The sequence below is a fragment of the Rhodococcus sp. IEGM 1406 genome (assembly GCF_030056745.1).
GTDB lineage: Bacteria > Actinomycetota > Actinomycetes > Mycobacteriales > Mycobacteriaceae > Rhodococcus_F > Rhodococcus_F erythropolis.
The window spans coordinates 1-115,343 of sequence record NZ_JASHKO010000004.1 but is presented as its reverse complement, the minus strand read 5'-3'; the positions used below and the strand labels follow the sequence as shown (position 1 = coordinate 115,343).

100 protein-coding genes and 1 pseudogene (1 of these 101 running past the window's edge) are annotated in these 115,343 nt (G+C 61.4%); 55 read left to right on the top strand and 46 right to left on the bottom strand.

All coding sequences use genetic code 11. From position 1 onward, the window contains the following. Together QM596_RS19405 and QM596_RS19400 are read left to right on the top strand one after the other, a co-directional pair. A protein-coding gene (locus QM596_RS19405; protein WP_133727458.1) for a lipase family protein crosses the window boundary here: on the top strand, positions 1 to 279 show its 3' portion. 1,041 nt of this gene lie to the left of the window's left edge; only the last 279 of its 1,320 coding nucleotides appear in the window; the start codon falls outside the window, past its left edge; the stop codon is at positions 277 to 279. Between the two features lie 68 nt (positions 280 to 347). After that, a complete protein-coding gene (locus tag QM596_RS19400; protein WP_113684127.1) occupies positions 348 to 1,019 on the top strand; it encodes a DUF1345 domain-containing protein in 672 nt (223 codons plus the stop codon). Between the two features lie 21 nt (positions 1,020 to 1,040). Here the strand turns inward: QM596_RS19400 and QM596_RS19395 are convergent, their stop codons facing one another. Then, complete coding sequence (locus QM596_RS19395) at positions 1,041 to 1,670, bottom strand: LysE family transporter (RefSeq protein ID WP_020908008.1); 630 nt, start codon at positions 1,668 to 1,670, stop codon at positions 1,041 to 1,043. Between the two features lie 110 nt (positions 1,671 to 1,780). Here QM596_RS19395 and QM596_RS19390 point away from each other — a divergent pair, with 110 nt between their 5' ends. Next, complete coding sequence (locus QM596_RS19390; RefSeq protein WP_133727457.1) at positions 1,781 to 2,437, top strand: nitroreductase family protein; 657 nt, start codon at positions 1,781 to 1,783, stop codon at positions 2,435 to 2,437. Further along, on the top strand, positions 2,431 to 3,054 hold the full coding sequence (locus tag QM596_RS19385; RefSeq protein WP_283309701.1) for a dihydrofolate reductase family protein: 624 nt from the start codon (positions 2,431 to 2,433) through the stop codon (positions 3,052 to 3,054). Before QM596_RS19390 ends, QM596_RS19385 begins: the two co-directional genes overlap by 7 nt. On the opposite strand, the gene QM596_RS19380 is transcribed toward QM596_RS19385, so the two are convergent. Then, positions 3,051 to 3,854: a sulfite exporter TauE/SafE family protein gene (locus QM596_RS19380; RefSeq protein WP_230091162.1), complete on the bottom strand. Its 804-nt coding sequence runs from the start codon at positions 3,852 to 3,854 to the stop codon at positions 3,051 to 3,053. The two genes, QM596_RS19385 and QM596_RS19380, sit on opposite strands and share 4 nt — an antisense overlap. 92 nt (positions 3,855 to 3,946) lie before the next feature. On the opposite strand from QM596_RS19380, the gene QM596_RS19375 reads away from it, so the two are divergent. Then, on the top strand, positions 3,947 to 4,750 hold the full coding sequence (locus QM596_RS19375; RefSeq protein WP_283309700.1) for an AraC family transcriptional regulator: 804 nt from the start codon (positions 3,947 to 3,949) through the stop codon (positions 4,748 to 4,750). Here the strand turns inward: QM596_RS19375 and QM596_RS19370 are convergent. The 3 genes from QM596_RS19370 to QM596_RS19360 form a co-directional block, all read right to left on the bottom strand. Beyond that, positions 4,728 to 5,177, bottom strand: a complete 450-nt coding sequence (locus QM596_RS19370) for a DUF8021 domain-containing protein (RefSeq protein ID WP_020969792.1) — start codon at positions 5,175 to 5,177, stop codon at positions 4,728 to 4,730. The genes QM596_RS19375 and QM596_RS19370 overlap by 23 nt on opposite strands. A gap of 46 nt (positions 5,178 to 5,223) precedes the next feature. After that, positions 5,224 to 6,477, bottom strand: coding sequence for a glycoside hydrolase family 1 protein (locus QM596_RS19365; protein ID WP_283309929.1), 1,254 nt, complete (start codon positions 6,475 to 6,477; stop codon positions 5,224 to 5,226). 140 nt (positions 6,478 to 6,617) lie between these two features. Continuing rightward, complete coding sequence (locus QM596_RS19360; RefSeq protein ID WP_502943409.1) at positions 6,618 to 9,887, bottom strand: arabinosyltransferase domain-containing protein; 3,270 nt, start codon at positions 9,885 to 9,887, stop codon at positions 6,618 to 6,620. 55 nt (positions 9,888 to 9,942) lie between these two features. Here QM596_RS19360 and QM596_RS19355 point away from each other — a divergent pair, with 55 nt between their 5' ends. From QM596_RS19355 to hisF, 11 genes are all read left to right on the top strand, one after another. Beyond that, the gene (locus QM596_RS19355) at positions 9,943 to 10,488 is read left to right on the top strand and encodes a hypothetical protein (RefSeq protein ID WP_283309698.1); all 546 of its coding nucleotides are present in this window, start codon (positions 9,943 to 9,945) and stop codon (positions 10,486 to 10,488) included. A gap of 152 nt (positions 10,489 to 10,640) precedes the next feature. Next, on the top strand, positions 10,641 to 11,963 hold the full coding sequence (hisD, locus tag QM596_RS19350; protein ID WP_020908000.1) for a histidinol dehydrogenase: 1,323 nt from the start codon (positions 10,641 to 10,643) through the stop codon (positions 11,961 to 11,963). Continuing rightward, the gene (locus QM596_RS19345) at positions 11,960 to 13,102 is read left to right on the top strand and encodes a histidinol-phosphate transaminase (RefSeq protein ID WP_019748776.1); all 1,143 of its coding nucleotides are present in this window, start codon (positions 11,960 to 11,962) and stop codon (positions 13,100 to 13,102) included. The genes hisD and QM596_RS19345 overlap by 4 nt, the downstream gene beginning before the upstream one ends. After that, positions 13,099 to 13,713 carry an imidazoleglycerol-phosphate dehydratase HisB gene (hisB, locus tag QM596_RS19340; protein WP_283309697.1) on the top strand — a complete coding sequence of 205 codons (615 nt, stop codon included), beginning with the start codon at positions 13,099 to 13,101 and terminating at the stop codon, positions 13,711 to 13,713. The genes QM596_RS19345 and hisB overlap by 4 nt, the downstream gene beginning before the upstream one ends. Beyond that, positions 13,710 to 13,859, top strand: coding sequence for a CG2302 family histidine operon protein (locus tag QM596_RS19335; RefSeq protein WP_007732248.1), 150 nt, complete (start codon positions 13,710 to 13,712; stop codon positions 13,857 to 13,859). Before hisB ends, QM596_RS19335 begins: the two co-directional genes overlap by 4 nt. 44 nt (positions 13,860 to 13,903) lie before the next feature. After that, on the top strand, positions 13,904 to 15,025 hold the full coding sequence (locus QM596_RS19330) for an MFS transporter (protein ID WP_024487482.1): 1,122 nt from the start codon (positions 13,904 to 13,906) through the stop codon (positions 15,023 to 15,025). Between the two features lie 9 nt (positions 15,026 to 15,034). Next, entirely contained in the window at positions 15,035 to 15,670 is a 636-nt protein-coding gene (gene hisH, locus QM596_RS19325) for an imidazole glycerol phosphate synthase subunit HisH (RefSeq protein ID WP_003942389.1), read from the top strand. After that, positions 15,667 to 15,918, top strand: coding sequence for a hypothetical protein (locus tag QM596_RS19320; protein WP_283309696.1), 252 nt, complete (start codon positions 15,667 to 15,669; stop codon positions 15,916 to 15,918). The genes hisH and QM596_RS19320 overlap by 4 nt, the downstream gene beginning before the upstream one ends. A gap of 19 nt (positions 15,919 to 15,937) precedes the next feature. Further along, on the top strand, positions 15,938 to 16,672 hold the full coding sequence (gene priA / locus QM596_RS19315; protein ID WP_003942371.1) for a bifunctional 1-(5-phosphoribosyl)-5-((5-phosphoribosylamino)methylideneamino)imidazole-4-carboxamide isomerase/phosphoribosylanthranilate isomerase PriA: 735 nt from the start codon (positions 15,938 to 15,940) through the stop codon (positions 16,670 to 16,672). A 9-nt stretch (positions 16,673 to 16,681) separates the two neighbouring features. Continuing rightward, positions 16,682 to 17,515 (top strand): inositol monophosphatase family protein, encoded by an 834-nt coding sequence (locus tag QM596_RS19310; RefSeq protein WP_021333657.1) that lies wholly within the window; start codon positions 16,682 to 16,684, stop codon positions 17,513 to 17,515. Continuing rightward, entirely contained in the window at positions 17,512 to 18,285 is a 774-nt protein-coding gene (hisF, locus tag QM596_RS19305) for an imidazole glycerol phosphate synthase subunit HisF (protein WP_003942380.1), read from the top strand. Before QM596_RS19310 ends, hisF begins: the two co-directional genes overlap by 4 nt. On the opposite strand, the gene QM596_RS19300 is transcribed toward hisF, so the two are convergent. Next, positions 18,282 to 18,899 (bottom strand): TetR/AcrR family transcriptional regulator, encoded by a 618-nt coding sequence (locus QM596_RS19300; RefSeq protein WP_438473337.1) that lies wholly within the window; start codon positions 18,897 to 18,899, stop codon positions 18,282 to 18,284. The genes hisF and QM596_RS19300 overlap by 4 nt on opposite strands. 118 nt (positions 18,900 to 19,017) lie before the next feature. Between QM596_RS19300 and QM596_RS19295 the strand changes: the two genes are divergently transcribed. Continuing rightward, positions 19,018 to 20,499: a flavin-containing monooxygenase gene (locus QM596_RS19295; protein ID WP_283309694.1), complete on the top strand. Its 1,482-nt coding sequence runs from the start codon at positions 19,018 to 19,020 to the stop codon at positions 20,497 to 20,499. A 21-nt stretch (positions 20,500 to 20,520) separates the two neighbouring features. Here the strand turns inward: QM596_RS19295 and QM596_RS19290 are convergent, their stop codons facing one another. Then, positions 20,521 to 21,042, bottom strand: coding sequence for a universal stress protein (locus QM596_RS19290; protein WP_021344483.1), 522 nt, complete (start codon positions 21,040 to 21,042; stop codon positions 20,521 to 20,523). A gap of 101 nt (positions 21,043 to 21,143) precedes the next feature. Between QM596_RS19290 and hisI the strand changes: the two genes are divergently transcribed. The 4 genes from hisI (at position 21,144) to QM596_RS19270 (ending at position 22,902) form a co-directional block, all read left to right on the top strand. Beyond that, positions 21,144 to 21,491, top strand: a complete 348-nt coding sequence (gene hisI, locus QM596_RS19285; RefSeq protein WP_003942390.1) for a phosphoribosyl-AMP cyclohydrolase — start codon at positions 21,144 to 21,146, stop codon at positions 21,489 to 21,491. Between the two features lie 6 nt (positions 21,492 to 21,497). Next, complete coding sequence (locus QM596_RS19280) at positions 21,498 to 21,791, top strand: DUF1905 domain-containing protein (RefSeq protein ID WP_019748768.1); 294 nt, start codon at positions 21,498 to 21,500, stop codon at positions 21,789 to 21,791. Between the two features lie 24 nt (positions 21,792 to 21,815). After that, positions 21,816 to 22,442: an SRPBCC family protein gene (locus QM596_RS19275; RefSeq protein ID WP_195791356.1), complete on the top strand. Its 627-nt coding sequence runs from the start codon at positions 21,816 to 21,818 to the stop codon at positions 22,440 to 22,442. Positions 22,443 to 22,515: 73 nt separating this feature from the next. Beyond that, a complete protein-coding gene (locus QM596_RS19270) occupies positions 22,516 to 22,902 on the top strand; it encodes a DUF2784 domain-containing protein (RefSeq protein WP_075833371.1) in 387 nt (128 codons plus the stop codon). A gap of 60 nt (positions 22,903 to 22,962) precedes the next feature. On the opposite strand, the gene QM596_RS19265 is transcribed toward QM596_RS19270, so the two are convergent. Beyond that, a complete protein-coding gene (locus tag QM596_RS19265; protein WP_029255500.1) occupies positions 22,963 to 23,388 on the bottom strand; it encodes a nitroreductase/quinone reductase family protein in 426 nt (141 codons plus the stop codon). Positions 23,389 to 23,497: 109 nt separating this feature from the next. Here QM596_RS19265 and QM596_RS19260 point away from each other — a divergent pair, with 109 nt between their 5' ends. Together QM596_RS19260 and QM596_RS19255 are read left to right on the top strand one after the other, a co-directional pair. Beyond that, positions 23,498 to 23,920 (top strand): ArsR/SmtB family transcription factor, encoded by a 423-nt coding sequence (locus tag QM596_RS19260; protein ID WP_003942406.1) that lies wholly within the window; start codon positions 23,498 to 23,500, stop codon positions 23,918 to 23,920. Then, positions 23,917 to 24,957, top strand: a complete 1,041-nt coding sequence (locus tag QM596_RS19255; RefSeq protein ID WP_021344478.1) for a cation diffusion facilitator family transporter — start codon at positions 23,917 to 23,919, stop codon at positions 24,955 to 24,957. Before QM596_RS19260 ends, QM596_RS19255 begins: the two co-directional genes overlap by 4 nt. 13 nt (positions 24,958 to 24,970) lie before the next feature. Here the strand turns inward: QM596_RS19255 and QM596_RS19250 are convergent, their stop codons facing one another. After that, positions 24,971 to 25,582, bottom strand: coding sequence for a VOC family protein (locus QM596_RS19250; protein WP_019748763.1), 612 nt, complete (start codon positions 25,580 to 25,582; stop codon positions 24,971 to 24,973). Between the two features lie 317 nt (positions 25,583 to 25,899). Between QM596_RS19250 and QM596_RS19245 the strand changes: the two genes are divergently transcribed. Further along, positions 25,900 to 29,004, top strand: coding sequence for a multicopper oxidase family protein (locus QM596_RS19245; protein WP_283309927.1), 3,105 nt, complete (start codon positions 25,900 to 25,902; stop codon positions 29,002 to 29,004). Positions 29,005 to 29,062: 58 nt separating this feature from the next. Here the strand turns inward: QM596_RS19245 and QM596_RS19240 are convergent, their stop codons facing one another. The 5 genes from QM596_RS19240 to QM596_RS19220 are packed head-to-tail and all read right to left on the bottom strand — an operon-like array spanning position 29,063 to position 32,285. Beyond that, complete coding sequence (locus tag QM596_RS19240; RefSeq protein ID WP_080572300.1) at positions 29,063 to 29,296, bottom strand: ferredoxin; 234 nt, start codon at positions 29,294 to 29,296, stop codon at positions 29,063 to 29,065. Next, positions 29,293 to 30,510 (bottom strand): NADH-ubiquinone oxidoreductase-F iron-sulfur binding region domain-containing protein, encoded by a 1,218-nt coding sequence (locus tag QM596_RS19235; RefSeq protein ID WP_283309692.1) that lies wholly within the window; start codon positions 30,508 to 30,510, stop codon positions 29,293 to 29,295. The genes QM596_RS19240 and QM596_RS19235 overlap by 4 nt, the downstream gene beginning before the upstream one ends. Before the next feature lies 1 nt (position 30,511). Beyond that, positions 30,512 to 31,069, bottom strand: a complete 558-nt coding sequence (locus QM596_RS19230) for a ferric reductase-like transmembrane domain-containing protein (RefSeq protein ID WP_283309691.1) — start codon at positions 31,067 to 31,069, stop codon at positions 30,512 to 30,514. A gap of 2 nt (positions 31,070 to 31,071) precedes the next feature. After that, entirely contained in the window at positions 31,072 to 32,013 is a 942-nt protein-coding gene (locus QM596_RS19225) for an FAD:protein FMN transferase (RefSeq protein WP_283309690.1), read from the bottom strand. Beyond that, entirely contained in the window at positions 32,010 to 32,285 is a 276-nt protein-coding gene (locus QM596_RS19220) for a hypothetical protein (RefSeq protein ID WP_283309689.1), read from the bottom strand. The genes QM596_RS19225 and QM596_RS19220 overlap by 4 nt, the downstream gene beginning before the upstream one ends. Positions 32,286 to 32,383: 98 nt before the next feature. Here QM596_RS19220 and QM596_RS19215 point away from each other — a divergent pair, with 98 nt between their 5' ends. The 5 genes from QM596_RS19215 (at position 32,384) to QM596_RS19195 (ending at position 39,973) form a co-directional block, all read left to right on the top strand. Next, a complete protein-coding gene (locus tag QM596_RS19215; protein WP_283309688.1) occupies positions 32,384 to 33,127 on the top strand; it encodes a response regulator transcription factor in 744 nt (247 codons plus the stop codon). Beyond that, complete coding sequence (locus tag QM596_RS19210; RefSeq protein WP_283309687.1) at positions 33,124 to 34,359, top strand: sensor histidine kinase; 1,236 nt, start codon at positions 33,124 to 33,126, stop codon at positions 34,357 to 34,359. Before QM596_RS19215 ends, QM596_RS19210 begins: the two co-directional genes overlap by 4 nt. A 63-nt stretch (positions 34,360 to 34,422) precedes the next feature. Continuing rightward, positions 34,423 to 34,920, top strand: a complete 498-nt coding sequence (locus QM596_RS19205) for a DUF2231 domain-containing protein (RefSeq protein WP_283309686.1) — start codon at positions 34,423 to 34,425, stop codon at positions 34,918 to 34,920. 35 nt (positions 34,921 to 34,955) lie between these two features. Beyond that, positions 34,956 to 35,603 carry a HemK2/MTQ2 family protein methyltransferase gene (locus tag QM596_RS19200; protein WP_195791361.1) on the top strand — a complete coding sequence of 216 codons (648 nt, stop codon included), beginning with the start codon at positions 34,956 to 34,958 and terminating at the stop codon, positions 35,601 to 35,603. Beyond that, positions 35,600 to 39,973, top strand: a complete 4,374-nt coding sequence (locus tag QM596_RS19195) for a non-ribosomal peptide synthetase (protein ID WP_019748753.1) — start codon at positions 35,600 to 35,602, stop codon at positions 39,971 to 39,973. Before QM596_RS19200 ends, QM596_RS19195 begins: the two co-directional genes overlap by 4 nt. A 58-nt stretch (positions 39,974 to 40,031) precedes the next feature. Here the strand turns inward: QM596_RS19195 and QM596_RS19190 are convergent, their stop codons facing one another. Further along, positions 40,032 to 41,240, bottom strand: coding sequence for an amidohydrolase family protein (locus QM596_RS19190; RefSeq protein WP_019748752.1), 1,209 nt, complete (start codon positions 41,238 to 41,240; stop codon positions 40,032 to 40,034). Positions 41,241 to 41,434: 194 nt separating this feature from the next. On the opposite strand from QM596_RS19190, the gene QM596_RS19185 reads away from it, so the two are divergent. Continuing rightward, positions 41,435 to 42,181: an SDR family oxidoreductase gene (locus QM596_RS19185; protein ID WP_019748751.1), complete on the top strand. Its 747-nt coding sequence runs from the start codon at positions 41,435 to 41,437 to the stop codon at positions 42,179 to 42,181. 146 nt (positions 42,182 to 42,327) lie between these two features. On the opposite strand, the gene QM596_RS19180 is transcribed toward QM596_RS19185, so the two are convergent. The 6 genes from QM596_RS19180 to QM596_RS19155 all read right to left on the bottom strand — a co-directional run bounded on the left by QM596_RS19180 (position 42,328) and on the right by QM596_RS19155 (position 47,882). After that, on the bottom strand, positions 42,328 to 43,509 hold the full coding sequence (locus QM596_RS19180; RefSeq protein WP_283309685.1) for an acetyl-CoA C-acyltransferase: 1,182 nt from the start codon (positions 43,507 to 43,509) through the stop codon (positions 42,328 to 42,330). Between the two features lie 39 nt (positions 43,510 to 43,548). Then, positions 43,549 to 44,892, bottom strand: coding sequence for an MFS transporter (locus QM596_RS19175; protein WP_019748750.1), 1,344 nt, complete (start codon positions 44,890 to 44,892; stop codon positions 43,549 to 43,551). 84 nt (positions 44,893 to 44,976) lie between these two features. Continuing rightward, positions 44,977 to 46,212, bottom strand: coding sequence for a hypothetical protein (locus QM596_RS19170; RefSeq protein WP_019748749.1), 1,236 nt, complete (start codon positions 46,210 to 46,212; stop codon positions 44,977 to 44,979). Continuing rightward, on the bottom strand, positions 46,209 to 46,454 hold the full coding sequence (locus tag QM596_RS19165) for a hypothetical protein (protein ID WP_019748748.1): 246 nt from the start codon (positions 46,452 to 46,454) through the stop codon (positions 46,209 to 46,211). Before QM596_RS19165 ends, QM596_RS19170 begins: the two co-directional genes overlap by 4 nt. Beyond that, entirely contained in the window at positions 46,454 to 47,098 is a 645-nt protein-coding gene (locus tag QM596_RS19160) for a VOC family protein (RefSeq protein ID WP_283309683.1), read from the bottom strand. The genes QM596_RS19165 and QM596_RS19160 overlap by 1 nt, the downstream gene beginning before the upstream one ends. 25 nt (positions 47,099 to 47,123) lie before the next feature. Continuing rightward, positions 47,124 to 47,882, bottom strand: coding sequence for a maleate cis-trans isomerase family protein (locus QM596_RS19155; RefSeq protein WP_283309681.1), 759 nt, complete (start codon positions 47,880 to 47,882; stop codon positions 47,124 to 47,126). A 190-nt stretch (positions 47,883 to 48,072) separates the two neighbouring features. Between QM596_RS19155 and QM596_RS19150 the strand changes: the two genes are divergently transcribed. From QM596_RS19150 to QM596_RS19125, 6 genes are all read left to right on the top strand, one after another. Next, positions 48,073 to 48,453 carry an acyl-CoA thioesterase gene (locus QM596_RS19150; protein ID WP_283309680.1) on the top strand — a complete coding sequence of 127 codons (381 nt, stop codon included), beginning with the start codon at positions 48,073 to 48,075 and terminating at the stop codon, positions 48,451 to 48,453. A gap of 174 nt (positions 48,454 to 48,627) precedes the next feature. Next, positions 48,628 to 50,730, top strand: coding sequence for a hydantoinase/oxoprolinase family protein (locus QM596_RS19145; protein ID WP_029538236.1), 2,103 nt, complete (start codon positions 48,628 to 48,630; stop codon positions 50,728 to 50,730). Positions 50,731 to 50,740: 10 nt separating this feature from the next. Beyond that, entirely contained in the window at positions 50,741 to 53,065 is a 2,325-nt protein-coding gene (locus tag QM596_RS19140) for a hydantoinase B/oxoprolinase family protein (RefSeq protein ID WP_019748743.1), read from the top strand. A 43-nt stretch (positions 53,066 to 53,108) separates the two neighbouring features. After that, the gene (locus QM596_RS19135; protein ID WP_019748742.1) at positions 53,109 to 54,806 is read left to right on the top strand and encodes a (2,3-dihydroxybenzoyl)adenylate synthase; all 1,698 of its coding nucleotides are present in this window, start codon (positions 53,109 to 53,111) and stop codon (positions 54,804 to 54,806) included. Positions 54,807 to 55,196: 390 nt separating this feature from the next. Further along, a complete protein-coding gene (locus QM596_RS19130) occupies positions 55,197 to 56,780 on the top strand; it encodes an FAD-dependent monooxygenase (RefSeq protein WP_195791373.1) in 1,584 nt (527 codons plus the stop codon). Between the two features lie 37 nt (positions 56,781 to 56,817). Then, positions 56,818 to 57,603 (top strand): TetR/AcrR family transcriptional regulator, encoded by a 786-nt coding sequence (locus QM596_RS19125; RefSeq protein ID WP_019748739.1) that lies wholly within the window; start codon positions 56,818 to 56,820, stop codon positions 57,601 to 57,603. A gap of 143 nt (positions 57,604 to 57,746) precedes the next feature. Here QM596_RS19125 and QM596_RS19120 read toward each other — a convergent pair whose 3' ends face one another. The 5 genes from QM596_RS19120 to QM596_RS19100 form a co-directional block, all read right to left on the bottom strand. After that, positions 57,747 to 58,172 (bottom strand): DUF1003 domain-containing protein, encoded by a 426-nt coding sequence (locus QM596_RS19120; RefSeq protein WP_019748738.1) that lies wholly within the window; start codon positions 58,170 to 58,172, stop codon positions 57,747 to 57,749. A 98-nt stretch (positions 58,173 to 58,270) separates the two neighbouring features. Next, positions 58,271 to 59,008, bottom strand: a complete 738-nt coding sequence (locus tag QM596_RS19115) for an SDR family oxidoreductase (protein ID WP_021333639.1) — start codon at positions 59,006 to 59,008, stop codon at positions 58,271 to 58,273. Positions 59,009 to 59,018: 10 nt separating this feature from the next. After that, positions 59,019 to 59,270, bottom strand: coding sequence for a hypothetical protein (locus tag QM596_RS19110; protein WP_019748736.1), 252 nt, complete (start codon positions 59,268 to 59,270; stop codon positions 59,019 to 59,021). Further along, positions 59,267 to 60,199 (bottom strand): universal stress protein, encoded by a 933-nt coding sequence (locus QM596_RS19105; protein WP_021344470.1) that lies wholly within the window; start codon positions 60,197 to 60,199, stop codon positions 59,267 to 59,269. Before QM596_RS19105 ends, QM596_RS19110 begins: the two co-directional genes overlap by 4 nt. Beyond that, positions 60,196 to 60,714 carry a flavodoxin domain-containing protein gene (locus QM596_RS19100; protein WP_029538233.1) on the bottom strand — a complete coding sequence of 173 codons (519 nt, stop codon included), beginning with the start codon at positions 60,712 to 60,714 and terminating at the stop codon, positions 60,196 to 60,198. The genes QM596_RS19105 and QM596_RS19100 overlap by 4 nt, the downstream gene beginning before the upstream one ends. Positions 60,715 to 60,958: 244 nt before the next feature. Here QM596_RS19100 and QM596_RS19095 point away from each other — a divergent pair, with 244 nt between their 5' ends. After that, positions 60,959 to 61,333 (top strand): hypothetical protein, encoded by a 375-nt coding sequence (locus QM596_RS19095; protein ID WP_021333637.1) that lies wholly within the window; start codon positions 60,959 to 60,961, stop codon positions 61,331 to 61,333. A 22-nt stretch (positions 61,334 to 61,355) separates the two neighbouring features. On the opposite strand, the gene QM596_RS19090 is transcribed toward QM596_RS19095, so the two are convergent. The 3 genes from QM596_RS19090 to QM596_RS19080 are packed head-to-tail and all read right to left on the bottom strand — an operon-like array spanning position 61,356 to position 66,519. After that, the gene (locus QM596_RS19090; protein ID WP_283309679.1) at positions 61,356 to 64,601 is read right to left on the bottom strand and encodes an HAD-IA family hydrolase; all 3,246 of its coding nucleotides are present in this window, start codon (positions 64,599 to 64,601) and stop codon (positions 61,356 to 61,358) included. Then, positions 64,598 to 65,596, bottom strand: a complete 999-nt coding sequence (locus QM596_RS19085; RefSeq protein WP_031333463.1) for a zinc-binding alcohol dehydrogenase family protein — start codon at positions 65,594 to 65,596, stop codon at positions 64,598 to 64,600. The genes QM596_RS19090 and QM596_RS19085 overlap by 4 nt, the downstream gene beginning before the upstream one ends. Positions 65,597 to 65,631: 35 nt before the next feature. Next, complete coding sequence (locus QM596_RS19080) at positions 65,632 to 66,519, bottom strand: universal stress protein (RefSeq protein WP_020907983.1); 888 nt, start codon at positions 66,517 to 66,519, stop codon at positions 65,632 to 65,634. Between the two features lie 234 nt (positions 66,520 to 66,753). On the opposite strand from QM596_RS19080, the gene QM596_RS19075 reads away from it, so the two are divergent. From QM596_RS19075 to QM596_RS19055, 5 genes are all read left to right on the top strand, one after another. Next, on the top strand, positions 66,754 to 67,725 hold the full coding sequence (locus QM596_RS19075) for an Acg family FMN-binding oxidoreductase (protein WP_020907982.1): 972 nt from the start codon (positions 66,754 to 66,756) through the stop codon (positions 67,723 to 67,725). 115 nt (positions 67,726 to 67,840) lie between these two features. Then, positions 67,841 to 68,488 (top strand): response regulator transcription factor, encoded by a 648-nt coding sequence (locus tag QM596_RS19070; RefSeq protein ID WP_020907981.1) that lies wholly within the window; start codon positions 67,841 to 67,843, stop codon positions 68,486 to 68,488. After that, entirely contained in the window at positions 68,485 to 70,176 is a 1,692-nt protein-coding gene (locus tag QM596_RS19065; RefSeq protein ID WP_020907980.1) for a GAF domain-containing sensor histidine kinase, read from the top strand. The genes QM596_RS19070 and QM596_RS19065 overlap by 4 nt, the downstream gene beginning before the upstream one ends. Before the next feature lie 2 nt (positions 70,177 to 70,178). Further along, positions 70,179 to 70,760, top strand: a complete 582-nt coding sequence (locus tag QM596_RS19060; RefSeq protein WP_195791376.1) for a flavodoxin domain-containing protein — start codon at positions 70,179 to 70,181, stop codon at positions 70,758 to 70,760. 125 nt (positions 70,761 to 70,885) lie between these two features. Beyond that, a complete protein-coding gene (locus QM596_RS19055) occupies positions 70,886 to 71,905 on the top strand; it encodes an Acg family FMN-binding oxidoreductase (RefSeq protein ID WP_020907978.1) in 1,020 nt (339 codons plus the stop codon). Here the strand turns inward: QM596_RS19055 and QM596_RS19050 are convergent. Then, entirely contained in the window at positions 71,889 to 73,376 is a 1,488-nt protein-coding gene (locus tag QM596_RS19050) for a bifunctional aminoglycoside phosphotransferase/ATP-binding protein (RefSeq protein WP_283309674.1), read from the bottom strand. The two genes, QM596_RS19055 and QM596_RS19050, sit on opposite strands and share 17 nt — an antisense overlap. 164 nt (positions 73,377 to 73,540) lie before the next feature. On the opposite strand from QM596_RS19050, the gene QM596_RS19045 reads away from it, so the two are divergent. Beyond that, positions 73,541 to 75,877 carry a heavy metal translocating P-type ATPase gene (locus QM596_RS19045; protein WP_283309671.1) on the top strand — a complete coding sequence of 779 codons (2,337 nt, stop codon included), beginning with the start codon at positions 73,541 to 73,543 and terminating at the stop codon, positions 75,875 to 75,877. A 54-nt stretch (positions 75,878 to 75,931) separates the two neighbouring features. On the opposite strand, the gene QM596_RS19040 is transcribed toward QM596_RS19045, so the two are convergent. Continuing rightward, the gene (locus QM596_RS19040) at positions 75,932 to 76,516 is read right to left on the bottom strand and encodes an Rv1733c family protein (protein WP_279164137.1); all 585 of its coding nucleotides are present in this window, start codon (positions 76,514 to 76,516) and stop codon (positions 75,932 to 75,934) included. A 36-nt stretch (positions 76,517 to 76,552) separates the two neighbouring features. After that, positions 76,553 to 77,251, bottom strand: a complete 699-nt coding sequence (locus QM596_RS19035; protein ID WP_081671558.1) for an SPFH domain-containing protein — start codon at positions 77,249 to 77,251, stop codon at positions 76,553 to 76,555. Between the two features lie 399 nt (positions 77,252 to 77,650). Here QM596_RS19035 and QM596_RS19030 point away from each other — a divergent pair, with 399 nt between their 5' ends. Further along, the gene (locus QM596_RS19030; protein WP_051296025.1) at positions 77,651 to 80,320 is read left to right on the top strand and encodes a cation-translocating P-type ATPase; all 2,670 of its coding nucleotides are present in this window, start codon (positions 77,651 to 77,653) and stop codon (positions 80,318 to 80,320) included. Positions 80,321 to 80,328: 8 nt separating this feature from the next. Here the strand turns inward: QM596_RS19030 and QM596_RS19025 are convergent, their stop codons facing one another. Next, entirely contained in the window at positions 80,329 to 81,585 is a 1,257-nt protein-coding gene (locus QM596_RS19025) for a serine hydrolase domain-containing protein (RefSeq protein ID WP_502943407.1), read from the bottom strand. 742 nt (positions 81,586 to 82,327) lie between these two features. On the opposite strand from QM596_RS19025, the gene QM596_RS19015 reads away from it, so the two are divergent. The 4 genes from QM596_RS19015 to otsB all read left to right on the top strand — a co-directional run bounded on the left by QM596_RS19015 (position 82,328) and on the right by otsB (position 88,630). Continuing rightward, positions 82,328 to 83,431, top strand: coding sequence for a 3-oxoacyl-ACP synthase III family protein (locus tag QM596_RS19015; protein ID WP_020907971.1), 1,104 nt, complete (start codon positions 82,328 to 82,330; stop codon positions 83,429 to 83,431). After that, positions 83,415 to 84,299, top strand: coding sequence for a 3-oxoacyl-ACP synthase III family protein (locus QM596_RS19010; RefSeq protein ID WP_019748714.1), 885 nt, complete (start codon positions 83,415 to 83,417; stop codon positions 84,297 to 84,299). The genes QM596_RS19015 and QM596_RS19010 overlap by 17 nt, the downstream gene beginning before the upstream one ends. An 83-nt stretch (positions 84,300 to 84,382) precedes the next feature. Continuing rightward, positions 84,383 to 85,267 carry a universal stress protein gene (locus QM596_RS19005; RefSeq protein ID WP_283309668.1) on the top strand — a complete coding sequence of 295 codons (885 nt, stop codon included), beginning with the start codon at positions 84,383 to 84,385 and terminating at the stop codon, positions 85,265 to 85,267. Positions 85,268 to 85,387: 120 nt separating this feature from the next. After that, positions 85,388 to 88,630, top strand: coding sequence for a trehalose-phosphatase (gene otsB / locus QM596_RS19000; protein ID WP_283309667.1), 3,243 nt, complete (start codon positions 85,388 to 85,390; stop codon positions 88,628 to 88,630). A gap of 205 nt (positions 88,631 to 88,835) precedes the next feature. Here otsB and QM596_RS18995 read toward each other — a convergent pair whose 3' ends face one another. The 8 genes from QM596_RS18995 to QM596_RS18960 form a co-directional block, all read right to left on the bottom strand. Next, positions 88,836 to 90,206, bottom strand: a complete 1,371-nt coding sequence (locus QM596_RS18995) for a wax ester/triacylglycerol synthase family O-acyltransferase (RefSeq protein ID WP_283309666.1) — start codon at positions 90,204 to 90,206, stop codon at positions 88,836 to 88,838. 57 nt (positions 90,207 to 90,263) lie between these two features. Next, positions 90,264 to 90,542 (bottom strand): DUF1876 domain-containing protein, encoded by a 279-nt coding sequence (locus QM596_RS18990; protein ID WP_019748709.1) that lies wholly within the window; start codon positions 90,540 to 90,542, stop codon positions 90,264 to 90,266. A 232-nt stretch (positions 90,543 to 90,774) separates the two neighbouring features. After that, positions 90,775 to 91,269: a hydrogenase maturation protease gene (locus QM596_RS18985; RefSeq protein WP_019748708.1), complete on the bottom strand. Its 495-nt coding sequence runs from the start codon at positions 91,267 to 91,269 to the stop codon at positions 90,775 to 90,777. Continuing rightward, on the bottom strand, positions 91,266 to 92,570 hold the full coding sequence (locus QM596_RS18980; protein WP_283309665.1) for a Ni/Fe hydrogenase subunit alpha: 1,305 nt from the start codon (positions 92,568 to 92,570) through the stop codon (positions 91,266 to 91,268). Before QM596_RS18980 ends, QM596_RS18985 begins: the two co-directional genes overlap by 4 nt. Beyond that, complete coding sequence (locus tag QM596_RS18975; protein ID WP_029538209.1) at positions 92,560 to 93,327, bottom strand: NADH-quinone oxidoreductase subunit B family protein; 768 nt, start codon at positions 93,325 to 93,327, stop codon at positions 92,560 to 92,562. The genes QM596_RS18980 and QM596_RS18975 overlap by 11 nt, the downstream gene beginning before the upstream one ends. Continuing rightward, the gene (locus QM596_RS18970) at positions 93,327 to 94,151 is read right to left on the bottom strand and encodes an FAD/NAD(P)-binding protein (protein ID WP_020907962.1); all 825 of its coding nucleotides are present in this window, start codon (positions 94,149 to 94,151) and stop codon (positions 93,327 to 93,329) included. The genes QM596_RS18975 and QM596_RS18970 overlap by 1 nt, the downstream gene beginning before the upstream one ends. After that, complete coding sequence (locus QM596_RS18965; protein ID WP_019748704.1) at positions 94,141 to 94,605, bottom strand: Crp/Fnr family transcriptional regulator; 465 nt, start codon at positions 94,603 to 94,605, stop codon at positions 94,141 to 94,143. Before QM596_RS18965 ends, QM596_RS18970 begins: the two co-directional genes overlap by 11 nt. Further along, on the bottom strand, positions 94,602 to 95,759 hold the full coding sequence (locus QM596_RS18960) for a 4Fe-4S dicluster domain-containing protein (RefSeq protein ID WP_019748703.1): 1,158 nt from the start codon (positions 95,757 to 95,759) through the stop codon (positions 94,602 to 94,604). Before QM596_RS18960 ends, QM596_RS18965 begins: the two co-directional genes overlap by 4 nt. Positions 95,760 to 95,929: 170 nt before the next feature. Between QM596_RS18960 and QM596_RS18955 the strand changes: the two genes are divergently transcribed. After that, a complete protein-coding gene (locus QM596_RS18955) occupies positions 95,930 to 96,430 on the top strand; it encodes a GNAT family N-acetyltransferase (RefSeq protein WP_019748702.1) in 501 nt (166 codons plus the stop codon). Next, complete coding sequence (locus tag QM596_RS18950) at positions 96,417 to 97,385, top strand: 1-phosphofructokinase family hexose kinase (protein ID WP_019748701.1); 969 nt, start codon at positions 96,417 to 96,419, stop codon at positions 97,383 to 97,385. The genes QM596_RS18955 and QM596_RS18950 overlap by 14 nt, the downstream gene beginning before the upstream one ends. A gap of 40 nt (positions 97,386 to 97,425) precedes the next feature. Here QM596_RS18950 and ppsA read toward each other — a convergent pair whose 3' ends face one another. After that, the gene (ppsA, locus tag QM596_RS18945; RefSeq protein ID WP_019748700.1) at positions 97,426 to 99,705 is read right to left on the bottom strand and encodes a phosphoenolpyruvate synthase; all 2,280 of its coding nucleotides are present in this window, start codon (positions 99,703 to 99,705) and stop codon (positions 97,426 to 97,428) included. A gap of 240 nt (positions 99,706 to 99,945) precedes the next feature. Here ppsA and QM596_RS18940 point away from each other — a divergent pair, with 240 nt between their 5' ends. The 3 genes from QM596_RS18940 to QM596_RS18930 all read left to right on the top strand — a co-directional run bounded on the left by QM596_RS18940 (position 99,946) and on the right by QM596_RS18930 (position 102,961). Next, a complete protein-coding gene (locus QM596_RS18940) occupies positions 99,946 to 100,524 on the top strand; it encodes a CBS domain-containing protein (protein WP_283309664.1) in 579 nt (192 codons plus the stop codon). A gap of 48 nt (positions 100,525 to 100,572) precedes the next feature. Continuing rightward, positions 100,573 to 101,943, top strand: coding sequence for a wax ester/triacylglycerol synthase domain-containing protein (locus QM596_RS18935; RefSeq protein ID WP_283309663.1), 1,371 nt, complete (start codon positions 100,573 to 100,575; stop codon positions 101,941 to 101,943). Positions 101,944 to 102,781: 838 nt separating this feature from the next. Next, complete coding sequence (locus QM596_RS18930; RefSeq protein WP_139047419.1) at positions 102,782 to 102,961, top strand: hypothetical protein; 180 nt, start codon at positions 102,782 to 102,784, stop codon at positions 102,959 to 102,961. 274 nt (positions 102,962 to 103,235) lie between these two features. Here QM596_RS18930 and QM596_RS18925 read toward each other — a convergent pair whose 3' ends face one another. Then, complete coding sequence (locus QM596_RS18925) at positions 103,236 to 104,891, bottom strand: MFS transporter (RefSeq protein WP_019748695.1); 1,656 nt, start codon at positions 104,889 to 104,891, stop codon at positions 103,236 to 103,238. A gap of 158 nt (positions 104,892 to 105,049) precedes the next feature. Between QM596_RS18925 and QM596_RS18920 the strand changes: the two are divergent. Further along, positions 105,050 to 105,247 (top strand): annotated as a pseudogene (locus QM596_RS18920) (HNH endonuclease signature motif containing protein); the annotation flags it as partial. Positions 105,248 to 105,305: 58 nt separating this feature from the next. Here the strand turns inward: QM596_RS18920 and QM596_RS18915 are convergent. From QM596_RS18915 to QM596_RS18905, 3 genes are read right to left on the bottom strand one after another with little or no spacing between them, the layout of a single operon-like run. Continuing rightward, positions 105,306 to 106,277, bottom strand: coding sequence for an antibiotic biosynthesis monooxygenase (locus QM596_RS18915; protein ID WP_283309662.1), 972 nt, complete (start codon positions 106,275 to 106,277; stop codon positions 105,306 to 105,308). Further along, positions 106,274 to 108,967, bottom strand: coding sequence for a molybdopterin-dependent oxidoreductase (locus tag QM596_RS18910; protein WP_283309661.1), 2,694 nt, complete (start codon positions 108,965 to 108,967; stop codon positions 106,274 to 106,276). The genes QM596_RS18915 and QM596_RS18910 overlap by 4 nt, the downstream gene beginning before the upstream one ends. After that, a complete protein-coding gene (locus tag QM596_RS18905) occupies positions 108,964 to 109,788 on the bottom strand; it encodes an FAD binding domain-containing protein (RefSeq protein WP_283309660.1) in 825 nt (274 codons plus the stop codon). The genes QM596_RS18910 and QM596_RS18905 overlap by 4 nt, the downstream gene beginning before the upstream one ends. Before the next feature lie 259 nt (positions 109,789 to 110,047). Here QM596_RS18905 and QM596_RS18900 point away from each other — a divergent pair. Beyond that, positions 110,048 to 115,343 (top strand): non-ribosomal peptide synthetase (locus tag QM596_RS18900; RefSeq protein WP_283309659.1); only part of this gene is annotated, 5,296 nt, incomplete at its 3' end.

The following is a 115,343-nucleotide window of genomic DNA, read 5'->3' as shown; positions in this document are numbered from 1 at the left end:
GAGGAACAACGCATCGGGCGGCGAACCCCGGCCTCGCCGATTCTGGTCAACGGAGCGCTCAACGACGATTTCATCCCGTACGAGCAAACCCGGCGCCTGGTTCAGGACTGGTGCGCGCGCGGGGCCGAGGCGACGTTGTTCACCGACACCCTGCCTGCAGTGAATCCGGGGAGCGGTAACAATCACCTCGCGCCGGCCGTAGCGGACTTCGGTGTCGGATTGCAGTACGTGCTGGACAGATTCAACGGCAAGCCTTTGGTCGACACCTGCAACGCCTGACACGCCTGCTTCTCGATTACCTTGCGGCGTAACCACCGTCTCACTGCGAACGGTGGTTGACTGAGCCCGTGAACGATCGCACGCACGACCTGCCGATCAACCCGGTTCCGCGGAGTGAGCTGGGTGCCGGGCCAGCGCTGAGAGTGTCGACAGGTCTGGTGCTCGGTGTCGCTGGAGGCGTCGTCACGGCGTTGGTCGGCTACCCCCGGTTCGCCTTCCTGATCGGCTGGGATGTCGCGGCGATGGTGTTCACGGTCTGGACGTGGATTCTGGTCTGGCCCTTCGATGCGACGCTCACCGCGAGCCACGCAACGCGGGAAGAACCGGCTCGCAACGTCGCACACCTGCTGATTCTCGGCGCTGCCGTCGCGAGCCTGGTCGGTATCGCGTTTCTGCTCTTGGCGGCACCCGACGGACATCACTACCAAGTCGTGGCGGCATCGGTTGCAGTAGGCAGCGTCGTGATCTCGTGGCTGGCGGTCCACACGCTCTTCGCCCTCGGCTATGCGCGGCTGTACTACTCCGGCCCCGACGGCGGAATCGATTTCAATCAGGAAGAACCGCCGCGGTACAGCGATTTCGCCTACGTGGCGTACACGGTCGGGATGAGCTTCGCGATTTCCGACACCAACTTGAAGTCGTCGGACATGCGCGCGATGGCGCTCGGCCACGCATTGCTCTCGTACCTGTTCGGTTCGGTGATCGTGGCGTCCGTCGTCAACTTGATTGCAGGCCTGTGACCGATCAAGCCGTGTGACCGATCAAGCCGCTGCACGTCCGATGCTCGAGAGGAAGCCGGCGGCTCCGAAGAACAGGCCGGCGAACACTCGATTGGTGGTTCTCTGCTGTTTGGGGGATCGCATCAAGGTGAGCACCCGTGCGGCCAGCCCGGTGTATCCGGTCATCACGATCACGTCGACTGCGCACATCGTGGCGGCGATGATCAGATACTGCGGAAGCAGCGGTGCCGACGGGTCCAGGAATTGTGGGAGCACTGCGAGCATGAAAACGACAGCCTTCGGGTTGCTCGCGTTCACGAGAAAACCGCGAAGCATCATCATCGGGCCGGAACTGCTCGCGGTTGCCTCGTCGGTCTCCACCTCGGTGGGCGCCGATCGCCACTGCCTGATTCCCAGGTAGACGAGGTATGCCACACCGAACCACTTGATCAAGGAAAAGGCCACGGTCGAACTGGCGAGAATTGCACCGACCCCGGCCGCGACAATTCCGATCTGCAGCAGCAATCCCAACTGCAGCCCGAAGATGTTCCAGTATCCGCGCCGCAAGCCGTAGGCAAGCCCTGACGACATCGACGCAATGGCGCCGGCCCCCGGTGACAGGCTGATCACCCAACTTGCTCCGAAGAACGCCAACCAGACGTGCCAACTCATGTCGAAAGTCCTTTGATCGGGGAATACTCCCGACAACCAGCACGCACGGGATCAGAAAAGTGTAGACGGACTGTCCTGCTCACTGCTCGCGACAGTGCAATGATCGGGAGATGACGTCGTATCCCGTACTCGACCTGACACCCGACGAATTACTGACCACAACGCGGACGGTTCGAAAGCGTCTGGATCTGACACGTCCCGTGCCGTTGGACCTGGTGAAGGAATGCCTCCAGATCGCCCTGCAAGCGCCCTCCGGTTCGAATCGCCAGGGGTGGCAGTGGATGGTGGTGACCGATCCGGCACTGCGTGCAGCAGTCGGGCAGATCTACAAGGAAGTCACCGACGAGTACCTTGCTTCTCACGGTTCGGCGGCAAAACTCTTCGCCGATGATCCCGATCGCGCGCCGATCCAACAGCGAGTAGGCACCAGCGTCGCGTGGCTCGGTGAGCACATGGGCGAGGTGCCGGTTCTTCTCATTCCGTGCATCAAGGCGGGTAAGACGTTGCCGGAGGGGAACCAGGCCGGTCTGTGGGGTTCTCTACTCCCGGCCGCGTGGAGTTACGCTCTGGCCGCACGGGCACGTGGACTCGGTACGGCGTGGACGACATTGCACCTGCAGCGTGAAGCGGAAGTTGCCGAGCTGCTGGGTGTTCCGGCCGGATTCCATCAGGCGGCGCTTATCCCGACGGCGTACTTCACCGGCGAGACGTTCAAACCCGCCGCCCGTGAACCGGTCGACAACGTGCTGCACGTGGACCGATGGTGAGCCTGATCTACTCGGCGATCTGCTCGATCGACGGGTATGTGGCTGATGAGCAGGGGAACTTCGACTGGGCGGTTCCCGACGCGCAGGTCCATTCGTTCGTCAACGAGCTCGAGAGGGGAGTCGGCACGTACCTGCTCGGGCGCCGGATGTACGAGACGATGATTCCCTGGGAGACAATGATTCCCTGGGAGACAATGGCACACGAGGACCTTCAAGGTACTTCCGTGTCGGTAGGTTCTTCGGCGCCGGACGAGTTTGCCGGAATCGAGTCGGCGACAGTCGAGTTCGCTCAGATCTGGGGTGGCATCGATAAAATCGTGTACTCCACGACGCTGAACGAGGTGTCGACGGCGCGCACAACGATTGCCCGGGACTTCGACGCCGCCGCCGTTCGTGCGCTCGAGAGCGAAGCGGTACAAGATATCTCGATCGGCGGGCCGACGATCGCTGCAAGTGCATTCGCGGCGGGGCTGGTCGACGAATGCCGACTGTTCGTCTGCCCGGTCAGCGTAGGAGGCGGATTGCCTGCCCTTCCGCGCGGGCGACTGGACCTGCGGCTGCTCGAAGAGAAAACCTTCGACGGCGGCGTCATCTATCTGCGGTACGCCGTCCGCTAAGCCGCGATCATCACCGCCGTGACTACTGCGAGTAGAGCGATGTAGGCGGCGGCATGGATCCGGTCCGGGATGGCGCCGACAATTCGCCGGCTCAGTGCAATCGCAGGTAGAGAGCCGGCCAGTAACGCGCAAACGGCGAGAAGGTCGATTGCGCCGACCCTGCCCGCTGACAGATCCGAGGCGGTGCTGTGCCCTGATGAGGCCGCGTACACCGCAGTCGCGACGACGGCGACAGGCAAGCTCAACGGGTTGGCGCTCGCGGCGGCGTCGGCCATCGGAACTCCGCCGCGACGCATCATCGGAACCGTCATGACGCTCCCGCCGACTCCGAGGAAACTTGCGACGGCGCCGATGCCTATCCCGACAGCGCGGACGCCGTGACGGTCAAGATGTTCTCGAGGTTCAGGTGGTGTCAGAAACCCTTGTCGCAGAAGGCTGTCGAGGATTGTGACCACGAGGTAGAGGACGAACAGAATCCGAACGGCGCCGTCGTCGACGTGACCTGCCGCAACCGCTCCGAGGCCTGCTCCGACTGCGACGGGGCCGATCAGTGGTCTGATGTACTCCGCCCGAAGCCGTCCTGACTTCCTGAATGCGATTGTGGCACTGAGTGAATTGACCACCATCACTGCCGCCGAGGATGCGACGGCGACATGCATCGGATCGATGGCGTCCGCCCGAAGTGTGGATGCAGCGTAAACGATTGGGACGGTGACAAACCCGCCACCGAATCCGAACAGAACGGTGGTGACTCCGGTCAAGGCGCCGAAAGCGAGAAGGATGAGGGCGTAATGAAGCACTTGATGAACGGTAGCGATTTCTCCGCTGGCGCACATTCGAAGGTTCGCCACGTTCCATTGTCAATCAGACACGGACTCGGTAGGTTCCTCCGGTGCGCAACATTTCGATCAACGACGTCGATCACTCACCTCGCGGTGTTCTCGCAATCGGAAGCGACTACCCACCCGGTCACGTGTTGGCCGCCCACGAACATCGACGAGCCCAGTTTCTCTTCGCTGTGAACGGTGCGATGAACGTCGAAACCGATGACGGTGAGTGGACGGTTCTGCCGTCCAATGCGGTCATGATTCCCGCCGGTGTCGCTCATGCCGTGACAATGGACGGCGTAAGCACGCGAAGCCTCTACATCGAACCGTCCGCAGCGCCGTGGTTCCCGGTCAGGTGCCGAGTCGTCGCGGTGTCGTCGCTCCTGCGTGAGCTGCTCGTCGCTGCAGTCGACATGGATGTCGAGTTGAACGTGGAGGACGACTTCCCGGCACACGGACGCGGCGCCGCGGTATTTCAGCTGATCCTGCACGAACTTCGCGATCTTGCGCCCCTGCCTGTGGAACTTCCGCTGCCTCGGCACCCGGGATTGCGGGCGTTGTGCACGCGGTATCTCGCCGGCCCGTCGATCCACGACTCGCCCACGCGGTGGGCCGAGCAACTCCACATCAGTGAACGAACACTGCACCGCTTGCTGATCTCGGAAACGGGGATGAGCGCGTCGTCGTGGATGCAGCGTGCCTGCATTCTTCACGCGCTCCCGAAACTCTCTGCCGGTGCCAGTGTGACAGCCGTTGCGTCTGAACTCGGATACTCGACGCCGGCTGCCTTCGCAGCGATGTGCACCCGAGTTTCGGGTGCACCGCCCAGTAGCTATCGGGCGCGCGTCAGGACACAGACACCGGGATGATGTGGGCGACGACGTCGTGGATGAGACCGTCACGGACTTCGAAGGTTTCACGAATCTCCACGGTCATGAGGCGAGTGCCACCGATTCCCGCGTCGAGCAGATAGGTGGTCGAGACGATGTCCCCGGCTTCCGACATCTCGAGGTCTCGTACGCCCTGGATAACGCGGTATTGGATACCGTTTTCGAGGTCGGCGGACATCTGTGGTCCGGAGAACCCCGTCTTGAGTCCGGCTTCGACGCGCGTCGCATCCGGGGCGAAATGAACATCGGAAACGTCATGGGAGACCAGGGCGTCGATGTAGGCGCGTGCCTGCGCCTCGCGGGGTGAATCGGCCGGGTTGGGGGCTGCTGTCGCAGCGCCTCCGGCAACCAGGATCAGGGCAGCCGTGGCAGCGGCAGTTCCGGCGATATTTCGCAGTGTTCGCATGGGACATCCTAACGACGAGGTGTGGAGGAATTTCGGAAAACGGCCGTCATCGAGTAGCCGTACAGCTGCGGGGAGGATCGACGAGCGAGCAGAAAGCCGGGGCCATGACGGGCACGTAGTCGGCCCCGACGCCGTTCTCGTGAATGATCCGGCGGTAGGCGTCGACGCCGTCGGTCGGGATTCGCGCCGCAGTGGGATCGCCGAGAACATCGACCGTGTAGAGGCCGAATCGAGGTCGGTACGAACCCCATTCGTAGTTGTCGGTGATGGACCAGTAGTTGTAGCCGATCACGTCGGCACCGTCTTCTCGGGCGCGTTCCATCCAATAGATGTGATCGCGTAAGTGATTCGCGCGTGTGTAACCGTCGGCGCGCGGCGCTCCATTGTCGGTGGGCATGCCGTTCTCGACGATGTAGAGGGGGAGCTCCGGATACTTGTCCGAGTACCGCATCAATGCGTCGTAGAGGCCTTCGGGTTGTGGTGTGACGTTGTAGAACTCGTCGAGTGCGGCGTACGCGGCAGTCGGATTATTCAGGGCCACGCCGTAGTAGTAGTCGATCCCGAGAAAGTCGAGCTTGTCGCGCACCCGATCCGTGAATACCGAATCGATCGCCTCGGACACGCCGGGAATGAAGGAGAAATTACTGCTCACGCGGGCACCGGGATCGAGAACATGGATGCGGTCGTAGATCGCCCGGTGGGCTCGGACCAATGAATCGAACATCGACGGTGCCTGGGTGAGTGCGATTCCGCCGTAGGTCAATTCACGCTGAACATACACAGTCGGCTCGTTGATCGTGATCCACAGCGCCCCGATTCCGGAGTACCGCTCGACTACCTTCTCTGCGTTGACCAGCCAATCGGCTTCCGTCTTCGGATTTGTCCAGCCGCCTTGATCGACAACCCATCCCGGATACACCCAGTGGTCGAGCGTGATCATCGGAGTCATGCCCCGCGCGCGGATGTGAGCCACCACGTCGTCGTAGTACGCGAATTCGGCCTCGTTCCAGCTCCCGGCGGCGGGCTGAACTCGCGCCCACTCGACGCCGAATCGGAAAACCTTCGATCCCAGATCGGCCGCCCGGTCGATGTCCTCGGCGTAGCGATGCCGGAAGTTGACCGAATCACCGATTTTGTCGTGGGTTCGTCCGGAATCGGAGTATCGAGACCAGTTGCTGTCCGGTGACGAACCTTCTGATTGGAATCCGGAGGTGGCAACGCCCCAGAGGAAGTCATCCGGTACCTCCGCCGAGGCGCGAGTGGGAAAGGCGAGCGCCCCGAGCAGGCACGTCAGTGCCATGAGTGCAGGCGTAATAGACCGTGACAGGGCTCCCATGCCTGGGAGACTAAGTCATACAAGTGTCCAGTCGCAGGCGTTTCGTCCGATCCGCCCGCGACTGGACCGTGTCACTCAGTGACCCAGCCGCTCAGAAATTCCGCTCAGAAAACCATGGTCATCGATCCCGGATTCCACGTCCCGGAGCGCTGAACGGTCGCTTCGTCGACCTGGGCAGGCACTGCACTCGGATCGATCGGTGTGTACTTCTCGATCGAACCCCAGTCGCGAGCCCAGTCGTTGTCGAGGTACGACGGAATGGTCTGAGCGGTCAGGAGCAGATCGATCCACCCCAACGGTCCACCGCCGTAGTGGTCCTGCCAGGCACTGGTCACGAGCGCGCCGGAATGGTCGGGAAGGATCCGATACTCGGGGACCTCGGCGATACCGACCCGATGATCGAAGGGGCGTTGGCACGGGAATGCCAGTCCGACAGCCCAATCCAGCATGACGGGCGCCTGCGAACCGACGACGTCGTTGAGCTTCTGGGTCTTCGGAACCCGCGGCGGGGTAACGGCCACCCATTGGTCGGGCTTGCTGTCGTAGTCGCTGACGACAAGTCGAATGCTGTTGGCTTCGACGGGAATCTGGTCCAGCGGCACACGCAGGTTCCGCCATGACGGTGCCGGACCGATGTCGAGGGGCGCGATCTTTCCGAGTGTTTCCACAGCGTCTGTTTCGGCATCGTCGACGCCACGCGCTGTTCCGTATTCGACCTCGACGTTCTGGCCGTAGGTGACGATTCCGTCCTTGTCGACCGACCGAACACGACCAGCGGTTGCAATCGAGATGATGTCTCCGCGTGTGGCGTTCTCGCCCACGTCGGGGAGTTGGTACCAGTCGCTGGTCAGAGTGCCGGGGGACGGCTGACCGTAACTACCCATGACGGGTGTTGTCGCCGGGTCGAGACCGAACGGCAACGCGACCGAACTACCGTTGACTCCGGTCTGTCCGGCGCCACCGCCGGTTCCGGCCGAGTTACCGGCGGTGTCCTCGGAGGTATCGACGGTGTTCGCGCCGCCGGTAGCCGTGGCTTCCTTGTCTGCTCGAAGGTCGGAGGCGACGCCATTCGGATCGAATCCCGTAGCCCCACCGGCGGAGAGTGCTGTGGCGACGCTGCCCGAGAGGGGCGTCAGCATCGAGGCGTTCGGATCGGTCTCGAGCAGAACGTCGTTGGCGAGTCCGCAGTGTTGGCCGAGAACGGCGTCGACGTTTGCACGGCCCACCGAATAGGCCGGGTATTGGGTGACCGCGCCCTTGGCCATGGACAGCACCTCGAAGAGGACCATGGCACCTGCGGCAATCGTCAGTGGCGAGATGGCAAGCAGTCGAGCGTGCTTCGCGGACGGTTCCTTCCCGGTGGTGTACGGCTCACGGAAGAAGTACCACGCGGCGACGCCGAGCATCAGCACCGTCAGCCCGAGGAGGACGGTGCTCGCGCCGAGTCCGCTGATCGACACCGGCTTGTCCCACCACGGAACGCTGTAGCTGGACACGTAGTAATAGCTGTTGCTGCCGGTGAATGCGACAGCCAGGAGAAACAGTACGGCTGCCGCGAAGAGGGCCCGATTGCGCGGCGAGCGCAGGAGTTTTGTACCCACGGCGACCGCCGTCATCATCGCCAGAACGGCGGTGAGTCCGGCAAAGATTCCGAAGTGGTGCGTCCACTTGGTCGGCGAGAACATCAGCAGTGGCAGTGCGCCGATCGTCACCCCCACGACGCGGCGTGACGGACCGGCGGCCAAACCGGGAATCCGGCCGCCCTTGCGCAGCATCATCGCGGTGCAGACGCCAAGGCACAGAACCATGACGAACACACCGAATCTGCGAGTCAGAGAACCGTCGACGGAGATGTTGAAGAGGTATTGGTAGCGGAGGTACTCGTCGAACCAGGGCTGATTCGGCGAGATCGAGTGGACGCGCTGCATCTCGATGACGGCGGCGAGGCTCTGATCGCCGAACGCGGGGATGAGAATCGACAATCCGGCAGCTAGCAGTGGCCCGACGGCCGCGACGTAACCGGTGGTGCGGGCACGTTCGATGATGATGCGCATGATCGGGCGGATTCCGGCGATCAGTGCGGCGAAGCAGATGAGGCCGGAAGGCCCGGCAGTCAAGGTGAATCCGGCGATCAGGATCGCGACTGCGACCGGTAGAAGTCGTCTCGTCGCGACGGCCCGCTCGATCGAGCACCACGTCAGCAGGACGCCGAGAGCAACGATCGGCTCGGGACGCAGTCCGTTGTTGAACGGAAGCCAGAACGCGAGGAAGACAAGCGCGCCGGTCCACAGGGCGAGCCGGTTTCCGCGAATTGCGGCTCCCAGTCGAGGCGCGACCTCGCGGCTGATGACGAGCCAGGTGATGATGCCTGCCAACAGAGCAGGCAGACGAACCCAGGGGCTTGCAGTGCTGACGTGCGCCAGGAGTCCGAGGATGTTGTAGTACGGCGTTCCGAACGGGGTCTCGGGGACCGCGAACCACCGGAAATAGTTGGACATGTAGCCCGATTGCTCGGAGGCCCTGGCCATCGTGAACTGGTAGCCGTCATCGGTGGTGGTAGCGCCGATGAAGTGCCAGAGCACCAGAGTTCCGACGACGACGCCGTCGAGGACGGTGAACTTCCACCATCGGGCGGGCAGAAATTTGCGTGTGCCCCGGCCGTCGCGGTTGTCGAGGCGGTGCAGCGCGAAGAGGGACACGACAGCCGTGAGTGCCCCGAGAATCATGGCGAGAGTCTTGATCACCGACGGGCTCGACGTGAAGCGAGAGTCCGCCTCGATCGAGACGTTCAAACCGGCTGATGCCGAATCGAGGTCGCTGAAGACGCCGACTACCTGTGGTCGGCTGTCGCCCTCGATGACGCGCGGTTCGGAACCGGTGGCGCTGAAGGTGGTTCGGGTCGGCTCGGCGGCGAGCGTGAGTGCGCATCCAGTTTGCAGATCAGCAACGGGTGTCGAGAGCAGCACTTGATCGCGCAGGACAAAGTCGACCCGAGCGGGAGCGTCGGCGGATTCGGGGGAGACAGTGGCAACAAATCCGTAGCGGCGCGCATCGGCGGCACCCGGGGGAGCCGTCGAGACGAGTGTTCCGCCGGTGGCGGCCAACTCGCTGATCGACGCGCACGGGATCGATGCCTCCATGCGCAGCGGTGTGTACGAGACCAATGGCGCCTCGACGCTTTTCGTCGACCCGGCCTGCGGCCAGTTGACGACGGCTGTGTCCTGCTCGATCGGCAGGAACGGCACTGATCCGCACAAAACTATGCCGAGGATCGATGCGACAATCGCAACGATCCGTGCTCGGTTCGGTCCGCTGGATCGCTGAGGGGTCGGCAAGGCCGGAGGTGCGGTCGTGGCCACGTCACTGTCTGTCACGACTTTGGACCCTAGCTGTGCGTGACGTGTTTGTTATAAAAGCGCGAGTAATGGGATGGTCGTGTTCCCGGTGCCGTTCCGCGGTGCGGGGGTTGTCGGCGATCGAGGCGGCGGTGCTGTGCACGAAGTTCACGAGTCCATTTCGTTGAGCCCACTACTGCGGCGTTCGACGGCCGCATTGTGCGTCGTCCTCGGAATTGTCCTGGTGATTGTCTGCGGGTTCGCGGCGATCGTGGAACACGACCCGGCGGGCTACGTCGGCGCCGCGTTGTCCGCGGTCCTGTCCTTCGGGTTGGCCGCGTACATGTGGAAGGTGCGCGTGATCATCACCACAGACGTCGAACGAGTGTCGATCGCGCTTTCTCCGGGGCTGCGTCAGGTATTTCGGTGGGACGAAGTTGTGTCTGCAACTGCAGTACATATCGGGATGGGCTCCGGAATCGGTTATCGAATGACCGGCCCAGGTATGCGGGTAATTCTCGCGTCACCCGGCGCCGGGGTCCGCTTTCGTCTGCACGACGGACGCGAAATCTCGGTGGCGACCGACCGAAGGGACGAGCTGATCGAACTCGCCCGGCGGCGGGCGCCGGACCTGCAGTGAGCGTCGCAGGTGGACCGGTGAAAAATGGGGTGCGCCTATCCTGGATAATTGACATCAGTTCTGTATTTCAGGCGCGTTGTTCAGGCCTGTAATGCCGGACCGGTTTGCTGCCGCTTGCACAGGCACCCCGTTTGCGTACGAGAGGAACTCTCATGCTTGCCCGCACCGACCTGCGTGGTCGTACCCCATCCACGGCCGAACTTCGCGCCGCGCTTCCCCGAGGTGGAGTGGATGTGGACGCGGTGCTGCATCAGGTTCGCCCGATGGTCGAAGCTGTTCGTGATCGCGGGGCAGAAGCCGCCCTCGAGTTCGGCGAGAAGTTCGACGGCGTTCGTCCGGCTTCGGTTCGTGTACCCGCAGCCGAGCTCGAGCGCGCACTTCGTGAACTCGACCCCGCAGTCAAGGAAGCCCTCGAGGTTGCGATCGAGCGCACCCGCAAGGTGCACGCCGATCAGCGTCGCAAGGACACCGTCACCGAGGTCGTTCCGGGTGGCACGGTCACCGAGCGTTGGGTGCCGGTCGAGCGCGTCGGGCTGTACGTACCCGGCGGCAATGCCGTGTACCCGTCGAGCGTTGTCATGAACGTCGTGCCGGCTCAGACGGCCGGCGTCGGGTCGCTTGTTGTCGCCTCGCCGCCCCAAGCCGACTTCGGCGGATTGCCGCACCCGACCATTCTTGCCGCCGCAGCCATGCTCGGCGTCGACGAGGTGTGGGCCGTCGGCGGCGGGCAGGGCGTCGCCCTCCTTACCTACGGCGGAACCGACACCGATGGAACCGAGCTTGTCCCGGTCGACCTCATCACCGGTCCCGGCAACATTTATGTCACTGCCGCAAAGCGTCTGTGCCGCGGACTGGTCGGCATCGACGCGGAAGCCGGTCCCACCGAGATCGCGATCCTCGCCGACCACACCGCTGACCCGGTCCACGTTGCCGCCGACCTCATCAGCCAGGCCGAGCACGACGTGATGGCCGCCAGCGTTCTTGTCACGACCAGCGTCGAATTGGCCGACGCCGTCGACAAGGCTCTGGCTGCGCAGCTCGAGATCACCAAGCACCGCGAACGCGTCACCACGGCACTGACCGGCAGCCAGTCGGGCACGGTGCTGGTTTCTGATGTTTCCGCTGGTCTGCGCGTCGTCAACGCTTATGCGGCCGAGCACCTCGAGATTCAGACCGAGGACGCAACCGGTGTCGCAGCTCAGGTCACCAGCGCTGGTGCCGTGTTCGTCGGCCCATGGGCGCCGGTCAGCCTCGGCGACTACTGCGCCGGCTCCAACCACGTTCTGCCGACGGCCGGGTGTGCACGTCACTCCTCCGGTCTGAGCGTGCAGACCTTCTTGCGTGGGATCCACGTGATCGACTACTCCGAGTCGGCTCTGAAAGACGTTGCCGGACACGTCATCACGCTCGCCAACGCGGAGGACCTGCCCGCTCACGGCGAGGCTGTGCGTCTGCGATTCGAGGCTCTGCGATGAGTAGTGCTCCTGGAGAATCGATTACGGTCGACGCCCTTCCGATTCGCGAGAACCTGCGTGGAAAGTCGGCATACGGCGCACCGCAATTGACGGTGCCTGTTCAGCTCAACACGAACGAGAACCCGCATCCGCCGACGCAGGCGCTCATCGACGATGTCGCCGAATCCGTGCGCGAAGCCGCGAAGGAACTGCACCGCTACCCCGACCGTGACGCTGTCGCGTTGCGGACGGATCTGGCGGCGTACCTGTCGAAGCAGACGGGTGTACCGGTCACCGTCGACAATCTGTGGGCGGCAAACGGATCGAACGAGATTCTGCAGCAGCTGTTGCAGGCATTCGCAGGTCCGGGACGTAGCGCGATGGGTTTTGTTCCCTCGTATTCGATGCACCCGATCATCGCCGACGGTACCGATACCGAGTGGGTCGAGGTCTTCCGTCGGGACGACTTCGCACTCGACGTGGATGCTGCCGTCACAGTGATCGAGGAACGTCGACCGGACGTCGTGTTCGTGACCAGTCCCAACAACCCGACCGGACACAGCGTCGGTATTGCGGAACTACGACGCATCCTCGACGTGGCGCCGGGCATCGTGATCGTCGACGAGGCGTACGCGGAGTTCTCCGCTGCCCCCAGCGCGATGACGCTGATCGACGAGTTCCCGGCCAAGCTGGTTGTGACCCGCACCATGAGCAAGGCTTTCGCGTTTGCCGGTGGCCGACTCGGCTACCTCGCCGCCGCTCCCGCGTTCATCGACGCACTGTTGTTGGTGCGCTTGCCGTATCACCTCTCGGTGGTCACGCAAGCGGCGGCACGTGCCGCCCTGCGTCACGCCGACGAGACCCTCGGCAGTGTCCACGCCTTGTCCGCCGAGCGTGATCGGGTGTCGAAGGCACTGGCGGACACCGGTTTCCGAGTGATTCCCAGTGACGCGAACTTCATCTTGTTCGGTCAGTTCACCGACAGCGCACAGGCGTGGAAGGAATACCTCGACCGCGGGGTTCTCATCCGCGACATCGGCATCCCCGGATATCTGCGGGCCACCGTGGGACTCGAAGCCGAGAACGACGCGTTCATCAAGGCCAGTGACGAAATCGCAGGCACCCAGCTGGTCGACACGAATTCAGGAGAGACGGCATGAGCGATCGCATCGCGCGGATTGAACGAACAACTCGGGAATCAAGCATCGTCGTCGAACTGAATCTGGACGGGACCGGCATCGTCGACGTCTCCACCGGCGTTCCGTTCTTCGACCACATGCTCAATGCCTTGGGTACGCACGCCAGCTTCGATCTGGACGTCAAGGCGAAGGGTGACGTCGAGATCGACGCCCACCACACCGTCGAGGACACCGCGATCGTTTTCGGCCAGGCGCTCGGCCAGGCACTCGGCGACAAGAAGGGCATCCGTCGTTTCGGCGACGCTTTCATCCCGATGGACGAAACGTTGGCGCACGCGTCGGTCGATGTCTCCGGTCGCCCTTACTGCGTGCACACCGGTGAGCCCGACTACATGGTGCATTCCGTCATCGGCGGGTACCCGGGTGTTCCGTATCACGCGGTGATCAACCGCCACGTGTTCGAGTCGATCGCATTGAATGCACGTATCGCACTGCACGTTCGGGTTCTGTACGGCCGCGATCAGCATCACATCACCGAAGCCGAGTACAAGGCCGTTGCGCGCGCTCTGCGTGAGGCGGTCGAGCCGGATCCGCGCGTGAGTGGCGTGCCGTCGACGAAGGGCAAACTGTGAGCGTCCTCTTCACCTACTTGCTGTTCATCGGCGCGGGTATTGCCGTGGGCGGCGCCTACTCGATGTTCAAGGTCAACAAGCTTGCGTCGGGAATCCTTCTGGCGTTGGCGGTTCTGGCGGCGGTAGCGGGCGCACTGCGTCTGTGACGCGAGATCCTGCTCCATCGCCGGGGTTGCTTCGCACTCCGGGCATGATCGGTGTCCTGATCATGGCGGCGGCAGCTTTCGGTGGCTGGTCGTTGCTGTTGCCGGTGGTGCCGTTGCTGGTTGCGCATTCCGGCGGATCGGATGCACTCGCCGGATCGGTGACCGGTGTCTTCATGGCGGCCACGGTCGTGACGCAACTGCTCGTGCCTCGGTTGTTGCGGACGCAGGGCTACCGGCGCGTGCTGGCGGTCGGATGTCTGCTCCTCGGTCCACCGTCGTTGGTGCTGTTGATCTCGGCCGACGCCGGCCCCGTCCTGGCGGTTTCCGCGGTGCGAGGAATCGGTTTCGGCATGCTGACTGTTGCCGGCAGTGCGCTCGTGGCGGAGTTGGCGCCCAAACGAATTCTGGGCCGTGCCACCGGCGCTCAGGGAATCGCGATCGCAGCGTCACAAATGGCGGGGCTTCCGCTGGGGCTTGCGATCATGGAACGGTGGTCGGCAACACCGGTGTTCGTTCTCGGTGCGCTGATCCCGGCACTCGCGCTGGTGGCCATTGCCGGGTTGCCGAAGATCTTCGCCCAGCCCACCGGCGAATCCGCCCGGTTGAGTGTGTTCGTCGTCTTGGTCCCGGTGCTCGCTCTGGCGTGTGTGTCCGCGTCGTTCGGCGGGCTGTCGTCTCTACTGCCGATCGCAATCTCGGAGCGCGCGGCCGTTGCAGGTGTGGTGTTGGCGACCGCCAGTGGATCGATGTTGATCGGCCGGTACTCGGCGGGCCTGATCGCCGATCGTCTCGGCAGTGGTCGGACACTCGCGCCGGCATTGGCGTCGTCGACCATCGGATTGGTGCTGTTCGCGATCAACGTCGACGGCGGGTCGACGCCGGTCTTGTTCTGCGCGGCGGTCCTTTTCGGGCTCGGGTTCGGGGCGGTGCAGAACGAATCCTTGGTCATGGCGTTTCAGGCTGCCGGGCCGAGGCAACTCGGATCCGCCAGCGCGATCTGGAACATCGGCTACGACGCCGGCACCGGAATCGGTGCACTGGCGTTGGGATTCGTGGCCACGACTGCCGGCTATGCGTGGGTCTTCGCGGTCTCCGCGGTCGTTGTCGCTCTGCTCCCGGCACTGGCCGCGGGCGGCAAAGTGATCGGCAGCAGGGTTGCCCGATAGAGTTGGGGCATGAGCGCTTCCACGATTGCTGTACTCGATTACGGCTCCGGCAACCTGCATTCGGCTACTCGCGCACTGGCGCGCACCGGGGCGCAGGTGGAGGTGACCAACGATATGAAGGTTGCATTGGCGGCCGACGGTCTGGTGGTGCCCGGCGTCGGTGCGTTCGCGGCCTGCATGGAAGGTCTGCGCGCAGTCCAGGGTGACCGAATCATCGGTAGACGCTTGGCCGGTGGCCGACCGGTGCTGGGTATCTGCGTCGGCATGCAGATTCTGTTCGACAGGGGAGTCGAATTCGGTGTCGAGGCGGAGGGCTGCGGCGAATGGCCTGGCACCGTCGAGAGGCTGCAAGCAGAGGTTTTGCCGCACATGGGCTGGAACACCGTGGAGGCTCCGGAGTCGAGCACGCTGTTCAAGGGTATCGACGCCGACACCCGCTTCTACTTCGTTCACTCGTACGGTGTGCAGAGTTGGGAGCTCGCGCCGTCCGAGCACATCGCACCTCCGAAGCTGACGTGGGCAGATCACGGCGGAAAGTTCCTCGCTGCCGTCGAGAACGGTGCGTTGTCGGCAACGCAGTTCCACCCCGAGAAATCCGGCGACGCAGGCGCCGAGTTGCTGAGCAACTGGGTGCAGAGTTTGTGACCGGGAGTTCCGGCCCGAACCGTGGCGACGACTTTTCCCTCGCTCGTCTGGCGTTGTTCTCGCTCGGCGCCGCTGTGGCTGCGTTGGTGGTCGCCACCGTCGTCATCGTCGTGCTCAAACCCTCGCCGGGTGTCGGTCTCGCGATCGGTCTCGTGGGGGTCGTTGCTGCGATCGCGGCAATGGGCGTCGTATCCAAGCGGATGACCCGAAAAGCGTTCGGTGACCCGGAAGACGGTTCGAGGTCCTGACCTACTAGGGTTACCGCACGTGAGCCTGGTCCTTTTGCCTGCTGTAGATGTTGTCAACGGTGAAGCTGTTCGCCTCGTGCAAGGAGAGGCGGGAAGTGAGACCGGTTACGGGTCGCCCCGCGACGCTGCTCTTGCGTGGCAGAACGACGGTGCCGAATGGGTGCATCTTGTCGACCTCGACGCCGCTTTCGGGCGTGGGTCCAACAGCGAACTGCTGGCAGGCGTCATCGGCGACCTGACGGTCAAGGTGGAACTCTCCGGAGGAATCCGCGACGACGCTTCCCTGGAAGCTGCACTGGCCACCGGCTGTGCCCGTGTCAATCTCGGAACCGCCGCTATCGAAGATCCCGAGTGGTGTGCCCGTGCATTGGCCAAGTACGGCGACAAGATCGCCGTCGGACTCGACGTTCGTCTGGTCGACGGCCAGTACCGCACCCGTGGGCGCGGTTGGGTCACCGACGGCGGCGATCTGTGGGAGACCCTGGCCCGTCTCGATCGCGACGGCTGCACCCGTTACGTCGTCACCGACGTCTCCAAAGACGGCACACTCACCGGTCCCAACCTCGAACTTCTCAGTCAGGTCTGCGCTGTCACCGACGCTCACGTCGTCGCCTCCGGTGGTGTGTCGACCATCGAGGATCTGCTCGCCATTTCCAGCCTGGTTGATCAGGGTGTCGAGGGCGCGATCGTGGGCAAGGCGCTGTATGCCGGTCGCTTCACTCTCCCCGAAGCGCTGGCAGCAGTTTCCGGATAGATTTTCCAGATGACTCCGACGCGTGACCTCGACGAACTTCTCGCGATTGCGGGTCGGCTTCTCGACGGCGTCCACGATCAGTTCGTCGCCGGTGTCGGCGCCCCGAGTGCGGTCCGCAAGGGCTGGGGTGATTTTGCCACCGAGGTCGATCTTGCGCTCGAGAAGCGGTTGACCGCGGAGTTGTTCGAGCAGACCGGCATCGAGGTGCACGGCGAGGAATTCGGCGGCCCAGACGTCGGTTCGGGGCTCGTCTGGGTTCTCGACCCCGTCGACGGTACTTTCAACTACTCGGCCGGATTGCCCACTGCCGGAACACTGTTGGCGCTTCTCGACGATGGTGTCCCGGTACTCGGATTGACCTGGCTTCCGTTGATCGGTCACACGTACGCCACTCGTGCCGGCGGTCCGTTGTTGGTCAACGGAATCGCCGTACCGCCGCTGGAGCCAACCGATCTGGCGTCGTCGATCGTCGGATTGGGTGCCCTCAACGTCAACAGTCGCGGCCGGATCCCCGGCAGTTTCCGTCTCGACCTCCTCGCCGAGATCAGCAAGGTGTCCTCGCGGATCCGGATACACGGCTCCACCGGAGTCGATCTCGCTTTCACGGCGGCCGGCATCCTGGGCGGAGCGATCGTCTACGGCCGCAACGCGTGGGACAATGCGGCCGGGGTCGCTCTCGTTCGCGGTGCGGGCGGGGTGGTCACCGATCTGGCCGGCAACCCGTGGACAGTAGAATCGGAGTCGGTGCTCGCTGCCGCCCCGGGCATCCACGGTGAGATTCTCGATATCCTCAACGCGCTCGGTGATCCGCGCGCTTCGTCCTCAGGAGGACCACAGTCATGACCCTCGCAGTTCGTGTGATTCCGTGCCTCGACGTCGACGCCGGACGAGTGGTCAAGGGTGTCAACTTCGAGAATCTTCGCGACGCCGGAGATCCCGTGGAACTCGCGGCAGCGTACGACGCTCAGGGCGCCGACGAACTGACCTTCCTGGACGTCACCGCCTCCACGTCGGATCGTGGCACGATGCTCGACGTCGTAAGTCGTACTGCCGAGCAGGTTTTCATTCCTCTGACCGTCGGCGGTGGAGTGCGCACGGTCGCGGACGTCGATCGTCTGCTGCGTGCCGGTGCCGACAAGGTCAGCGTCAACACCGCGGCGATTGCGCGCCCGGAACTGCTCAAGGAACTGAGTGAGCGTTTCGGCTCGCAGTGCATCGTCCTCTCGGTCGACGCCCGCACCGTTCCCCAGGGGCAGCCGGACACACCGTCGGGGTGGGAGGTCACCACGCACGGGGGCAAGCGCGGCACGGGCATCGACGCTGTCGAGTGGGCCGAGCGTGGTGCCGAGTTGGGAGTGGGGGAGATCCTGCTCAACTCGATGGACGCCGACGGCACCAAAGCGGGCTTCGACCTTCTGATGATCCGCGCTGTCCGGGCGGCAGTCCACGTACCGGTGATCGCCAGTGGCGGTGCCGGCCTGGTCGAGCACTTTGCCCCGGCAGTCGAAGCGGGCGCAGACGCAGTTCTCGCAGCGAGCGTCTTCCACTTCGGCGATCTGAGCATCCCGGAGGTCAAGGATGCGATGCGTGCCGAGGGAATCGTCGTTCGCTAGGCGTTCTCGGCGCGGATTCCGTCGAACATGAGGCGGCTGATGGCTTGGTTCAGCGTGGTGCAGTCGACGGACGAATCGGCTCGCAATCCTTGAATCGCACTTGCCAGCATCATGCCGTTGACGGCCTGCGCAGTGTTGTCGACGTCGAGGTCGGCGCGTAGATAGCCGCATTCGACTCCGTGATGCAGGTACGCCGCGGTCAAGGATGCCGACTGGTCGAGTAGATCGAGCATCCGGCCAGTGAGATCGGCGTCGACGCCTGTCGTCTCGAAGAGCAGAACCCGCGGAATGCGCGGGTCGTCGAAGAAGATGCGGGGGAGCGCTTCGGCGATGCGACCGACCTGGGCGCGGTACTCGTCCAATGAATTTGCTGCGTCAGGGGCATTTTCGACGGCGAGTGCGCTGATGATCTTTGCGATCAGATCGTCGATGACGTGGTCGATGATGTCGCGCTTGTTCTCGAAGTACCGGTAGAAGGTCCCGTGACCGATTCCGAGAGTTGTTGCGATATCGGCAATTCCGGTCGCGTGGTAGCCGCGTTCCGCGAAGCACTCGAATGATGCGTCGATGATCTCGCGGCGCAATTCCGCTTTTTTTCGTTCCGCTCGGGTCATGGCCTTCGTCACGTCTGGAATGATACCGTTCTCAATAACGGAATGACGTGTCAGTTTCTGATGTGCAGTTCACGGGTGCGTGGTTCATGGGTGTGCAGTTCATGAGAGGGATTCTCCGATGGCAGTGCAGTACGACGCAGTAGTGGTGGGGGCGGGCTTCGGCGGAATGGGTGCGGCCATTCAACTCAAGCGGATGGGCCTGGACAACCTGGCGATTCTCGAGCGTGAGGACGATCTGGGTGGAACCTGGCACGTCAACCGCTATCCCGGTTTGGCTGTCGACATCGCGTCGGTCACCTACTCGTATTCGTTCGAGCCCAATCCGAACTGGTCCAGGCTCTTCGCACCGGGTGCCGAACTCAAGAAGTACGCCGATCATGTCGCGGACAAGTACGACCTGCGGAAGCACATGACGTTCGGTGCCGTGGTCAACGGAGCCCGCTGGGACGAAGATTCCTCGCACTGGGTGGTCTCCGTGGAGGGGGCACCGGACATCACTGCCAAGTACCTCCTGACTGCGACGGGTTTCCTCTCGCAGCCCCATCGACCGGACATCTCCGGTATCGACGAATTTGCGGGCAAGATCATCCACACCACCGCCTGGGACGATTCCTACGACTTGTCGGGCACCAAGACTGCAATCATCGGAACCGGCGCCACCGCCGTGCAGTTGATCCCCGAGGTGGCGCGGGAGGCCGCAGAGTTGACCGTCTACCAACGCACCCCGATTTGGGTCGTTCCCAAGATCGACGTCCCCATTCCGAGCGCAGTGCAGAAGCTGTTCTCGCGCATTCCGCTCACCCAGCGAATCGCCCGCGCTGTCAGTTCGTCGATACTCGAAATGATCATGGTCAGTGCGGTCCTGCATTACAAGCAGGTCAAACTGTTGAACAAGGGCGCTGCAGCCGCATCACGAGCGTTTCTGCGGTCGCAGGTCCGTGACGCGCATCTCCGCGAGCAACTCACACCGGACTACGACTTCGGGTGCAAGCGACCCACATTCTCGAACAGCTATTTCCGTACCTTCACCAAAGACAACGTGCACCTCGAAACCACGTCGATCGACCACATTGCTGCCGACGGAATCGTCACGGCCGACGGCCGCAAGACCGAGATCGACACGCTGGTGCTGGCAACGGGATTCAACCTCTGGGATGTGAACTTTCCGGCCATCGAGGTTATCGGCCGTGAGGGCCGAAACCTCGGTAAGTGGTGGCGCGACAACCGTTTCCAGGCCTATGAGGGGGTCGCGGTTCCCTACTTCCCCAATTTCCTCACGCTCGCCAGTCCGTACTCGTACAGCGGGTTGTCCTACTTCACGACTATCGAATCCCAGATGCAGCACATGGATCGACTGTTCGGTGAGGTGAAACGGCGTGGCGCGGAGACGTTCGAGGTCACCGAAACCGCCAACGCCGAGTTCCTGGACCGGATGACGGAGAACCTCGCGGACTCCGTCTTTTACGGCGGCAGTTGCCAGACTTCGCGGAGCTACTACTTCAATCAGCACGGGGAGGCGGCGATCCTGCGGCCCACGTCTACACGCAATGCGTTTGTCGAAGCGAAACGCTTTCCGCTCGAGGATTATTCGATCAGCTAGGCGGGCATGCCCCGTGTTCGGCTATCTCGCCGATCTGACTCCGCTCGGAACCGATATCACGGGATAGCGGTTCTGCCGGTTCAGTCGGGAAGAGACCGAGCTGTGTATCAGTTGGCTCACCGCGGAGGCAGCGCCTTTTCGCGGTGAGCCGATCACGATGGTGAAGGCGTCGTACTTGTCCGCGGTCGCGAGGATGACACCGGCCGGGTCGCCGTAGGTGCAGTCGTATGTCCAGGTGTCCGTGTGCGAGGCAAGTGTCGAGGTTGTCTGTTCGCGTTGCGACACCATCTCGTCGTGCAGACGCGTTTCGAACTGTGGTGAGTCGGTTTCGACAGGCAAGTCCTCGGCGGTGATGCAGTGAACGACGTGGAGTGCTGAATCATCCTTGGCGGCAAGCGTCAATCCGTAGCTGACGACATTCTTGCTGCTCAGGCCTGTGCCGATCCCGACAACGATGTGGCGGGCCGGGACGCGATCGGTGCTCGCGTTCACGAGGTGGCAGGTGTACTCCGGGTGTGGGCCGTCATGACGTTGATGGTTCATGTCGGATCCTCTTCCAGAGCGAGAAGCGAAGAAACTTCCATTCTACGGCGACCAAGCAGGGGAATTCCACGGAAGTCACAGGTGGAAGGTATAAACATCATATGAGTCTTGATCCCGCAATCGCGGCGAAGCTGAAGCGAAACGACGCCGGACTGTTCAGCGCGGTTGCTCAGGAGAAGTCGACCGGTGATGTGCTGATGGTCGCGTGGATGGACGACGAAGCGCTCGCGCGAACACTGGAAACCCGTAAGGGGACGTACTATTCGCGCTCGCGCCAGCAGTACTGGGTCAAGGGTGAGACGTCGGGGCACACCCAGTACGTCCACGAAGTGCGACTCGACTGTGACGGCGATTCGGTCTTGCTGATCGTCGATCAGGAGGGCGCCGCGTGCCACACCGGCACTCACACCTGTTTCGACACCGACGTCCTACTCGCTGCGGAACAGTGATACGAGATGGCCGCTGACAAGACTCCACAACCGCTCGATTACGCCTTCACCGCTCCCATCGAGAAAGACGGGGCGTTCGCGACATTTCTGACGGTGCCTGGTTCGGCGGAACTTCTGGGAACCAGGCGCGCTGTGAAGGTGGTCGGGACTCTCGATGGTGAACATCCCTTCGAGGCGACGCTGATGCCGTCCGGTGACGGTCCACACTGGCTTCCGCTGCGCGTGGCGCTCTGCAAGGCGATCGGCAAGAGCGCCGCTGGAGAAGAAGTATCGGTACATCTACAGCAGCGACTGAGCTGAAGTTTTCCCGAACCAAGGAGCGTCGTGGTCGACAGAGCGGTTGATTCGTTGCAGGTGGTAGCGCGAGGGCTGAGCCCGTTCGGCGGTGACGAGTCGAAAACACGCACGTTGCGCATGTCGCGGACCCTCGCGGCGCCCATCGGCACGGTCTGGGCGGCGATCACCGAGTTCGACCGCATTCCCCAATGGTTCATGCCGGTCGGGGGAGAAGCCAGGATCGGCGGCCACTATCAGCTCGAGGGCAACGCCGGCGGCGAAATTTTGGCGTGCGATGCTCCTCGAACACTTCGCATCACCTGGGAATACGGCGGCGATGTGAGCTACGTGACTGTGAATCTCGCCGAAAAAGGCAGTGGTGCAACGCTGTTCGACTTCGAACACGCCGCGGACGTAGCGCCGGATCGGTGGGCCGAGTACGGTCCAGGTGCCGTCGGTGTCGGGTGGGACATGGGACTGCTCGGGCTGGCTCGCCACGTGGAACTGGGGATCGCGACGCCACTCGAGACACCTGAGTGGTCGGCGAGCGACGAGGCCAAGGCATTCATCGCGGGAAACAGTGAACTGTGGGCCGAAGCTGCGATCGCATCGGGCGACGACCCGGATGCGGCTGCAGCCGCCGCTGCTCGCACGACCGCTGCATACACCGGGTAGATCACCTCTACGAGGACTAACATCGGATTAGTCTGGTTGTTGCGGGACTTCCGCGCCACGAGCGGAGACGACGATGGTGTATCGGCTCATCGAAGTAGTAACGGTGTTCGTTCACTTCGGGTTTGTCCTCTATGTGGTGCTGGGTGGGTTCGTGGCGTGGAAGTGGCGTCGTACCATCGGTTTCCACCTACTTGCAGTCGTCTGGGGAGCCGGTTCGATAGCGGTCGGATATGACTGCCCGCTGACCAATCTCGAGAACTGGGCCCGCCGAATGGCCGGTATCGCGGAGTTGCCGTCCACCGGATTCATCTCGCACTACATCACCGGCGTGTTCTATCCGGCGAGTATCGAAGGCCTTGTACAGGCGCTCGCGGCGACAGTGGTTGTCGGATCCTGGGTCGGATACGTGCTGCTCGGACGGCATTCGAAGGCTGAGGTCAAAGCGTCTTCAGTGTCGTGATTCCGTACAAACGATCCCTGCCGTTTCCAGATGGAAACGGCGGGGAGGCGCGATCAGGATTTACGCGCGAGTCAGTGCCACCACCGGAATTGTGCGGATCCCAGCTGTCTTCTCCGCGTATTCGGCAAATCCCGGGTATCGACTGGCCTGCTCGTCGTAGATGCGGTCACGCTTCTCGCCGGTTACTTCGCTGACGGAGACCGGGTATGTTTCGGTGCCGATCTCGACCTCTGCCTGGTCGGTGGCAACGAGGTTGTAGTACCAGTCGGGATTGGTCGGGGCACCGGCCTTGGATGCAAAAACGTAGATGGTCTTCGGATCCTGCTCGTCTGCCAGATACATCATGGGACTCACGAAATCGCGTCCGGATTTGCGTCCTGTGTGGTGGACCAACACCATGGGCGCACCTTCGAAGGGGCCACCTACCTTGCCCTCGTTCTCCCGAAATTCCGCAATGATTCCTGCGTTCCAATCGTCGGTACTCATCGTTGTCTCCCGGTCTGCGAGTGGCGAAGGGCTCTGCCGCCAAGCTTTGCACAACTGGTGAATCGACGAGAGGTCATCTTCGGCGTCCAGCATGATCTACTATCTACGTATGAACGCAGATAGTGGTGTTTGTCGCCGTAAGCTTCCCGATGATCAAGTCGACCTCGTCGTCGAGGTGTTCCGCATGCTGGCCGACGCAACCCGTGTGCAGGTTTTGTGGGCATTGGTAGACCGCGAGTGCTCGGTGAACGAACTGGCGGAACGCGTCGGCAAGCCGGCGCCCTCGGTGTCGCAGCACCTGGCGAAATTGCGCATGGCAAGGTTGGTACGAACGCGCCGCGATGGTACGACGGTGTTCTATCGCCTGGAGAACGACCATGTGCGCCAACTGGTTACGGACGCGGTCTTCAATGCGGAGCATGCCGGACCCGGATTGCCGGGGCATCACCGTAGTGAAGGTGAACTTCGGGAGATACACCCGGAGCGCTCGGCGAACGTCGATCGGACCGATCAAGAAGAAGGTGCGTCGTGACGCACGAACCCACGACGTCCCACGGCCACGGCCACGGCCACCGCCATGTCCACGGCCCGAAGGGGTTTCGATCGGCAGTTCGCGAAGTGTTCTCCCCGCACAGTCACGACGCTGCCGACAGTGTCGACGACGCATTGGAATCGAGCGCAATCGGCATCCGGGCGGTCAAGATCAGTCTTGTCGCGCTCGGCGTCACCGCAGTTGCTCAGGTTGCGATCGTGGCGATCTCGGGTTCGGTGGCGCTGCTTGCGGACACCATTCACAACTTCTCCGACGCGCTCACTGCAGTCCCACTCTGGATTGCCTTCGCGCTCGGTCGGCGCGCTGCGACCAGGCGCTATACCTATGGTTTCGGACGTGCGGAGGATTTGGCCGGACTGTTCGTGCTCGCCATGATCGCACTGTCGGCAGTGATCGCCGGTGTCGAGGCGGTGAGGCGATTGATCAACCCGGTCGAGATCGAGCACCTCGGTTGGGTAGCGGTGGCAGGTTTGATCGGTTTCATCGGAAACGAATTGGTGGCGTTGTATCGGATCAGGGTCGGCAGGCAAATCGGTTCAGCGGCCCTGGTGGCCGATGGATTGCATGCTCGGACCGACGGATTCACTTCGCTCGCAGTCCTTCTGGGGGCGGGGGGAGTTGCGCTGGGTTTCCCGTTGGCAGATCCGATCATCGGCCTTGTCATCACCGTTGCCATCGTGGCGGTGCTCAGGACTGCAGCGCGAGACGTCTTCCGGAGGTTGATGGACGGCGTCGAACCTGAGTTGGTGGACGACGCAGAGCATGCATTGATGCACGAACCTGGAGTCCTCGGTGTTCGTGATCTGAAGATGCGGTGGATCGGACACCGACTGCATGCCGATGCAGAACTCGACATCGATCCCCGGGCAACTCTTGCCGAAGCTCATGCGATAGCGCACAGCGCCGAGCATTCGCTTACTCACGCGGTGCCCAAACTCGCTACCGCGTTGGTGCATGCGTACCCGGCGCATGACGCGCCGAACTCCGAGGTCGGATACCGATCGCCTTCCCGGTGATCCGTGGCTGATGTCAAGCGGACGCGACTTCCCAGGCGAAACCGTCAGGATCCGCGAAGGGTTCGGACGCACCGGTGATGGTGATTCGGTGCGACCCGGTGCCCTCGGGAGCGAGCCCGGCGTCCTTTGCCAGGGCGCCTCGGCCGTACAGTGCCAGCGTGACATTGTTTGCTGCGCTGGTGAATTCGACGTACTTGCGGCCGAAGCTCTTCGACACCTCGAGGCCGTGGTCGAGGTAGAACTGCTTGCTGGCCTTGACGTCTTCGGCGCCGAGCAGCAGCACGAGGCTGTCGATTGTGCGGGTGGCGGGTTCATTGTTCTTCTTCGACGACGTGGCGATCTTCCAGATCGAACCGTCCGGAGCCTGAAGGACTCCGCCGTATCCCCAGAGGGATTTCTTCACCGGCTTCAAGACGGCGGCACCGGCTGCGAGTGCGGCGCCGACGAAGGCGTCGACGATGTTCGGTTGGGAGACGACGAGCGAAAGGGTGTACCCACGAAACCCGGTTGTCGGTTCGTTCGATTCGCGTAGCTGGATTCGATCTCCGACGCCGAGAGCGTTGTAGAAGGCTTCGGCTGCGACGAGGTCGGGTACGTCGAGGATCACGGATTGCGCGGTGGTCATCCGGGCGCTCCCTGCTGATGTGTGGATTGACGACGTGTGGTCGGAAGTGGACTTCTGTGGTGTGTTCATGTGTTTCAACGTAATTGCGGGCCCCTTGGCTGTGCTTCTCGATTTCTGATCGGTTTGCTGAGACTGCTTGCAAGGTGCAGCGCTCGAGCGGGCACTAGGTGGGCAATTTGTCGTGAATGTACTGTTCAGCCGATGTTTTCTCGATAGGCTGATGAGCGCTGATCGGACGTATCTCACGCCACCATGGAACGGGGAAACCAGTGATCGCACTGCGAGGAAGGTCGTTAGCCGCAGCAGTAGTGGTGTCCATGACGATGGCGTTGGCCGCGTGTACGTCCGCTGAATCGGCGCCCGAGGTGGGCGCCAACTACGGCTCGGACGGAACCGCCGTCGACTACCGGGAGCCGGTGAAACTGAGTAGCCGAGATGGTGTTCTCGAGGTGCGCTTGTCCGCTCATCAGGGAGTGATTCCGCTCGATACCGCTTCGGCGCCCGTGTCGAATTTTCTGCTCTTCGGGTACGAGGTCATCCGCGGTACGGCGTCGGACGGATCGACCTCGGCGAGTGACGTCTATCCGGCGCCGACTCTCCGCGTCAATCCCGGAGAGCGATTGATCATTCATTACGACAACGATTTGCAGGATCTCACTATCGAGGACTTCTACGATCCGGCATTCACACCGGCGGGCGGGGACGTGCCGATCTATCCGCCGGCGCTGACGTCGGCTCCGCTGAATCTGCACACGCACGGGGTGCACGTGAGTCCGGACGGCAATGCGGACAACGTGTTGCTCAACATTCCCGCCGGCCAGGGAAACGTGTACGACTACGCGATTCCGGGGACGATGCCGAACGGTCTGTACTGGTATCACAGTCACCGGCACACCCTCACTGCGCAGCAGACTTACATGGGCCTGGCCGGGCTACTGGAAATCCGCCGGCCGGACGGCAATCTGCCTGTCGTGACGGCAAACGACGTTCCGATTCGCGATATGGCACTGCAGTACAACTTCGTATTCGACCGCAAAGGAAAGGGCCGGCAGCTCAACGACGCGAACTGGCCCCAATTCGTCAGTACGTTGACGCCACCCGCCGGTACGGAACTAGACGACGGGACGTACCGTCCGAGCCTTGCTCCGGTGAATTTCTCGGACACCACCGAGGGCGCGCAGTATTTCACCAACTGGTACACCGGACCGTTGTCCCCGGCCAATCATCGTGGACAGAATCAATTCGTTCCAGGCAATCTGCAGAGCTTCGTGGGTGAATCGACGACTGTACCGGCCGATCCCTCACTGCCGGACAACCAACGCGATGTGCAGTACACCGTGAACGGTCAGTTCCAGCCGTCCCTGAGATTGAAGCCGGGGCAGACCGAGATCTGGGTGCTTGCCAACATCAGCGACTTTGCCTACATGCCGGTCACGTTGACGGAAACCGCAACCGGCGCCCATCCGAAGTTCGCCATCGTAGGGCAGGACGGAAACCCGTTCGACGAGGTCAGGCCACCCGTGGATGGGGACGGAACCAGGCTGGTGATTCCGCCGGCCTCGCGATACGCAATCGCAGTGACGATGCCGGAGTCCGGCGATCTGGTGCTGGAGATGCCACCGCTCGAAGGTGCAAAGCCGGTGAGCAATCCAGGCATTCTCTACACCAACAACGGTACCGACAATCCGCCCGCCGAACTCGGAACCGTCACCGTCGACCCGTCGGTGATCAGTTACGCGGACGGATTCTTCACGTTCCCGACTCAGCAGTTGATCCGTGCGACGCCAGACGAGGGTGAAGGAAAGACGACTCCCTTCGAGTTCGGACAGAAGCTCGATACCTACACCTCGTTCGTGGATACCGCAGCGATGACGCCCGACGTGACCCGCAATCTCACAGTGTCCGGTGGGTTCGGAAACGAGAAGGCCAGCAACAGTGATCCGAAGGCCTTCACCTACGAATTCGCCGACAACACGTTCCCCAACATTCCGCTGATTCAACCGCGACTGAATTCCGTTGAGGAATGGAAGATCACGAACCTCAACAACGACGAACACCCGATGCATATTCACGTCAACGACTTCCAAGTAACGGAAGTTGTGGATCCCGTCGCAGGTACCACGACGGGCGTTCAGCCCTGGGGAATCGACAACGTGAACGTGCCGGCGCCGGTGACGGACGAGAACGAGAATGCGCTGGAACCAGCATCGGTGACGTTGCGGACGAAGTTCACCGAGTACACCGGAACCTTTGTCATCCATTGCCACCGACTCAACCACGAGGACAACGGTTTGATGGCTACCGTCAGCGTGATTCCCGAGGTATCGACGTATGCCGTCGCGGTACCTGGTTCGGCCGGCGTGCCCGCCAAGGTGCAGATATTCGATGCCAACGGCGACAAACTGATCACCGCTGTGACGCCCTTCCCGTCGTTCGAAGGCACCCCGAGTGTTGCGATGGCGGACGTGAACGGAGACATGGTGCTTGATCTGGTCGCTGGAACAGGGGCAGGCTCGGCTCCGGAAGTGGTGGCGTACAACGCAGTCGGCGGCGTGCCGTTCACCGACGAGTTGGCAAGATTCGCCCCCTTCGATGTGGGTTTTCGTGGCGGAGTGAACATCGGCGGCGTCGATATCGACGGAAACGCACTGGCGGACAACATCATCGTTGCCTCGGGCCCAGGGATGGAGTCGCAGGTCAAGATTTACTCCACCGACCTTCCGGCGGACAAGAGGTCCGCACCCGCAGAATTCGGTTCGTTCTCGCCGTACCCGGGATCGAGTAGCGGAGTCACGTTCGCAACCGGAATGGTTGACAGTCACTCCGGTCGAGCGAGCATCGTGACCGCACCGGGTCCGGGCGAGGAGTCGTTGATCAAGACGTTCCGCTACGACCTGTACGAACCGACTGCGGCTGCGGAGGGCGACTCCGATGAACACGCAGGTCATACGAATGGTCCTGTAACGACATCACAGTTCTTGGCATTCGGCCAGGGCTACCGCGACGGGGTGTCTCTGTCGACGGGTTGGGTGGCCGGCGCCGAGGGTGGCGCAAAGTCGATAGTGGCAGGCATGCTCGGAGGAGAAGGATCAATCCGCGTCTTTTCGAGTGGATCCAGGCTCGACGGTGCACCCGAGATGTACCTCGAGAGTCCAGATCACCATTCGACGGACGTGGCGTTTCGGGAGGTTGCAGCTTTCGACCCGTTCACCGCTCCAGGGTCGGGTGTGGGAGTGGCCACGACGAGCACGACTGCCGGCGCGGATCTCCTCGTCAGCGGCAGCAACGGAACGGGTGCCGAAGTTCGGAAATTCACTCTCGGTCGTGCAGATCCGTCTGCGACCACATTGACACCGACGCTTGTGGGAACGCTGCCGCCCTATCCCGTCGGCGGGGGAGCGCTGCCTCTCGGCGGTCGATGATCGATGTCGACAGTGAGGACTGATTACGAAGTCCGGATCTGAGCACGGAATCAGTTTTTCATCGATCTCGAACCGAGAGAACCCTCAATGAGGCTCTGGGACAAAGTTTGACGGCGCGTTGGGCATCAGTCTCGAGATCGGTGGGGATGTGCGGCTCACGTCGGCGATCGTGTGGGAGTGGATATCCCCATTCGTCACGCGTCAGCAGGGTCGGCAGCAACTCCGTGCACAGTCCTCGACCTTCACACGTAGTCCAATCGATGTGTAGGACTTTGGGCGTTCTTGCGCTCATGATGCCGCTCCCATCCGTGTGCCGACCTCGCAGGCTCCTGCAGCGTGTATTCGGAGATCGTGCTGGAAAACGCGAAGGGAACTCCTCACGAATCTCACTGTCCCGTCCGGATGTTTGCATGCCCCACGCCCTTCGATCAGATCCGCCAGATATCGGATCGACTCCTGGGTGTGGGCCGTCCCTGAGCGATAGGCAATATCGGACAACGCGCGTGCCATTCGGGGCATTCCGTTGATGCACGGTCCACACTGACGAGCGCTCTGATCGGCGAGATACTCAACGATGTCGGCTGAAGTCTTCAGACCACACCTTGCGTGACCCAGTACGTGAATGACTCCGGCGCCGGGCGAAGCACCGACCGTCGCCAAAGCCGTTGTTGTCATGTTTGTGGTCGGCAAGTCTTGCGCATCGACCCAACCTCCGTGAAACCCGCCGACGAGGACTGCTCTGATCGACGCAGTATCAGTACGTGAATACTGGCTCACCAACTGATCCAATGGAATTCCCATGGGGATCTCGACGACTCCATTCACGGTCACATCACCTGACAGGGTGATCAGGGTCGTCCCCGACGCGCCGCCCAGCCCTCGCGTGCGAAACCACTCGGGTCCGTATCGGGCGATGAGAGCGATGTGCGCCAGTGTCTCGACATTGTGAACCACGGTGGGTCGTCCGTTCAGCCCGGCCACGGTGCTGTGTACCGAGCGGTCTCGAGGAATGGGTGCTCGGCCTTCGATCGTTCCGACTACCGCGGATGTCTCGCCGCTGATGAATGTCTTCGGTGAAGCCACGAGTGTGACCAAAGGCTCGGTCAGCCCGGCAGTCCTTCTTTCTTGCAACGCATTCCGTACGAATTGAAGCAGTTGCGATCCTGCGTACAGATATGTTTCTTCGCTTCCGCACTCGTGTGCGACGAGTTGTAAGCCGTCGAGGACGAGGTGCGGCGCACGTTCGAGAAGAACTGCATCCTTGTCGCTGAGCGGTTCGCCTTCGCTACCGTTTGCGATAACCACAACACGCCGTCCAGTTACGGAACCGAGTTTTCGCGCAGTGGAAAATGCCGCCCCGCCTTTCCCATGGAGACCGGCATCGGCGAGTAGGCGACTCAAGGTACCCGGCGACGAGCGTGGGTTGTGGCCGTGGAGGGCCGTGTGGGTGGCCAGATCGGGTGAGCATGCGGCGAGAAGTCCGACACGGGTGGATTCGGTTGTCACGTCACGTCCTTTCCATGAGGCGCAGGGTCGAGAATTCGACGAAGTCTGTCCGGAGTCGCCAGAGAACTGCTCCGGCCACCGCGACGGCTGACCCGATGGCGATGGCGAGAAACCACGTGTGTCCTGAGTCCGTTCCGTTTCCCAGTCCGTGCGCGAACGCGATCGGCCACAGAGCGTACGCGCTCCAATGAACGACGCGAAAAGTTCTGTTTCCTAGGCGATTTCGCAGTAGTCCCGTCAAGGACACCGCGAACAGAACATCGAACGCAAGGGTGCCCAGTCCGAGCCAGAAGGCACGATAGTTACCCAGGAAGGGGAAGACGAAGTCGACGAGTTTCAATTGTGCGTACGGATCGGCCAACAGTGCCAGCATGTGTACGACTACGAGGATCACCCCGATGAAGGCGGCGGCCCTGTGGACGTTCTGCACGCCGAATCGAGGTAGTCCCGCTAGAGCCCTCCCGGACCGCGTGACGATTCCGAGAACCATCGACATCGTCAGGAACACGAGAGCGGTGATACCTGTCCCTCGACCCAATGCCCACAGTGCTTCGTCCACGACTAGGGTTCCCTTCTGCCGGTGGCGACCGCATCGTCCGTCGGCCATCCGTTCAGTAGGCGGACCGCACCTGCACGATCGACCAGTCGCGCCGGTAGCCCGGTGTTCAGGAGGTCCCGTGCACCTTCGAAACCTCGGACGATGCAGGCGGTGCTCGCGAGGTTTGCTGACACACAACTGTCCGCGCCGACGGTGACTGTCTGCCATGCGGCATCAACGCTGGTGCCGCTCCGCGGATCGACTATGTGGTGCACGTGTCTACCATTTTGCGTCCATCGACGCTTCCTGGTGCTCGATGTAGCGATGGATGTCCCGCCTGGAATGGCGACCGTATCGGCCGGGGCGTCGTGGCCGTCTTGGACGAGAACGATCCACCCACCGTCCGGCGCCGGTCCGGCGGTAGCGATGTCTCCGCCGAGACACACAAGCACTCCGCAGTCGAGTGACATGCTGACGGCGTGCGCACATTCGTCTGCTGCAAGTGCCTTTGCCGTTGCCCCGAGGTCGAGTTGGACGCCCGAGGGAACTGTGACCGTTTGTCCGTCGAGCCCGACCGAGGTCCACTGCGGAGTAGACACGAAGGACGTCTTGATCGGTACGTCCCTGCCTTCGATCAGCGCGAAATCGCGGTCGTATCCGAGCGCGACGACAGCTGTACCGATTGTCGGGTCGACGGCTCCGTCAGTGCGCTCGGCGCCATCGAGTGCTGTTCGGATCAGCCGGGCAAGGGTGCTGCTCACTTCGACCGGCATTCCTCCTGCATTCTCGAACGCCCGAATTTCCGAATCCTTGCGAAATCGGCTGCATGCCAAATCTATTTCGCGAAGACGCTCGTCGATGATCGACCTGGCCGATTGAATCACTTCCGGTTTCGTCACCACGACCGAGGCTTCGAGGCCCCACACCCTCCACATGGAACTCGCGACGATCGGGGAGGTGGTCACGATCCGGCCGATCGAGCGTGGGGAGTGGAACTTCCGCTCGACATCTTTGGTGCCGCCGCGGGTGAGGTAGTTGTCGATTGCGAGTTCGGAGTCGAACTGCCGCCGGACGGACTGCTCGATTGCTTGGTTTCGTCTGTGGTCGCTGTGATTGCCGTGGCCTGCGTATCCAAATAGGCAAGTACTGTTCCGCCGACAACGCCCACGACTCCGAATGCGACGAGGGCCCCGGTGACGATTCGGGTGCGTCGAAATCCGTCTTCCGGTGTATCCATCTGATGCCTGCTCTCGAAGATTCGATTGAGAACTCAACAATCGGCCGAGGCGCTTGTCCAGGGCTGCATGTCTGCTGTGAAGCTGCTGGGAATCGGTCGTGCCGTTGGAGAGCTCCGAGTTCCACGATCGCGCTGCAATCTTGGAGAGTTCTCAGAACGGACGTGGCAGGCTCGCAGGCATGGGCGCGAAACCACGAATTCTTCTTGTCGAGGACGACCGGCAACTGGCGGGCATGCTTGCGGACCTCCTCGAGGAGGAAGGGCACGAGGTCGACGTAGCTCATGACGGACAAGTCGGTCTGCATCTGGCGTTGACTCGCACCTATGATGCTTTCGTCTTCGATCGTGGAGTACCGGTCATCGACGGCGTGGAATTGCTCAGAACCCTCCGGACGAGGGATTGCTCAGTACCGTCGTTGATCCTCACTGCTCGCGGTTCCGTTGCCGATCGAGTGGAGGGACTCGATGCCGGTGCCGAGGATTACTTGGTCAAACCCTTCGAGATTCCCGAGTTGTTGGCTCGAATGCGTGCCCTGTTGCGTCGCCGAACCTCCATAGTGCCCATCGTGGTCGGAAGGTGGGAAATCGATCGAGCGAACCGAACGGCTACCGACACCGAGTCCGGATCGGTGACCTCGTTGTCCGAACGCGAGAGCGAACTGCTCGGATTTCTGTGCGCATCGCCTGGGCAGGTGTTTTCTCGGACTCAGCTTCTGGGGCGTGTCTTCGGAAGTGCAGATACTCCAGGCACCGTTGACACCTATGTCCACTATCTCAGGCGGAAACTGGGCAGGAACGTCGTAGCCACCGTCCACGGACTCGGATACCGGCTCGGTTCATGATTGACCGCAGCAAAAACAAGGACAGGCAGTCATCTGGGATCGGGTTCGGTGACGAGGTGCGCCTACGGCGAGCCGGACGTTCAGCTGCGGTCCAAGCCGCCATTGCTCTCGGTGCCGTGTTGCTGATCGTCGGAGCGGTGTCCTATGTGGGCTATGCGCGGGCACAGGATCGTCAGATTCGTTCTGCACTGACCGAGGTCGCAGCCACAGCAGACGATGCGGACGATCCGCCGCCCGGTATGTCGCTGGCCTTTCGTTCCAATGGTGGCGTGGAGACCGTGAGCGTGCATGCCCCCACCGGGACCGCAGAACTTTTGGATGCGCCCGCTGGGTATTCGGATTTCACCGATGGTGACAGTAACTTCAGGGCCCTCGTCTCAGACGGTGCGGAAGGTCGCGTTGTCGTGATCGCGGCACTCGAGCCCTATGAATCAGGAAGGCAGCGATTACTTCTCGCACTCGGATTTGCCGAACTCACCGGAATTGCCGCATCTGTGGGCGTGGTGGTGTTGTTGTCCCGACGTGCGATTCAGCCACTGACGCAGGCGCTCGAGCTGCAACGCCGTTTTGTCGCCGATGCATCGCACGAACTACGTGCGCCGTTGACCGTACTGCACACCCGTGCACAACTTTTGGCTCGACGCGGAGATTCGCTCGAGTCTTCTGAGCTTGTTTCGCAGCTCAACGGGTTGGTGGACGACACTCGGGCCCTCGGCGAAGTTATCGAGGACCTGTTGATGGCCGCATCAATGGACGACAGCGGACAACCCCGGAATCGAGTGGACATGGTGGCAGTGTGTGAGAAGGTCCGTGACAGTGTGGCCGATCATGCTCAGAAATCTGGCATTTCCGTCGACGTGAGCAAAGGCGGGACTGGAGAGCCAATGGTGTTGGGGATCGAATCGGCTTTGCGCCGAGCGGTTCTCGCGCTTGTCGACAATGCGCTTGCTCACGAGCGTCCAGGAGGCCACGTCGTTCTCCGCGTCGAGCGAGATCGCGACCACGTCAGAATCCGCGTGAGCGATACGGGAATCGGAATCGAACCTGAAGCGGTTCCGGTTCTGTTCGACCGATTCTCACATGGCCCGACTCAACCCGCCGGTAGCCGGCGATACGGCATCGGATTGTCCTTGGTTCGCGAGATCGCGCACGCGCACCGAGGGAAAGTCTTCGTCGAATCGACACCGGATGTCGGCTCGTCCTTCGAGATTGTGCTGCCGGTAGCTCGGTGACACCGAGCACGTTCGACCACGATCCCCAGAACTCTCCAAGAAATCCTGCCTACGTTGATCGACATGGGCCTGACCACGATCGGCGGATTACCCGCTCACCCACTCCTCGTTCATTTCGTTGTCGTGCTGGTTCCGCTCTCGGCGGTTCTGGTTCTCTGCTCCGTTCTGTGGCCGAGTGCTCGGCGCAGGCTCGGGATCTTCCCACCGGCCATCGCCCTCGTCACGTTGATACTCGTTCCGATCACGACCGATGCAGGTGAATGGCTCGAACACAATTCGCCTCACAGCGAGTTGATCGAGATTCACGCCGAACTCGGTGATCAACTTCTGATCTGGTCCATCGCGGTGTTCGTGTTCGCGGCGATATGGTGGGTCCTGCATACCGATAGATTCACCGAGTGGCGAAGCGCACGAACTTCACTGTCCGACAGTTCGACGCTGCTCCGAGTCGTGACAGTCGCGATAGCGGCGATCGCAGTTGTCGCGGCAGTGGGTTCGATGGTTCAGGTCTATCGCATCGGTGAGAGCGGAGCGAAGGCAGTCTGGCAGGAGCAGTCGTAGACATCCACCGAGTAAGTCCACGGCAGGAGCGCAGTGTGATGATTCGATTTCCCGGTGTCTATGCGCCTCAGAGCGATACCCGTCTTATTTCCGACGCAGTACGCGCCGAGAAGTTGGATGCGTCTTCTCAGGTTCTCGATCTGTGCTCCGGTAGTGGTGCGCTGAGTGTGTGTGCGGCCAAGGCCGGGGCGGGAACGGTTTTCGCCGTGGATATCTCACGACGTGCCGCGGTGTGCACCTGGATGAACGGGCGACTCCGCGGTCACAGAATCCACGCCCGTCACGGAGATCTCCTGACCCCGTTTCACGGTCGTCGATTCGACCTCGTCGTCTCGAACCCGCCTTATGTTCCTTCCGTGGACGACCGTGCGCCGCGCACCGGCCGTGCTCGTAGTTGGGACGGAGGCAACGACGGACGCCTGTTGCTCGATCGCATATGTGCGACGGCACCGGGTGTTCTGCAGAAGGAGGGCACGATATTGCTGATCCAGTCCGCACTCAGCGGCATCGATCGCACCGTCGAACTGCTCGCCGACAACGAACTCGAGGCATCGGTGGTCTCGAGGACCTCGATTCCTTTCGGTCCGGTCTTGCTGTCGCGCAGGCGATACCTGGAGTCGATCGGCGTCATCGACCCTGACCAGGTCACCGAGGAGATCGTCGTGATCCGAGCGAGACGATGACGCCGTTGACAGCCGCACAACGCTCGTTGTGGTTCGCTCAGTCCCTTGACCCGGCGTCGCCGTTTGTCATAGCTCAGTTCGTTGATCTGAACGGTGAACTGGACGCATCTCGGCTGGAATCATCGACAGTCGCCGCGCACCGGGAGTTCGGCGTTGCGGGCCTTCGTCTACGTGTGACGGATGGAGTGCCCGAATTGGATGAAGACCCTGATCTGACACTGGTCGGCGGAAGGCTGGATTTCCGTCGATACGACGATCCCGTCCGGGCAGCGAAGACGTGGATGAATCGAGAGTGGAGCACGGCAACTCTCGATCCGGATACTGCCCTCACCGTCGCAAATCTGTTGCAGGTCGGCCCTCATCGCTGGTTCTGGTACTACCGTGCGCATCACATCGCACTCGACGGTTACTCCGCTGCACTTCTGATGCGCCGCACCGCCGAGATCTATCTGTCCGCTGGTCCGGTGAGGCCGGATCAGGTCGACTCGGTTGTGGCGGATCGCGCGGCGGCGGTTGCCCGCCAGGAAAGCCGATACCGAGAATCACAACGCTGTGGCCGCGATCGAGAATTCTGGCACGAGAAACTCCGGTCAGTTCCTTCACTTCCGTCCTTGGGTACGAGTGTGATGGGCACTTCTTGGGGAAGTACGCTGCGAGCGAGTGGCACAGTGCCACTGTCCGATCTCTCGGCAGCAACCGTGATATCGGCGTTCGCGTCATACGTCGCACTGATGTGTGGTGTCGACGACCTGTGTTTGTCTCTGCCGGTATCCGGACGAGTGACTGCTGCGTCGAGATCGTTGCCGGGCGCGATGTCGAACGTGGTTCCTCTGGTACTTCACGGAGTGGGTGCATTGACCCCCTCCTCGGCGGTATGCGTTGTCGAAAGCGCACTGAGCGAGGCACTTCGGCACCAACGTTACCGCCGGGAGGACATGTCTGCTCTGACTGACGGTCGACGGCAGTCAAGAGTGCAAGCGTTCGGTCCGGTCGTCAATGTCATGTTGTTCGACAGGACCCTGACCTTGGGCGCGGTACGAGGTCACGTCGAGATACTCACGACCGGACCGGTCGACGATATCGCGCTAAACGTCTACCCCGGTTACACAGGGAACGTTCGCGTCGATCTCGAGGCCAACGGTGCGCTGTACAGCTCTGCCGAACTTTCTGCGCATCATGATCGATTCGTTCGGTTTCTCGAGGCATTCGTCGACACGCCGCCGGATCATCCTGCTCCGCCCCTGTGGACGGATGCCGAGCTGGGAGCCACGAGGCCGGCGCGTGGCGAGCCTTCGATCGAGCCCAGAAGTCTTGATTCTCTTCTGCGTTCCGCAGTGCACCGCGCTGTCGATTCGGTTGCCATCACCGACGGTGACAGATCGTGGACCTACGGGCACCTCGATCGGATGGCGGGACTCTGGAGTCGGCAGTTGAAGTCCGTCGATGTAGGCCCCGATGATGTTGTCGTCGTGGCGATCCCGCGATCCATCGAATCGGTCCTGGCAATGTGGGCTGTGGCGCGTGTAGGAGCCACATACGTACCGATCGTTCCGGCCCACCCCGCCGAACGGGTCGTGGACATGCTGGGTGTATGCAAACCGAAGATCGGGCTCACGACTTTCGGGCTGCGAAATTCGTTGCCGTACGCCCTCGAGTGGCTGTTTTTGGACCGTAACCCCGATGCTTTCGGGCCGTCCTTCGACGCCGAGCCCGCACATGCCGATCATCGGGCTTACATGATCTTCACCTCCGGCTCCACGGGCCGGCCCAAAGCGGTGTCGGTCACTCACCGTGGCCTGGCCAATTTGGCTACCGACATTCGCAAGAAATACGAGCTCGATTCACGCTCTGTCGTAATGCATTGTGCTTCAACCAGTTTTGACACGTCTGTCGTAGAGATGCTCGCTCCCGCTCTGTTCGGCGCCTCGTCGGTGATCTGCCCACCCGAGACCGTTGGTGGTTTCGAGCTGGAAGACCTCATCTGCCGTCATGCCGTGACACATCTACTCGTAACACCTTCGGCGCTCGCAACATTGGCTCCGGAACGGGTGCCCTGTTTGAAATTCCTGATAGTCGGTGGCGAGAAATTACCGCACGAACTGATGCGCCGGTGGGCGCCGTTCGTGCGTGTTCGAAGCGCGTACGGTCCTACCGAGGCGACATGCAGTGTCACCATCACCGACGTCTTGAACGTCGACGATCGTGTGACACTCGGGCGGCTCATGCACGGAGTCGAGGCGGTGGTACTCGACGCATCGCTCGAGCCGTTGTCCACCGGGGCCGCGGGGGAGCTCTACCTGTCGGGGCCTGGTTTGGCCAGAGGATACGAGGGTAGAGCGGGGGAGACGGCTGCGCGTTTCGTTGCGTCCACTCTTTCAGCGGGCCAGCGTATGTTCCGAAGCGGCGATCGGGTCCGATGGACAGACGACGCCCAACTCGAATTCCTCGGCCGCACAGACGATCAGGTGAAGGTGCGTGGGCGCCGAATCGAACTTGGTGAGATCGATTCCGTCCTGTACGGCCACCCGTCGGTCGAGTTCGCCACGACGTTGGTCCGCGATCTGGCCAACGGTTCGCCGGCGCTGGTGAGTTACGTGAAACTGCACTCGGGAATCCTGGACTCGGATGCGAGTATCGAACGCCTTCTGACACAGAAGTTGCCGGAATACATGGTCCCGATCGTCGTGATTCGCATCGACGCGGTTCCGCTCACCACGAACAAGAAAGTCGATCGGGGCGCGCTCCCCGCTCCCACCTTCGAGCGGAGAGAAGCGGTACGGGTCGCAACACCGATCGAGTCCCGCATCATCCGTACATTCGAGGAAGTGCTCACGGCCACCGAGATCGGCCACAGCGATTCGTTCTTCGATCTCGGGGGAGACTCATTGTCTGCAACTCGAGTGATCGGCCGCCTCAACGCTGATTTCGGCATAGACCTTGGTGTTCGTGATCTGTTCGACTCGCCGAGCGCCGCCGCGCTCGCGAGTTCCTTCGGCCAACACGTCGGACGGGTGCCACCATTGGAACAGGCCGTCGACGCCTCGCCGCCACTGCTTTCACCCGCACAGGAATACATCGGTCGAGAAATCACCTCTCCTGCTCTGTACAACCTGCCCTTCACAATTCGCGTGCGTGGCGGACTCGACCACGACGCATTGGCTTCGGCGGTACATGACGTAATGGTCAGGCATGAAACACTTCGAACCGTATATCCGGATGTCGCGGGTTCGCCCAGCCCGCTAGTAGTGAATCCGGACCGGATTCCGCGCGGACTTACAGTGGTCGAAGGGAATTCGAGCGATGCAGAATCGATCGTTCACCAGACGCTCTCTCGGGGTTTCGATGTGCGTTCCGAGATCCCCATTCGCTTGATCGTGTGTGCATACGGTCGGGACGATCATCTGTTTGCGGCGGTTGTCCATCACATCGCGGCAGATGGATGGTCTCTCGCCATCCTCGCGCGCGACTTGTCCATCGCGTACGAGGCTCGCGCGCGGAACACGCACCCGACGTGGCCGGAGACCGCGGTGCGGTACTCGGACTACGCCATGTGGCGCACGGAAATTCTGGGAGCGCAGGAGGCGCCTAGCGACCTCGCTGTCGGTCAACTCGAACATTGGGCGACGGTTCTCGACGGGGCACCGAGCGAGATTTCTCTGCCACTCGACCACACTCGACCCTCGATGTGGACGTTCGGGGCCGGCCGAGTCGAATTCTTGCTTGATCCCGAGACTCATTGCGGGTTGACGACGTCTGCAAAGCGAGCCGAGACCGGGTTGTTCACTGTCGTTCACGCCGTCTTAGCGGCGACACTGAGTGCTCTGTCCGGTGACCACGACATCATCGTCGGTAGCCCGGTCGCAGGCCGCGGCCATCCGAAACTCGACGACCTCGTGGGCATGTTCGTGAACACACTCGTGCTTCGCACATACGTCGACGTTTCGGCGGACTTCGACTCTCTTGTAGCCGCGTGCCGCCGAGTAGAACTGTTGGCGCACGACCACAGTGATGTGCAGTTCGAGCGACTGGTCGACTATCTCGATCCTCCTCGTCATGCGTCGCTGCATCCGTTCTTCCAGGTGGCAATGTCGTTCGAGAACTTCCCTGCCGCAGTGCTCGAATCCGACGGGCTTACCTTCGAGGTCACGCCGCGGCCACTCGACATCGCCAAGTGTGACCTTCATTTTCACTTTGCCGAAGTGTTCGACGAAACCGGTGAACCCGCCGGGATCGAGGCGGCACTCGTCTACTCCGTCGATCTCTTCGATGCAGCTACCGCCACCCTCTTCGCCAAGACCCTGTCCGCAACCGCAGATGCTCTCGTGAGGAGTCCGGATGCGCCGCTGCTCGCGCTGGACACGAGATCGTGACGGTGAGTGTGCGTTTCGATCAGACCGCCTGCCGATCGGTCGTCGGGTACCTGTCCGATTATCGGGGGACGCGAGAGAGTTTGTCACCGCGCCGCCATATGCCCGCGATCGAGAGAGTTGCTGTGATCTCACGCGTGGGATCGCCCTCGACCAGAAGCAGGTCAGCCTGAAGACCTGGTGCTATACGACCCCGGTCTGTGAGACCAAACCGCCGGGCGGGCGATGACGTCGCCGCGCGCAGCGCTTGCACCGGCGACAGACCTGCCCGGACGAGAAGCTCGAGTTCGCCGTGCATGCTTACGCCGTGCGCGGTGCCGACCACTCCGATGCCGGCAGCATCAGTGCCTGCCAAGATGTCCACTCCAGCTTCGTGCATCCGCCGGGTCGCTTCAATTGCATGGTCGACAGATCCAGGAGAACCGAGATGCCAGCATTGGCATAGATTTTCGCGCCACGAAGCGGGGATCAGTGGACGGGCTCTGTCGTCGTTGGCGAGGTGAGTGCCGTCGATGTCGCTGGCGAGGGAACCAACCGTGCTGAGTGTCGGAGTGATGAAGACCCCAGCATCGAGTGCCTGGGCAATGATCTCGTCTGTGGGCGGTCGATCGAAGAAGATGTGTACGAGCCCGTCGACTCCGGCGCGAAGAGCCTGCTCCGCTCCGGCCAGTGACGTGACGTGCGCAACCGCCATCTTGCCGTGGTCATGTGCCGCGTCGACGATTGCCCGTGCCACGTCCTCGCCGAGGGTGGGGGAATCGTGCCCGAGCGAAGTGCCGTCATCGATGAGAAGTTTGATGTAATCCGCGCCCTCCGCCACGCGGGCGGCGACAAATGGGAAGGCGTCCTGGAGGGAATTCACCACCGGGTACTGCTCATCGAAGTAGGTCCCGATCATCATCGATGGATGCCCGCCGAGCACAGTGGCACCGACGGATGCGGACCGCACGTCAGCGAGGTCATTGCGCTCGGCGGCATCGCGCCGCTGCGAGTCCATCCATTCCGGACAGGAGAACATATCGAGTTCCGTTGTCACGCCGAACAACAGGGCGTTCTCCAATGATGGCGGCTGCGCGTGTGTGTGGCTGTCGATCAGTCCGGGGAGCAGAGTCTTGCCCCGCCCGTCGATGACGTCGATGTCGGCAGTCGAGTCGAACTGCGTCGCGACGGACTCGATGAATCCGCCCTTGATGTGGACCGTCGAATGCTCGACGACGTCCTCTCCGTCGAAGACTCTTACATCCCTGATTGCGAATCCTGTGTCTGTCATTGTCCTGCCATCCATGGTCACAGCATTTACGTTGATGTAAGATATTGAACACCAATGTAAATTGATGTGTCAAGGGACACACCTGAGAATTGCGTCCGGCAGTCGCCGGGAGGTGGCGGCCCCAATCTGGGCGGATGCCACAGCACGCCGAACAACCACGTGCCGCAACGAACATGAATAGAAAGCAGGATGCGATGAACGGGAATCAACGCGCCGCGCTCGTCACTGGCGGGTCTGCAGGAATCGGGCTGGCTATCGCGGAAGCGCTCGCTGACGAGGGCTACAACCTGACAATCGTCGCCCGGGACCAGGGCAAACTCGCCGACGCTGCGACTCACCTGCGCACGCGTGGCGTCGAGGTCCTGCCGGTGTCCGGGAATCTGGCCCACAGCGCCGACTGCGAGGCCGTAGTGACCTCGCACGTCGAGCGGTACGGCCGCACCGACGTCCTGATCAACAATGCCGGCCTGGGACTGAGCGGAAACATCGCCGACATGGCGACACCGAAGCTCGACCTCCATCTGAATCTGAACCTTCGGTCCGCCTATCTGCTGATGCAAAGCTGTATTCCGACACTGCAGGTGGCGGGAGCCGAACACGGTAAGGCCTTGATCGTCAACGTGAGCTCGATCTTCGGCAAGTTGCCGCGGGCAGGAGTGGCCGCGTATTCGATGACCAAGGCGGCGATGATCGCCCTGAGCCAATCGGCGCACGGCGAGCTCAGCCGCCTTGGCATCCAGGTCACCGCCATCTGCCCGGGATTGGTCGAGACACCCGGATCCACGTGGATGGACAAGGAGCCAAGTGCCATGCTGTCGCCCTCGGACGTCGCCGAAGCGGTGCGATTCCTTTTGCGCACCTCGCCGCGGTGCGCGGTTCCCGAAATAACACTGACCACCCCCGGGCCGGACGTCCACTATGTCGACCTTCCGTGGACCTGACCGGCTCTAGCTGCCAAACGGCTCCTGGACCGTCAGCCCTACGCAGGGTTGACGGTCCAGGAGCGAAATCCACCGGGCCGGACATTTGCACGTTGCAATTGCCCATCTTGCGCCTTCAGGGTAAATGTCCTGCGGGATGACAGATTTCAGTTTGTTTCGAAGAGTGCGGCTGCGCCCATTCCGCCGCCGACGCACATCGAGATCACGACATACCGAACACCTCGGCGCCTCCCTTCGACGAGAGCGTGGCCGACCAGGCGGGCGCCGGTCATCCCGTACGGATGACCGATCGAGATTGCGCCGCCGTTGACATTGAATCGGTCGGGGTTGATACCGAGATGATCGCGGCAGTAGACGGCTTGGGAGGCGAACGCTTCGTTGAGTTCCCACAGCCCGATGTCGTCGACAGTGAGGTTGTGCTGCGCGAGTAGTTTCGGGATCGCGAAGATCGGTCCAATTCCCATTTCGTCCGGTCCGCACCCTGCCACGGCCATGCCGCGGTACACGCCGAGCGGTTCGAGACCGCGTCGCTCGGCCTCCTTCGCCTCCATCAGGACCGACGCCGAGGCGCCGTCCGAGAGCTGCGAAGCATTGCCCGCGGTCACAGTAGACGTGGTTGTCACTTCGCCGTCGAGGAGGACCGGCCGGAGGGCGGCGAGTCCGGCGGCAGTGGTGGAGGGGCGGTTCCCTTCATCGGCGATCAGTTGTACGGGCGCGATTCCGTCTTCGGTGGTTTTGACGCTGTCGATGGGAACGATTTCGGCGTCGAAGCGGCCCGCGGCCTGCGCTGCGGCGGTCCGCTGCTGGGACAGCAGCGCGAACTCGTCTTGCCGGTCTCTGCTGACCTTGTACCGTTCGGCCACGATTTCTGCTGTGTGCAGCATCGGCAGGTAGGTGCTCGGTAGGTTGTCTACGAGCCAAGGATCTGTTGCGCGATAACGGTTTTGGTGTTCGTTCTGGACCAGGGAGATCGACTCGACGCCGCCGCCGATCGCGATGTGCATGCCGTCGCCGACGATCTGTTTGGCGGCAGTGGCGATGGCCATCAGCCCTGAGGCGCACTGGCGATCGATGGTCATCCCTGGCACGGAGGTTGGGAGCCCGGCGCGCAACGCGGCCTGGCGGGCGATATTGGTTCCGGATGGGCCCTCCTGCATGGCGCAGCCGAGTACGACGTCCTCGATCTCCCGGCCGTTGATTCCGGCTCGTTGCACGGCGTGGGCGATCGCGTGTGCGGCCAGGTGCTGAGGTTGTGTCTTGTTGTGGGCGCCTCGGTATGCCTTGCCGATCGGCGTTCGGGCTGTCGAGACGAGGACGGCTTCCCTCATGGTGTGCTCGTTTCTGGGTGAAGTTTCTCGGTGTGGGGTTTATCCGGCGAGGTTGGTGGGCGCGACACCGCGTTCTTGGTTTGTGAGTCCAGTTGGGTTGGAAGTTGTTGCCGTGTCACCACTGGTGCGCGGTACGAGCAGTGTCAGTGCCGCGCCGACGACGGCAGGCACGGCGAAAGCGAACAGTTGCCAGGTGGTATTGGCGCCGAGTGAGACGAAGAGGCCACCGTAGGTGGGGCCGACGATGGCACCGATCCGCCCGACCCCCAGTGCCATACCGAGCCCGGTTGCGCGGCAGGAGGCGGGGTAGAAGGTGCCGATGTAGGTGTTGAGCAGGATTTGAGTACCCGTGGTACCGAGTCCGGCGAGCAATACCAGCAGATAGACGACTGCGAGGGGTGGAGTGGTGGCGATGGCCAGCAGGGACAGTGCGGCGCTGAGGAAGAAGGCGGCGGTCACGGGTTTGATGCCGTACCGGTCGGCGAGCATCGCGCCGACGAGCGCTCCTACCGCACCGCCGACGTTCAAGACAAGCAGAAAGGACAATGCGGCCCCCAGTGGGTAACCGGCGGATTTCATGAGCGCAGGAAGCCAGGTTGCGACACCGAACAGTACGAGAAGGCAGACCAGAGTCATTGCCCAGAACAGCAAGGTCGCCAGGGTGCGTTCGTTGCCGAAGAGTGCGCGCAGTCCGCGTTCGTGTGTGGGGATGCAAGCCGGTTCGGGCGCGGGGGCGGCGGGGAGGTCGAGGCCGTATCGGTCGGCAATTGCTGCAGCAGCGTCGTGCTGGCCCCGGGCGGCGAGGTACGCGGGTGATTCTGGGAGATACCGGAGCATCATGGGTAGGAAGACGAGTGCTGGCACCATTCCGGCCAGGAACATTGCGCGGAACCCGTACTCGGGCACGAGCCAGAGCGAGAGCACTCCGGCAAAAATCCCGCCGATGCTGGTGCCGACGAACCCGAGCGCCACCGACCGGGCCCGGGCTCCCGGGGTGGCGAACTCGATCAACGTCGCTGCCGCGGTGGGCATGAGTACGCCGGCACCGAGACCCACGAGGAGGCGCCCGGCCCCGAAGATCGCGGGGGTCGGTGCGATGGCGCACAGGCCTGTCGCTGCGGAGAAGACGAGGACGGCGGCGAGGATGGTGCGTCGCCGTCCCCATCGGTCGGCGACGGCCGCGGCGAGCAGGGCGCCGACCAGCATGCCGACGCCGACGAGTGAGCCGAGCATTCCTACGTCGGTGGCCTCCAGATCCCAGGGGGCATAATTCAGCAGTGACGGAACCACAGTTCCGTACATCAGAAGGTCGTAGCCTTCGAGGATCAGTGCCATGAGGCAGAGCCCGACGACGGGCGCTGAGGGCGGGATACGAACAGACATTGTTGTCTCCGCTCGGAGAGGAGTGGCCCCGCCTGGCCCCGCAGAATGCAGGCTTGGCGGGGCCACCGGGGAACTGGGGATTGTCTAGGCGAACCGAGTCGCCAGCCAGGCACCGATATGGGCTGCGGCAAGGCTGGCGCCGGTGGGGGCGCCGTCGTGGATCGGGCCGCCGAAGTGGGTACCGGCGACGCGGACGTGGGTTTTGTCCGTTGATCCGAGGGCGTCGACCATGGTTGTGGCGTCCTCGGGGAAGCAGGCTTGGTCGCCGGTGAGTTCGACGAACAGGGACGGTGCGGTGAGAGCAGGGGCACAGCGGAGGAAGTCGGCGTTGCTGCTCAGTCCCGACCAGGTGGACAACCAGGCGTCGGGGGTGGCCAAGCGTCCAAAGCCGACGAGTCCGTAGTTGGTCAGGTCCGGCCGTCGGCCGAGGAGCGAGCCGTAGGGGCGCTCGTTCGAGCTCAGAGACAAGTCCGTGAATCGCAGATCAGCATCGGTGCGATACACGGTCAACACTCGGGGTGCGAGCGCAGCGCGGCGTTCGGCTGGATCGGAAGTGCTTGTGTACCGCTCACGCGCATCTGCGGCTTCGTCGATGCGTTCGCGGGCAATCGCGTCGAGGCGGGCGATGCGCTCCCGCTGCGCTGATCGGTAGCGAATCACGAACCCGGGCGAGTACGAGGAACTGTGCGGAGGTTCGGCGAATCCGTTGGCGGGATCGAACGGATTCAACTCGGAATCGGTTGCCAGTGGATCTGTTTCGTCGATGACCGAAGGGTCGATCAACCGCAACAGCAGTGCTCCCTGCCCAGGGTGCGGGGCCATGAACACTGCCGCGTCGGGCAGCGGCATCTGCGCTCCCGCCAGGTCGATGGGCCGGCCGGCGGGCGTGTGGGTCAGGCGCTCAGCGGCCGGTAAACCAGCTTGCTGGTGGTAGAACGCGAAGAGAGTGCCGCCACCGGAATGCCCGAGGGTGACGACGTGATCGAACCCTTTCTCCCGCAGGAACACTTGCCCCGCTGCGGCATCGAGAAGGGCCTGTTCATGCACCAAAGCGATGTCGTTGTTGACCGACCGGGTGCCCTGCGTCCATACCGCGTATCCGCGTGCGAGCAACTCGGGGACGAGCACATGGTGGGTCAGGTCTTGCCGGGGGTGCATCAACGTGACCACGGTGCGCGCTCCGGGCACGACCCGCAGGACACCGCTGACCTTAGCCCCGTCCGCAGTGTTGAGCTCGTGCAGTGAGACCACTGTGGTCTCGGGCGCTTGGGCGGCGTCGATGTAACGGCCGGCACCAAGTCGCGATGTCTGCTCAGTCATTGCGGCTCGATTCGCATTGCGTCTTTGTCCCACTGGGTGATTCGAGACCGATGCAGTCCGGCAACGCTGCTGTACCACACTGCGTGACGTGCTTCGGTCGCCCGTCGGTCGATCACGATGGGGGAGTCGGAGACAATTCGGTAGTACGGTCCAACGCGATCAATCGTCACCGCCGGGTCATGTCCCGCGACTGCGGCGACCGGAGCGTTCTCGGGAACGTCGAGGATGAACATCGTGGTCATCAGATGCTTGACCTTTCCTTCTCGTCCTGTTCTCGCTGCCAGGCCTCGGCTCGTTCGACGATCAGCTCGGCCTTTCGAGTCAGTAGGGCTGACATGCTCGGTTCGGGGCCGGACACGACATCGACGAGAGCGTCGATGGTGAGGTTCGCGTCGAGATCCTCCTGCGGGGTCACCGGGCGAAGGGCACGAGTGATCTCGATCATGTAGCCGTTGGGATCGTGGGTGTAGATCGACTCGATCGTCTCGTGCTGGATTTGCATCTCGACCGGCCAGTCGCTGCCGTCGAGACGCCGCCGATATTCCAACAGATCTTTCTCGTTGTCGACGTGGATCGCGAGGTGTCGCGATCGGATGAAGAAGATCGGCACGTCTGCGGCGAAGCGGGAGTACGAATCGCCTTGCGGGCCACCTTCGAACGGCTCCAGGCCGAAGTAATAGAAGAATGCAAGCCGATCGTCGTTTCCGATGTCGAAGAAGAAGTGGATGAAGTCCGGGTGTTTCTCCGGACCCCACCCTGCGGCGCAGATGGAATGCACCACCGGAAACCCGAGCACGTCCCGGTAGAACTTGACGGTAGCGGCGGGATCAAAGGTCGGGTAGGCGACGTGATCGACGCCTTTGACGGTGTGCTGCAGTGTGGGCATGGTGAACTCTCCCCAGGGTTTCGGGCTAGCTGTGGGTGGTTGCTGGCGAGTCGGCGCGAAGCAGACTCCCCGCGCCGGGAAGGTCGACGGGAAGGTCGAGCCCACGCAGCAGGCTGTAAGCACCAGCGGTCGCGGCCGAGAGAACGGGCAGTCCGAACTCGTCTTCGGCTGACTGGACAAGGTCGAGAGACGGCATCTGCACACAGGCAGAGATCACCATCGCATCGGCTCCGGTGAGGTCCAGGGATCGGGCAGCCTCCATGACTCGTTCGCCGGGGATGCAGCCGACCTCGGCGTTGTCCGCCACCTCGAGTGCACGCCAGTCCGTGACCTGGATACCTTCGGCCTCGATGTAGGCGACTACCTGCTCGGCGAGCGGACGCATGTACGGGGTGACCAGGACTATTCGCTTCGCGTGGATCGCGCGTAGCGCTTCGACGAGGGTGCCCGCGCTGGAGCGAACGATCGCATCCGAACCGCCGGTTGCCAGTTGCTCGGCGACGAGTCCTTCCACTCGCTGGTGCTCGCCTGGACCCACTGACATCAGGGCGACCAAGCATGCGTAGAGGATGCCGTCGACGCCCGCGTCACCGAGTTCGAGGATGCATCGTTCACGTTGAGCGTTCATCGCCCGCAACTGTTCCGGTGATACGGACTGCATCCGCATCCGGCTCGAGTGGAACGAGAACTCGGCGTCGGTATGTCGGCCGAGCAGGGCCGGCATTTCCGTCTCGACCGTCACATTCGAACTCGGAACGACGAGTCCGATTCTGTGAATGCCCATGGGGTAGCCCTTCTGATCTGGAATTTCCGGGCGACATGTGATGGTCCGCCCGACTAACGTAGATTTACGTTGATGACAATTATTCGACGTTAGTGACGATTCGTCAAGCCCTGTCGGGCCTCGAGCGCGATTGCGAATGCGTGCGCTCCGCTGGCTTCGACGTGCGAGCGAGTGAAGGAGGGTGATCTGAATGGCCCACATGAGCAAGAACATTCGAGTGGAATGGGTCGACGTGGACGGTGGTGGCGCGGCGCATCACTCGATGGCGTCAATATGGGCTGAACGCGTGGAGCATTCCTTGCTCAGGGAGTTGCAATTGCCGCCGGATCGTTTTCCTCGTCGCCGGGTCGAAGTCGACTTTCATCGCGCCCTTAGGTTCGGGGATTGTTTCGCTCTGTCGTTGGAGATTGCGCAGGTCGGCGCGACCTCGGTGGTGTATCTATGGTTCGCACGGATGTGCGGCGAGGTCTATTTCTCCGGTCGTACGGTCACGGTTTTCGTGGATGACGAGGGTCGCTCGCGAACGGTTCCTGACGCTCTTCGGTCGAAGGTCGGTTCGCCGCTTACCTGACCAGCGCGCCCGGCATCTGTGTGGTCGTGCTGGCATGTTCACCTTTCGTGTCGATTCTCACATTTGACTATTGACTTGTTGTCGCGGACGTCGAATAATCGACATAGACGTAAGCAGTGTTCGAGATGACCTCGCACTCCGTCGCATTCCCAAGTACGAAGGAGCACAGCGGCAATGGCATATGTAATCGGAGTGGACGTCGGTGGAACCTTCACCGACGCAGTGCTCGACGACGATGCGGGTACGATTGTGGCGGCCAAAGCCCCATCGACACCCCCGGACTATTCGCAGGGTGTCCTCGACGTCCTCGAGGCACTTGCTGAGCAGTTGGGCTGCCCGCTCGAAGAGATGCTGGCAAACACCCATCACATCGCGCACGGCACGACGTCGTCGCTCAATGCGCTCGTCATGGGAAACGTGCCACCAGTCGGATTCCTCACGACGAAGGGCCACCGCGACTCCATCTACATCATGAACGTTGAGGGGCGGTATCTCGGCGGTTCGCCCGAACAGCTCCAGAATGTGATGGGCCAGACGAAGTCTCACGGTCTCGTCCCGAAGAAGCATGCACTCGAAGTGACCGAACGGCTCGATCGTGACGGCAATGTCGTCGTCGCCCTCGACGAGGAGTCTGCCCGCGAGTCCATCCGCACACTCCTCGCAGATGGTGTGTCGGGGATTGCGGTCTCACTGCTGTGGTCTTTCCGCAATCCCGCTCACGAACAGCGCATTCGAGAACTCGTCCACGAGATCGACCCGACGATGTTCGTCTCCCTGTCGAGCGAGGTGAGCCCGCGCATCCGAGAGTTCGCGCGCAACGCGACCACCATCATGAGCACCCAGATCGGGCCAGGGCTCCGCGATTACCTCGGCGAATTGGAATCGAAGCTGCGCGAACGCAAACTGGCCGGCCCCCTGCTGGTGATGCAAAGCAACGGCGGTGCTGTCGCAGCGGCCGAGGCACCGAAGAATGCGATCAGCACGGTCGGTTCAGTCTTGACCGGTGGCGTGGTCGGCGCGGTTTCCCTCGGCAAGCAACTCGGCCATCGCAACATTATCGCCACTGACGTGGGTGGAACCACTTTCCTGGTCGGCCTCGTCGTCGACGGTGAGCCCGTCCGGGCGAGCACCACGATCATCAACCACCACCCGATCAACGTTCCCACTCTGGAGGTCCATGCGATCGGCTCCGGAGGCGGTGCCATCGCTTGGGTGGATGCCGGCGGCAATCTGCAGATCGGTCCCCACAGTGCTCAGTCGGTACCGGGCCCGGCCTGCTACGGCCAGGGCGGCACCGATCCGACCAACACCGACGCCAACCTGGTGCTCGGAATCCTTCCTGAACGAGGCCTGCTCGGCGGCCGCAAACCGCTCGACAAGAACCTCGCTCGGGAAGCGATCCGCTCGAAGATCGCAGAGCCCCTGGGTCTTTCAATCGAGGACGCGGCTGCAGCCATCTATGCGGTCCAGAACGCCCAAACCGGTGACCTGTTGCGCAAGACCGTGGTCGAGGCGGGGCACGACCCCCGTGACTTCGTTCTCTATGCCTTCGGCGGTGCCGGTCCAGCACACTGCGCCGCTTACGCCGCCGAGGTCGGGGTCAAAGAAGTCATCATCCCGCTCGGTCAAGTTGCCTCTGCTTTCTCGGCGTACGGTCTGGCCTCGTCGAACATCGTGCTCGCTGCCGAACTATCGGACCCGGCAGCGATGCCACTCGACCCAGCCCGGGCCGAGCGCAATTTCGCCCAGCTCGAGAGCCAGGTGCTCGAGCAACTCAATCGCCAGGGTTTGAACTTCACCGGAGTGGAAGTCGAACGCGAAATCGACATGCGCTACGCGATGCAGCTCGCTGAGGTGGCAACCCCGGTGCCTGAGGGAAGCCTCGATGCAGCAGGGATCCAGCGGGCCTCGGATCTGTTCGAACAGCGGTACGCCGAACTCTACGGAAATGACAGCGGCTTCCGGGAGGCGGGCATACAAGCCATCACCTACCGCGTTCGTGCCACTGGAATCCTGCCGTTCTCACCGGCACTTCCTGACCTAAAATCTGCAGACTCCGCCGATTCCACCCACGCGCGGATCGGTTCCCGCAAGGTCTGCCTCGACGGCAAGCTTGGCTTCGTCGACACCGACGTCTACGACTACAGCAAACTGCTCGCGGGACACGTCCTGTCCGGTCCCGCGATCGTCGAGGTTCCCACGACCACCGTCGTCGTCCCCCCGGGCACCACAGGCACCGTCGACCGCCTCGGCAACCTGAACATTCTTCCGAACTAGGAGCTCCGCAATGACCATGCAAATCCCAGGCTCCGAGGTGTTCTCGAGCCGACCGATCGCCCCGGACGAACTCGCGCGCACGCTTCCTCCGAAGCTGGAAGTTCACACCGTCACCCAAGAGCAGATCGATAGTCTGGACCCGTTGACCTACGAGGTGATCAGGCACCGGCTGTGGTCGGTCACCGACGAAATGGGCGAAGCGCTCAAACGCATGTCCGGGTCGCCGATCGTCACCGACGCCAACGACTTCGACTTTGCGATCAGCGACGAAATCGGCCAAGAAGTTCAGGTCGGCCTGTACAACACCATGCTCGTCGGTGCCGTCGATCTGGCCATCTATTGGACCCTGAAGCACCGCTCGACAAACCCAGGCATCACAGAGGGCGACATGTTCTTGTGCAACGACCCCTGGGTCGGCGGCGGACTGCACCAGAGCGACGTGATGGTCTACCAACCGATCTTCCATGACGGCAAGCTGTTTGCCTGGACCAGCGCCATCTGTCACGAACCCGATCTCGGCGGGTCCGGCCTCGGGTCGTTCGACCCCTCAGCCAAGGATGTCTTCTCTGAATCGCTTCCAACACCACCGATCAAGGTCGTCCGCGACTACGAACTGCAACGCGACGTCTCCGACGCCTGGGTGCGGCGCTCCCGGGTGCCGATGCTCGTCGGACTGGACCTGCGGGCGAAAATCGGCGCCAACACCGTTGGTCGGAACCGTCTGCTCTCAGTGATCGAGCAGTACGGCGCTGACACCGTCAAGGCCGTGATGAAGCGGATGATGGCCGACGCCGAGGGCCGCTTGCGCGGAAAGCTCACCTCGCTACCCGACGGAACCTGGAAGGCCACGGGCTACCAGGATCAGTCCCAGATCGGCGACCGCGGAATCCACAAGATCACTGTGGCCATGACCAAGACAGCCGACCATCTCACCTTCGATTTCACCGGCACAGACCCGCAGACCGGTGTCATCAACTGCACCTACGCCGGCATGCGCGGCGGAGTCATGCTCGCTCTGCTGCCTATCCTCGCCGGCGATATCCCCTGGTCCGCGGGCGGACTGATGCGCTGCTTCGACCTGATCGCCGAAGAAGGCACGATCAACAACGCCACCTTCCCTGCCGCCGTCAGCCGTGGACCGATCGGGCCGGCCTGGCTCACAGGAACCCTGATCGCCGAATGTTTGTCCCAGATGCTCGATCGTTCCGTCGACCTCGGGAAGAGTGTGCAGGCGGCCTGCTGCGGAACCTGGGACACCGCTGTGATCGCCGGCCTCGACGAGCGCCCCGAACAATCGGTCCCGTTCCTCAACATCATGATGGAACCTATGGCTGGCGGATACGGAGCTCGGCCTACCGCCGACGGCATGGACACCGGTGGGCTGTTCTGCATCCCGATGGGTCGCATCCCCGACACCGAGATGACCGAATTCCTCTACCCACTGCTCACGTTGTGGCGCCGCGAGGAACCGGACTCCGGTGGACCAGGACGTCACCGCGGCGGCGTCAGCGCCTCCATCGCCATCACCCCATACGGCACCAGCCTGCCGATGGGCCTGGTGCTTGCCTCTGCGGGCAAGGCCGTCGCCCAGAACAACGGCCTCGCAGGCGGCTACCCAGGCAACACCGGCGTCGAGGTACTCGCCCGCAATACCGACATCGTCGAGCAGTTTGCAGCCGGCAGCATTCCCGGCATCTTGGACGATCTCGGAGGAGGCCGCGAACTCGGGGCCTGCTATGCGGAGAGTTATCTCGCTCCCGGTGAGGTGCTGTACATGCACTGGCAGGGCGGCGGCGGCTACGGTGACCCGCTCCTACGTGACCCGGCGGCTGTGGCAGCGGACTACCGCGAGGGCAAAGTCACGGCATCCGGAGCCGAAACCGTGTACGGCGTCGTCCTCGTCGACGGTGAACTCGACGCGGAACAGACCTCGCTCCGGCGCGAGGAGATGCGCACTGAGCGGCGTGAGCGCTCCGGTGGCACGCCCGCCGATGCCCCTACACTCGAGTTGGCTGGAGCTCGTCGACTCGACGACAACCTCGTCGAGGTCACGATCGGAGACACCCGCGCGATCGGCTGCGCCCAGTGCGGACGTCTACTCGGCGACGACAAGAACAACACCACCCTTGAACTCGCCCGATTCGAGGGCCCGTCGTCGACCGCCGGCCCACAGGTCACCTCCGACCCCACTGAGTATGTCGATGCCCCGGTGGTTTTCCGGCAGCTGTGCTGCCCCGGCTGCTGGACCGCCATCTACTCCGGAATCGTTCCCGCCGATCATCCCGATCATTCGCTCGACCTGGCGCGTCTTCTGCCTGCGGTGGCGGATCGGTGATGTTCCGGACCATCATGAACACGATTTATAGAGGAGAAGAACGGTGACATTCTCGGATTGGGGCGGACGCCTCGTTCCGTTCCCGGAGGAACGTGCACGTCGCTACCGCGACAGCGGCGCATGGAGTTCCGATCCCACGGGGCGGCGACTGCATCAGATTGCTACCCGCTTCCCGGACCGACCGGCCGTGATCGCCGCCGAAGGGCAGATGAGTTTCGCTGAACTGGACCGCCGTACGGACCAGATCGCCGCCGCGCTGATACGACTCGGCCTTCGCCGACTCGATCCGGTCATCTTCCAACTCACCAACCGCCTGGAGACGGTCCTCGCGTGGTATGGCTGCATCAAGGCGGGGCTGGTACCGGTGGCAACGCTGGCGGCGCACCGCATGCACGAGATCGGGCACGTCAGTCGCAAGGTCGGCGCTGTGGCGCACCTCGTCGAGGCTGGTCTGCCCTCCTTCGATCTCGTCGAGTTCGCCCGCGAACACGCTGCCGGACATCCCACGATGCGGCACATCATCAGCGTCGGCGATGTTGCGAGCAACGATCGGGACGAGGTGACTCGACTCGAAGATCTCGGCCTCGACATCGATCCGCACACGGCGCATGCAGTCGTCGAGCAGATCGCAATACAGACCGATCCGAGTGACGTGGCTGCGTTCCAGCTCTCCGGTGGAACCACTGGAGTTCCCAAGGTCATCCCACGAATTCACGCCGAATACTGGAACAACGCGTTGCTGTACGCAGACAGCCTCGGATGGGACGAGAACAGTCGGGTCGCACATTTGATCCCGATCATCCACAATGCCGGCATCTCGTGCGGGTTGCACGCGGCGCACTCGGTCGGAGCGTGCTTGATTCTCGCGACGGCCGATGCTTCGGTTGCGTTCGATCTGATGACACGGTCCGGCGCTACCGAGGTACTGATCGGGCACGGTCACTACCAAGCCGTCATGACACCGGAGTTCGATCTAGCAGCGGTGTCTCTGAAGCGGATCATCCTTTCGGGGGCCAAGGTTCCGCATGAGCTCTTCGAGCGCGTCGACGACGGCGCTGAGCGGTGGGCAGGCCAGCTGTTCGGCATGGCCGAGGGCTTGTTCACAGTTACCCCTCTCGATGCGCCCGCACAAGCTCGACTGACGACGGTGGGTTCGCCGATCTCCTCCGATGACGAGGTACGCATCCTCGAACCGGGATCCGAGACAGAACTCAGGGATGGGGAGGTCGGAGAATTGTGCTGCCGAGGCCCCTACACGATTCCCGGATACTTCGACGCTCCGGATCACAACCGGGATGCCTTCACCTCCGACGGTTTCTACCGAACCGGAGATCTCGGCACGATCACCGAGATCGAGGGCGCGCGTTACCTGTCCATCGAGGGCCGGATCAAAGATCTGATCAACAGGGGTGGGGAGAAGATCAACGCCGAAGAACTCGAGCTGCTCCTGTTGGAACATCCTGGCATCGCCAACGTCGCTGTCGTCGCCATGCCGGACCCCCGACTCGGCGAAAGAACGTGTGCGTACGTTGTCGCGACACGCGGTGATGTGTTGGCGCTCAAAGATGTCCAGGAACACTTGGCCCAGCTGGGGGTCGCTAAATTCAAGTGGCCCGAAAGGCTCGAGTGGGTGTCGTCCTTCCCTCAGACGAATGTGGGCAAGATCGACAAGAAGCGTTTGAGGGCCGAGATTGCGGCGAAATTGGTCGATGAATCGGATTCCCGGCCGATCGGGGTTTAGCAAGACACCGGAAGAATCACGGCTGTGAGACGTCGTTGGCGTCTCACAGCCTCTTTCCGGAATCTCGACCTTCGCTCGACTATCTACTGGTTCAAAGTTGTTTTTCTGCAATGTCATTGGCCGGACTGGAGCAATGCACTCAGGTTGTTGTGGACGGAATCGGTGCCGGTGTCGTACTCATCATGTCCTCACCTGGCCGGAGTGGTGAGTCCAGTGCGAAGAACCTGAATTTCTTGACTTTTGACGTCTATGTTGAATAATCTACGTACAGGTCAATTTGTGTTCCGCGTTGATGTTTCGCGGACGGCCTGAGGCTAAAAGTTGCCGGTTTGACCATCTGACGTTGGCGACGAATAATCAACGAGTGCGTCACAAAGAGTGGAGTTGGATATGAATCTGGAACGAGTGGCAGTACTAGGTGGCGGACCAGGTGGCCTCTACGCCGCGAGGCTGGTCAAACGCAGTCATCCAGACGCCGATGTGACTGTCTACGAGCAGAGCCGCCCGGATCAGACGTTCGGGTTCGGCGTCGGCTTGGCGTCGCGCACTCAACGGAACTTGCGTGAGGCCGACCCTGCATCGCTCGAAGCCATTGTCGGGGCCGCGCACCCTCACGAGATGTCAATGCAGGTCGGCGACAAAATGGCTACGCTGGCGCACGGTGAACTCCTTGCCGTCGCGCGCACCACCCTGCTCGCGGTACTTCAGCAACAAGCGCAAAATGCCGGTGTGCGAATGCATTTCGGCGAACGGCGCGAAGCCGCAGAACTCGATGTGGACCTCGTCATCGCAGCAGACGGAATCAACAGCGCAACACGCACACAGATGGCCGATACCTTCGGCCCTCGCGTAAGTACCGGGGCCGGTCTCTACTTGTGGTGTGGAACCGAGTTTGCACTCCCTCGAGCAATCTTCGTTCCGGTCACCACTGAACACGGCACCTTCGTCGCTCACGCTTACCCGTACGCCGGGGACCGCAGCACTTTCCTCGTCGAAACCGACGAGGAAACATGGCGGCGAGCCGGATTCGATGTCTCCACCGACCGGACAGCTCCCGCTGACAGTGACGGCTTCGCCCTGGAATACTTGCAGCGTGCGTTCGCGGACACCCTCCAAGGCCACCGCCTGATCGGGAACAGAACCCGGTGGACACGTTTTCGTACCATTTCGTGCGAGCGCTGGCACAGCGGCAAGACTGTCCTGCTTGGCGACGCGGCCCATACAGCCCACTACTCCATCGGATCAGGCACCAAACTTGCCATGGAGGACGCCATCGCCCTCGACCATGCACTCATCGCCGCACAGACTGTCGAGGACGCCCTCGTGGCGTACGAAAAGGTGCGGCGGCCCGCTGTCGAATATCTCCAGGAGATCGCGCGGCGCAGCGAACTCTGGTGGGAGTCGTTCCCGGAGCGGATGAACCTGCCACTCGAGCAGCTGATGATCGCCTACATGACCCGCGCCGGGAAAGTCAGCGTCGGCCGCTTTCACGACTCCGCCCCCACACTGGTTCAAAAGGGGCTTGCGAGCTACGGCAACGTACCTGTCGGCGCGGTACCCCCGACGGATATCGAGGACTGGATCCTTGCGCAATCCCTCGATCATGACCAAGACCGGTTCGAGGACCGTGTCGCGACTTCGGAGCTGCGTGACGCTGGCTCCACCGCAGTGATCAACATTGATTTCGACTCCGCGTGGGGCGTCGAAGCCGCTGACATCGTGGAAACCGCACCCATTGCCCGGGCGCTCTGGTTGACAGGACCGCCGTCGCGGGCTGCCGTCCTCACCCGACTCGATCTTGCCGAACGGCTTCGCGGTCGTACGGGGTCCCTGCTCGTAGTCGAAGCACCGTCGTCATGCCGCGAGGACATTGCCGCCGGCCTGGCCAGTGCGCGCATCGACCTCGCCTTCTTCGATGAACCCGAATCGATTCCTGCTGATCCGGAGCTCTCCTCGTTCGGGGCCTCGGCGTGAGCGCAAACATCCTCCTCGGCCGGGCTATTCTTCGGGCATGACAAGCGAGGAAGCCGCGGCCAGGCGCCGTTCCCGGGGACGGGGCAAGTTGACCACGACAGATCAGGATGCCATCGAGGGCGCGGCAACCCGCAGCAACCCGCGTCGGGAACTCGTGGAGAAGCAAATAATGGAGCAGGCCACCCGCCTGTTCGCTGAGAAAGGCTTTGCGAGTACGACACTGCAGGACATTGCGGACGCGACCGGCCTGACCCGGCCGGCGCTCTATCATTACGTGGCCAACAAGGACGAACTCCTCTCCCGCCTCGTGAGTGAAAGCACAGAGACACCCGCGGCTCTTCTGCACGAGATCAATGACCGCCCCGACTTGGGCCCTACCGAAAAACTGCGCCAAATGGCAACAGCCATCGCCCTGCACCAGGCGCAAGGGCCGGACAGATTCCGATTGATCATCCGATCGGAAGCTGAACTCCCCGAGGACATCGCAACCACGTACCACCACAGCCGCCGACATGTGCTCAAGGAATTCATCCGCGTCATCGAGGAAGGAATTCGCGCCGGCGAGATGCGCCCCGTCGACCCCCGTACTGCGGCGCTCGGCGTTATCGGCATGATCAACTGGATCGCCTGGTGGCACCAACCAGGCGACCTCGAGAACGACCGTGCTGTCGCAAACCAACTCGCCGACATGGCATTACATTCGCTCATCCAGGAGAATCCGCATACCGAAACTTCCGAAGGTCCCGCCAGGGCGATTGCCTTGCTTCGCCAGGACCTCAACTATCTGGAGCGGTTACTCGACGAATCTACGGAGTTGGGCTGAGCACTCTGGATTTGTCCTGGCTCGGCCTCTGGGTGAGAGCGGGAAGTGCGAATACCGCTCGACATCGCCAAGGATGACGTTTCATTCTCACTTCGCAAGTGTTCGACGAAACCGGTGAACCCGCCGGGATCGACGCGGTGACGTCACCCTGCGGTGTGTTCCGGAGTGCAGACATGCTTGTGGATCTCCCGCGAGAGTTCCGCGACGGTCTCGGTCAGTGCCGTGTTCGCCTCGATCAACTGTCGGAGTTGATTGGTGTTGTCGAGAGTGTGAACCGCGACTTCACTGCTGATGGCATCCGCCCGTTTCGCCGAGATCAACAGAATTGCTCCCTGCATGCCGGCAAGCATCGACAAAAATAGGTTCAGCAGAATGAACGGGTAGGGATCGAAACCGGTATTGCCGTTGAACCCTGCCCAGATTCCCATGATCGCGACGAACACGAAGACGAACGGCCACGACCCCATACCGTTGCGGACCACATCGGCCGCACGTTCTCCGCGGGTCAGCTCCGAACCCGTGCGGACTGCGGGATGCAGATGCCACCGATTCTTGTTTCCGAGTCTCATGGTTCTGCGTCTCATGGTTCACCGTCTCATGGTTCACCATTGTGCGCTTGCCGCTGGTCGTATTCAGTTCAGGTCGACTATCCTCGGTATTCTTTCGGCTACGAGCGCTGTCGCCCCGCAGAGTACCCACCGTCGACGACAAATTCTGTGCCGGTGGAGTACGTCGCTTCGCTGACGATGAAGCGCACTGTCGATGCTATCTCGTTCGGACTTCCGAGACGCGGGATAGGCTGATCGGAAACGAAGGGCAAACCGCCGAAATCATTTGTCGCTGAGCCTTGTATCGGTCCGGGATGAACGGAACAAACTCGCACGTTGTTACCGCACAGGTCGAGGGCCGCCGCCTTGGTAAGTCCTCTAAGGCCCCATTCGCTGGCAACGTAAGCACCCATTCCCTGGTATCCGGTCAGGCCCGCTGCGGAGGAGATGTTCACGATTGCACCTCCGCCCGCGGTTGTCAGGGACTTTGCAGCACAGTGTATTCCGAGCCATGCTCCGTACAGGTTGGTATTCAGAACATGTTTGAACTGCGTGGGGCGTTGTAGTTGCACGCTTCCCGGCTCGATGATTCCGGCATTGTTGACGAGGACGGACAGATGTCCGTAAGTTGACTCGGCTGTGTCGATGGCGGATTCCCAACTCTCCGGTTGTGTCACGTCGAGACGCTGGAACGCCACGCGGTCACCGAGTTTCGATGCTGTAGCGTTTCCTTCTCCTTCGAGGAGGTCGCCGATGAGGACTCCGAACCCTTCTTCGGACAGGGCTTTGGCGATGGCCGCACCAACCTGGCCCGCTCCTCCGGAAATGAGAGCACTTCTTCCGTCGTGGTCGGTCATGCGTAGCCCCTCAGTTGAAGTTGTCGGCCTTGCTGTCGAGATAGCTGATGATGCGTTGCCGCGCCAGTCGTTCGCTGAGTTCAGGTCGGGCTTGCGGTGTTGTCCAGGACAGATCGTCGAGGCAGCCCATCATGACGATGTTGATGCATTCCGCCGAGATGAGTCCCTTGAACTCCGCGTCGAGTCGATTGACCGTGGCGGAGTATTGGTTGCGGTCCGACGGCGAGTTCGGTGGCGATTGGGGTTCGAGGTGCGTTGTCACTTGTTCTGGTCCTTCTGGCGGGTGGGGGACGAAACGATCAGCAACGGGCAGGACACTGTGTGCATGAGACGGCGACTCGTGGAGCCGAGTAACATCGATGAGAATCCGCCCCGTCCTCGCCGACCCACGAGGACGAGTTGCGCTGATTTCGATTCGATTTCCAATTGCCTTGCAGGATTGTCACGTACGACGACACATCGAACGGCGACGTCGGGGTACTCCTCCCGCCACCCCGCAAGCCTTTCCGCCAAGACCGCATGCTCGGCGGTTGAGATCGTGTCCCAGTCCAGCGATACACCGTCAGGGTCGGAGCGAAACACGGTTGTAAGGTCGGAGTCGCTCCAGGCATGGACTGCAGTGAGCTCCACTCCGTGGAGTGAAGCGGTCTCGAACGCTTCGGCAATCGCGGGTTCGCTGTTCTCTGTCCCGTCGATACCCACCACTATCGGGCCGCTCATCTGCGGCTGTTTCGACTTCGGGACGTTTCGGATGACTGCTACAGGCACGTTCGAATGGAGAACCACTGCCGCGCTGACGGAGCCGAGTATCGCGTCGGCGAATTGATTGAGCCCGTGTGATCCGACGACAAGCATCGCTGCCGTGCGGGATTCGTCAAGGAGTGCTTCTACACCGTTTCCGAATCTCAGCTTGTCGACGATCTGTAATTCTCTGTCTCCCAGCGTCGCTGCGGACAGCAGCGCCTCGGAACGAGCTGTGGAGAGTCGTTCGCGACCAACAGTTCGTTGGTCTGGAAACCGTGGTGCACCGAGTTTGACAGCACCGCCGAAAGTGTCTGCTTCGACAGGCATCACGGACAGTAAGTGGAGCGGTCGAGTGCGAAGTACGGCTTCTCGGGCCGCCCATCGAACTGCGGAAAGCGCCGGTGCCGACCCGTCGACACCCACCACGATTGGTGCTCCGCGGTTCATGATGTCTCCTCTGATTCGAAATGCCGTGTGGTGCGAGCTGCCTCGAGGATCGACTCAGCCCAGGAGCGAACCGAAGCCCAATCCCGGAAGTCGCCTTCAGGCGCGTGAACGACTCGTACGGCTACTCGTTCACCGAACCCCAATCCTTCGCGGTCGAGTTTGCCTGCGAAGGATTTGTGTTCGACTGCACCGGTTTTCTCCATCAAGGTGGCAATGTCGGACGGAACACCGGTCGTGGATTCGCCCGAACCGATCGGTCCCGAGGAGAACAGCCAAACCTGGCGAAGCCGCAATGCATCCGAGAAGCGTTTGGTGAATTCCTCTGCGTCCTTCATCCAGTGCCCCATATAGATCGCGCTCCCGAGAACTATCGTGTCGTACTCGGTGAGTTCGAGAACGTCGTCGGGGTGACGGCGGTCTGCATCCATTCCGCTCTCTCGCAGGGATTTTGCGAGAAAATCTGCGATTTCGCTTGTCGAACCGTGGCGGCTTGCGGCCGTGACCAGTGTTTTCATCCAGTGCTCCGCTCGGGAATCAACGCGGTGATTGCTCACATGCACTCGCCGTGCTCGGGTGATCGTGATTCGAATTGTGCCGGGGTCAGGACTTCCTGGTCAGGGCCGCGAGGTGCACGAAAAAGGGTCTTTCGGCCTTCTGATCCGTGTGCCGCCGACACCTGTGGTGGTGGTTGTTGTGCGCTAGCGTCGACGGCAGAGAGCGACTCGACTCGACCGGTACGACTGCTCAGGAGGCCCGGCAATGAATCAACCGAAAATTGCGCGTTTGGTGAGCGAGACAGGGGATACGGTGACGGTCTCAGGGGGAGAGGGCGCAGTCAGGTCCTTCCCGGTCGGGGTATGGATGCTGACAGATGGTCAGCGGGTAGTGATCGTGGGTGAAGGTGGACCACTGTCGACGGCGACAGTCGACGGCAGCGCCCTGGTCGCTGCGGTTCATGCGCGATGGCCTGGCGCTGTCGTCCTCGAGAGGATGCCTGTCACGGGCAGCGCTGCTGACCCGAGAGCGTATTCGGCCAGGTATGTCGAGGTTCGCGATGACGGCTCCCACGGCGAGCCTGCGTATGCGGATCTGTCCGACGCCGGATTCGCCCTGGGGTCGATCGACGCCTCGTGACAGCCCTAGCTGTTCGGACTCCCTAGCTGTTCGGACTCCCTGGCTGTTCGGACTCCACGGTGACCGACGAGCCTGCAGCAAAGGTGTAGCTGGTGTCGTCGATCGAAAGTGCGATCGGTGGGACATCTTTCGTCTCCGATGTCACAGTCACAGCCGAATGGGTGCACTGGATTCGAAGACGGTGGCCACGGTAATAGATCGTGAAGGCAAGTTCACGCAACTCGACGGGTAATTGCGGATGCAGCCACAGAATATCGTCCCGAAAATCGAGCCCTGTGTAGCAGCGTTCGAGAATATCGATCGCGCCCGCCATCGCTCCGAGATGGATTCCTTCCCTGGTACTTCCGCTCCGAGCGTCGGACAGATCCGCGGCCAGTGCATCGCGGAGCATGGCCCACGACTGTGATCGGTTGCCTCGCACAAGGACCCAGGTGTGGGAAATTCGGCTCAGTGTCGAACCGTGCGTCGTACGCTCGAGGTAGTAATCGATCATCTCCGGGATCACGGAGGGATCGAACTCGTACCCCAATCGCGTGATCAACTCAGTCAGTTCCTCAGCGGTGAATACGTAGAGCAACATGAGGATGTCTGCCTGTTTCGAGGCCTTGTAGTGGATCGGTGAGTCTCCCTCTGCCTCGAGTATGAGATCCAGGCGGCCGATGTCCCCGTATCGTGACCGGTAGTCGGCCCAATCCAGCTCGGTCAACGCGCCGAAACCCTCGAATTGACTGATCAGGCCGTTGTCGAGGAAAGTCAGGCGCAGTCGCCTGCTCAGTCGGTCCCACGACACCAACTCCTCGTCGGTCACATCGAGGCGCCCAGGGAAGTATCGGTTGTCATTCCGGAGTACCCGAACCGCCTCGACCGCACGTATGAGCGACCATTCCGTCATGACGTTCACGTATGCGTTGTTGTCGATCCCGGTGCCGGGGCGGTCGGGATAGCCGTCATGGAATTCATCTGGGCCCATGACACCGCGGATATCGTATCTGTCGCTGCTCGCGTCGTATTCGGACTTTGCCATCCAAAATCGCGCATTCTCGATGAGTAGATCGACCCCGTGATTACCGAGAAATTCCAGATCGGTTGTCGTTTGCCAATATCGCCAGACATTGTGGGCGATTGCGAGGTTGACGTGGTACTGGCGACGAGAGTGATCGGGTATCCAGCGGGCAGACCTCGGGTTGAAGAGGAAGGGCGGTGTTTCTTCTCGACCGTCGCTGCCGCTTTGCCAAGGAAAGAGAGCGCCGTGCAGGTTCAACCCTCGGGTGTTTCGGCGCGCCCGGGCCAACCGCCGGCACCGATAGAGCAGCAACGACGATGTCAACTCCGGAAGCCGACGCGTCAGGATTGGCACAACGAACAATTCATCCCAGAAGACGTGACCGCGGTATGCCTCGCCATGGAGTCCTCGAGCGGGAACTCCGACGTCGAGATCTGTCGTGTGGGTCGACAGTGTCTGAAGTACGTGAAGGAGTAATACATTCGTCGCCAGAGCGGTGGAGTCTTCCGTAGCGAGTGTTATGCCGAATTGGTTCCAGAGCCAGTCCCAAGCGGCGCAGTGGCGTCGAAACAGTGCGCCGTGATTCTCTGCTTCCTGGACTCGTTGCCACGCGGCGGACTTTGGATCGAGTGTTGACTTATCGCGGGAGGTGAAGAGCGCCGACGTCTTCTCGACGGTGACGGGTTTGGCGACCGTGATTCGGCAGCGGATGACCTGCACGATTCCAGTGTGGTCTGTGTTCACGCGGCGGTTGTGTTGCGTGGTTGATCCGTCGACGTCGGTCAGGCGGAGACGCTCGGCTTGGGTGATGCGGATGTGGGAGCTAGTGGTTTGGACCGTTGCGGAAATGCATTGGTCGCCGACGGTATCCAAAGCGAGGACTTCGAGATGTTTTTTGGCCAGTTTCGAATAGTCCGGAACATTGTTGTTGACGACGTCGGTGGTGATCCCGGATGCGATGTCGATCGATCCATCCCAGTTTTCGGCTGCGACGGTCATGGTGATCGCGGCTACGTGTGGATCGTCCATCGATACGATCCGGCATTGTCGAATTCGAGTGACGCGACCGCGCGTATCGCGGAATACACTTTCTCTGGAACAGATTCCATGCTCGAGATCAACTGCTTCGTGGTGGTGCGTGACAAGCGCTGATGGGGATTGGAGCAGTTCTCCGTCAGGACCTGTGACGGTAAATGTCGTCCAGTCCGGCAGATTGACCACGCTTTCGTCCTCGCGTACGTGTCCGTCCACATCCGAGGTGAGTCGGTTGTAACACCCCGCGACATAGGTGCCGGGATAGTGGAGGCCGTCATCGTGGGACTCAGACAACGCGCCTCGCGTGGCAAAGTAGCCATTTCCCACGGTCGACATGGTCTCGCGAAGGCCAGTGGCGCTCGGATCTATCCCGCGATATTCGAGTGTGGAGTTGGGCTCATTTCCTGATATACAGAGTCGGCATCCAGGGTCGTGGTTATCGCCTTCGCGTGTTGTGGCCGTGACGAAGTGGAAGTTGACCTCGCCGATGGCGGTGACGGCGAGGTCGGCGCCGTTCTCGGTGAGAGATTCGAGATTTTCGCTTGGGCCAAGACCGATTCGCAGACCGAATCCACCGGATCGGGCGGCGCGGATTCCAGCGATCGAGTCTTCGACGACGACGCATTCGGCTGGCGGGATCGACAGTCTTCGTGCGGTTTCCAGATAGGTGTCTGGATCCGGTTTGCCGTCCAACCCGAGTAGTGCAATGTCGGCGCCGTCGAGTCGGATATCGAAATAGTCAGATACACAGGCATTCTCGAGTACTCGTCGCGCGTTTTTACTTGCCGACACCACAGCAGTGAGTACGCCGGCGGCGCGTAGTTGCTGAATCCACCTCACGGTCGGGACGATCACCCCGACTCCTTCTCGTTCGAGTTCCGCGAGGAAGAATCGGTTTTTGCGCTCGAGGAGATTATTGACGGTAGTGGCGTCGGGAGGATCGTCGGGATGCCCCAGGGGGAGTTCGATTTTCCGCGATTCGAGGTATGACCGGAGGCCTTTCTGTCTTTCTTTGCCGTCGATGAATTCTCGATAGTCCTCGTCGTCGAGTTCCACATCGCCGACGTCGCCGTGCGCGCTCAATTCGTGAAACAGGCGCCCCCAGGCGGCTCGATGGGTATGTCGGGTGTCGGTCACGACACCGTCCATGTCGAACAAGACAGCGCGAAAGACGCGTCTACGAATGACCACCGACGCGTGTTCGGAGGTCGCCGCGCGCCAGATAGTCATGGCACCAGCACTGCTGCGCCAGTGACTCGATCTGCCGCCAAGTCTTCCAGTGCCCGATTCGCTCCGCTGAGTGGATAGGGCATGGTGCTGACGCGGAGGTGATGATTGTCTGCGAATTCGAGAAACTCCTGTGCATCTCGCCTGGTATTCGAAGTCACCGAGCGAACCTCGCGTTCGTAGAACAGGTGCTTCTGGTAGTTCAGTACAGGCACATCCGTGAGGTGTATTCCGGCGATCGACAGGACGCCGGCTCGGTCCAGTGCTTCGAGGGCAGTGGGAACGAGATCACCGACTGGCGCGAAAAGGATTGCCGAATCGAGCAGTTCCGGTGGATGGTCGTATGCACCTTGCACCGATGCGGCTCCGAGATCGTGGGCCAGTTCGCGCGCGGATCTGCTGCGCGTCATCACATGCACCTGTGCGCCTCGAGCAAGTGCGACCTGCGTCGCAAGGTGTGCACTTGCGCCGAAACCGTAAACTCCCAGCCGCCCACCTTCCGGCAGGTCGGCACGCTCGAGCGCACGGAATCCGATGATTCCCGCACAGAGTAGCGGAGCGAGTTCGTTGTCCGTATACCCAGACGGGAGTTTGAGTGCGAATCCTTCTGATATAGAAGTATATTCGGCAAATCCACCGTTGACATCCCAGCCGGTATAGGTGGAGTTCGGGCACAGGTTCTCAGCGCCGCGTAGGCAGTAGCGACACACACCGCACGTCGAGTGAAGCCACGGAATCCCCACACGGTTACCGGGCTTGAAGGCGTCGACAGCCGTCCCGACCGCCTCGACGAGCCCGACAACTTCGTGACCCGGTACGACATTGCGTCGGTGAACCGGAAGGTCGCCTACGGCGACGTGGAGGTCGGTGCGGCACACTCCGCACGCGAGAACACGAACAAGTAGTTCATTCGCGCCGATTTCCGGGCGGGGGACCAGTCGCCTTACAAGAGGATGCGTCCCGAGCGAACCGGGGGAGTCGACATGCCACGACATCATCCACTCGTCGGAGGGCGTGCGGGGTGCCATCTCGATCATCGATGGCTGTTGACGACCAACACCGGACAGTGCGCGTCGTGGAGGACCTCTCGACAGGTGCTCCCGAGAAGCATGCCGCTGAATCCGCCGCGGCCGCGGCGTCCCAGAACTACCAACTGTGCCCGCTCGGTGTGGTGGACGAGATTTTGACCCGGCTTGTCCTTGACTACGACAGTATTTACTGGAACATCGGGGTAACGATCACCGAATCCGGCCAGGCTCTCGGCGAGCAGTGCACGTTCGGTGTCTTGGCGGGCTCGCCAATCGACCTCCCGAAACTTCGAGAAGACAACGTCGAGAACTACGTCCGACCAGGCATGGACGGCGACCAACTCGACGCCACGTAGTGACGCTTCCTCGAAGGCAGTTGCGATGGCTGGTTCGCTGTGGACGCTGCCGTCGACCCCGACTACTACAGGGCGAACGGAGACGTCCTCGTCGCCGCCGAGTCCTCGGACGACGGCGACCGGGCACAGTGAATGCACTGCCAGCGACGAACTCACCGAACCCAGGAGACCTCCGGTGTATTCACCGTGTCCGCGGCTTCCGACGACGATGACCCGGGCAGTCTTGGAGATTTCACGGAGCACCGGTATGGGTGGATCCGAAGCCAATTCGACGTCGATCTGGACTGTTCGTTCGCCGATCGCTTGTTTCGCCAGTTCGGTGGCCTCGGCAAGTCGTTTTTTGGCGGCTGCTTCTTGTTCGTCGAAATAGAAGGCCGGCATCCCGATGGGTACGCCATAGGTGGTGGGAGTGAACATCGTCGTCAGCAGGAGTAAGGGCGCAGCTCGGAGGGCGGATTCGTGAGCTCCCCACCACACTGCGTCCCGTGACTGCGAAGATCCGTCATACCCGACAACAACGGGTGGATTGATTTTCACAACTGATCTCCTTCTCGTCGGAACGGATGTCAACTGGCCGTGACCGAATCCTTCGTGACCGAGGCTGCCGATGGCAGAGGAGAAAGTCATTTTCGGTGTCACCAGTCGGATTGGGCCGACCTTCACAGGGCGGGCGTTGCGGTGACCATTGGCACTTATGCAGAGCGGACGACCCTGCGACGCTACTACTGAGAGCGGCACGTACGACTCCGGGCCGCTGAGATCGGAGGAGACATGAACCTCACCAAACCGGATTCGAGTGTCGTACAACTCGCCGTCGATCTCGCGTGTCGGGCGCCGTCCTTGCACAACAGCCAACCGTGGCGGTGGACGTACGCCGACGGGCGGTTACAGCTGTTCGGCGATCACCGTAGACTTCTCCGGGCAGCTGACCCGACCGGACGGCAACTGCATATCAGTTGCGGCGCCGCACTCGATCACCTCCGAGTGGGCCTGCTGGGGCTACGTTGGAGTGCCGACATTCACTACGAAGACCGCGGAGTCTCCCCGAATCTATTTGCCACGGTCGAGTTTCGACACGATGCGCGGCCGCGCTCGCACGACTTCGACATGCTCGCCGCGATACGTCGGCGGCGCACCGACCGCCGCGCTTTCGGGTTGTTCGACGCAATCGACGAGCTGACCGACTGTGTGGCGGAAGTAGGTCGCAAACTCGACATCGGCGTAACGGTACTGGACTCGGATCAACGAGCCGGTCTGCTTCGCGCAACCGAAGCGTCGGCCGCTGCTCGCCGATACGACTCCGAGTATCAAGCGGAGTTGCATTGGTGGGCTGGGCATTCCATGTCCTCGGGTGGAATTCCGGAGACTTCGCTTGTTTCCGGTGGTGGCAGCGTCCCCATCGCCCGGACTTTTCCCGCTCGCCGTAATGCCGCGATGGGGGACCAAGGCGCAATCGACGAATCGACGGTATTGGCAATTGGCACAACCACTGACACCCGGCGCGACTGGCTGCGGTGTGGTCAGGTGCTCTCGTCGATACTGCTCGAAGCGACGGTTCGGGGCGCGGCGACTTGCCCACTGTCACACATGACCGAAGTGCCTGGCAGTCGTGCTCTGCTCAACCGGTTGGTGCCGGAAGTCGGCGTTCCTCAGATGCTGGTTCGTATCGGGCGCGCGCCTGGCGGCACTCCACCCGTCATGACCACTCGTAGGTCGATGTCCGAGGTCCTTACCGTGACGTGACGAACTTGTCGGGCAACACCCTTTAGGTGCAGTGACGTCCGCGTTCGCTGATTCGTTCGTCGGGCTATGGGTAGTCGTTGAGTGCGTGCTGCGTGAGGTGAGGACGGATGATCACATGACCGACGTATTTCTGGTGGACGATCACGAGGTTGTGCGCCGTGGCCTCGTGGAGTTGCTCGAGGGAGACCCGGGGCTGAGGGTAGTAGGGGAGGCGTCGAATTATGCCCACGCGATGGCACGAATACCTGCTCTGAAACCAGACGTGGCTGTTCTCGATGTTCGGCTTCCGGATGGAAACGGGATCGAACTGTGTCGCGAGTTGTTGTCGAAGTTGCCTGCATTGCGATGCCTCATCCTCACCTCGTTCGAAGACGATCAGGCGATGCTCGATGCGATACTGGCCGGTGCCAGTGGCTACGTGGTCAAGGACATCAAGGGACTGGACTTGGCCAGGGCGGTGCGAGATGTCGGCGCGGGGAAATCGTTGCTCGACAACAGAGCTGCTGCGGCGTTGATGGCGAAATTGCGTACCGATGCGGCTGACAAGAACGGCCCATTCGAGGAACTGAGCCAGCAGGAGCGCGTATTGCTGGGATTACTTGGTGAAGGCCTGACGAATCGACAGATTGCGGCGCGAATGTTTTTGGCGGAGAAGACCGTGAAGAATTACGTTTCCCGTTTGTTGAGCAAACTTGGCGTGGAGCGCAGAACTCAAGCGGCGATACTGGCAACGAAGATGCACGAGCACCTTCCGCAGCCATGACTCACTCCGAGCCGGGTTCTGAGGCTCATGCCGGAATGGTACCGAACGACTTCGGCGTGCCGTCCGGCGAACGCATTCATGTCGACGGACTTCTCGAAGCTCTACTGGCGGTCTCGGCAGGACTCGACTTGGATACGACTCTGCGTACGATCGTCAAATCGGCTATCGCGTTGGTCGATGCCAAGTTCGGTGCGCTCGGAGTGGTCGGCGACAGTGAGGAACTGAAGCAATTCGTCTACGAAGGAATCGACGAGACCGGGCGGGAACTGATCGGTGACCTTCCCCGCGGACGCGGTGTGCTCGGCGCCCTGATCTCTGATCCGAAGCCGCTGCGGTTGGATGATCTGTCAAAACATGAGGCCTCCGTGGGTTTCCCTGACCATCATCCGCCGATGAAAACCTTTCTCGGCGTACCGATACAGACTCGTGGCCAGGTGTTCGGTAATCTCTACCTCACCGAGAAGACGAACGGGCGAGCTTTCACCGCGCACGACGAGATGATCGTTCTCGCGCTCGCATCGGCCGCCAGCATCGCGATCGACAACTCCCAGCTGTACGCCCTGACGAAAATGAAACAAGAATGGCTGCTCGCGACCGGCGAGGTAACGACAGCATTGTTGGCCGGCGCCGATGCGCTCGGGGTTCTCCAACTGATCGCAGACAAGTCGTTGTCACTCACTTCATCTGACTGCGCATTTCTGGCGGTACCTCCGGATCCTGAGCTGACGGGAGTAGCGACCGCCGAGTTGGTGGTCACTGTCGCGAGCGGGCTTGATTCCGAAACCTTGGTCGGACACGGAATTCCGTTGGACTTCTCCACATCGGGCGCGGTCTACCGGAACAAATTTCCGATTGTGACGGAGTCATTGGAATTCGATCCGGGGTTCGGTGAGGGACATGAATACGGGCCTGCGATCGTGCTGCCACTTCGAGACGGACAACAGGTTCGAGGAGTCCTGGCGGTATTGAAATTGCGTGGGGCGGAGCAATACGGAGCGGATCAGTTGGCGTCCATGTCGGCCTTTGCCGATCAAGGGGCTGTTGCGCTGCGGCTGGCAGACAATCAACGGCGAATGGCAGAACTCGACATACTTGCTGACCGTGATCGGATCGCGCGTGATCTTCACGATCACGTGATTCAGCGAATCTTTGCTGTCGGATTGTCTGTTCAAGGCACGCTCCAGCGGACGCGGGCTCCTGAAGTACATCAAAGGCTCAGTGGGACCATCGACGACTTGCAGGACATCATTCAGGACATTCGCCGTGCCATCTTCGACTTGCATGCGACCGAGGACGGCGCCCCTTCACTTCGGAGTCGCCTGAACCAAGTTGTCGCCGAGACGAGCGCTGACACCGATCTGCGGGTGACGGTCCAAGTAAGGGGCCCACTGTCTGTCGTCGATCCGTCTCTGGGGGAGCAAGCTGAGGCGGTGGTGCGAGAGGCGCTCAGCAATGTGGTCCGACACGCGCAGGCGTCCACCGTAGCGATCGTCATAGATGTGCACGATTCATTGACCGTCACGATCGCCGATGACGGAATCGGCTTGCCACCAGGTGCACATCGGCGCGGGCTGAAGAACCTGTGCGAGCGAGCATTCGCCTTGGGTGGGACCTTTGACGCACAGTCCACTGATGGCGGCGGTACAACTCTCGTCTGGTCGGTTCCCCTTCCGGATGGGAACGAGTGACGATGACCAAGATTCTGATCGCGTACGCGAGTGCCAAAGGATCGACGCGAGGTGTATCCGGAAGGATCGCGGAACGGTGTGGTGCTGCAGGATTCGACGTGACGATGTTTCCTGCGGTCGAGAGCCCAGGGCACGAATGGTTCGACGCTGTGATCTTGGGAAGCGCCATTCACGACATGGATTGGTTGCCCTCCGCCGCAGTCGTTGTCGATCGACGGAGGGTGGCAGTGAAGACTCAACCGGTGTGGGCCTTCTCGGTTGCGACATGGGGCGAGACATCGACGCTTCTGTCTACGCGACTGACTCGTCGAATCAGAAAGTCGGCGTCTGAACCGAGGACGGTGACAAAACTTCGCAAATCCGCGGACTTGCGAGACCATCGCCGGTTCGCTGGTGCGTTGACACGTGGAGACTGGCCGCTGGTCGGGCGCATTGTCTTCAAGATCATGGGCGGTCGATACTCGGATGCTCGAGACTGGGCCGACATCGATGCGTGGGCGGACAAGATCACGGAACAACTCCGTGGCGGTGGATTCAAGTACGCCGCACGAACCGAGGATGCCTCACGAGAGTTCGATGATTGACACAAGTTGATTGACAAAGGGCCGTAGCGAACAGTGCGGGACGAGGGGCACGATCAACAGAGACGTTTGCCGCTCGTCCGACAGCAGACGACTTCGACGAGAGTGATCTAACCATGGTGCGCTACGTGAGCGCGGATTCCGAGACGATCAGCAACGCTGTCCGTTGGGCCTGCGCGGCGCCGTCTGTTCACAACGTCCAACCGTGGGCGTGGCGACTGCGGCGCGGTGAACTTGAACTCCGCGTCGATCGCCTGCGCTCGATCCCGGTGGAGGATCCTGCCGGCAGGCAACTGATCATCAGCTGTGGCGCCGCCTTGCATCATTTGCGAGTTACATTGGAACACAACCTGATCGAGCCAATTGTCGCGACGTTTCCCGACCGTGGGCAACCGGACCTGCTCGCGGTGATCACCTTCAGAGGGCGAGCTCGCGCGATGAGTGCCGACGCGGGCCTCTTCGCATCGTTGGAACGCCGCCGCTCCGACCGACGGCCGTTCGATGCACCTCCCGCCGGGTCGCTGGTCGGCCTTGCGCGGCACGCCTCGGTGTTCGGGGCGTCGGCGATCAGTTTGTCACCGCAGTTCGGGGACATGCTCGCCCGAGCGGCCACACTGGCCGCGGAGGAGCATCAGAGCGATCCGGCGTACTGGAACGAGTTGGAGAGTTGGATACGCTCGGCTCCGACCGCAGACGGTGTTCCGCGCAGTGCGTTGCCGGATGCATTGTCGATTCACGAGTCTGCGTCTGCACGAGCGTTTCCTTCGGGCCAACTGAGGATCGGGCATGGAGTGAGGGACGATGCAGCATTGATACTGCTCAGTACGGTTTCGGACACGCCGATCGACTGGCTGAACGTAGGTCAGGCGATGTCCTCGCTGCTGTTACATGCCACCGCGTCGCACCTGGCAACCTGCCCTCTGACACATTTGACCGAAGTGGAATCAAGTCGGGAAATCGTTCGAGATGTTGCTTCGAGATCCGGCGAGACACTTCAGAATCCACAGGTGATGATTCGTGTCGGGTTGGAGAGAGAACCGTCCGACGCGGTGATCGATGCCGCAGGGAGCGAAACACGTATCGAGGAACATCGACCAGGGGGCACAGGCCGTCGTCCACTCGAAGAGGTGCTCACCGTGTCGAGTTGACACCTTTACCCACACTCACTGACCGGCGCCAGACATCTACGGCCGACTCGGCGCTGACGTCGATGGATGTGTCGGTATCGATCGCGGTCGATTCGGGCCAAGGGTCGTGGCCTTGCGCGATGGCGGCTGCAGTAGCCGTCGTGGCGTCGGAAAGCGTATTCGTGCGCGTTGCTATTCGTTGAGCGGCGACAGGTAGCGGTGTGCTGGTCGACAGGCTGATCAACGTCGACGCTGTTGAGGTGCATAACAGTTCGGCTTCCCTGCGGTGTCGAGACCGAGCCCATGTTGCATCGAGTACGACCGACTCACCCATCGAGAGATGATCGTGGGCACGATCGAGCATTTCGCTGTAGACGGTGTGAACCGAGTCGGGCGAATACAGTCCCGATTGATAGGCGTCGGCGGAGCCGCGGAGTGCGCCGGCATCGACGAGTTCGCGCCGCACGCGGTCGCTGGAGATGACTGTAGCGCCGGTGTGTGCGGCAAGAGCGAGGGATAATGTCGTTTTACCAGTTCCCGGAAAGCCGCCCACCAGGCATAGTCGAACTTCGCCGTTGCACAGGTGGTTCTCGGCAAGGTCAAGGTGCCGTTCGAGCGCGGCCTGACTATTCGAATCGCCTTGCTGCAGACGCAGAGCGTCGACCTTGGCACGAACCGTGGCGCGATAGGCGATGTAATGGTCGATCAACGAAATCGGCGGCTGGTCATTCGATTTCGTGACGATCGAGGCAAGGAACTCGCTCGCAAGATCCTCATAGCCGAGGAACTCCAGGTCCATGGCGAGGAAACAGCTGTCGTCGAGAATATCGACAAATCTGAGTTGGTCGTCGAAGTCGAGGCAGTCGAGAATCTTGGGTCCGTCGGGCAGTACGAAAATGTCGTCCGCGAGAAGGTCTCCGTGGCCGTCCACGATGCAACCTTCGGCGATTCTCGAATCGAACAGGGACCGACGCCCACACAGGTATCTCGTAGACATCGACTCGAGGTGATCGAGTCGGCAGGGCGGGAGGAGACCCGAACACAATTGGCGCAATTCGGCAAGATTCGATACCCATCGGTGTCCGACGCCTGTTGATGTTCCTTGTTCGGATATTCGCACGCTCCTGGCTGCTCGCCTGTGAAAGTCCGACACTGCCGCTGCGATCTCGTCCAATGCGTGTGCGACATCCTGATTCGTCGCAGCCAATGCGGACAGTCTTCGCTCATCGGGCATACGCACCATCACCAGAATCGGCTCGCTCGACTGGTCGACCGGGTCGACCACGTGTGACACTCCGCGGTAGACACCCTCGCAGATCCTTTGGTTCAACGTGAGTTCACGTTGCAGAGCGTCCTCTCGTCGTGAAGGTTCGCTGAAGTCGAGGAATGGCGTGGAGATGGCCTTTTTGATCTTGTACGCGCGGTCACCTACAAGTACGACGACCCCGGTAGTCGTTTCCTTTACGTCGAGATACGAAGCATGAATGCTCATCTGATCTCCCCTCGTACTGCAGCGGTTCCCACGCGGAGACGCTCCATTCCCTCGATCCTTCAAGTCTGGACGAAACAGCGGTCAGTCGTCGCGGGGCATTGCGGTGTCATAGTCGGGCATTACGGCACTAGTGGTCACGGCGCGGCAATGACGACGCTGGAATCATGTCGCTGATCCGAGACCTGTTCCAGCGCTTGACAACGAAAGCCGAGTCCCTTCTCCTGATCGTGACTGTGTCTGCGCTCGCCGGTGGCGTTCTCGCCTGGTCGCTCGATCAGCGCGCCGTTGCCGACGGGATGTGGGCCTTGGGGACAATTGCGGCGTTGCTGCCGGCAGGTTGGTGGGTTGTCGACGGGTTGCGCAGGGGACGGGCGGGCGTCGATGTCATTGCAGTTCTGTCGCTGCTCGGAACGATTTGGGTAGGGGAGTATCTGGCCGGTGCGTTGATTGCAGTCATGCTGGCGACCGGGCGAACCCTCGATGCGGCGGCCAATCGTCGAGCGGCGCGAGATCTTCGTTCCCTTCGTGAACATGTTCCGAGGACCGCGCAACGCGAAGAGTGCGGCCAACTTCGGACGGTGGCAGTCGACGAGATCGAGCCAGGCGACAGAATCTTCCTCAGCTCCGGGGACGTCGTACCCACGGACGGATGGATTGTCGGCGAACCGGCAGTCTTCGACGAATCCGCTCTGACGGGTGAATCGAAAGTGGTGGAGCGCTCGATCGGCGACCCGGTTCGCAGTGGTGTGGTGAATGCGGGTGGTGGTTGTCGAATCGAGTCGAGTCGGACGGCGAGATCGAGCACGTACGCGGCGGTGGTTTCGCTTGCCCAGGAAGCGGCCGCCGACAGCGCGCCGATCGTGCGTGTGGCCGACCGCGTGGCGGCGTGGTTCATACCCGTGACACTGCTCGTGAGTGGCTTTGCGTGGATGTCGAGTGGCTCTGCCACACGTGCAGTTGCCGTACTAGTCGTCGCGACCCCGTGTCCGCTTTTGCTGGCTGCACCCGTTGCTATCGTTTCCGGTCTCTCACGGGCATCGCGGATCGGTGTGATCGTCAGGTCCGGCGGTGCACTGGAGAGGCTCGGAAATGTCAAGACTCTCGTTATCGACAAGACGGGGACTTTGACCACAGGGAAACCCACACAATCGGATATCGTCTGCGGAGAGGATGTCGACAGCTCTTCAATTCTCCGCCTGGCTGCATCCGCAGACCAAGTGTCCTCACATATCTTGGCGGAGTCCATCGTTCGAAGTGCGCGAGCGCAGGGTTTGTCGCTCAGTACACCCGAATCGGTGACCGAACGGCCAGGGTATGGAGTGACCGCAACGGTCGACGGTCATGTCGTCGAAGTCGGCAGAATCACCGGTACGATCGACCGCCCCGGCTGGGCCGCATCAGTGGAGAATCGCGCGAGGCTCGACGGAGCGGTCGTGGTGTGGGTGCGGATCGACGATCAACTCAGCGGGGCACTACTGCTGATCGATCCGATTCGCAACGACGCACCTTGGACGATACGGCGCTTGCGATCGGCCGGTATCGGCAAGATCGTGATGCTGACTGGCGACCGTCCGGAACCTGCAGTCGAGGTCGGATGTGTCCTCGGACTGGACGCGGTTCATGCGGACCAGGAACCTGCCGACAAGGTCGTGCGAGTACGCGAAGAATCCGAGCGCGCGGTGACCGTCATGGTGGGAGACGGAATAAACGACGCGCCGGCGCTGGCCGCAGCATCGGTCGGTATTGCCATGGGTGCACGAGGTGCGACGGCATCGTCCGAAGCGGCTGACATCGTCCTGACGACCGACCGGTTGTCTCGGGTAGCCGATGCAATGGATATTGCTCGGCGATCTCGTCGAATTGCTGTGCAGAGTGCCACTGTCGGTACCGGGCTTTCTGTGGTCGCGATGGCTTTTGCAGCGTTCGGATTGCTGGCTCCGGCGGTGGGTGCCTTGTGTCAGGAGGTGATAGATGTTGCAGTGATACTGAACGCGTTACGTGCGCTTGGGCACGGACGGTCGAGTGTGCCGAAGCTCGAACCTGAGTTGGAGCGGATGCTTCGCGGATTCTCCACGGAGCATCGTCGTATGCGCGCAGATCTCGATTTGATTCGTGTCGCTGCGGATGCTCTCTCGGGTGACGACCGTGTGTTGGCAATGCGGCGACTTCATCAGACCAATCGGTTTCTCCAGGAGGTAGTTCTTCCGCACGAGCGGGCCGAGGGGGCGAAACTGTATCCAGCACTAGAGCGTTCGTTGGGTGGTGCGGATTCCATCTCGGCGGTGGCCGACGCTCACTCAGAGATCGAGAGACTCTGCCGACGGGTCGAGAATCATGTCAGGGCCGCGGACACGCTGGGAGCGGTGGACGATGCTCAGGTCGGAGACCTTCTCGCGTGTCTCTACGGTCTCTATGCGGTGCTGAAGTTGCATTTCCGACAGGAAGAGGAGAGCTATTTCGTCCTCGCAGATCGATCGGAGAGGGAAGGGGGTAGCAGTTGATCTGCGTCGCAGATGAATCCAGTCGCAGATGAATCCACTTGGACTTTTGTTACGTCATGCGTGTGGTGGGAAGGCCCCCGACCACTCTGCATCCCAGGTGCGACCATTGCGCCAACTGATCAGTGTTCTTGCGGCAGTGAGTATTCCGTGCACAGCAAGAACGCTCGCACAATACAACGTGATCGCAGCAGCGATTCCGTCGACAGCCGTGCTCGACGTCTGAGGGGGAGGCGGAACCTGATCGCCTGTTGCATTCGTCCACACGGCGATCGTGTTACCAGGACGTGCGCTGAAGTGAGCAACCAATGGTTCGGTGCGTGCAGTTCCGTTCATGGTCCATGCCACGACCTTGCGCGCGGCTCCCATGTCTTTCGTCCCGGGAACCGGGTCGGGACTCACCGTGCCACTCCACTGGCTGTCGACGTGCTGTTGCTGTTCGATTCTCGCTCTGCCGGACGCGTAGACGGACGTGCCGACTGCTGCTGCGACAGGTATTGCAAGAGTCCCGATTGCGACTGCGGCGATGACCAAGGAGGACCAGGTTCGATCCGACGGACGCATGAGTCGGTTCGAAGACCAGGGAGCTTGGTTCCACCAGCGACTGGGCCGTGCCGTCGTGTGAATCAGATCTTTACGCATGGTGCGGGCCTCCTGGACCGGTCTGGAGTGGAGGCATCACGGTCGGCTGGCGCTGAGGGCGCTTGCGTTGAAAGTTGTCTCTTTCATGGCGTTTTCCTTCGCACCATGACTGGAGAGATCCTCCGCAGATGCGTTTTCCCGATGAAGAAACGAACCGAGTTCGCCGATTGCGCTCATCAGGGGTGCGGGGAAGACCACGGTGGTGTTTTTCTCGACGCCGAGCTCTGCGATGATCTTTGCCCGCTTCTCTCGTTCGGCCTCTGCTTCACGCGCCATGGCTCGCTTCATACTTTCCGGAAGCTGAATGTCCTTGAGCTCTACCAGCGTTACCTCGACACCCCAGTCGAGTGTCGTGGTATCGAGTATCTGACGGATGCTGGTGTTGATCACGGCCGTTTCCGACAGAACCTCGTCGAGGGAATGCTGACCTACCACGTTTCGGAGAGTGGTTTGCGCGATCTGGTCGATGGCAGAGTTGACGCTCTCGATGGTCACCACGGATTTCTCCGCGTCGATGACGCGAAAATATGCGACGGCCGCGATATCGACGCTGACGTTGTCGCGGGTGATAATTCCCTGCGACTGGATCGGCATCGTGACGATACGCATCGAGACCTTGGTCATCCGGTCGACCGCGGGAAAGATGAGTGTCAGACCGGGATTGCGTACCGCGATGATCCGCCCCAACCGGAAATGAACACCGCGCTCGTACTGTGTGACGATTCGTATTGCCATTGCGAAAATCAGGAACAGGATTGTCGCAACCACGACGACGACGATGGTGGCGCTCACGGTGATTCTCGATTCGGTGCGGGGCAGGGTGCCAGACGAGCACCGTCGTGTTGGCGGGCGGACCTGCAGGCATGTCCGGTCTTCGTCCAGCTTTGCGTCGCGGTGTCGATTGCATCCATGGCCGAAGGTCACTAGTTGCACGGCAGACGGACACTGTTTCGATCAGTGAGGTCATACGGCCCGAGTTGACTACCGAGTGCCCTGGTATCGCGTTCTCGGACGGTGAAACCTCGAACGAAGCAGTTGAACTTGGTTCTTGGTTCGCGAGGAGGTGTGCGTGTGTCCGAAGCGGTCGCTGATTCGGAATCAGATGCGGTGAATCCGCGTGAATCCTTGGAACGAATGTTTCGAGATCTCAGGTCAGATCGGCAAGGTCTCTCGGCCAGAGAGGCCGAACGTCGGTCACTCGTTCACGGTTCCAACGAACTGCAGCGTCGGCCTGGGCGTGAGTGGCCTGGCGAGATACTCCGGCAGTTGACTCATCCCCTCGCGTTGCTGTTGTGGGTTGCCGCTGGACTTGCTGTTGTCAGTGGAGCCTCTCCGCTGGCCGTGGCAATCGTTCTGGTGATTCTCGTCAATGCGGTGTTCGCGTTCGTTCAGGAGTTACATGCCGAACAAGCGGTGGAGGCGCTCTCTGCATTTCTCCCGGCAACGGCGATGGTGGTCCGTGACCGCGCCGAGCAAGTGGTGGATGCACGGACCTTGGTTCCAGGTGATGTGATCGTTCTCGACGAAGGCGGCCGGGTATCGGCGGACGCGCGACTGATATCGGGCTCGGTGCAGGTAGATCTGTCCACACTGACCGGAGAGTCGGTTCCGGTCACTGTTTCTGCGGATTCGACAAGTAACGCAGGAGCTTTGGTTTCGGCCCGAGACATCGCCTTCAGTGGAACGGATGTGCTCGGCGGCAAAGCCATGGGATTGGTCTTCGCCACTGGTATGCGTACCGAGATCGGACGGATTGCTGCCCTTTCCCAGCGCGGGGGTCGTGACGAGAGTCCACTCGAGAAACAAGTGAAGAAGGTTGCCTGGCTGATCGCCTGTGTAGCGGTGGTGATGGGCGCGGCATTCATCCCCCTCGGTAGCCTGATCGCGGGACTGTCCTGGGGAGATTCGATCAACTTCGCAATCGGACTCCTGGTTGCCAACGTTCCCGAAGGGCTCCTTCCGATCATCACGTTGGCGCTGGCAGTCGGAGTACGCACCCTTGCTAAACGAGGTGCGTTGGTCAAAAGGATCTCGGCAGTGGAAACGCTCGGTTCCACCAGCGTGATCTGTACGGACAAGACCGGGACGCTGACACAGAACCGCATGCGAGTAACCAGGATATGGATGCCGAGCGACGTTCTGACCTTCGATGCAGACGATGCGGCCACCGATCCGTGGCCCGAGGGGACCGTGCCGCGTCGTCTGGCACACGCGATCACATCCTGTTGCACTGCAGAGCTCAGGGAGGGGTCAGGGGACGGCGACGAGTGCGACTCGGGGGATCCCACCGAGGTGGCATTGTTGAGGGCGGCGGAACACATCGGGGAGCCGCGAAACGCGGCCGTCCAAGCACATCACACTATTTTTCCGTTCGATCCCGAGCTTCGTAGGATGTCGACGGTAGACCGAGTCGGTGATCGATTTAGGATCCAGGCGAAGGGGGCGCCGGAAGAGATTCTGTCTTTGTGCGTCCGCAGCGTCGGCTCTGGGGCGTCCGAGCATGGTCTCGAGTCCTCGGAGCGCTCGGAAGTGGCAGCGGTGGTCCACAGGTGGGCACGTGAAGGATTGCGACTGATCGCCGTGGCAGAACGATCGGCCACCGCCGAGGAGGTTGAACAACTCTGTCGTCGAGATATCGAGCGCGACATGACATTGCTGGGGATCGTGGCGATGATCGATCCTCCGCGACCAGAAGTCCGTGCGGCGGTGGCAAAATGTCATACGGCCGGAATACGCATCATCGTGGTGACGGGCGATCACGGACTCACTGCACGCGGAATCGCGGAGAGTGTGGGAATCGGCAATGCGGGCTTACAAGTAGTAACCGGATATGAACTCGAAGGTATGTCGGAGAAGGATCTCGACAGGCTCCTTTACACCGACAACGAGATCATCTTCGCTCGTAGTTCACCTGAAGAGAAGCTTCGGATCACGGATGCACTACGCGCCGGTGGCTATGTGGTCGCGATGACCGGCGACGGTGTCAATGATGCTCCAGCTCTGCGACGGTCGGACATCGGAGTGGCGATGGGGCGCTCGGGCACCGACGTCGCTCGGGAGGCTGCGACGATGGTTCTCACCGACGACAATTTCGCCACGATCGTCGACGCGGTCCAAGCTGGGCGCAGGGTCTACGACAATGTCCGAAAATTCATCGTCTACATTTTCGCTCACGCGACACCGGAAGTGGTGCCCTTTCTCGTCTATGCGCTCTCCGGTGGTCAGATTCCACTTCCATTGACCGTAATGCAAATACTGGCAATCGATTTGGGTACCGAGACATTGCCGGCGTTGGCTCTCGGTCGGGAACGGGAGGAGCCTGGTTTGATGGATCGGGCGCCGCGAAAGGCTTCACAAAACGTCGTGGACAAGGCGATGCTGGTCCGATCGTGGGGCGTCCTGGGGGGCGTGTCGGCTGCAGCAGTCATGGTGTTGTTCATGACAACTCTCGTGTCCGGAGGCTGGACATTCGGGGCTGACGTGTCGTCAGGTGCACTCGAGCACACCTGGAAGCTGGCGACGACAATGAGTTTCCTCGGGATCGTTTCGTGTCAGATCGGTACCGCCGTCGCTTCTCGCACTGAGCGAGCGTCCTTGCGGGAGATCGGGCTGTTCTCGAACCGTTTGTTGCTCTGGGGGATTGCGTTCGAGGTTGTCTTTGCCGCTGTTGTGGTGACGGTTCCGACGGCGCAGCGCCTATTCGGCACAGTCTCGCCCACGTGGTATCAAGTTCTGTGGTTACTGCCCTTGCCGGTATTGGTGTGGGGATGCGACGAATTCTGGCGGTGGACGCGACGTCGCTGATCGGCGGCCTACCACGTGCGGGCGATGGCTTCCGCTTTGGCGCCCAATCCAGCCAGCCTGAGGTCGGCGAACGGAGTTAGGGGGCCGCCCATTCTGTTCGTGACGAAAGCGACGGACAAACGAGTTTCGGGATCGGCGAACGCGCCTGATCCACCGAGGCCGTAGTGCCCGAAGGCCTGCAGCGACCGAGTGCGGCTGGTGACGAACGCCGAATGATAGCCGAGTCTCCAGTTCATGTGGATTCCGAGTACGTAATCGCGCGCAGTGGTCTGCACTTCGCTGATCTGTTCCAGGGTGTCTTCGCTCAGAAACCTGATTCCACCCACAATTCCCTCGTTGGCAAGTGCTGCATACATACGAGCAAGGGCACGCGCGCTGAACACGCCGTTCCAGCCGGGCATCACGTAGTCATGGATCGCGGGATTGCGGACGAGTTCGTCGAAACCTGCCGGCATGCCGGCATCCGCGATATTTCTGAGCGCCGGTATCCGGGCCAAAGCGAACGAAGCGGTATCCCACGGCATTTTGAACTGATTGATGTGGGGGAACAACCTCGCGATCCGATGCCGTTCGTCTTCGGGGACCTGGAACCAGAATTCTGGAATACCAAGAGGTTCCGCGATCTCGGTGCGGACGAGGTCTGTAAATGATGAGCCGGTGGCGCGAGTTGTGAGTTCGGCGACGAGAGATCCGAATGTGACTGCGTGGTATCCGGGTGCGCCCAGGCGGCGGTGGTCCGGAGTGGCCGAAGCAAGGGCATCGGCGATGCTGTCGTGATCGAGCATCGCCAATCGGCCGGGAACCAGCCCTCGTACACGATGTAGCCCAGCCCGGTGGGTCAACAGCTGCCGTACGGTCACGGTGTCCTTACCGGCGCTTGCGAATTCGGGCCAATACTCTGCGACGGGTGTGTCGTAATCGATCAGCCCGCGTTCGACAAGACGGTGCAAGACCGTACTGGCGACGCCTTTTCCGGTGGAGAAAGACACGGACACGGTGTCAGGTTGCCAGCGGGTATCTCGGGTCGACCACCCGGACCAGATATCGACGACAGGTTCCCCTCCCAGATATACCGCCAGTGCGCCGCCGCCGCTGGAGGGGCGCTCGAAGAGGCGAAAGAACTGTGCGGCCAGCTGACCGAACCGTGGATCGACGAGCATGACGCGTGGAGTGGACCGAACCGGGGACTCTGCTGAGACATCGCGAGGGAGCCTGGATGTATCGGCAGTCGGGAGTCGCTCCTCGAACTCGGGGAGGTTCGTCATGACGTCCACTTCTCTTCAGTCGGCGGTCGCTGATTACCACCTCGTTACTTCTCTGAAACGCCTCGTGGATCGGGAGGATTCCTCGGCTGGGTCTCTTGTGACAAATGGTGCCGAAGTGCTCTCGAAAGAAGGACGTGCGGCAGGATGCGGAGCCTTGGCCGCACCTGTGGATTCGAGCCGAAAGACCCTGTGTGTGCGTTGTGAAAGGGCGCACCATGAGGGAGGAAGCGTGAGTTCTCCGCTGGAGGGAGTGCGGACGACACGCATGGAGACGTTGGAGGCCTCGCTGTGATGTACGACCATTATTCGAGCGGTTGGAGTTGGGGTTACCTCCTGATGTTCGTAGTTATGGCCCTGTTCTGGGGTCTGCTGATCTTGGGGATCTTTCTGCTTGTTCGCTATGCCGGACACGGACCACCGGAGTCGGCGAGTCGGCCGTCCGGTAGCAGTCCGCCGGCAAGTTTTCCGCCGCCGCAACACAGCGCAGAACAACTTCTTGCCGAGCGATTCGCGCGTGGGGAAATTGATGAGAACGAGTATCGAAGCCGATTGACGATTCTGCGAACAGACCGATCCCCCTGAGGGATTCGGTACGAGCAAAGAAGGAGGTGACAGCCATGGATGCCATGCAAATGTTTCACATGTTCATGATGTGTCTCCACGGTATGGGCATACTTCCGCTCATGCAGATGATGCCGATGCACTAGCTCCAGATCCAATCCCGCGTGAGGTATCAAGTGACATGGTCAAACACTGGCTGTTGACGGATTCGGAAAGTAATGACCGACGAGTGCCGTATCGAACGCGGGTGGCGGGGGCAGGTCGGCATCTTCCCGTCACAAGACTCACGACTGAGGACTTGATGGCGACAACACGCCATGACACTGGTATCGACCTCGAACGACTGACTGGGATCCACGAGCGTCGGGTCAGCGTGGGCGATGAGGATTCCTACACTCTCGCAACAGCAGCCGCGCGGGATGCCTTGCGTCGGTCGAGTTGTGCCGCCGAGTCGATAGATGTGGTGATCAGCTGCAGTATCACCAAGTTTCGGGGCGGCATGACTCAATGGCTCGAACCGACGATGAGTAGTGCCGTCGCGCGCACCCTCGGTGCAGACCGGGCTATGAGTTTCGACCTTTCGAATGCTTGCGCTGGGATGCTCACTGGGGTGATGGTGGCCAACAATTGGATCCGCCTGGGCTTGATCGAGCGGGCGCTGGTTGTCAGCGGTGAGTATATTTCCCAGCTCGGTCACAATGCTGCCAAGCATATTCACAACATATTGAGCAGAGAATTGGCTTCCTTGACCTTGGGCGATGCCGGCGCCGCACTTGTACTCGAACGGGCGCCCGTCGGTGCAGCCGGGATCCGCGTCGCCGGGTTTACAACGGTCGCGGACTACAGCCGGTTGTGTCTCGCTTACCCGAAGGGCAGCGAGCCGGGTGCTCGCATGTTCACCAATTCGCGAGCCATTCAGAAGGCCGCCATCGCCGATACCCCGTTACTCCTGCACGAGGTACTCGACACTCTCGGACTGTCGATCCATGACATCGACCATGTGATCACCCATCAAACTTCGGCGCGGGCAATCAAGAAGGGCATGGCTGAGATGGCGCTGTCGTTCGGCGACAGTCCGCGCCATGACGCGGTCATCACCGTCGATCGATACGGGAACACGGCCTCGACAACCCACACCGTGGCGTTGGTCGAAGAACTCGAAGCCGGCCGGATCAAACCGGGAGAGACAGTGGCATTGATCTCCTTGGCTTCCGGGCTGGAGATCGGGGTAGTGCTGGTGGAAATCGACGAAGAACTGGTGGCGTGCTATGGGAACGATCATTGAGCAGGTGAACGTCACTCGGGCTGGATGGCTGAGGCGGCACAGCGCACTGCACCTTGCGGTAGTGGCGGCTCAGTCGTGCCTCGGAAAGGCCGGTCGCAGCCCGGACGATTTGGATCTGCTCGTTAACGCAGGGTTGTACCGCGACCGAAACCTTGGTGAGCCGGCCCTGGCCGCGCTGATCCAGGACGACATCGGTGCTCATCCGGAAGACCCTCATACCGGCGAACACGGGACCTTCTCCTTCGATATCGCGAATGGCACCTGTGGCGTTCTGACCGCGCTGCAGATCGTCGATGGATTCCTTCGCTCTGGTGTGATCGAACTGGCTCTCGTCGTTGCCAGCGATGCAGACCCGGGGCACCGGCTCAGCGAGAGCTTTCCGTTTTCTGCAGCAGGCGGAGCGGCGTTGTGCCGCTGGACCGAGGATCGGTATGGGCTCGGCCCGGTGCATTGGGTCAATGATCTCGACAGCGGCGATTCCTTCCGGGCAACTGTCGGTCAGGCAGACAATCGAAACATCCTGCGTTTCCGGGAGACCGACTCCCTCGATGACGTCTACGCCGCCGCCGGTCACGAAGCAGTCACCGCATGTCTCCGGCAGGCGAAAATCGCTCTGGCCGACGTCGATTTCGTAGTGGCTGCTCCGGCTCGCCCGGCATTCCGTTCAGCGCTCGCGACACGGCTGGGGAGACCGAGCTCACGGGTCATCGTGGCGGATGACGAGTACATCCACACCGCTGCGCTGATCGCAGGTTTGGCGAGGGAGAAACCGCGACGATTTGCCGGCTCCCGAACGATGCTGGTCGCGGTAGGGGCGGGCGTGACCGCTGGCGCCGCGCTGTACGACGTGCCACCGGAGTCAGATTGAGCTGAACAATTGTGTGGGTGAGGAAGCGATGGTCACCGACGTATCGGTGTTCGACGCTGATATCAATTGTTGTGGAGGTCCTGATGGTGAGATCTCCGATCATTGTGGGAATAGACGGGTCTCAGCACTCGCTGGACGCTCTGGGGTGGGCTACGCGGGAGGCAACCCTGCGTGGCTTGCCTCTACTGCTCGTTTGCTGCACGACCTATCGATACACAGCAGACGGTCCGTACCTGGCCCGAGAGTTATGTGACCGCGCAGATCGAGTGCTTGCTACGGCCCTTGGGATCGCCAGGGCTGACACAGTTGCCGGATCGATCGACGTCCAGGGGGAAGTGTCACACCAGTATGCTCCGGGAGCGCTCATCGATCGATCCGCGGATGCATCGATGATCGTGCTCGGTCGTCGCGGGCTCGATGAGTACTCCAGAGGGTTTGTCGGTTCGGTGTGCGCGGCGGTAGCACGTCGAGCGAAATGCCCAGTGGCAGTGATAGACGGTTGGTCAAAGGACGAGCCCGTCGCGGGACCCGTCGTAGTCGGCGTCGACGGCTCGATGAACAGTGATCCGGCCATCGGTCTCGCCTTCGAAGAATGTGCTCTTCGTGGAGCGGCCCTGGTAGTGCTGCACGCTTGTTTCGACCAGGATATGTCTACGCTGCAGGATGATTCGGCGACCGAGGTCCGCGCCGCGGTGGAGGCGGCAGGCCGGTTGGTGCTCGCGGAAAGTGTGTCCAGGTGGTGGAAGCAATTCCCTGAGGTCAGGGTGCGGCGGAATCTGGTTCGGGACCGGCCTGTTCGTCATCTCCTGGTTCTGGCGGCCGATGCCCAGCTCGTTGTGGTCGGAACCCGAGGAAGAGGCGGCTTCGCGGGGATGGACATCGGCTCGACCGGCGCAGCTTTGCTGCACAAAACGCCGTGCCCACTCCTGATGGTCCGACAACCAGGCGGTGAATGTGTTGACGAATAGAGGATGGCATCGAAAGAAATTGTGTATCAAGGAATCCGGCTATACTTCGTGGACGATCGCGTCCGACATTTGCGACGAGTGGGTTCTCGCCGGCATCGATGAATCATTGGAGTCGAGTCCATGACTATGCCTGCGCTCCACCCACGTCGTCACGACCGCCGAATGTCGGAAATACCGGAAGCTCTCACATCACGCGATCAGCTGACGACCCTTTTGCGTTCGCGGCGACCTGTCGTCTTTCTTGACTTCGACGGTACCCTCTCGAACATCGTGAACGACCCAGCCGCTGCCACTCTCGTCGACGGACTGAAGGAAGATCTCGCGAGGCTGGCTCGCCATTGCACGATCGGCGTGATCACCGGCCGCGATCTGGCGGACATCGAGACCCGAGTTGGCATGACCGGGATCTGGTACGCCGGTAGTCACGGTTTCGAAATCGTCGGGCCGGACGGGCAGCGCTATCGAAATGAGCTGGCCATGGACTCGGTGCAGAATCTCGAGCGCGCGGCGGACATCCTGCGTGATCGTTTGACCGGTATTCCAGGGGTTATCCTGGAGCGCAAGCGGTTTGGTCTCTCCGTCCACTATCGCAATGCAGATGCACTCAGGGGCCCCGAGATTGTCGCGATGGTTCAGGAGGTTGCGGGTGGAACCGGGCTTCGTTCCACCAGCGGACGGATGGTGGCCGAGCTCCGCCCCGACGTCGACTGGGACAAAGGTCGAACGCTGGACTGGATTCTCGATCGCCTCGTCGATGCCGACAACGTGCTGCCGATTTACATCGGCGATGACTTCACCGACGAGGATGCTTTTGTTGCGCTGCAAGACCGCGGCATCGGGATCGTGGTGCGCCACTTCGAGAACGGCGACCGGCGGTCGGCTGCTCGGTTCGCGGTAGACAGTCCCGTCCAGGTCCGTAAATTAGTGCAATGGCTGGCAGATCTGCTGGGCAGCGGCGCGCAGACGATGCCACCTGCCGGCGATCCCTGGACTGTGTTCTTCGAAGGCTACGACCCGAACACAGAGAAGTTGAGGGAGGCACTGTGCACCCTGGGCAATGGAGCATTCGCCACTAGGGGATGTGCTCCGGAGTCTCGCGCCGGGGCCATCCACTACCCGGGCACGTACGCTGCGGGGATCTTCAACCGCCTGCAGGACGAAGTATCGGGAATCACAGTCGACAACGAGAGCATCGTCAACCTGCCGAACTGGTTGCCGGTGACATTCCGGATCGAAGGGGGCCCGTGGTTCGATATCGATGCTGTGGAGGTGCTCGAGTACCGCCAGTACGTCGATCTCCGCCGGGCAATGCTGACGCGCCGATTCCGGGTGCGCGACACTGAGGGATACACCACCACGGTCGTCCAGCGGAGATGTGTTGCCATGCACCTCCCTCACGCCTGTGCGCTCGAGATGACGATCGTGGCTGAAGATTGGGCGGGCCTACTCGAGATCCGCTCGGAACTGGACGGTACGGTCCGCAACAGGTTGGTGGAGCGTTATCGTGAACTCGGCTCTCAACACCTCGAACTGCTGACGGCCAGAGAGCTTTCCGAGAACGCGGTTCTGCTCGTGGTGCAAACCAATCGCTCACGGATACCGGTGGCGATGGCCGCCCGGCATACGGTGTGGAGCGATGGCGATTCGACTTCGACTGAGTATCGACTGGTAGAAGGAGAGGGTCGGATCGGGCACGACATATCTCTGCATCTTGCAACGGGTTGCTCGGCGACTCTCGAGAAGATGGTGACGGTGTTCACCGGACGCGATCCCGCTGTGACCGAGCCCGCAGACGAAGCCGAGCGCTGGCTGTCTCGTCTAGACCGATTCGATGTAATGCTCGACGGTCACGTTCTCGCCATGGCAAGTCTGTGGGATCGCATGGGCATCGACCTCGTAGGTCACGGTCACGCACTGCGTGTAATCCGATTTCATCTACTTCACTTGCTGCAGACGGTCTCGCCGAACACCGCCGACCGCGACGCCGGAGTGCCGGCTCGCGGATTGCACGGAGAGGCCTATCGTGGCCATATCTTCTGGGACGAGTTGTTCGTTTTTTCGGCTCTGAACCTGCGCTTGCCTACGCTGACGCGGTCCTTGCTCCGGTATCGATACCGTCGATTGGGGGAGGCCCGTCGGGCTGCGATCGAAACCGGTCATCAAGGAGCGATGTTTCCCTGGCAGTCGGGTAGTGACGGACGGGAAGAGAGCCAGCAACTGCATCTCAATCCGAGATCCGGGCGCTGGAACCCGGATCCGAGTCGGCGTCAGCATCACAGCGGCATCGCGATTGCGTACAACGTGTGGCAGTACTATCAGGTCACCGGCGATTTGGAATACCTGATCGAGTTCGGGGCCGAAATGCTGGTGGAAATCGCTCGGTTCTACGCGGATCTCGCTTCACTCGACCAGATGCTCGGACGGTACGTCATCCGGGGCATCATCGGCCCTGACGAATTCCACTCCGGATATCCGGATGCTCCCTGTGACGGGATCGACAACAACGCCTATACCAATGTCATGTCGGTGTGGGTAATCCTGCGAGCACTCGAGGCATTGGAAGTTGTGCCACTTCAGATCCGGTCGGATCTGACTCAGAAGCTGGAACTGCCCACAGTGGAGATCGAGCGTTGGAGAGACATTACCCACAAGATGTTCGTCCCGTTTCACGACGATGTCATCAGCCAGTTCGAGGGGTACGCAGACCTTCCCGAACTGGATTGGGACGCATATCGTCAGCGATACGGCGACGTACAACGCCTCGATCGACTCCTCGAGGCAGAGGGGGACGACGTCAACTGCTACAGGGTTTCCAAGCAGGCCGACGTAGTGATGTTGTTCTACTTGTTGTCCGCTGACGAGTTGCGTTGCATCCTTGATGGTTTGGGTTACGAGTTTTCGGGTGACGCCATCCCCGCAACCATCGACTATTACATGGCACGTACTTCGCACGGTTCGACGCTCAGTGGTGTCGTCCATTCCTGGGTGCTGGCTCGGGCCAACCGCGAGCGGGCGATGGAATTCTTCGACCTGGCACTGCGTTCCGATATTGCCGATGTTCAGGGGGGAACTACCGCGGAGGGAATACACCTGGCCGCCATGGCGGGAAGCGTCGACTTGCTGCAAAGGTGCTTCACCGGGCTCGAGACCCGCGGCGACCGCCTGATCTTTTCCCCGCATTGGCCAAAACCACTCGGAGTTCTCGAGTTTCCCGTCTTCTACCGGGGCCACCGCCTGCAACTGCGGATCAACGGAAGAGAAGTGCACGTCAGCGCCGGGATCGGAAACCAGCCGCCGATCGAGATCGAATGCCGTGGTCGAGTGGTACAACTCCGGCCGGGCGCGACTGTCCGACTGACCTAGTCCTCGGGAATGTAGATTCCGCCCCCTGGAAGCTTCGCTCGTTGAAGGTCGAAACGACGCGGCGGTCGGTGGTGGTGCACACGCCGGGCGTCACGGATGGGAACCTGCCACTGCGTCATTGTGGACTGGATTGGCCACTGCGTCATTGTGGACCGGATCGGCCACTGTGTCATTGTGGACCGGATCAATCGAATTCGGGACCGAGTCAGTGAAATTCGCCGGGGGACGAAGGGTTGCGCGTGGAACGAAGTAGGGAGGCGACTTCCTGTTCCACCGACATTGAAAGAAGTTGGACTTCGGAGACCGAGTCGTAGTCAGCCGTGATTCCGAACGCGAGTTGATCGTAGTAGCTGAGGATTGCGAATCCGAGTCGTAACCGCACTGCAATCGGCACGTACGGATAGATACCGATGATTTCTCGCCCCAGCAGTCGGCGCTTTTCGGTCGGACCGGGAACGTCTGTGACTACGGTGACGATACTTCGCTGAGGAACGCGCATCGCAAGCCGAATGAACCAGGCGGAGGACATGAATGGTGCGTACTGAGCAGCTGCCGTGATCGTTTGTCCACTGCCTGATTCACCACCGTTCTTGTGTCGGGAGAGTCTGCGGTGGATCGTCTGCAAGCGGTCCACCGGATCCTCGATCTCGACGGGTAGGAAGGGAAGCATGAGAGAGACCTCGTTGTGGAACGACGTGCCGGTGTTCGATGCCCGAACAGAGACCGGGACGAGTGTCCTCACCGCATGTCGGCTGATGTCTTCTTTGCGGTGAAGGAGAAGTGAGCGCAGCGAACTGGTCACGCAGGCCAGCGCAACGTCGTTCACGGTGACATCGAAGGCGGAACAGATGGTCCTTACATCGTGCATTCGCACCTGTGCTGTCCCGTATCGCCGTTGATGTCCAATCGGCCCGTTCAGGGAACTGTTCGCGCTCGGGATCAGTAGATCGCCCGCCAACTGGGCAGTGCCTTCCGCGATCCGGACGGATCGCCGAGCCAACCGTTGCGGCGCCCTGAGCGTCGAACAATAGAATCCGATGATTTTGCCGTACAGCGACTTCGGGCCTTTCGGTGCCTCGTTGTCCGTCGGCGGTCCGGAGGTGAGAGGTTTGTCGAACAATACGTCGAACAATCGGGCCCCGGTAACGCCATCGATGAGAGAGTGGTGTGCCTTGACGAGAATTGCCCAGCGGCAGTCCTCGAGGCCTTCGATCAACCAGCATTGCCACAGTGGACGATCGCGATCGAGTCGTTCGGACATGATCCACGCGACGGTGTCCGTCAAGTCGCACATTCGCCCTGGACTCGGCACTCCGATCCGCGTGAAGTGGCGAGCTGGATCGAAATTCGGATCAGGTACCCACGTAGGTGCAGCAAGATCGAGTGGGATGACGTGAATCCGATCCGCAGCATGTGGGAGGGACCGAATTCGGGCGCTTAATCTCTCGATCAAATCGTCGTCGGTGGGTGTGGGTCCTTCGGCGACTACAACCGCGCCTATTGAGAGATTCGCGTGTCGATCGGAGTCCTCGACCTCGAGGAAGGCCGCATCCAGGGGAGTCAATTTATCCGACATCGCCATCTCCTTGGTCGACAACGATTTCTACGATTTCGACATCTTCCCGAGATGTCGCTAGGCGTTCAGGTGGGCGGGTTCGTGCGTGACATTTTCGAGGTCTGCAGCGGTAGCCTCGATCAGTTGACGGGCCAAGTGGGAAAGAGCACGCGCGACCGCGAGCTCGTCACCGATCTCGGGCACATCGCGATCCGATGGGTTGCACCGAGCGAAACCTGATCCGACGATGTGAGTATCGTCCCTCGATCGAAGGCGTGCGATGGCCCGAGTACGGTTGCCCTCTGCGGCGGTGTGCTCGTCGATGGTTATGTCCACTGACCAATGCTTCTCGTTCACGATCAGATTCCTCCCTATCGAGGTTCCTGGGTGTCAATTCGGCTGTGGTGGTGTACTTGTCAAGTTCCGTTCACGCATCACTGTCGCTTCATGTGCAATCCTCACGGACACTTCGAAACCGGTGTGGCTTCAGCCTTGTCCGGTGAACATTGGCCAAGTAGAGGCGAACGACGCCAATCGATGGCAAAGGTCACTGCCACGGGTCACTGCCACGCCTCCGTTAACCTCGGAGTTACGTCCCAAGAGTTAGATCCCGAGATTGCACGTCGGCGATTTCGGCTGCGATCAGAGACAGTACCGCGGGGACAGAAGCTGCAACGGAGGGTGAAAGCCCGATGCCGTAGTCGGTGTCGTGCGCTTCGATCGTGTAGATCGCCACGCGGTGGGGTTCTCGGCCGAGCGCGGCGGCCAAGGCCAGCGCCTCCATGATGCCCAGTCCGTGTGAGCTGGTGAGTATTCCGGAGTTCTCTCTCGACCAATCCGTGATCCGACGAATTGTTCCGGCAGGTTGCGGCTGGCTGCCGGAAGACGGAGCACAGACTGAAGCGTCGACGATGATCACCAGATCCGACCTCGTCGATGTTTCGAGCAGCCTTGAAGGTTCACCGTTGTCGATGACCACGTTCACGCCGGCCTGGTGCTCGCTTTGTATCGTTCGCGCCACCACAGGTCCTACGCCGTCGTCTCGGCGGAATTCGTTGCCGGCCCCGACCACTGTGACAGTCATGCGCGGTTGATTGTCACGTCGAGGAAATGAGTGGCACACGAGATGCAGGGATCGTAGTTTCGGATGGTCCGCTCACACAGTCCAGTCAGTTCGGCGTCTGTCAGCCGGAGGTTCGCGGCGAGGGTGTTGCGGAGGTCGTTCTCGATTGCTGCCTGGTTCTGCGAGGTGGGCGGAATGATTGTGGCCCGCAGGATTAGGCCCTCGGAATCGAGTTGGTAGCGGTGGTACAGCACGCCTCTGGGGGCTTCACTGACGCCGTACCCGGTTGCGGCGCGGGGTGACATGTCGACGTACGGCGATTCCGGGCGGTAATACTCACGTATCAGGCGGAGTGCCTCGTCCACGGCGAACACTGTCTCGACGGCGCGGACCACAATGCTTTGAAACGGGTTGCGACACACTGTTCCCAAGCCGGCCTCGGTGGCCGCTTGACGAGCGGTCTCCGAGAGGTCGGCGGAGTGGAGGCTGTAGCGAGCCAGCGGTCCGGTGAGATAGGCCTGGCCGTCGAGGTGCGCGTGCAGCGCGGTCGAATGCGGAACTTGCCGTTCCGCGACGTGATCGCAGAATTCCTCCGGTGCGAACGATGATCCGGATGTGTTTGTCAACACGCCGTCTTCGATCGCGTAGCGGCCTGGCTGAGCCAGTGCGAGTAGTTCGGTATCCACCTCGGCATCTGGGATCTCGAAGTGTGATACCCACTGCACGGTCGCGAGAGCATCGTCGAGTGCCCTGTGTAATTGTTCGGCGAGGGGCGCGAGTTCACTGGACGTCGGCGCTCGGTAGAACCCGCCGAGGCGCACGTTGACCGGGTGAATCGATCGGCCACCGATCATGTCGAGAATCGCGTTGCCCGCCTTCTTCAGTGCGAGCCCACGTTCGACGTCGGGACGCGCGATTCGGGCAAGTTCGATGGCGTCTGCCGCGCCCAGGAAATCAGGGGCATGCAGCAAGTAGATATGCAATGTATGACTGGCGATCCACTCGCCGCAATACAGAAGTCGTCGCAGATCAAGAATCGGTTGGGTGAGGTGCGCACCGCATGCTTGCTCGATTGCGTTGCAGGCGCTGACTTGATAAGCGACAGGACAGATTCCGCAAATCCTGGATGTGATGTCGGGAGGCTCGCGGAAATCGCGGCCCCGGAGAAATGACTCGAAGAATCGAGGGGGTTCGTAGATGTTCAACTCTGCGGCTTCAACCCGGCCGTGTCGGACCGTGAACGCCAGCCGGCCTTCCCCTTCGACACGGGCGAGGGAACCGAGCGTCAGTCGGGTGGTATCCCTGTTCGTTTCACCGTCCATCTCGCCTGATCCCGTCGAACTCGGGGGAGGCAACGTTGAACGTCGAGAAGACGCGCTCGATACTCTCGTCGGTCATCCCACAGGTGCGCAACCACCCCGCCATTGCAATCATGTTCGGGTGGGTTGATGGACCGAAACATCCATAGCAACCCCTCGACTGTGCCGGACACAGCGCGCCGCAGCCTGAATGGGTCACTGGTCCCAGACACGGTGTGCCGTCGGCGACCATGACGCAGGTGAGGCCACGTCGTTTGCATTCGGCGCAGACACTGGTGTCCGGGATGTTCGGCTTCCGCCCGGCCAGATACGACGAGATCACCTCGAGGAGCTGCCGGCGATCGATGGGGCAGCCGCGTAGTTCGAAATCGACCGGGACATGGTCGGCGATCGGTGTGGACGTCGCGAGAGTGTCGATGTACTCGCCGCTCGCGTAGACCACGGACATGAACTCGGCGATGTCCGCAAAGTTCCGGAGAGCCTGTATCCCGCCAGAAGTCGCGCAGGCGCCGATCGTCACCAGATGCCGGGAATTCTCGCGGATGGCATGAATACGTTCGATGTCGGCAGCGGTGGTAATGGAGCCTTCGACCAGCGAGAGATCGTATGGACCGCTTTCCACCTCGCTCGACATCTCGAGGAAATGTGAGATGTGAACGGCGTCGGCCAAAGTGAGTAGTTCGTCCTCGCAATCGAGCAGAGTCAGTTGGCATCCGTCGCAGGATGCGAATTTCCAGACCGCCATGGTGGGTGAGGGCATCACAGCTCCTTCACTGCGAGAAGTGGCTCGGCCGCGCGGTAGTCGACTACCGGACCGTCACGACAGAGGAGGAGTTCGCCGAGTTGACAGTGCCCGCACACTCCGGTCCCGCACTGCATGTTCCGTTCCAGCGATACTCGAATATTCTCGCGCTCAACGCCTTGGCCGATCATGGTCCGAGCCGACATCCGCATCATCGGTTCGGGGCCGCACAGCAGTACCGTCGTGCGACCGGGCTCGAGAACGAGGCGGTTCAGGGACTGCGTGACAAATCCGACATGACCCTGCCAGTCAGGTTCTGCCACGTCCACGGACAGCTCGAGGTCGACCAGGTCTCCCCGGCTCCATGTGTCGAGATCTGGGCGGTACAGGAGATCGGATGGTCGGCGAGCACCCACGCTGAGGACAACTCGACGAAATCGACCGCAGGCCTGGGCCTCCAAGACTGCCGAACGTACTGCCGCCAAGCCGACGCCTCCCGCGACGACGATCAGATCGTCTTTGGCGGAATCCAGATCCCATCCCGTTCCGAAAGGTCCTCGGACACCTACGATGTCACCGATGGAGGCTTCGTGCAGCGCGCGGCTGACGGCACCGACAGCCCGAACAGTATGAACCACTGTGTGATCGGCGTGAGTCGGGTCCCCACTGATCGACAGCGGAATCTCGCCCACCCCCCGTGCGTAGACCATCATGAATTGACCGGGGCGGAACCCGGGGAACCACTGCGAGGGCGCCGCGAGGGTCAGGGTGGAGGTATCGCTGTTCTCGTCCCGGCGGGCAACAACCTTGCACGGCGTCGGGACGAGTTGATCACCGAACATGTTCGCGTGCATAGAGATCAAGCAGGCGTGCGCGTGTTGCCTGCAATCGGTGGAGGAGTGTGTCCGCCAGGATCGAGTAGATCGCCCGTCCGAGATCCGGATTGCTCCCGGCGACAGATTGCAACATGGTGGCGTCGACTTCGGCAGCTGTCACGGGAGTGACCGCGGTCGCTGTCCATTGCCACTGTCGAGGTGGGCGGAACCAGGACACGCCCAGAATCTCACCTACAGAAAGTGTTTCGACAGTTTCCTCGCCGCGTCCGGGAATTCTGGTGGTGAGCGTAATCCGGCCGGTCCGGAGAAGCCAACATTTGTCAGCGGAGTCACCTTCGCGGAACACCACGGTACCGGCCGCGAACTGAACCTCGCGTGAGAAGGCAGCGAGTTCATGACGTTGATCGTCGGCCAGACCTTCGATTTCTCTTGGACACTGCTCGCAGGCGTGATCGTTCATGAGTGACAACCGGTATCGCTGTCGGGTTCCACAGTCAAAGCGCCGGTCAGGCGGGCCGCTTCCGCCGTGATGTCGATTCCCACTGGACACCAGTCGATGCATCGGCCGCAACCAACGCAACCGGACGAACCGAATTGGTCGTGCCAGGTGCCCAACTTGTGAGAAATCCACTGTCGGTACCGGCTCTCACCACTGACACGTACTGCGCCACCGTGTAGTTGCGAGTAGTCCAGGTCGAAACATGACGACCAGTGCTGCCATCGCTCGACATTGTCGCCCGCAAGATCGGAGACGTCCTCGGTGGTAGTGCAGAAGCACGTCGGGCACACCATCGTGCAGTTCCCGCACGTCAAGCACCGTGACGCGACGTCCGCCCAGACATCGGCGTCCCGTGCGTCGCGGAGCATGCCGCGAAGATCGACGTCCGGCATTTGCCGACCCATATGATGTGCTGCATCGGCGACAGCGCCTGCGGCCTCGGTAGTTTCCTCGTCGGTCGCCTGCCTACCGCGGACCAGCGTGAGTATCCGTGATCCTTCCGTGGTGCCCACCCCGGTGACGAATCGGTGGCCGTCGTTGTCGATCCTTTCGGTCAGACACAGGTCGTAGCCGGTTTTGGCCTCCGGGCCGGTGTTCATCGACGCACAGAAGCACACCCCGCCGGGTTCCGTGCAGTTGGCTGCGATCACGAACAGACCCTCGAATAGATTTGTCGCCGCCTTTCCGCCGGCCGACAGCACTGTCTGGAGTATTCCGATCGCCGCGAGGTCGCACGCACGCACGCCGAGAAATGCGTATCGAGCAGGTTCGGTCGGCGGTGCGTGGAATGTACCGTCCGTGGATTGGCTCCAGAGTTGTTGCCGCGACGGGTGCAGGTACTGCTTCCACGATTGCGGGCCCGCGGAGTGACCGAAGACGGCAGAATCTGCTCTCCTCCGCAGTCGATACAGGCCAGGGGCGGTATCGACACCCCACCCCGTCGGCAATTGATCACCGGAGTCGAGAGTGTCGAGGACAATAGCGCTGTCGCGGACAGTCGGCCCGATGACGCGATAACCCTCGCTGATCAACACGGTGATCAACTCGTCAAGTCCGTCTCGGTCCATGACGAATTGTTCGCTGGTCAGGTCGGTGGGAGATCCTGAATCAGTCATGGATCCTCCTTGCGGGCGTCATCCGTATTCCTCCACGCTTCAGCTTCGCGCATGGGCTGCCAGCGCTGGTAGGGGCGAAGGACGGTATTCGATGACAAAAGGCTCTGCCCCCTGAAGGCAACGGCACGGTTCAATCGGAAAGTATCCCCAGCCGAATCAGGTGATGATCGATGGCCGCGACGGGCAGCGGAATCGGCACGACAACTCTCCGGTGCCTCGGAGCACCCGACGCGGTTGCTGTTCAACGGTTACATGAGCATCTTGACCAACATGATTCGTACATGCGGTGGTTCGGACCGCAGCCGAAGCAACTCACCACCTTTTCCGATCAACTGTGCGAGTGCAACGATCGGCGATGTGCTCTGGGTGCCTTCATCGGCGAAGAATTGGTGGGTGTCGGAAGCTATGTTGCGTTGGAGAGGGTTTCGCCGCCCACGGTGGAGTTCGCCCTCGTGGTTGCGCAAGGCGACCGGCTGCATGGAATCGGGACTTCGATCTTGAAGCGGCTGGAGGATGAAGCTTACCTGCACGGGGCACGACGCATGGTGGCCGAAATTTTGGGGGCGAACGCACCGATGCTTCAGGTCATTCGTGACCGGGGCTGGGCGCATTCGCTTCGTCGTGATGGATCAACGCTGCATCTGAAGGTAAAACTACATGGAGCAGAGTGACTCTCGCGTCGTAACGGTGACGATGAACCCGGCACTCGACATAGCGACCAGCGCGCGTGCCGTCCACACGACAGACAAGGTGCGTTGTGTGGCACCTCGTCGTGATCCCGGCGGCGGCGGATTGAACGTCGCGCGAGTGCTCCGGGTCCTCGGCGGCGACGTGATGGCAGTGTTTCCCTCGGGAGGTCATTGTGGCCTGGCGGTCGAGGACCTTCTGATCGGTGAACAAGTGCGGCATTGGGCCGAGCCCGTCTCAGGGTCGACTCGCGAGAGTTTTACCGTGGACGATGAGTCGACAGGTGAGCAGTATCGTTTTGTGTTGCCTGGACCGATTCTCACCGTTGCAGAGGTGGAATCGTGTCTCGCTCGAGTGCGTGAATTCGCCGTCGATTCCGGATATGTTGTCGTGAGCGGCAGTTTGCCACCGGGGGTGGGTGCTGATTTTGTTCAGCGGTTGGTCGATTACCTCGAGGGAACCGGGGCGCGGCTGGTTGTCGACACCTCTGGCGCTGCATTGCGCGCATTGAAGAGTGGTGTCTTTCTTGTCAAGCCGAGTATCCGCGAGCTTCGTGAATGGGTCGACCACCCACTCGAGACTCGGGTGGAGCAAGTCGACGCAGCGAGAACTATTGTTGCGCAGAAGGTTGCGGAGGTGGTGGTCGTTTCGCTTGGAGCCGCTGGAGCCTTGCTGGTGACTGCCGACATGTGTGAGTGTGTGCCGTCGGTGGACGTCGTATCGATCAGTGGTGTGGGCGCGGGGGACAGCATGGTTGCGGGCATGGTGTATTCGCTCATCCATCAGCGTTCGCTGATGGATGCGGTTCGGTTCGGTGTTGCAGCCGGGGCCGCGATGTTGAAGACCCCAGGGACGGCACCGTGTTCACCAGCCGACGTGGAGGTCTTCTATGAACGGATTCGTGCAGGAGCAGATCGGGGAGTGATCCGACCCGACTAGGTTCCGATACTCAGTCAAGCCAGCGACTCGGATTTCGGCGTCAACCCGAACGAGCTCGGGCGAGGAGGATGCGTCGTTCAGCGACCGCGATTGCATGGCGAGCGGTGTCAACTGCGTCGGGGGTCACGGAAACCGACGTGATGCCTTGCCTCACGAGGTGTTCGGCCAGAGCAGGATTGGTTGACACTGCCTGTCCGCACAGTGAGGTCGTCATGCCCGCGAGGGTGGCACGCTCGATGATGGTGTCGATGGTTTCGAGAACGGCAGGATCCATGGTGTCGAAGAGTTCTTGGCAAATCTCCGAATCCCGGTCGACTCCCAGCACCAGTTGAGTGAGATCGTTGGTGCCGATCGACACTCCGTCGATGCCCATTGCCGCGTACCTGGGAATCCAATAGGCAACCGAGGGTATCTCAGCCATCACCCATCGAAGCATCCGGTGATCCGCCCCGAGAGGGTGGGCATCCAATTGTGCCAAACAGCGCGCGAGCTCCCATTCGGTCCGAACGAACGGAATCATCAAATGCACGTTCGGATAGTTCTTTCGCGTTTCGGCGATGACATCGAGATCGAGCGCGAACAATTCCGGTTCCCGCACGTAGCGAAAACAGCCCCGGTAGCCGATCATGGGATTGTCTTCGTGGGGTTCGATGTCACCACCTTCAAGATGTGCAAACTCGTTGGTGCGGAGGTCTATTGCGCGATAGATGACCGGTCGGGCTCCGAAAGCGGCGGCAATACGTGACAGGGCAGAAGACATTTTGGCCACGTACTCTCCGTGGAGACCTCGGGCGATCATCGTGTGGGGATGCAGCCCTTCAAGAGCGTCCATGATCAGGAATTCAGCTCGCAAGAGCCCTACTCCGTCGACGTCTGTGTCGGCTGTCCGTTCTGCAGCTTCAGGAGTCGCCAGGTTCACGTAGACGGATGTCGCGGTTGTCGGACGGGGTGTCGACATTGTCCTCGGCATGGTGGTGGTCGCATTTTTCGAGGAGTCGGCGGTTGCGGAATCTGCAGCAATGACCGTTCCTGCAGTTCCGTCGACTGTGATCAAAGTCCCGTCTGCAAGATCCTTTGTTGCCGTGCGTGTTCCAACGACAACCGGTCGGCCGAGTTCGCGGCCCACGATAGCTGCGTGGCAGGTAATGCCGCCGCCGTCGGTGACGATGGCTGCGGCTCGTCGGAGAACCGGTAACCAATCCGGTCGCGTCATCGGGGCCACCAGTATTTCGCCGTCGACCAAATCACGACCGTCGGCCACCGAACGCAGGACTCGGACGCGTCCGGTAGCAGTTCCCGGCCCGGCGCCCAATCCCTGGGCGAGGACACGTGCTTTTTCGCCGGCGTCGTGTTGGGCTTCGGCCAGTGCTTCCGGTTGCTCGGAAAGGGTGGTGATCGGGCGTGTCTGGACCAGCCACAGTTGTCCTCCGCTGTAGGCGAATTCGAGGTCTTGTGGTCGCCGGTAGTGTTCTTCCACGGCTGCGGCCAATGCTGCGAGCTGGTGGATCTGGTCGTCGGTAAGGATCTGGTGTTCGCGTTGTGAGAGAGGTATTTCCGACGCCTTTTCAGTCCCTTCGGACAGCGAGATCGCGAATGCCTGTGAACCGATATGTACATCGATGATGTCGAAGTCAGGTTTCGACACTACGTAAGTGTCTGGTTCCACCTGTCCACCCACTACGACTTCCCCCAAGCCAGTGGCAGCTTCGATGACCATGCGGTCCCGCGCACCGGTGCGCGGGTCGGCAGTGAATACGACTCCCGATTGGTCCGAGTCGACCATCAGTTGGACGACGACTGCCAGCGACGGCTCGTCCGCAACGCCTTGGAGGTTGCGGTACGACAATGCTCGATCCGACCATAACGATGCCCAACACTGCCGTACGGCATCGATCAAGCCTTCGTCACCGGCGACATTTGTGAAACTTTCGTGAATGCCTGCGTACGAGGTATCGGACGCGTCTTCTGCGGGAGCGGACGAACGGACCGCTACTCGCGTACCTGAAGGCCCCAGCGCGCGATAGGCGTCGATGATCTGCTCTTGCAGTGCTTTGGGCACGAGTGATGCTGTGACTGCCTCCTCGGCGCTGCGGGTAGACGGTAGTTCCCCTGATTTCAGGTCGTCTCTCAACCCGGAAGCTTCCATGGCGTCGAGATAGCCGCAGGTGGTGATTACGAACCCCGGCGGAACCGGAAAGTTCGATCGCCTCAGTTCGCCGAGATTCGCGGCTTTGCCGCCGACGGTCGGTGCGTCTTCGGGTCCGACGGCGTCGATCGGTACTACCCACCGACGTCTGGCATCTATGGAACTCGCTTTCATGAGCTCTCCTGTCCGAGTGCTATGCGCGTGGGTTAGCGAGCGACAGTGTTCAGCAAACCCTTTCCCGCATCAGGTCTACAGAGGCGGAAGTCACTCCGCTCGGGGCCGATTTCCAGTGCGCAGGATGCCGAAGACACTTCCGGTTCACGGTCGATGTTTGTCACGCTGGGGACATCGGTTCGTCGCATTCCTGCGTTCGCGAGATCGGACGTCCAGCGGGATAATCAGAGGAGAATTGTCATGCGTGCACGAGACATCATGAGTAGCCCTGTGACGACAATCGATCAGGCCCGAAGTGTAGGTGACTGTCTACGAGAGATTGCGCGGTCAGGTTTTTCGGCACTCCCAGTAGTCGACGAGCAGAAGCGACTGGTCGGGATCGTGTCCGAAGGTGATCTTCTCAGAAGTGGGTTCGAACGACTGTCACAGGAACACCCGACCGAGTCGACCGAACAATCCGTCGCTGACGTGATGACGCAACCCGTGGTGGCAATGACCGAAGATGTCGTGGTCAACGACATCGCATCCGAGGTGCTGCGTTCTGGGCTGCGCGCGGTTCCGATCGTTCGTGAGAGGGACGTAATCGGAGTGGTGACCCGCCAGGATTTGATCGGACTGCTGGCCCTGGACCCCGATCGGATCGCTGACGAAGTGCGCCATCGACTTGACGTCTATGGCGGGCCCGACCGATGGGCAGTGGGTTATGTCGACGGAATACTGACAGTCAGTGGGATTTCCGACGATGATCCCGAGCGAGGTGTCGTGACTGCACTTGCTTCGACCGTTCCAGGCGTTGACGAGGTTCGATTGAGGCCTTGAGAATCGCCAATCCTTGAAGGATTATGCCGACGAGTGAATCGAGTGGCCATGAGCGGCGCAAACGCGCGATCGATGACGCAGACCGACCTGATGTCTTGGCGGATGGAGGCCGATCCGGTCCTCCGCTCGACAATCGTCTCGATCATCGTGCTGGACAGGCTCCCGGATCACGAACGATTGACCGCCGCGATGAACCACGCCATCGACGTAGTTCCGATCTTCAGGTGCAAAGCGGTTGCGCGACAGTTTCCGTGGAGTCCACCACTTTGGGTGGATGACGCGGACTTCGACCTGAGTTGGCACCTTCGAAGGTCTTCCGTGCCACCACCAGGTGGGTGGAAAGGCGTCCTGGATTTTGCCCGCATGAGCGGGATGGCAGCCTTCGACAAAGATCGTCCGTTATGGGAGCTCACCGTGCTCGATGGGCTAGGCGACGGTGCAACAGCGCTGGTAGTCAAAGTTCATCATTCCTTGACCGACGGGGTCGGGGGTATGCAACTGACACGCGAGATTACCGATGACACGCGGGCTGGCGGATCAAGTCAGGACGGCCACGAATTCAGGCCACCTGTTGTTCGTTCCACACCAGGAGACTCACGTGCGGCGATGGCCGAAGCGGTGGCCCGAAGTGCCGCGCACGCAGTGCGCCATCCCGCAGCTACGATGCACGACGTCGTGCGAATCTTCGGATCGACGGCGCGTATGACGCGACCGACGACCCGAACGATGTCGCCAGTGATGACTGCTCGGAGTACGCGCCGTGGTTTCGGTGTGATCGAATTTCCGGTGGCGGCACTGACCGCTGCAGCGGCGGGCACACAATGCTCGGTAAACGACGCGTTCTTGGCTGCACTTCTACTGGGCATGGCCGGCTACCACAGAGGCCACGGTGACGTACCGAATCAACTGATGGTGACATTGCCGATCAGTCTGCGTGACAGTCGTGATCCGCTGGGAGGCAACCGAATCACGCTTGCAAGGTTTGCTCTTCCGGTCGATATTGCAGATCCGGAGAAATTGATCCGTCGTGTTCACATCATCGTAGAAAGTTGGCGGAACGAGCCGGCGATTCCGTTATCTCCTCACTTGGCCAGAATGCTGAACTTGCTGCCGGTCGCGGTCACAGGCGACATGCTCAAGCACATGGATTTTGTTGCATCCAACGTCGTTGGTTCTTCGACACCGTTGTACCTCGCCGGTGCGCGGATAATTCGCCAATTCGCATTCAGTCCTACCCTCGGATCGGCTTTCAACGCGACTTTGATGTCTTACGCCTCGCACGTGTGTGTCGGGATCAACGTCGACGTGAGAGCAGTTCCGGACCAACCCGCATTGATGACAGCCGTCTCCGAAGGGTTTAGAGCCGTGCTGGCACTTGGGTCTCGGCACACAGACGCCACGGTGACAACGTCGTACTGACAGCTTGGGCGTGTGTAATGGTTCGAGATCGAGCATCGGCTCGGGCAGTTGAACGTGCCGGTAACTTGACAGAGGTGGCGCCGACGTCGCCAGGTGCGGTGCCGACTACACCTCCGACTGTCATTCCGAAAGTCACTCCAGCAGCGATTCCGGTGAGGGAGGGGCAATTGTGGAACCGATCGAGCCATAGGCGATGTGACTCACTCCCACCGGATTCGGCCGACACCCCCAGCGGTAACCGGTTCAACGCGCTGCGCATTTCCGCGGTGTACAGTCGCATCGACGCGAACACCGAATGCGCCGCGGCGCAATGCCCAGCAAAAGACGAATGCGTAACCGATGAAGGGCTTCTCGAACGGAGAGGACGCGCCCACGCGCACGATGAGGTCTCGGATAGTCCGACTGTTCTCTACCTGTCCATTGACGCTTTGTGTGGCGCTTCGATCTGTAGGCCCCAGAGTCCCAGTCCCATGATTCACGTTGGAAGTGTTCCGCGCTGCATTCGCCATGCAAACACGAAAGTGCCGTTGAGACTTGGCGATGCCAGAGTTGCTCTTTCACGTTGCGTGATCAGGCCAGTGCCTACGTTTCGTCGAGGCAGCAAAGCGTACGTCGATCAGGTAGGCGTTGCTGCCGCGAAGACGCTCGGTGCGAGCGCCCCCAGCGTTCGTCGACGTAAGGCTGGATTCGAATGGCCCAACCCAAGGGCAGAACCACGGGAGCGCACTCGCACTGACTTAGGCCGACACAGCGGCCAGGACACTGAACACCAGACCCGAACATGCAAGTGCGGCCCCGAAGGCAACTGAGCCGGCGAGTGGAAGTCAATCTGCGGCGAATGATGCTGACCTGCCTCAGGTTGGCGCTGAAGATCGCCGTACATAGCATCCATCCGGACCGAACCCGGCGACTCGACTCCGTAGCCCGCTACCTGCAAGATCTGGGTTTCGACAACCTCGAAGCGAACGGCGCAGCCCAGACTCATCCCCCGGTGGGTGGTATGTCGACCGGTCATTGACGTCATCAGCTCACCTGACCCGACTCCGTGCGATTGCATCGATGATGTTCCGCGTTCGAGCCACTGGTGCTCTGTGCGAGTGCGCGTCGAATCAGATGGTGGCAGGCTTGTCGACATCGAAAGATTTCGTATCAACACTAATCCCCGAAACGGGATGCCGTCTCGAATCAGCGACCTCGTGCAACCGTCGGCCGGACGGGGCACCGGCTCGTTTCCGCGAGTGCTGCGCGTCAATGTCGAGCACCCCGTGGACCTTTGATTCCAGGAGATGCGGTCAGACGTCGGTACAGGTGGGATCGGTTAGCGGCTCGTCTTCGCCCGTCGAGTCATCTGTCGAGCTCTCCTGGCGTGTGACCCGCAGTACCCGCAGAGACGCCGCTAGGCCGAGGGCGAGGAATGCGATCGCTGCGACCATCGCCCATTGAGTGGCTGAGGCGAAGGCCTCGGACAACTGATGGATGACCTCGTCGGGGCCGTGACTCGCGCGTAGGCCGGCGATCGCGCCGCCCGCGGATTCTCGGGTGGCGTCGGTGAAGTTCTCCGCGGGACCCTGGATACTGCCGAGGTAGTGGGCCAGTCCGATCGACAGGACCGCGCCGACGACTGCGGAGCCGAGCGCCGAGCCGATCTGTCGAACGGTGCTCTGCGTGGCGGAGCCCTGCCCGGACAGGTCTACCGGTATATCGGACAACACGGTGCTGGTAAGTTGCGCGGACGCCAGGCCGAGGCCGACACCGTAGATCACGAGCACTGCACCGACCGTGACAGGGGAGACGTCCGCGCTGATGACGAGTACGAGTGCCAACACGCCGATGATCTCGAGGACGACGCCGACAACGACTGTGCCGGCTGCACCGATCGCAGCCGCCAGGTGACGGGCCATGGTGCCGGAGAGAAAGGCGCCGGCTGCCATCGTTGCCAGTACGAAGCCGGCGCCGAGGGTGCTCAGGCCGATGGCATTGATCAGGAACAGCGGCAGCGCGAAGATCAAGCCGAACTCGCCGACCGCGATCATCATCGCGGCGATGTTCCCCCAGCTGAAGGTGGGGGTGTAGAACATGTGCAGATCTAGAAGTGCGGACCGATTGACTCTGGCACGGTGGCGTTCCCAGAACACGAACAGCGTCAACACTACGGCAGCCAGGAGTAGCAGGATCGGCACGATCGAGAGGGGCATGTCCGCAGACCACGTCATACCGAAGAGGCTCAAGTCTTTGAGTGGCTTCCACCAGCCGAGGGTGCTGCCCTCGATGATCGCGAAGACGAGTGCACCGAAGCCGATCGCACTGAGCAATAGCCCATCCACGTCGAAGCCGGGGCGGGAGTCGCCGGAGCGGGTCTCGGGGATCACAACCAGCGCTGCGACTATCAATACAAGGCCGATGGGGATGTTGACGTAGAAGATCCACTGCCAGCTGAACGAGCTGGTAAGCCAGCCGCCGAGCAGCGGGCCGAGTGCGGCGGCGCCGGCCATGACCGCCCCCCAGACACCGAATGCGGCGGCCCGATCCTTTCCGCGGAAGGTCGCGTTGACTGTCGAAAGTGTGGACGGGAGGATGCACGCGCCACCAACGCCCTGCAGTGCACGCGCGGAGATGAGCATCTCGGCGCTCCCGGACTTGGCCGCCCAGAGGCTGCCGGCGAGGAACAGAGCGATGCCGACGAGGAAAATATTGCGCCGGCCCAGGCGATCGCCGAGGTTGCCAGTGGTCAGCAATAGCGCGGCGAACACGATCGCGTAGAGCGAGTTCACCCACTGTGCGTCAGTAATGTTCAGGTGCAGGTCGTCGATGATTGTCGGGAGGGCGACGGCCACAATAGTGCCGTCCATGACGATCATCGCCAGGCCCAGCGCGAGTACGACGAGGCTCCACCACTTGGATATGCGTGGGGCAGGAGAGAGCGCTGAGGCCGATGCGTTTTCCGTCACGGGGTCACACTACGGTTCACCGTGGACGGAGCGCATCAATCGAAAGTTGTACAGTGCTCCAGCAGTCGAGGTTGACGTCGGACAGAATTCGGCGCCAGCATTCCATAATCCACCTGTGCGCGGCGATCGCGCAGTGGTTGCATGGTTCGACGAATTGGGAACTGGGGTTCGCGTGGACGGATTGGGTGGGACCGATCAGTGGCGACACGGATGTTGGCGTGCGATTGCACGGTCCTCGGATCTTGTTGGACGAGAATGGTGTTCGGCTCGAGTGCGGTAGGGAAGTGAGAACGGCGACGGTTCCGCAGCGGCGGGCGTTGGCGGTGCATGATGGTGGGTGTGCGTTTCCGGGGTGTGAAGGCCGTCGGAATAATGCCCCGGGGCATACGCTGGCATTTTCGTGTACCGGAGAGTTCAAGGCAGCGACCAGAACTGAGTAGTCACCAGATAGAAGACGACCACCCAGAACACGGTCACCGCAGCGACGATCGCCGCCCCTTGCGCGTTGGTTTTTGCGACAGGAATCCCCGGAGGTGGACGCAGCCAACGGTGCAGGAGCCGATTCACGTAGTACGGCATCGTGAAGAAACTCATGATGAAGCTCGACAACAGGTTGCCGATCAACAATCCGAGCCAGAGTGGCAGCTTCAGCGGTGACAGCGCCAAAGTTAGCAAGACGACAGTCGGGTAGAGACCGACCCAGACCGCGATCGAGGTTTTTGTCTCCGAAGGTGGAGGGGCCTCGTTTCCGTTCTCGTCGAAGGCAAACCAACTGCCGAACGAATTGTCCACGGTTCGCAGTTCGAAGTCGTGGAACTTGCGACCCTCGGCGAGAAGCTGTTGTCGCTCAGGGGAAGTCAGCCACGTGTCGAGATGGGCAGCATTGTCGAAGCGATACAGCAGGGTCCACTCATCCTGCACACCGTCGACTGGGCGAAACAGTTCGGTGCCGCGGAATCCGTCGAAAGCACTCTCCACCTCCCGAAGGCGATCCTGCCAGGCAAGGAACTCGTCGATACTGTCGTCACCTACTCGGTGCGTCACTACGACAGTCAGCAGTGGGTCCGGAGGTCTGATCCCGCCGCTCACTACCTGCTGCGTGGCCGGGCCGTCGAAGAACTGACGACCGCTGTCGAGGTAGTCTTGCCTCGTCGCGCTGTTGATCCACGCTTGAACATGAGCGATGGAGTCGAATCGGTACACGATCACCCAATCAGGTTGGGTGGGCGTCGGAGCCGCGATTTCTGCCCCGAGGAAGCCTGCATAATCTGCGGCCGCCCGGTTGAGGTCTTTCTGCCAGACCTCGAATTCTTTCTCCAGTCCGGCACGCACTCGCTGGCCGATGATGACCGTAGCGGCGCTGTCCGCCGACGTGTTCGCGGTCATCGGTTCAGGCCTGAGTAGATGCGTTCCGGTGTGAGCGGTAGTGACCGGAATCGTGACCCGGTGGCATCCTGCAGTGCGTTCGCCAAAGCAGGGGCAACCGGATTGATGCAGCACTCCGCCATGCCCTTGGAGCGGAGCGGGCCGACGGAGTCTGATGACTCGACGAGGATCACCTCGGTGCGTGGGACATCTGCATAGGTCGGGATCCGGTAGTTACGTAGATTCGGGTTCATCATCGCGCCGTTTGCGTCTACGTGGAAGTTCTCGGTGAGTGCGAAGCCGATGCCCTGGGCGACGCCACCTTCGATCTGTCCCCGCACCTGCGCCGGATTGATGATCACCCCAGCGTCGGTGGCTTGGACACTGTAGAGGATGCGGATCTCGCCGGTGATGCGATGGACGGCGATCCGGAAGCCATGAGTGTTGGACACCACGCTGCGCGGCGACCCGTACGCTTTCCGTGCTTCGGTGAATCGGATCCCGCGCGGGCGTGCAGCCTCGAGTAACTCTTGCAGTGTTAATCGAGTACTACCGCAGACGATCTTGTCGTCGTCCATCGAGCACAGGTCAATCGAGACGCCGGTGTGATGTGCGGCGAAGGCCAGTAGTCGATCGCGGAGCGCATTCGACGCGCGAAGTACCGCGTTCCCAGCGACAAACAGGCCGGCGCTGGCGAAAGCGCCTGTGTCGAAACCGGTTCGGTCGGTGTCCGACTGAATGATTCGTACACGTGACGGTGTTGTGCCCAGCTGATTCGCGGCGATCTGCACGTGGGCCGTAGAAGTTCCCTCACCGAATTCGACTGTGCCGATGGCAAGTTCGTATACACAGTCTTCGCCGAGGGTGAGCCAAGCCTCGGAAATGTGCTCGGTGGGTGGCGCGGTCTCATGTAGTGAACTGGCGGTACCGGTGCCGATCAGCCAATCGTCTCCGAGCGAGGGAACCGGTTGGCGCTTCAACGCGGCGTCGATCAGATCGATGCATTGCCCCAGTCCGTCTTCGGTGAAGATCACGTCGTCCGGGCCGTCTTCGAGTGCGACGAGCGAATCGCCCGGTCGGACGATATTGCGTCGACGCAGTTCGAGCGGATCCATGTTCAGCGCGATGGCCAATTCGGTCATGGCCGATTCCACGGCAAAGGCCGGTTGAGTCATCCCGTACCCACGCAAAGCGCCGCTCGGGACGTTATTGGTGTACACGGAATACGCATCGAACTTCTTGTTCGCACAGCGATAGAGCGAGACTGCCGCGCCGCCGGCAAAGAGTGTCTCTCCGCCGTGGTTTCCGTATGCACCGGTGTTCGAGACGTTGCGATAGTGGAAGGCGGTGAGTGTCCCGTCCGACTTTGCTCCGAGCTTGATTGTGAGTTTCATCGGATGACGCGGCGACGCGGTGGTGAACTCTTCTTCTCGGGTGAATTCGAGGCAGACGGGACGACCGGTGTCCAGGGTGGCGAGCGCCACCAGATCTTCGCTGATCACTTCCTGTTTTCCTCCGAACCCGCCGCCCACGCGTTTGCAGAACACGCGCAGCTGATCCGGGCGGAGGTCGAAGAGATGGGCGAGTTTGACCTTGGCGATGGAGGGGGACTGCGAACTTGTGCGAACGTGAAGGCGTCCGTCTTCCATCCATGAAATCGAACCGTGCGTCTCGAGATGTGCGTGCTGCACTCGCGGCGAGAAGTAGGTGCCTTCGTGGATGACGTCGGCCTCGGCGAACCCGGCCTCGACGTCGCCCACATGACCGTGAAGTTCGAGCAGGATGTTGTGCTCGGGATCTCGAACAAAGGGATCGTCGGATCCGTGCAGGGCTGGAGCGCCGTCGGCCACGGCCTCTTCCGGATCGAACACGGAAGGCAGGATCTCGTAATCGACCTTCACCTTCCGACGGCCTTCTTCCGCAGCGACGACGGAGTCGGCGAGGACGGCCACCACACGCTGACCCACGAACCGCACGACGTTGTCGAGGATGTACGTGTCGTCCGGATCAACAAGGTGGTCGGTATGAATTGCCGTGGTAAAGAGCTTGCGCGGCACGTCTTTCCAGGTGTATACGCGATGGACACCGGGGACGGCGAGCGCCTCGGTGGTGTCGATGGAGGTGATGCGTGCATGCGCGTGGGGCGAGTGCAGCACTTTCAGGTGCAGCATGCCGTCGATCGCGGTGTCCATAGTGTATTCGGCTCGGCCGGTCACGACGTCGGTGGCCGCCGGCGCCCCGACGCTGGTCCCGACCGCCTGTCCGGGGAGGGCAACTTCGACAGAGCCGACACCGTTGACCGCGTCTTCGATGGATCGGTAACCGGTGCAGCGGCACAGGTTTCCCTTGAGCGCTCGCGGCAAGTCTTCTTTCTGCGCGTCGGTGAGCGCCGCGGAGGTCATGATCATTCCGGCGGTGCAGAACCCACACTGAAAGCCGGGTGCATCCCGGAACTGTTGCTGAATCGGATGGAGATCTTCGGGCGTACCGAGTCCCTCGATCGTGGTCACCGCGCGACCGTCGGCGCGAAAGGCGGGCGTGATGCAGCTGTGTATCGGCGCTCCGTCGAGCCACACTGTGCACGCCCCGCAGTCCCCGCCGTCGCAACCCTTCTTCACCCCGTGGTGTCCGAGGTGTCGAAGAAACGTCCGGAGGCACTGTCCTGGGAACGGTTCCTCGTCGAACTTCCGGTCGTTCACCGTGTAGCTCATGACTGGCTCCCCGTGAGTTCGATTCGGAGCTCGTCGGCGTAGTGACGGGCGAGGTGCAGGCGGTGGTCGGGGGTTCCGTTGGGATCGTCGAACCAACTGTCGGCCGAAATGGAGTCGACCGCTCGTCGCAGAGAGTGCTCGTCCGGCATCGCGTCGAACGTCAGCCGGATCGGATGCGTAGTGCCGGCGGTGATGGTGAGGTGAAAGTCGTCGACTCCCGGAGTCTGTGTCGCGATCATGAAGATCGTCGAACGGCCGAGGTGCGTGAGACTGAAGCGGCGCTGGGCGTGGCGTTTGGTGAGCGCGTGCACCGGGAACTCGATGCTCCGAAGAACTTCGCCCGGCTCCAGGACATTCTGGTGGTCACCGGTCACGAAGTCGCACGCGTCGACGGTCCTCACTGTTCCGGCGGTGGCCCACAGCGTGAAAGTAGCCTCGAGTGCAACTGCCAGGGTGATCATCGGTCCGGCGGGAAGCGACATACAGATGTTGCCGCCTACGGTGGCCGAATTCCACACCTTGAAAGACGAGAGGAAGTACTCGCAGCTGACGCGAATAAGCGGACTCGCACGCCAATTGTCCGGCGGGACAAACGCATACAGTTCGGCAACGGTGCACGTAGCTCCGACACTGAAATGAGTCGCGCCGACCTCCAGTGGTGTCCAACCGAGCGCGGTGAGGTCGACCAGTCGACGCGTGTCGGGTTGTTCCGCTGAGAACAGCCACGTTCCTCCCGCGAGCCAGGCGTCGCCGGGACGCCACACGTCCCCTGGGCGATCCGGTGGTCGGCGTATCACGTCGGTAATGGTGGTGATGTCCATGCGCCTGCTCCCCTCGGGGGATGTGTCGTCTCGGAGTGGGACATTACCGAGGTGACGGGACACATTCACACTTTTAGTGCATATCGGGCACGTGAAACATGAGCGATACGTACGTGACATCACCTGGTGGTCCGTGCATGTGCTTGCCGATTCTGGGTACGACTGCTTGAGAGGCGCGATCAGCCTCTTGCTTTCGCGCTGTTGATTCGGACGCGGCTACGCACTCGGCGGCCGCGGAGATCATGCGGGGCGGGGCGCTGTGAAACCTCTCGAGGTAAGACGGACCGACCCTTTCGATGAGACCCTCTTTCCGCTCTCGGCCGCCCAACGGGCAACCTGGTTCGCTCAGCAATTCGATCCCGAAGTCCCGATTCTGATAGCGCACTACGTGGAGTTGCGCGGCGAACTCGACGTCGAATTACTGGATCGCGAAACGCGGGCAGTTGCTTACGAGTTTCAATCTCCCATGCTCAAAGTGATCGAGGTCGATGGTCAGCCGATGCAGTACGTGGACGAGAAGGCCGAAATCTCGGTCGGTTTGGTCGACTTCCGCTGGACCGAGGATCCCTTCGAGGCTGCGCTCGAGTGGATGCGTCGAGATTGCCGGACGCAGCTCGACCTGGCAGTCGACGGAATCGTCGCGACCGCTGTGCTGCGCGTGGGTGACGCGCACTATCTGTGGTACAGCCGTATCCATCATGTCGCGCTCGACGGTTTCGGTGCCATGACCATGATGAACCGCATTGCGCATCGGTACTCGGCCTCGGCGGCGAGAAAAGATCTGCAGCCGAGTCGTGCCGCGACACTGCGCACGCTGTACGACATCGACGAGCGGTACAGACAGTCGGATCGATTCGCTGCCGACCGTGAGTACTGGGCAGGGCGCAATACAGTCGGTGCCGGATCCAGCTTGGCGGAGGCTTCTGGGCCCGCACACATCGAGAGCCGACTCGAAAGCACACTGATGTCGGACCGGAGCTGTGCCCTTCTCCACGAATCCGAGAACCACGCTGCAACGGTCATCGCTGCGCTCGCGTTGTACCTCTCGCGAATGACGGCGAAAGAGACTGTCCAGATTCATGTTCCGATGTCCGGACGGACTACGGCGGTGTTGCGGGACTCGGGCGGCATGATGGTGAACGTCGCGCCGCTGCTCATCAGCATCGCAGCCGTCGACACCGTCGGTGAACTCTTCGCCCAGGTCCAGCATGAGCTCATGGGTGCATTGCGGCACCAGCGCTGCAGCCTCGACGACATCCGTCGGGACGCAGGCGTGACGAGCGGTCTGGAAGGCGAAGACTCATATGCCGGACCCATGGTCAACGTCATGCTGTTTCGCCAGGAGGTGCAGTTGGGCGAGGTCGTTGGGGAGTATCACATCGTCACCTCCGGGCCGGTGGAAGACCTTCTGGTCAACGTGTATCCGAGCGGCGACAGGCTGCGTGTCGACTTCCGGGCAAACCCGATCCGATACGAGGAGGCGGGTTTACGCGAGCACCACCGGAATTTTGTCGGCTTGTTGGAAGAGTTGATCGCGTCTGATTCCGGTGCCGAGCTCGCAGACATTCACGGCCCGACGGCCCGGGAGGGCGAGCGACGACAACGCGAAGTGCGGCACCTCGAATATTGGAGACATGAGCTCACCGGGGCGCCCGAACTGTTGCAACTTCCCTTCGATCGACCCAGGCCTGCAACGCAATCGCTGGACAGTGCACAGGTTGAGGTCGTGATCGCCGCCGACACCCACGCGCGGATTACAGAAATGGCGAGTGATCTCGGGACGGACACACGCGCGGTCCTACATACGGGCTTCGCGCTTGTGGTGAGCCGATTGTCCGGGGCTTCGGACGTGGTAATCGGTACGCCGACGGGATCCGACGCGAACATCGTTGCCATCCGGAGTCGCATCGATCTGGAGACGCCGTTCACGGCGCTCTTGGGCAGTGTCGTCGAGGTCCGAAGTACTGCACTGCCGCACAGTGGGATACGGCTCGAGCAGGTGGCGGAGTCGCTCGAGGTGGAGGATGTACCTGCGTATGCGCCGGTTGTACAGGTGACGTTCGAGTCCGTCGCCAGCGCTGACGAGCACCCTCCCGACCTCGGCCGCTTCGATCTCGGAGTGTCTGCAGTCGAACTGTTCGACGAGGTGGGTACGCCGTCCGGAATCACGGTGACGCTCGCGTTTGCCACCGACCTGTTCGACGCCGAGACGGTACGTGGTCTCGGTTTGCGGTTCGCGCGCGTCCTGGAATCCGTCACCACAGATCCGGCAACGATGGTCGGCGACATCGACATCTTGTCCGACGACGAGCGATCCGCGATGCAGCCTGTCCGCAGTGACCCTCGCGCTTCGCACCGCACCCTGGCCGAACTGTTCGACGGTGCGGCGCGCACACACCCCGACGGCGTGGCCCTGTCGTATCTCGATGGCGAGTTGACGTATCGAGAACTCGACGAGCGTTCGTCGAAGTTGGCCCGAGTCTTGATCGACCGCGGCATCGGTCCGGAAAACAGTGTGGCGCTGGGTTTGACGCGTTCGATCGAATCGGTTGTCGCGATGTTGGCGGTGACCAAAGCCGGCGCGGCATTCGTGCCGGTGGATCCGACCTATCCGGGTGAACGTGTTCGCTTCATGCTGAACGATTCCGGCGCCGTACTGGGGCTCACGGTCGTTTCCGAACTTCATCGTTTGCCGGATTCGATTTCCTGGATAGCAATCGACGACGCTGAGTTCCGTGGCCGACTTGCACAGCTGTCCGTGCGCTCCATCTCCGATGTCGATCGGGTGCACCCGATCCGGCCCGACAATCCCGCATACGTGATCTACACTTCGGGTTCCACCGGACTCCCCAAGGGGGTGACGGTTTCGCATCGTGGACTGGAAGCGCTTGCTGCCGAACAGCGTTCGCGGTTCGGTGCGACCCAGGATGCGCGAACATTGCACTTCTCGACCCCGAGTTTCGACGCCTCGATTTTCGAATACCTGCTGGCTTTCGGGGCCGGAGCGACCATGGTGATTGCACCGAGCACGATCTACGGCGGTGACGAGCTGTCTCGCTTCCTCGAATCCCAGCGTGTCACGCATGGTTTTGTCACTACTGCGGCGCTCGGAACAGTTTCGCCCGAGGGCCTTTCGGACTTCGGCGACGTGGTGGTCGGTGGTGAGGCCTGTCCGCCGGATCTTGTGCAGCGGTGGGCTCCCGGCCGACGGCTGTGCAATGCCTACGGGCCGACCGAGACCACCGTCATGTCGAACATCGGCGAGCCGATGGTGTCGTCGGAGAACATCACAGTGGGCGGTCCGCTCCGCGGTTTCGAGGAGATCGTGCTCGATCAGCGATTGCACCCCGTCCCCGACGGTGTTGTGGGCGAGCTGTACATCTCGGGAGACGCGCTCGCACGTGGATATCACCGGAAGTATGCGTTGACCGCAGGACGATTCGTGGCCGACCCGTTCGGTCTCCCGGGCCGGCGGATGTATCGAACGGGGGACTTGGTGCGGCGGCGCCGTGGCCGTGCACTCGAGTACGTCGGTCGCAGCGATTTCCAGGTGAAAGTTCGCGGATTCCGTATCGAGCTCGGGGAAATCGACAGCGTCGTGCAGTCGTGTCCGCAGGTCGAGAATGCAGTTACCGTGGCGCGTGCGGCTCCCTCCGGTACAACGATGATTACCACGTACGTCGTGCCTGCCGGCGGAAGTGCGCTCTCGACGGCCGATCTGACGCAGTACGCCGCGAGCCGTGTGCCCTCGTACATGGTTCCTGCGGCCTTTGTTCTTCTCGACGAGTTGCCGGTAACTCCATCGGGAAAGGTCGATCGCGCTGCCTTACCGGCACCTCGGTTCGATGCTCGGTCGGACAACTTTCGACCGCCCGAGGGCGCCGAAGAACTACTGCTGGCCGAGATTTTTGCCGACGTTCTAGGTGCTGAGGCGGTGGGTGCGGGTGACGACTTCTTCGAGCTGGGTGGGAACTCATTGATCGCCACAAAGCTGATCGCACGAGTCAATGCCGCTGAAGCAATCGATTTCGGGGTGCGGACTTTGTTCGAAGCACCGACGATCGAATCACTGGCTCTCCACGTGCGTGACGCGAAGTCCTCCGGCGTTGATCCCTCGCGTTCGAAGCGTCCAATCCTGCAGGCACATTCGTACAGGGACAAGATTCCGGTGTCTCTGGCGCAACAACGCCTGTGGTTTGTCAATCAGTTCGACACGTCGTCCCCGGCCTACAACATCCCGATGGTGGTCCGACTGTCAGGGGCGTTGGATGTGGCTGCGCTGAAACTCGCGATGGGAGATGTTGTCGATCGACATGAATCGCTTCGCACCGTCTACCCGGCGTCGGTCGACGGTCCACATCAGGTCGTGGTTCCTTCGGAACGTGTGACGTCGAAGATGGCGTGGGAAGTATCGGTTGACGAGGAAGCCTTGGACGGGCGCGTCGCCGATCTCGCTCGCGAGGGGTTCGACGTGAGCGCGAACGCGCCCGTGCGCGGCTCCCTTTTTCGAATCACTCGGGACGTTCATGTCCTCGCGTTGGTGGTTCACCATATTTCGGCGGATGGAGCATCACTCGAGCCGCTGGCCCGCGACCTGACCCGCGCCTACGCGGCGCGGGCTGCCGGTCGGGCACCGGACTGGCCGCCTTTGCCTGTGCAGTACGCCGACTACAGCCAATGGCAGATCGAACTGCTCGGCAGTGACGCCGATCCGGACACGCTCCAGGCGAAGCAGTTGGACCAATGGACGTCCACCCTGTCCGGTCTACCTGACGTGATCGACCTTCCGCTGGATCGACCGAGGCCGGCGGAACGATCCATGCGCGGTGAATCGGTCCGATTCTCGGTGCCCGCAGACGTGCACAGTGACCTCCTCGAACTCGCTCGGAATCACAACGTGACACCGTTCATGGTGATGCACGCAGTGCTGGCCGTTCTGTTGGCACGGCTGAGCGCCTCGCCGGACATAGCGATCGGCACTCCGGTGGGAGGGCGCGCCGAGCAAGTCCTCGACGATCTGGTCGGGATGTTCGTCAACACGGTCGTCCTGCGAACCGCCGTTGATACCGCCGCGACTTTCGAGGAAATCCTTTCACGAACTCGCGAAGTTGATCTGGCAGCGTTCGGGCAAACCGAGGTGCCGTTCGAGCGAGTCGTCGATGCAGTTGCTCCGGAGCGTTCACCATCTCATTCACCGCTCTTCCAGGTTCTGTTGGAATTTCAGAACACCGCAGATCCTCACCTCGAACTACCAGGACTCGGTGTCGATGTTGTTTCAGTCGGCATCGGTGTCGCCAAATTCGACTTGCAATTGTCGCTCTCCGAAAAGCGTGGCAAGGACGGAATCCCGGTGGGTTTCGACGCCGCCTTCACCTATGCCTCCGATATCTTCGAGCGCACCACAGTCACCGAGTTCGGGGAGCGCTTCGTCCGCCTACTGCGGTCCGTCGTATCGGATCCAACTGCTCCAGTGGGTGATACGGAGATTCTGGGTGCGCCCGAGCGTGGGTTGGTGGTGGGTGGTTGGGATGGTGTGGGGGTTGCGGTGGGGGGTT

Bases quoted from the DNA above. Each gene is read 5' to 3' on its own strand.
- QM596_RS19395 (WP_020908008.1), bottom strand. From the start codon at position 1,670: ATGAGTTGGCACGTCTGGTTGGCGTTCTTCGGAGCAAGTTGGGTGATC.
- QM596_RS19390 (WP_133727457.1), top strand. From the start codon at position 1,781: ATGACGTCGTATCCCGTACTCGACCTGACACCCGACGAATTACTGACC.
- QM596_RS19385 (WP_283309701.1), top strand. From the start codon at position 2,431: ATGGTGAGCCTGATCTACTCGGCGATCTGCTCGATCGACGGGTATGTG.
- QM596_RS19370 (WP_020969792.1), bottom strand. From the start codon at position 5,177: ATGCGAACACTGCGAAATATCGCCGGAACTGCCGCTGCCACGGCTGCC.
- QM596_RS19365 (WP_283309929.1), bottom strand. From the start codon at position 6,477: ATGGCACTGACGTGCCTGCTCGGGGCGCTCGCCTTTCCCACTCGCGCC.
- QM596_RS19355 (WP_283309698.1), top strand. From the start codon at position 9,943: ATGGTCGTGTTCCCGGTGCCGTTCCGCGGTGCGGGGGTTGTCGGCGAT.
- hisD (WP_020908000.1), top strand. From the start codon at position 10,641: ATGCTTGCCCGCACCGACCTGCGTGGTCGTACCCCATCCACGGCCGAA.
- QM596_RS19345 (WP_019748776.1), top strand. From the start codon at position 11,960: ATGAGTAGTGCTCCTGGAGAATCGATTACGGTCGACGCCCTTCCGATT.
- hisB (WP_283309697.1), top strand. From the start codon at position 13,099: ATGAGCGATCGCATCGCGCGGATTGAACGAACAACTCGGGAATCAAGC.
- QM596_RS19330 (WP_024487482.1), top strand. From the start codon at position 13,904: ATGATCGGTGTCCTGATCATGGCGGCGGCAGCTTTCGGTGGCTGGTCG.
- hisH (WP_003942389.1), top strand. From the start codon at position 15,035: ATGAGCGCTTCCACGATTGCTGTACTCGATTACGGCTCCGGCAACCTG.
- QM596_RS19310 (WP_021333657.1), top strand. From the start codon at position 16,682: ATGACTCCGACGCGTGACCTCGACGAACTTCTCGCGATTGCGGGTCGG.
- hisF (WP_003942380.1), top strand. From the start codon at position 17,512: ATGACCCTCGCAGTTCGTGTGATTCCGTGCCTCGACGTCGACGCCGGA.
- QM596_RS19300 (WP_438473337.1), bottom strand. From the start codon at position 18,899: ATGACCCGAGCGGAACGAAAAAAAGCGGAATTGCGCCGCGAGATCATC.
- QM596_RS19295 (WP_283309694.1), top strand. From the start codon at position 19,018: ATGGCAGTGCAGTACGACGCAGTAGTGGTGGGGGCGGGCTTCGGCGGA.
- QM596_RS19290 (WP_021344483.1), bottom strand. From the start codon at position 21,042: ATGAACCATCAACGTCATGACGGCCCACACCCGGAGTACACCTGCCAC.
- hisI (WP_003942390.1), top strand. From the start codon at position 21,144: ATGAGTCTTGATCCCGCAATCGCGGCGAAGCTGAAGCGAAACGACGCC.
- QM596_RS19280 (WP_019748768.1), top strand. From the start codon at position 21,498: ATGGCCGCTGACAAGACTCCACAACCGCTCGATTACGCCTTCACCGCT.
- QM596_RS19270 (WP_075833371.1), top strand. From the start codon at position 22,516: ATGGTGTATCGGCTCATCGAAGTAGTAACGGTGTTCGTTCACTTCGGG.
- QM596_RS19265 (WP_029255500.1), bottom strand. From the start codon at position 23,388: ATGAGTACCGACGATTGGAACGCAGGAATCATTGCGGAATTTCGGGAG.
- QM596_RS19260 (WP_003942406.1), top strand. From the start codon at position 23,498: ATGAACGCAGATAGTGGTGTTTGTCGCCGTAAGCTTCCCGATGATCAA.
- QM596_RS19250 (WP_019748763.1), bottom strand. From the start codon at position 25,582: ATGACCACCGCGCAATCCGTGATCCTCGACGTACCCGACCTCGTCGCA.
- QM596_RS19245 (WP_283309927.1), top strand. From the start codon at position 25,900: ATGACGATGGCGTTGGCCGCGTGTACGTCCGCTGAATCGGCGCCCGAG.
- QM596_RS19240 (WP_080572300.1), bottom strand. From the start codon at position 29,296: ATGAGCGCAAGAACGCCCAAAGTCCTACACATCGATTGGACTACGTGT.
- QM596_RS19220 (WP_283309689.1), bottom strand. From the start codon at position 32,285: ATGGATACACCGGAAGACGGATTTCGACGCACCCGAATCGTCACCGGG.
- QM596_RS19210 (WP_283309687.1), top strand. From the start codon at position 33,124: ATGATTGACCGCAGCAAAAACAAGGACAGGCAGTCATCTGGGATCGGG.
- QM596_RS19205 (WP_283309686.1), top strand. From the start codon at position 34,423: ATGGGCCTGACCACGATCGGCGGATTACCCGCTCACCCACTCCTCGTT.
- QM596_RS19195 (WP_019748753.1), top strand. From the start codon at position 35,600: ATGACGCCGTTGACAGCCGCACAACGCTCGTTGTGGTTCGCTCAGTCC.
- QM596_RS19190 (WP_019748752.1), bottom strand. From the start codon at position 41,240: ATGACAGACACAGGATTCGCAATCAGGGATGTAAGAGTCTTCGACGGA.
- QM596_RS19185 (WP_019748751.1), top strand. From the start codon at position 41,435: ATGAACGGGAATCAACGCGCCGCGCTCGTCACTGGCGGGTCTGCAGGA.
- QM596_RS19180 (WP_283309685.1), bottom strand. From the start codon at position 43,509: ATGAGGGAAGCCGTCCTCGTCTCGACAGCCCGAACGCCGATCGGCAAG.
- QM596_RS19175 (WP_019748750.1), bottom strand. From the start codon at position 44,892: ATGTCTGTTCGTATCCCGCCCTCAGCGCCCGTCGTCGGGCTCTGCCTC.
- QM596_RS19170 (WP_019748749.1), bottom strand. From the start codon at position 46,212: ATGACTGAGCAGACATCGCGACTTGGTGCCGGCCGTTACATCGACGCC.
- QM596_RS19165 (WP_019748748.1), bottom strand. From the start codon at position 46,454: ATGACCACGATGTTCATCCTCGACGTTCCCGAGAACGCTCCGGTCGCC.
- QM596_RS19160 (WP_283309683.1), bottom strand. From the start codon at position 47,098: ATGCCCACACTGCAGCACACCGTCAAAGGCGTCGATCACGTCGCCTAC.
- QM596_RS19155 (WP_283309681.1), bottom strand. From the start codon at position 47,882: ATGGGCATTCACAGAATCGGACTCGTCGTTCCGAGTTCGAATGTGACG.
- QM596_RS19150 (WP_283309680.1), top strand. From the start codon at position 48,073: ATGGCCCACATGAGCAAGAACATTCGAGTGGAATGGGTCGACGTGGAC.
- QM596_RS19145 (WP_029538236.1), top strand. From the start codon at position 48,628: ATGGCATATGTAATCGGAGTGGACGTCGGTGGAACCTTCACCGACGCA.
- QM596_RS19140 (WP_019748743.1), top strand. From the start codon at position 50,741: ATGACCATGCAAATCCCAGGCTCCGAGGTGTTCTCGAGCCGACCGATC.
- QM596_RS19130 (WP_195791373.1), top strand. From the start codon at position 55,197: ATGAATCTGGAACGAGTGGCAGTACTAGGTGGCGGACCAGGTGGCCTC.
- QM596_RS19125 (WP_019748739.1), top strand. From the start codon at position 56,818: ATGACAAGCGAGGAAGCCGCGGCCAGGCGCCGTTCCCGGGGACGGGGC.
- QM596_RS19120 (WP_019748738.1), bottom strand. From the start codon at position 58,172: ATGAGACTCGGAAACAAGAATCGGTGGCATCTGCATCCCGCAGTCCGC.
- QM596_RS19115 (WP_021333639.1), bottom strand. From the start codon at position 59,008: ATGACCGACCACGACGGAAGAAGTGCTCTCATTTCCGGAGGAGCGGGC.
- QM596_RS19105 (WP_021344470.1), bottom strand. From the start codon at position 60,199: ATGAACCGCGGAGCACCAATCGTGGTGGGTGTCGACGGGTCGGCACCG.
- QM596_RS19100 (WP_029538233.1), bottom strand. From the start codon at position 60,714: ATGAAAACACTGGTCACGGCCGCAAGCCGCCACGGTTCGACAAGCGAA.
- QM596_RS19095 (WP_021333637.1), top strand. From the start codon at position 60,959: ATGAATCAACCGAAAATTGCGCGTTTGGTGAGCGAGACAGGGGATACG.
- QM596_RS19090 (WP_283309679.1), bottom strand. From the start codon at position 64,601: ATGACTATCTGGCGCGCGGCGACCTCCGAACACGCGTCGGTGGTCATT.
- QM596_RS19085 (WP_031333463.1), bottom strand. From the start codon at position 65,596: ATGATGTCGTGGCATGTCGACTCCCCCGGTTCGCTCGGGACGCATCCT.
- QM596_RS19075 (WP_020907982.1), top strand. From the start codon at position 66,754: ATGAACCTCACCAAACCGGATTCGAGTGTCGTACAACTCGCCGTCGAT.
- QM596_RS19070 (WP_020907981.1), top strand. From the start codon at position 67,841: ATGACCGACGTATTTCTGGTGGACGATCACGAGGTTGTGCGCCGTGGC.
- QM596_RS19065 (WP_020907980.1), top strand. From the start codon at position 68,485: ATGACTCACTCCGAGCCGGGTTCTGAGGCTCATGCCGGAATGGTACCG.
- QM596_RS19060 (WP_195791376.1), top strand. From the start codon at position 70,179: ATGACCAAGATTCTGATCGCGTACGCGAGTGCCAAAGGATCGACGCGA.
- QM596_RS19050 (WP_283309674.1), bottom strand. From the start codon at position 73,376: ATGAGCATTCATGCTTCGTATCTCGACGTAAAGGAAACGACTACCGGG.
- QM596_RS19045 (WP_283309671.1), top strand. From the start codon at position 73,541: ATGTCGCTGATCCGAGACCTGTTCCAGCGCTTGACAACGAAAGCCGAG.
- QM596_RS19040 (WP_279164137.1), bottom strand. From the start codon at position 76,516: ATGCGTAAAGATCTGATTCACACGACGGCACGGCCCAGTCGCTGGTGG.
- QM596_RS19035 (WP_081671558.1), bottom strand. From the start codon at position 77,251: ATGGCAATACGAATCGTCACACAGTACGAGCGCGGTGTTCATTTCCGG.
- QM596_RS19030 (WP_051296025.1), top strand. From the start codon at position 77,651: ATGTTTCGAGATCTCAGGTCAGATCGGCAAGGTCTCTCGGCCAGAGAG.
- QM596_RS19025 (WP_502943407.1), bottom strand. From the start codon at position 81,585: ATGACGAACCTCCCCGAGTTCGAGGAGCGACTCCCGACTGCCGATACA.
- QM596_RS19015 (WP_020907971.1), top strand. From the start codon at position 82,328: ATGGTCAAACACTGGCTGTTGACGGATTCGGAAAGTAATGACCGACGA.
- QM596_RS19010 (WP_019748714.1), top strand. From the start codon at position 83,415: ATGGGAACGATCATTGAGCAGGTGAACGTCACTCGGGCTGGATGGCTG.
- QM596_RS19005 (WP_283309668.1), top strand. From the start codon at position 84,383: ATGGTGAGATCTCCGATCATTGTGGGAATAGACGGGTCTCAGCACTCG.
- otsB (WP_283309667.1), top strand. From the start codon at position 85,388: ATGACTATGCCTGCGCTCCACCCACGTCGTCACGACCGCCGAATGTCG.
- QM596_RS18995 (WP_283309666.1), bottom strand. From the start codon at position 90,206: ATGTCGGATAAATTGACTCCCCTGGATGCGGCCTTCCTCGAGGTCGAG.
- QM596_RS18985 (WP_019748708.1), bottom strand. From the start codon at position 91,269: ATGACTGTCACAGTGGTCGGGGCCGGCAACGAATTCCGCCGAGACGAC.
- QM596_RS18980 (WP_283309665.1), bottom strand. From the start codon at position 92,570: ATGGACGGTGAAACGAACAGGGATACCACCCGACTGACGCTCGGTTCC.
- QM596_RS18975 (WP_029538209.1), bottom strand. From the start codon at position 93,327: ATGCCCTCACCCACCATGGCGGTCTGGAAATTCGCATCCTGCGACGGA.
- QM596_RS18970 (WP_020907962.1), bottom strand. From the start codon at position 94,151: ATGTTCGGTGATCAACTCGTCCCGACGCCGTGCAAGGTTGTTGCCCGC.
- QM596_RS18965 (WP_019748704.1), bottom strand. From the start codon at position 94,605: ATGAACGATCACGCCTGCGAGCAGTGTCCAAGAGAAATCGAAGGTCTG.
- QM596_RS18960 (WP_019748703.1), bottom strand. From the start codon at position 95,759: ATGACTGATTCAGGATCTCCCACCGACCTGACCAGCGAACAATTCGTC.
- QM596_RS18955 (WP_019748702.1), top strand. From the start codon at position 95,930: ATGGCCGCGACGGGCAGCGGAATCGGCACGACAACTCTCCGGTGCCTC.
- QM596_RS18950 (WP_019748701.1), top strand. From the start codon at position 96,417: ATGGAGCAGAGTGACTCTCGCGTCGTAACGGTGACGATGAACCCGGCA.
- ppsA (WP_019748700.1), bottom strand. From the start codon at position 99,705: ATGAAAGCGAGTTCCATAGATGCCAGACGTCGGTGGGTAGTACCGATC.
- QM596_RS18940 (WP_283309664.1), top strand. From the start codon at position 99,946: ATGCGTGCACGAGACATCATGAGTAGCCCTGTGACGACAATCGATCAG.
- QM596_RS18935 (WP_283309663.1), top strand. From the start codon at position 100,573: ATGAGCGGCGCAAACGCGCGATCGATGACGCAGACCGACCTGATGTCT.
- QM596_RS18930 (WP_139047419.1), top strand. From the start codon at position 102,782: ATGATGCTGACCTGCCTCAGGTTGGCGCTGAAGATCGCCGTACATAGC.
- QM596_RS18915 (WP_283309662.1), bottom strand. From the start codon at position 106,277: ATGACCGCGAACACGTCGGCGGACAGCGCCGCTACGGTCATCATCGGC.
- QM596_RS18910 (WP_283309661.1), bottom strand. From the start codon at position 108,967: ATGAGCTACACGGTGAACGACCGGAAGTTCGACGAGGAACCGTTCCCA.
- QM596_RS18905 (WP_283309660.1), bottom strand. From the start codon at position 109,788: ATGGACATCACCACCATTACCGACGTGATACGCCGACCACCGGATCGC.